This is a genomic window from Bradyrhizobium sp. Leo114 (genome assembly GCF_055229415.2).
Window position 1 is genome coordinate 1 of sequence record NZ_JBUYEN020000020.1, and the last position, 113,707, is coordinate 113,707.

Consider the following 113,707-nt stretch of genomic DNA (forward strand, 5'->3'; position numbering starts at 1 on the left):
GTGGCGTGTGTCTTAAACCACACACACGCTCCCCCATCCACCTGACACTTCGTTTCGGGATTTGTTCTCATTGTTGGTCTCTCTTGTAGTATGGGTGGTTGGTCCATCCTCGACTCCGTCACACCATCAATGTGAGGGACGACCGCCCGCCCTCCAAGCAAGCCGCGCGCAGCGCGCCACCCATAGCGCCGTAGCAAGCGCGGCTTGCTTGGAGGGCAGACCGCGGCCCGTTACCCCATCTACGCTTCTGATTTTGCCCAGTGGACAGTCACACTCCGCTGTCGTCCCCGCGAAAGCGGCGACCCATAACCACAGCTGATCGTTGTGGCGCGAGCGAGCGGTTGCGGCGGAGCAGACTGCAAACGCTTGTGGTTATGGGTCCCGGGACCCGGCTACGCCAAGACTTCGCCGCGGCGCGCAACCTTGGGACGGCGGGAGGGGGCTCGGTCGGCTGCGGCTGCCTCCAGGTTTTGATCCTGATCGAGCTCAGCAGGATCGCGGCGACGATCATCACCAGGATTCCGCCAAGGCTGACCGCGATCTGCATCGACAGCCCATCCGAGATGTCGAGCAGCGCCACGTGGCTGGCGAACGCCAGCAGAACGCCGAGGCAGTAGATTGGAAGCGAGTTCGCGCCACAGCGTATCGCGCCGCGCATCACCGGCGTCGCCAGCCCTCGCCAATTGTGAGGCACAAACCATACGGCCAAAACCGCAACAGCAAGAAAATGGAGCAGTCGAAATGGACTGAGATTCGATTTGTCGATTGGGAAAAGCAGATTCGTCAGGGTCTGCGGGACCAGCGGTTCCACCGACGCCATGCGCGAGCTCAATGCGATAACCAGGCTGAAAACCAGATAAAGAACGGCCAGGACCAGCGCCGCGCGCGAGGTCACCCACGGCCGAAATCTGTTTCCCTCGATGACCCACCAGGCGCCAAGCACAAGCAGAAGCTGCCAGGCAAGTGGATTGAAGAACCAGACGTTGTGCGGCCAAGCGGGGACGCTCCAGCCGAAGACGCGCACGAGCCCATAAAGCAACACCGAGGCGCCAAGCGTCACGTTCGGTACTCGCAACAACAGCCACAGAAGCGGCGCGAACAAGACGTGATAAATCACGAAAACCGGCAAGATGTCGGTGTTGACGGGACGGTATTGCAGGATCGCAGCATGCGCGAGCGCCGCGCCCGGATGCTCCAACAGGATGCGCGTATTGGTCTCGTCAGCAAGATGGTCGCGGCCTGCAAGGTAAACCATGATGACGCAAGCGAGCGTGAGGAGCAAAGATGCAGCATATATGTCCCATCCTCGCCGCAGCGAACGGCCGAGCACGCCGCTCCAGCCCTCGCGCTGACGTGCCCTTCCGTAGGCCAGCGCACAGGTGACGCCCGACATGAACATGAATACTTCCGCGGCATCGCTGAAGCCGTAGTGCCGCAGTGTCAGCCAACTTCCGATGTTGCCGGGGACATGGTCAAGAAAAATGCACCATAGTGCGATGCCGCGGCAGGCATCGATCCGCAGGTCGCGGCCAAACCCCTCGAGTTCCGGCGGCGACTCGTCAGCCGATCGCTTGGAGATGTGAGTTCGATCATGCATTTGGTTACCCTGTCCAGCGTGCGGGCGCGCTCTCGGTGGGACACAGGTCGACGAGACAGCCGATGCGGTTACAAGGCCCGGCTATCGGATGGCTTGGGCTTCTTCCGTGGCGGGTCCGCCGTCCCCACCGCTAACCCGATCACCAGGGCCGGCACGATCGCCGGCGTCCCAATTCGCTTTCCGGACTTCGTCGCTCGCAACCGGGATCAGAAGCTGCTGCCGCATTTCGGCGAGGCGGGCGCGGCAATATTCGCGGTAAAGCAGGTCTAATATGATGGACATGATCGAATCCTCGCTTGATCATCACCGTCGACATCCCACGCATTTCGCCCACGGCCGAAAATGACCTGTGCCGGGGGAGGATCTGCAGATCGATCTGCACCGCGGATCGTTGAGTTCGATCAATCGCGAACAAATTAGTAAAGCTGGACCCGCGCTTGCTGGCGCCAGCAATTTTTGAAAATGGACGTGATGGCGGCAACGAGAAATAGAGCTATCACGGCTATCTCTCCTTAAAGGAGATTTTTGGCGTCACGACTCTCTTAACAATAACTATGGGACTGATTTTCCGGCCGCCAAGTGAGCCAATTCACAACAGTATCGATCACGGGTGAGTGAGAGTAGCAGGCGGACGCTGTCGTTTCTTGGACTACTGCGCACCGCGTAACGGAAGGTTGGTGCGCGAATAGCAAACTATAATGCCAGCAGTCGTTTGTTGGAGCACTTTGTCCGAATATTTTATCAAAGCTGGGAGAGTTGCCATGTCTAGCGGCCCAGCCGATTTCGTATCCTATCGATTCTCGACGCGCGAGCTCCCGGAGCGGATGCGCATCCCGATATGGCGCGAGAACTTTGGTCGAACCATAGTCCGCGCCGATATCGAGCCGTCATCGGAGGTGCCGTTTCAGGCCGAAGCGGCACTACACGCCCTTCAGGGGTTGCGCATGCTGTCCTTGAAGGGCTCTGCAATGCGCTTCAAGCGGTCACAAACGAACATTGTTGATGGTGATGACTCGATCGGCCTCATCGTCAGTCTGCCCGGCAGGAGTCAGCTGTCGCAGCGCGGCCAGGAGTTCGAGCTCCGCGGCGGCGATGCAATGGCTATCCTGCATTCGGAATCCGTCGCTGTCACCTATCTGGAAGGATTGCAATTTGGTCTGGCCTTGCCGCGCGATGCGCTTGCCTCGCGCGTGACTGGTGTCGACGACCTCACCATGCGGCCGATTCATCGCCGGACCGAAGCGCTTCGACTTCTCATGACTTATGTGAAGTTGGCATTGAAGGAGGGCGCGCTAGCTACCCCTAAGCTATGTGACACGATCGTTAGTCACATCCACGATCTCGCGGCGCTCGCAATGAGCGAGCACGCTCCCTTGGGTGAGAGCAACGCGAGCGCAGTCATGGCTGCGCGCCACAGCGCCGCCCTCGACCATATCGCGGCGCACTTTCAGGACCCGGAGCTCACCCTTGAGGTGGTAGCCGATAGGCAGGGCATCTCTCCTCGTTATCTGCAGCGCCTGATGGCGACATCCGGGACGTCGTTCACGGGGCGCGTGAACGAGTTACGGCTGCAAAAGGCGTTCATGCTGCTGAGCGAGGCCCACGACAACGCGCGGCGCATTTCCGACATCGCGCTGGAAGTCGGCTTTTCGGATATTTCGCATTTCAACCGACTATTCCGCGCCCGCTTCGGCGATTCGCCACGCCGCGTGCGCAGCGCCGGTGGGAGCAATGGTGAGTGACACGTGACCCCGATCCGCGAGTCGTGCGGCGCTGGCGTCGCGCAACACTTGCATCTGTCGTAGGGTGGGCAAAGCGCAGCGTGCCCACCGCCACGAGCTGAGTGCGGCTGGTGGGCACGCTTACGCTTTGCCCACCCTACGCTTCCGGTTTGCCCGTCAGGCGATCACACTCCGCTGTCGTCCCTGCGAAAGCATGGACCCATAAGCATAGGATCTCGTTGTGGGCGTTCACTGTAACTCCGAGTCTCGCGCCACACTTGCGGTCGTGGTTATGGGTCCCGGGTCGCGCTTCGCTTGCCCGGGACGACGGGGAGGAGAAAGCAACGCCTCAATCGTTGCCGATGGTTTCGCCGAACAGCTCCCAGGTTTCGCCGTTGAAGCGCTGCAGGCGCATGGCTTCGATCGGGAAGTAGTCGGTCGGTTATGTCTTGAGCTTGATGCCGGGCAGCAGCATCGGCAGCGTCGTGTCGAGATTGGCGGCCTGCTTCATGATGTTCTCGTGCGTCAGCTCGTCGCCGCATTGCCTCAGCACCTGCACCGTGGCTTCCGCCACGACATAGCCGTAGACGATGAGCTGGTCCTGCATGTTGCCGTCAGGGAAATAGGCCTTCATGAAGGAAAGCCATTGCTGGACATCCTTGTCGTCCTTCCACTGCGGATCGTTCGGGTCCTTCAGCGAGTAGGACGAGATGATGCCCTTCGCATGTTCGAAGCCGGCGGGCTTCAGCACCGACGAGACCGAGGTCGAGGTTGCGGCCAGGAAGAACATGTCCGGCTTCCAGCCGATCTCGCCGACCTTGCGGATCGCCTGCGCCGCCTGTTTCGGGATCGCATGCATGAACAGCACGTCGGCGCCGGATGATTTCAGCTTCACGATCTGGCTGTCGATGGTCGGATCGGTGGATTCATAGGTCGCCTCCGCCACGATCATCTTGGCGTGCTCCGGCCCTAATCCGTTCTTGAAGCCGTTGCCGTAATCCTTGCCGGCGTCGTCATTCTGGTAGAACAGCGCGATCCTCGCGTCCGGCTTGTTCTTCAGCACGTATTTTGCGTAGACCGCGGTCCCGGCCTGGTAAGAGGGCTGGAAGCCGATCGAATAGGGGAAGTGCTCGTGGTCGCCCCACAGCGTCGCGCCGGCGCCGACGAAGAGCTGCGGCACTTTCTTGTCGTTGAGATATTTGCGCACGCTCAATCCCGTCGGCGTGCCCAGCGGGTTGAGGATCGCGGCCACTTCCTCCTGCTCGACCAGTCTGCGGGTCTGCTCCACGGTCTTCGGCGGGCTGTAGGCATCATCCAGGCTGATCAGGTTGATCTTGCGCCCGTTGATGCCGCCCTTGTCGTTGATCATCTCGAAATAGGCGAGCTGGGTTTTCGCGATGACGCTGTAGGCCGAGGCCGGCCCGCTATAGGGAGAGGTCTGGCCGAGTCGGATCTCGGTGTCGGTCACTCCAGGCCCATATTTCTTCTCCGCCGCCGCGGCTGCCGATGTCACGAGCGCCGCGATCGCGACGAACGCCTGCCATTTCATTGTCTCTCTCCCTTGCTCTTTGTTCTGCTTGTTGTCGGATCGAGCCCGCCGCACGCGCGGCGTGTCGACAGGATGAGCAAACCAGCGGGCGGAGATCGTGACAAGCGCGCGGGCGGGGAGGTGGCGCCGCGGCAAATGCATGTGATTGGCGAGCATGCCGCGAGAAGGAATTAGTGGTGCTGGCCTGTGGTTTTGCCGCTTGCTCCGCTTCGCCTCTCCCCTTGTGGGAGAGGCCGCATGCAGCGAAGCGGAATGCGATCCGGGTGAGGGGTTCCGGCCTATCGAGGGACTACGCCTCGCGGAGGCATACCCCTCACCCGGATTTCCCGCTGACGCGCGAAATCCGGCCTCTCCCACAAGGGGAGAGGCGGGAGACTGCGGCGCAGGCGTCGCGCAACACGCGCCGCCGCTCACGCCGCTTCCGGTGGGGCCTGCTCGGTCGGCGCTTCCGGCATCGGGAAGGTCTTGTACTGCTTCGGCAGGTTGATCGGCCGATAGTCCGTCACCGCGTCGATGCGCTTCACCACCGATTCATGGATCACGGCATCTTCAGGAATCAGCCGCGGCTCGCAGTCGGGGATGTAGAAGCCGAAATGCGTTTTGCGCTCCGGCCATTCCTTGTAGGTGGCCTTCTTCGGGATGTATTCGAGCATGCGCCAGCCCCAGGTCATCGGGTCGTGCATCTCGCCCGCCACATCGGGCTTCACGTAAGTGAACGGGCTGCCCCTGCGCTGCACGCCCCAGGCGAGTTGCTTCACCATCTGCATGTTCACCGTCAGCCCGAACTTGGTGGCTTCCTCGATCATCCACAGCAGCGGATATTTCGACAGCGCGCTTTGCGCTTCCGGATAGCCGCCGCCGATGTCGCCGTGCACACCAGCGAACCACACCTGCAGGATGTCCTGCGGCTCGGCCTTCTCATCGGGGATGAAGCGGTTGCTGAAGAACAGCTGCGGCTCGTCATACTTCTTCAGGCGGAACATGCAGCGCCGCTCGTCGATCGAGATCGCCTGGCGGAAGGTGCGGATGCTCGGATTGTGCATCGTGAAGGCGAGCTCTTCCAGGCTCGGCCAATAGAACCGGTCCGGCCGCGGCACGAAGATGCTGGCGACCGTATCCCAGACGCCGACGAAGCGGATGGTCGGCCAGCGCACCGAGAGGATGCGCGCGAACTGCGCCGCGTTGTCGTAGCGGTCCTTCGGCAGCGGCCCGAACTCGTCGCTTGGCGGCGGCAGCGCCCGCAGGCTGACGTCCGCGCCAGTCTTGTGGCTATCCGAGAACTGCTTGTAGGCGGTGAGCCCGCTGCCGGCGAGGTTGACCTGCTCCGGCGAGATCAGCCCGATCTTGTGGATCAGCCCGGCCAGCACGCGCACGGTATAGGCGCCGCGCGAAAAGCCGAACAGATAGATCGCATCGCCATCCTGGTAATGCTGCACCAGGAATTCATAGGCCGCGAGCACATTGTCATCGAGCCCATAGCCGGTGGTGAGCCCCAGGATCGTGTTGAAATTCTGCTTCAGCTTGTGCCACGGATCCGGCCGCGCCAGCGTGCCGACACCCGGATCGTAATAGACGAACTGCCTGGGCTGCGTCTTCTCCGTCTTGCGCAGGCAGCGATAGAGCTTCAGGACGTTGGAAATATTCTCGTTGATCTCGTTCCCCGTCCCATCGCAGCAAATCACGATGTTTCGCATGGCGAGCCTCCCCGCTACCTCGGCGAGTATAGCGCAGAACGCCTGGGGATTTATCAAAAACTCAGAATCAGCGATGCTTATCCGGTTCATATACTAATGTGAGGGGACGCACTTTGAGATTTTTTAAGGATGGCCCTAACGTCCCCGACGACCTCCTCGTCGCTAGGGACGAGGGACGCGTAGTCTTCTTTTGCGGCGCGGGCGTTTCTCGAGCCAGAGCAGGTCTAAAGGACTTCATCGGGTTGGCGCGTTCTGTCGCTGACAGACTTTCTATCGCGCCAGATAAGCCGGCACGTCAACTCATCAATGCGATCGAGACTATGCCTCCTATTGCAGGGGTTGGAGGATTGATCTCAGCTGATCGCGTCTTCGGCTTAATTGAGCGTGATTTTCTCAGTTCAGACATATACCGCGCGATTGCGGCGGCTCTGAAGCCTGAAAGATCGCCTGATCTGAGCGCTCATCGGATCCTATTGGAGTTGGCGAAAGGGCCTGATGGGACAGTTCGACTAATTACGACGAATTTTGATCTCTTGTTCGAGGATTGCGATCCTGCCATTCCGTTTTCAAAACCGCCGCGTCTTCCAGATCCGCTGCGCAGCGACGAATTCGGTGGCATCATACATTTGCATGGGCATGTTACCAGTGACTACGGCGATGCAGCAGGCGATGGATTTGTTATATCAAGTGCAGAGTTTGGACGCGCTTATCTTTCGGATCGTTGGGCCGCCGATTTCATCAGGACTGTCCTAGAGCGCTTTTTTGTCGTGTTTGTGGGATACTCGGCCGATGATCCGCCGATGCAGTATTTGCTGGAAGCCCTGAACCGCTCGCCAGGCTCTCTGAGCGGCGTGTATGCCTTCCAATCCGGTGCCTACGAGGAAGCCGAAGCAAGGTGGGTACAGAAGGGGGTCCGGCCCATTGTTTACGAGGAATCGCGAACGCATGCCGCACTTTGGGACACGCTAGGCCTTTGGGCGGAAAGGGCGCGGAGTCCAAGCGTGTGGTATGATAAATTATTCGCTCAAGCGAGTGTTGGCCCGGAAAAATGTGAGCCGCACATACGGGGACAAATTGCTCATGTAGTTTCAACACTGGAAGGTGCGAAGCGTGTCGCGCTCGCGTCCCAGCCGCTGCCGGCCGATTGGCTGTGCACGTTTGATCCGTACATCCGATACGCAAAGCCAGGTCGCATTGGCTCCCTAATGGAGGTCGGGCCGCATTTCGATCCGTTTATGGCGTATGGGTTAGATAGCGACCCGGTGCCCGCGAAGATTGATCCGGACAGCACCGTCTTCGAAAAGCGAGACATTCCAGCAAATGCTTGGAGTGCTTTTGCACTTACTCGGCCAGACCGTCAGAATCTTGGAGAAGATCAGGTCTCAGCACTGCGGGGCCACTGGGCAGTCAACGCTCCACGACTTGCTGCTCGCGTCGGATACCTGGGGCGTTGGCTTCAACGAGTTGCGCATCAGCCGGCAGCGGTTTGGTGGGCTGCGTCACAAAAGGGTCTGCATCCGGATATTCAACGTCAGATCGAATCTAAGATCGGTGACGCCAACGATGAATCATCATCCGCAGTCAGGGCCGCATGGCGTTATCTCATAGATACTTGGAAACATGCGGGGAGCGAGCATTCTGAGGATTGGTACCACCTACTCGAGATAATTAAACTTGATGGTTGGGATGCTGCGGCTGTTCGGGACTTTGCAAAAACTCGCCGTCCGCGACTGAAGGTGGAAAGAGCTTTCTCTGGATCGCCTCGCGCTCCGGATTCTTCAAGCGAAGAATTAGAAAACTTACTGCACTTGGATGTGGAATACCTACACCATGGTGACGAGGTAGTAGCCATCCCTGCGGAATTCCTTCCGTCTCTTCTGAGAGAATTGCGGAACAATCTGGAGCTTGGGTCGGCTCTAGAAGAGGAGCTGGGTGGATACGGCCTTCATATGCTTGAGTCGATCAATGCCGATACCGAAGAGGACGAGTCGGAGCGGTCTTATAAATCAGGCATTAACATTCTGCTTTTTGAGTATATCGAACACTTTCGCCGCCTTTTAGAGATCGATGCACCAGCAGCCGAACGAGAAATCCGTGCTTGGCGCGACGCCGCGGGTCCCATCGCTGCACATATAAAGATTTGGTCTTGCGGTGATTCGCGTCTGGTAAGCCATGGAGAATTCGCGGAGGTCTTAAGAACGATCTCGCGGGAGGAGTTTTGGTATAGCTCGCATCAACGCGATTTACTTTTCGCTCTCAGGAATCGATGGAACGAGCTTGGCGTTCGAACAAGAATCTCAATAGAACGGCGGCTGCTCCAGGGTCCCGGACGATGGAAGAGAGCGACGGTCAGCGATTTTAAGAAAGCAAGAGCCAGTGCCATTTTGAATCGTATTTATTGGCTCGTTTCCAACGGTTGCAGCTTCACATTCAATCTGGATGCAACTACTAGGCAGTTACGGGAAGATTATCCCGAATGGCAGGCGGAGTGGGCTTCTAGCGCAACTTTTTCGACGGCTATACGTACGGGATGGGTGGGGACGGACACAAGGAGCGATGAGTTACTAGACTTACCATTGGCAGAAATTTTGGATGCAGCTGCCAAATTGTCCGGAAGATCGCAAGAACGATTTGTGGAGCGAGATCCTTATGCTGGATTTTGTGCACTGAAGCCCATCCGCGCGTTTTCAGCTTTGACCATTGCAGGTAAGACAGGAAAGTACCCTAGGAATTTCTGGCAAACCTTCTTGAATGCCGACGGCAGAAAGCAGGATCGATTTCGATTGGTACTTCTCATCGTAAGTCGATTAGGGCGGATACCTGATGATTATCTGAATGATCTTCTTCGGCCAGTGACGGACTGGCTGCTTCGTGTCCACAAAACGTTGCTGCCTAGAGGCCGTAACTCATTTGATCTCCTCTGGAGACGGCTTGTTAGTTTGTTGGAGCAGCGCCCCGACTTCGGCGAGAGCTCAATTGTTAGAGGAAGTCAGCCGCCCGACTGGGTAACGGAGGCGCTAAATTCTCCAATCGGGCATCTAGCGCAGATTCTATTGGCGGACCCTGCAGTAAGCAGACTCAAGGGTGGCGAGCAATTTCCGGATCGGTGGAAGGGGCAAGCCAATGAGCTGCTGTCTCTAAGAGGGGAGGGGCGCCCTCGTGCGTTGGCAATTCTTTGTCATAACCTAGCTTGGCTGTTCAGCGTAGATCCGCAGTGGGTAACGCAGTCGATCTTGCCTGCAATGGAACGACAAGACCATAACGGCGACGCGTTCTGGGCAGGGTTCTTCTGGGGTGCAAAAGTGCCCCAGGCGCAGCTTTTTGTTCGGATGAAACCTTCATTACTAGGCTTAGCTCACAAAGGTTCTTACACGCGACGAAGGCATGCGGAGGTATTGGCTGGCATTGTCTTAGCCGGTTGGGGAAGCAGAGCCGGCGAAAACGAAACGCGACTGATAACCGATGCCGAAATGACGGCCGTGCTAGCGGATGCCGACGATGATTTTCGGACGCAAGTGCTTTGGCACCTAGAGCGGTGGTCCAGGGAGCCTGGGTCTCGCTGGAGAGACGATGCGGTCACGCTATTAGCGCAGGTTTGGCCAAAGCAGATAGTGGCTAAGACGCCGAGAGTCTCCGCAAGGCTCGCTGAATTGGCTTTCGCGCAGGGAGAGCGTTTTCCGCTCTACGCCAGCTATATCCTGCCTCTAGTTGGCCCTGTCGACCAAGATTTCATCAACCTCCCGGCCCTCAGACGAAACAAGCACAATCTGGTTGATGAATTTCCCGAGCAAACGCTTGCTATTCTTCACGGCATTCTGGCTGACGATGCCAGACAGTGGCCTTACGGGGTATCAGAGGTTCTTGATCGCATTGGCACGACTGCGCCAAATCTGCTGACCGACCGTCGTTTGATTAAGCTGAACCGAATTCGAAATTCGTTCTAGGTGCCTGAAGTATCGTTAGAGGTCCCCGCAAGAATGCAAAACGGCCGGGTCTTTCGACCCGGCCGTTTAAACTCTCAACTCGCTACTCTGATACAGCGAGTCTCAGCTCGCCTTCTGCTCCGCAGCCGCTGTCCGCTTCTTCTCGATCTGGCGCTTCAGGTCGAGCGCGCGGGGCGAGAGGTTTGCGGCGCTCGCCTTCAAGAGGAACGCGTCGAGGCCGCCGTTGTGATCGACGCTCTTCACCGCGTTCGAGGAGACGCGCAGGCGGATGTTGCGGCCGAGCGATTCCGACTGGAAGGTAATATTGCAGAGGTTCGGCAGGAAGCGCCGCTTGGTCTTGATGTTCGAGTGGCTCACCTTGTGGCCCACTTGCGGGCCCTTGGCCGTCAGTTCACAGCGCCGCGACATTGTTCAAATCCTCTTCCATCCCTGCTAAACCAACAGCGCGCGCCGCGCGCGGCGGGGGTCTAAACCTACGTCCATTTTCCAGGAACCGCGGACGTATAGGGGGTGAGGTGCAAAGCGTCAAGGTTTTATCGGGTTTAGAGCCACTTTCCCTGGTTCCGAAACCCTCAAATTCGGCGCGTTTTCCTCGCGCGAACGGTAAAACCTTATGGCACGCAAAACCGGCACGTTCACAAGGCCGTTCAGCGGGTTAACACACCATATAAAGGGCGTATTCAGGCTGGTTAAGTGGTTCCGTATTCGCCCGCGTTGCTTGCCGGTCATTTCTCCCTAGATGATCTTTCGGCGCCGACGACAGGATCGTTAAGTTTGTGAGCATTTTCAGCAGTTTTCTGCCCTCAGTGAGGGAATCCTGGCTGTTGTGCGCCGGCGCGCTGTTCCTGATGTTGCCGGAGGGCGCGCTCGCGCAGGGCCGGCTGGATGCGCAGTATGAGGCCTCGCTGGCCGGTATTGCCGTCGGCAAGGGAAGCTGGACCATCGAGATCGGTGACGACACCTTTTCCGCGATCGCGCAGGGCGGCACTTCCGGGCTGCTCAAGGCATTTGCTGGCGCCGGCGGGGTGGGCGGATCCCAGGGGCGCGTGGTCAATGGCGCGCTGGTGGCGGCGGGCTACACCGTCAACTACAACAGCTACAAGAAATCCGAGATCATTCGGATGGCGCTCAGTGGCGGCAGCATCAAGGAAACCGTGATCGAGCCGGAACCGCCGGTTGATCCGAACCGGATCCCGGTCACCGAGGCCCACAAGAAGAACGTGTTCGATCCGATGACCGGCTCGCTGCTCCGGGTGCCGGGCACGGGCGAACTGATGAGCCCGGATAGCTGCCGCACCAGCGCGGGCATTTTCGACGGCCGGCTGCGCTACGATTTGAAGCTCGATTTCAAGCGCGTGGAGATGGTCAAGGCGGAGAAGGGCTATCAGGGCCCGGCGCTGGTCTGCGCGATCTATTTCACGCCGATCGCGGGCTATATCCCCGACCGTCCGGTGATCAAGTACCTCGCCGAAGCGCGCAACATGGAGATCGCCTTCGTGCCGATCGCGGGCACGCGCATCCTGATCCCGTTCCGCGTCAAGATTCCGACGCCGTTCGGGCTCGCCATGCTGGAGGCGACGTCGTTCGTGACGTCGGCCACGCCGCCGCGGGTGGCGAAGACGCAGTGAGGTCGTGCTCCGTCATTCCGGGGCGATCCGAAGCATCGAGCCCGGAATCCATTTCTCCTCCGGCGCATGCGGCCCGATGGATTCCGGGCTCGTCCTGCGGACGCCCCGGAATGACGGAGAGGGCGTGAATTCTGTTGACTCTTGGCCGCTTCTGATTCGACTCCGGCTTTAACAATTTCGCTGTCATCGTGATCGCTGCTAAACCCGATTTGGTGCTGGAACTGAAATGCCGACACGAGATGTTGCGGTGAACGGAGGAGAACACAGGTGGAGTCAGCGATTCGGCCGCGATTCGTTCTCAACTCGTTCCGAAGCTTAAGCGGCGGCATCCGCCGTGTAGCAATCTGAGACAATTTTCCTAGTCGCGCTTTCTTTCATCTCCAAGAAAAGCATCAAGAAAAGCACCTCGAAATCATGGCTCTTTCCTCTCCTCCCTTCGCCCATGAGCGCGCGCCCGGCGCCGGCGTCACGGCTGTGCTCGGGCCGACCAATACTGGCAAGACGCATCTGGCCATCGAGCGCATGCTTGGGCATTCGTCCGGGCTGATCGGGCTGCCGCTGCGGCTCTTGGCGCGTGAGGTCTACAATAAGATCGCCGATCGCGCTGGGCCTGAGAGCGTCGCGCTGATCACCGGCGAGGAGAAGATCAAGCCGAAGTCGCCGCGCTTCTGGGTCTCGACGGTCGAGGCGATGCCGCGCGATCTCGATGTCTCGTTCCTTGCGGTCGACGAGATCCAGATCGCGGCCGATCTCGAGCGCGGGCATGTCTTCACCGACCGTATCCTCAATCGGCGCGGGCGCGACGAGACGCTGCTGCTCGGGGCTGCGACGATGCGTCCCATCATCGAGCGGCTGTTGCCCGGCGCCTCCATCATCACAAGGCCCAGGCTCTCGACGCTCGAATTCGCCGGCGACCGCAAGATCACGCGGCAGCCGCGGCGCACCGCGATCGTCGCGTTCTCGGCGGACGAGGTCTATGCGATCGCCGAATTGATCCGCCGCCAGCATGGCGGCGCGGCGGTCGTGCTCGGCTCGCTCTCGCCGCGCACACGCAATGCGCAGGTCGCGATGTTCCAGAACGGCGACGTCGATTATCTCGTCGCCACCGACGCCGTCGGCATGGGGCTGAACCTCGACGTCGATCATGTCGCCTTTGCCTCCGACCGCAAATACGACGGCTATCAGTTCCGCCGTCTGACACCGGCCGAGTTCGCGCAGATCGCGGGCAGAGCTGGCCGCGCGACGCGCAATGGTACCTTCGGCACGACAGGACGCTGCGCGCCGTTCGAGCCGGAACTGGTGAACGCGCTGCAGAACCATACGTTTGACAGCGTGAAAATGCTGCAATGGCGCAACTCGAAGCTGGATTTCTCCTCGCTCGGCAGCTTGCAGGTCTCGTTGTCGCTGCCGCCGTCGCATGAAGTGCTGACGAGGGCGCCGATCGCGGAAGACATGCGCGTGCTCGACCACGCCGCGCGCGATGCCGAGGTGCGCGACATGGCGCATGGCGCTGTCGCCGTCGAGCGGCTATGGGACACTTGCCAGATACCCGATTACCGAAAGCTATCGCCCGCGGCCCATGCCGAGCTTGTGACCACGGTTTACGGCTTCCTGATACAAAAGGGGCGTATTCCCGATGCATGGTTTGCTGCCCAGGTCGATCAGGCCGACCGCGTCGACGGCGATATCGACACGCTGTCGGGCCGGATCGCTCAGGTGCGCACCTGGACCTTTGTGGCGAACCGGCCGGACTGGCTGTCCGATCCCGAACATTGGCAGGGGATCACGCGCGAGCTCGAAAATAAATTGTCCGATGCGCTGCATGAACGGCTCACGGAGCGTTTCGTTGATCGGCGTACCAGTGTATTGATGCGCCGCCTGCGGGAGAACTCTGTTTTGAATACTGAAATCGGCAAGACCGGCGAAGTCATCGTCGAGGGGCATGTGATCGGCCGGCTCGACGGATTCACTTTTGCGCCTGACGCGGCGGAAGCGGGCTCAGATGCCAAGGCGCTGCAGGCCGCAGCCCAGCAGGTGCTGGCGCGCGAGATCGATACGCGGGCCGAGAAACTGAGCGCCGCGCCGGACGAAACCTTCGTGCTAACCTCCGACGGTACTATCCGCTGGACCGGCGATGCGGTGGCCAAACTCGCCGCGGCCGACGACGCGCTGCATCCGCGCCTCCGCATCATCTCCGACGAGCGGCTGACCGGCGCGCCGCGCGAGGCCGTGCAGAACCGGCTCGATCTCTGGCTCAAGACGCATATTACGAAATTGCTTGGGCCGCTGTTCGACCTGTCTAAGGCAGAGGACCTGCAGGGGATTGCGCGCGGCATCGCGTTCCAACTGGTGGAAGCTCTCGGCGTGCTGGAGCGGACCAAGATCGCGGCCGAGATGAAGGATCTCGACCAGCCCTCGCGCGCGACCTTGCGCAAATACGGCGTCCGCTTCGGCGCCTATCACATCTACTTCCCGCAGCTCCTCAAGCCGGCGGCGCGGGCGCTGGCCTCGCTGCTCTGGGCCGAGAAGCAGGACAATGTCGATCTGTCGGCGCTGTCGAATGTGCAGCATCTGGCGTCGAGCGGGCGGACCTCATTCCCGATCGACAAGGGGCTGCCGCGCGATGCCTATCGCGTGCTCGGCTACAAGCAGTGCGGCGAGCGGGCAGTGCGCGTCGACATCCTGGAGCGGCTGGCGGATCTGATCCGTCCCGCGCTGGCCTGGCGCGAAGGTGCGCCGGGCGAGAAGCCCGCGGGCGCGTTCGACGGCCGCGGCTTCGTGGTGACGCAGGCGATGACCTCGCTCACCGGCTCCGCCGGCGAGGATTTCGCCTCGGTCCTGCGCGCGCTCGGCTATCGCATGGAGCGCCGCCCGCCCCCGCCGCCGAAGCCGGTGGAAGTGGTCGAGACAGTGTCCGTCGAGACGCCGGCGGTGGAAGCGAGTGCTGAGGCTGCGGCGGAGACGCCGGCGGAAGAAGTATCCGCCGAGCTGCCCGAGCCCAGCCCATCCGCCGCGCTGTTGCCCGAAGTTACCTTGGCGCCTGCGCCGAGCGAGGAACCAGCGGCTGCCGCCGCAGAGCCCGTGGCCGAAGCGCAACCCGGGCCTGAAGTGATCGAGGCGCAGCCAGCGCCGGTGGCTGAACCGCAGCCGGAGCCTGAGGCGATCGAGGCGCAAGCGGAGCCCGTTGCCGTAGTGCAGGCGGACGCGACCGCTCCCGCAGAGGTCCCGGCCGACGCGACGGCAGAGCCGATGCCGACGGCCGCAGCCGAGGCTGCAGCCGGCACCGAGGAAGCTGTACCAGCCGACGCCGTTACCGAGCCAGCCGCAGCCGAGACCCCGGCCGAGCCGCAACTGGTCGAAGTCTGGCGCCCCGGCGGCCGCTCCGAGGAGCGTCGCCCGCGCCATGACCGCAGCCGCCACCGCCATCAGCCGCGCGAGGGCGCACAGGGCGCCGCCGCAGCGGGTGAAGGTGCCGATGGCGCCCAGCGCGACCAGCAGCGCCGTGGTCGCCGCCATCACGAGTTCCGCAAACCGCGCGAGGATGCGCCCGTGGGAGCTGCGGCCGCCAGCAATGGCGCCCCGCCTGAGGACAAAGGCGGGCGCCGCGAGCGCTTCGAGGGCAAGGGCCGCGACCGCGACAATGATCGCCGCCGCGATAAATTCTCCGGCGACCGCAAGGATCGCGACCGTGGCGACCGCGAGCGCGGCGGCCGTGATTTCCGCGACAAAGGCGGCCGCGACAAGGGGCGCGAGAGCGGCCCGGCGCTCCGCCAATATGCGAGTTCGGCGCCGCGCGAACGCGAACGCGCGATCGATCCGAATTCGCCGTTCGCAAAACTCGCGGCGTTGAAGGAGCAGCTCGCCGGTAACCGCAAGGATTGAGCCGCGCCAACCCAGGAATGAGGCCGATTGGAGCGCCAGCGTCTCGATAAATGGCTGTGGCACGCGCGGGTGGTGAAGGCGCGCACCAGCGCCGCCGCGCTGGTCGAGGCCGGCCATGTCCGCATCAACGGCGTGCGCGAAAGTGCGCCCGGGCACGCGGTCAAACCGGGCGACGTGCTGACGATCGCGCTCGATCGCAGCGTGCGCGTGCTGAAGGTGATCGGCTTCTCCGAGCGGCGGGGCGATGCGACGACAGCGCGGGTGCTGTACGAGGATTTGCAGAGCCGCCCCGAGTGATTATCTCGGGCAGGCAATCAGTTGCCCGAAAGACGGCGCCGAAAACCGGCTTGCTTATCTTGCAGCAGCGGTTCTCCTGCGCTACGCAATTTTTGAAACGCAAGCCCTTCAAAGAATGAATCCGCTTTCGGAGTCTTTGGTTCGGAGTCCTGGATGACCTACGTCGTCACTGAAAACTGCATCAAGTGCAAATATACCGATTGCGTCGAGGTCTGCCCCGTCGATTGTTTCTACGAGGGCGAGAACATGCTGGTCATCCATCCCGAGGAATGCATCGATTGCGGCGTCTGCGAACCAGAATGCCCGGCGGATGCGATCAAACCGGATACCGAGCCGGGCCTGGAGAAGTGGCTCGAGGTCAACAGCGAATACGCCAAGAGCTGGCCAAACATCACCCAGAAGAAGGACTCGCCCCCTGACGCCAAGGAGTTCGATGGGCAGGAAGGCAAGTTCGAGAAATATTTCTCTACCAACCCCGGAACCGGCGACTGATTCGCGCGCTGTCCCTGGCCGGATCGAGACCGTTTTCAGGCGGAGAAGCACGCCGTCGTTTAACCCTGTTGACAGAGTTATGACCGTCAGCCCCGGCAGGTGACGGGATTCGGCCCTAAATCATTGATTTTTGCGGAAAATGTGCTATATTGGGCACATTGTCAGAGCCGAACCCGGCCATCCTGATCTTTGGCCCCGTTCGTTTCCGCAAAAACACCGAACAGGGGCGTGGCAGTTTCCGCGCGCAGGCTGTGTCACAGAAAACGCGTAAAAAGAGTGCTTCCAAATCGTCAAAGAAAGCCGCTGCAGTTGCCCGCAGCGCAGTCAAGGGTCGTGCCAGGGCGTCCGTGAAGGAAGCCCGTAAGGCTGCGGCTACAAAGTCCTCGAAGAACAAAAGAAGCGTGATGCCAGAAAAGACTGCCAAAACTGCCGCGAAAGCGACAGCCCAGAAGACCGTTGCTTCGAAAGTCGCCGCCAAGACTGCTCCCAAGGCTGCAGCTCCTGCGCCGAAGGCCGCCGTCAAGCCGGTTGCCGCGGCCCCGCGCGTCGAGGAGCCGAAGAAGGTCGTGACCCAGCGTCAGGGATTCAAGGCCAACGAATTTGTGGTCTATCCGGCTCACGGCGTCGGCCAGATCCTCGCGATCGAGGAGCAGGAGATTGCGGGCGCCAAGCTGGAACTGTTTGTCATCAGCTTCATGAAGGACAAGATGACGCTTCGCGTCCCAACCGCGAAGGTCGCCAATGTCGGCATGCGCAAATTGTCCGACCCGGCTCTGGTCAAAAAGGCGCTGGAGACGCTGAAGGGCCGTGCCCGCGTCAAGCGCACGATGTGGTCGCGCCGGGCGCAGGAATACGAAGCCAAGATCAATTCGGGCGATATCGTCGCGATCGCGGAAGTGGTGCGCGACCTCTATCGTTCGGAATCGCAGCCCGAGCAGTCCTACTCCGAACGCCAGCTCTATGAAGCGGCGCTCGACCGGCTGTCGCGCGAGATCGCGGTCGTGCAGCACTCGACCGAGACCGAAGCGATCAAGGAAATCGAGAGCCAGCTCGCCAAGAGCCCGCGCCGTGGCGCAGCCAAGGCCGAAGCCGGCGCCGAGGTCGGCGACAGTGAAGGCGACGCCGACGATCTCGACGGCGACAGCGACGACGCTACCGTCGCCGACGAGGCGGCGTAAGCAGCCAGCCAAAGATTTACAGCGAAAAGCCCGGCCAAGCGGCCGGGCTTTTTGCTTGTGTCCTTGTCAGGCGGCCGGTCGCTGCGCGGCGGCCGGAAGAACATTCTGGTTTAGCCTGAACAGGTTGCCGGGATCGTACTGGGCCTTGAGCGCCGCGAGACGAGCGTAGTTCGGGCCGTAGGCGCCGGACACGCGATCGCTCTCATCCTCCGGCATGAAGTTGACGTAGACGCCGCCGGTTGCGTACGGCGCAGTCTCAGCAAACAACCTGCGCGCCCAGCTAGTCGCGCGTTGCTCGTCGCCGCGGTCACGCCACCGCGTATGGACGTTCATGACAAATCTGGCGTCGCGGTGGGGGAACGCCGTCGCGTCGACAGCCACGCGGCTGGTGGCGCCGCCAAGCTGACCAATGAAAATTTCGCTCTCACCGGTCGGCAAGCTCTTCATATGGCTTACGAGGGTGTCGAGCAGGCCGTCGCCGAGCTCGGCGAAATTGTGCGACTTCCAGTAATTATAGGCTCCGGGCGTGAGCAACGGGTCGAACGCGCTCTGCCAGCTCGCGAAAGGCTGCATGCCGATCACGTCGGCAACCGGCTCCCCGAGCGCGCGCAACGGTTCCAGGGCGCGGTTACCCTCGTCCTCGCCACCCGTGTAGCAGACGGCGAACGCGACGATTTCCTTGCCGTGCATTTCGACGGGCAAGAATGGCAGCGGCGGCGCCTGCCGGAGCACCACCCAGATCGTGAGTTCGTCCGGCGCTTTGGCGGCGATGTCGCGATAGCCCGCAAGAAGTTCGTTCGCCCGAGCGAAGGGATGGATGATGAGTCCAGCCAACACCATTGGGCCGACCGGATGCAGGCGAAACTCGAACGAGCTCACGACGCCGAAATTGGCGCCGCCTCCGCGCAGCGCCCAGAGCAGGTCAGCCTCCTCGGCCTCGCTCGCTCGCACGAGTCCGCCATCGGCCGTCACCACGTCGGCCGAGATGAGGTTATCAGCGGCAAGCCCCAATTTGCGGCTGAGCCAGCCGAAGCCGCCGCCCAGCGTCAATCCCGCAACGCCAGTCGTCGAGTTGATGCCGAGGGGCGTGGCAAGGCCGAAAGCCTGCGCCTCCTTGTCGAATTCGCCAAGCGTTGCGCCCGGCTCCACGCGCGCGGTGCGGTTACGCGGATCGATCCGCACCGAACGCATCAGCGAAAGATCGATCAGCAGCCCGCCTTCACAAACAGCATTGCCCGCGATGTTGTGGCCACCACCACGCACGGCGAGCAGGACTCCGTGGTCGCGCGCAAACCCCACGGCGCGCATGATGTCTGCAGCTCCTTTGCAGCGTACGACCGCGCCCGGGTGGCGGTCGATCATCGCATTCCAGATTGTGCGTGCCTCGTCATAGCCCGGCTCGTTGGGCAGGCAGACATCGCCCCGCAATGTTTGCCGAAAGGCATCGATCGCATCGCTTCCAAACGTAATCGCCCCGCCCTGCAGCGAGGCCAGCCGGATCTCCGTCATGGCATCTCCTCCGTAACTAGCGGTGACTGTTTTTCGGGCCAGCATTTTCTGGCCGAGATCAATAAAGAGGCGGGCGCCGTCGATGGCTGTCATTCACAGCCGAGGTAGCGCAAAAAAGTCTTTTGCCGTCCGTTCGATATAGCGAACGGAGAATTTCCGCCTAAACGTTAGTCCAACCCGGTCAAAGAATGGTTCAACGACGGAATGTGGCGGGGCTTTTAGCGAACGTCGACGGTGCTGGAGACGCTGTAGGGCCGAGCCCGCGTCAAGCAAGCTGCGCCCGCCGCAGCGAGCAGCAATCGCTTGGCCTCGACCAGCTTCATTGTGCCCTCTTCTCTATCGATAACGGGGTCAGCTTTTTCCCGATGTCCACGCCTGCGTTCTGCGACAGGGATGCCGAGTGATCCTGAAGCTGCCGCAGAACGCGGCGGCGATGGCACAAAGCGCATAATTCGAAGTGTCAGAGTGGCTGCCACTTATTCCCGAAACAAAATCCGAGTGTTGCCGTACTAGCACAAGTTTGGCGGGTGAAATGATCTATGCTCGCGGGTGGAATTGGAATGCAGACGTTAATCGCCGCAACAAGTCCATCGGCCGTCCGATCCTTAGGCGACGCCGAAGAGGGGGAACGATATGAAGAAATTTTTGCTGGGCACTGTTGGTTTGATTGCACTCGGCGCGACCGCGCCGGCGCTGGCCGCTGATATGGCGGTCAAGGCGCCGCCACCGCCGCCGCTTCCGCCGGTCTACAATTGGACCGGCTTCTACGTCGGCGCCAATGGCGGCTGGGGCCAGAGCCGCAATTGCTGGAACTTTATCGACGCGTTCGGTGGAGTCTTCAGCGACGGGTGTCGTGAGCGGTCCGGCGGTCTGGTCGGCGGTCAGATCGGGTATCGCTGGCAGTTTGGCGGCGGCTGGGTGGCCGGCCTGGAAGCCCAGGGGGATTGGGCCGATCTCCAGAACACGCGCGCCAGCCTCATCGATCCATTTTTCTCGACGCGCGTGAAAACGGACGGCATTGGCCTTTTCACCGGTCAGATCGGCTATGCCTGGAACACGTCGCTGCTGTACTTCAAGGGTGGCGCAGCGGTGACGAGCAACAGCTTCAGCGTTCTCGATACGCTTACAGGCAGTAGTCTGGCCTCGTTCAGTTCGACCCGCTGGGGCGGTAGCGTGGGTGTCGGATACGAGTACGGCTTCGCACCGAACTGGTCGGTCGGTGTCGAGTACGACCACCTGTTCATGGGCAATGCGAACAATTCGTTCTCGGTGGTCAATCCCATCGTTGCCGGTGCGCTCAATCGGATCAGCCAGGACGTGGACATGGTCACGGTGCGCGTGAACTATCACTTCAACTGGGGCGGTTATGCCCCGCCTGCCCCTTACTGATCGACTGTCAATCTCCAGCAAACTTCAAGCCCCGGCATCGTCCGGGGCTTTTTGTTGAGCGGGCCCGATCGTCCTGGCCTGCGGCAATCGGTCATTCGTGCTGTCCTAGAGCGTGATGACTTCTCTTCGAATCGTCATCCCGCTCTAGCCCTTTGTTTGAGCATGATCTTTTCGGAAAACCGGTGTCCACTTTTCCGGACCATGCTCTAGTGATCACGTTTGTTCGCGCAATTCCATTGCACATCCGTCAACGTCGCTTCTGCTTTCTTGAGCGCTTGCGGCCTCCTCCCGGAGGATTGCTGTCGCCGGCTTCGTCTTGTCGGTTGCAACGCCGGCGCAGGCGTTGAGGCCCGGTCACATTCACTCCGCAAGAGGCGGCGCTAACCAGCCCCTTAAGCCCACATAGAGCGTCGCCGTCCTTGACACGTTTGCTTCAGCCGACTGCGAGCGGGAATTGTGCTCGCTCGCCCTGCCTTGACCTAAGTCAATGTCAGCCGGATGACCGATCATTGAATTAGGAGCAAGAGCCATTCCGTTGCGCTTCTGATTGGGGAGAGATGAGTGATCAGGACGCTACTCACACTCTCAGCCATTTTCCTGTCGGCGGATTGCGCGAGCATGGAGATTACGCGCGTGGCGGGTTGCTCCGGAGATGTCCTGAGGCTGCGGGGCGATATCGAAGAGGGCGACTACATACGATTTAGATCTCATTTCAGCGCCCAGCGGCGAGTTCTCGGCATCGATCTCAGCTCGAAAGGTGGAAAACTCGATGAAGGATTCCAGATCGCAATCTTCACGCGTCAGAAGCGGTTGACGACGTACGTTTCGGGAGAGTGCGACTCGGCATGTGCGTTCATTTTCTTGGCGAGCCGGAAGCGCTACGTATCGGAGAGCGCAACGATCGGAGTTCACTCGGTTTCAAACGGCCATGGCGGAGAAGATGTCAAAACGATCCGCGATACCATTTACCTGGCCAGGTTGTCGGCGAAACTCGGCATTCCCCTCTCAACGATTGGAAGAATGGTGACGACGCCCGCAGGAAAGATCTCTTTTCTGAATGAGGATGACCTGTTGGCGCTGAAGGCGATCGTTCGCGATCCTTTTGAGGGCATAGTGGGAGAAAAGAACTCGCCAGAAAACTGCAGCACCAATCAAACAAAAGCAGCTTCGAACCTGAAACAATCGGCTCCAAAAGCGGCCAGCCATTCGACAATGGATTAGCGGAGGTGGGTCACACAGAACAGTCGTAGTGGCGGTGTCCTTAATGACTTGGTTTTCGAGGGTCGCGCAGGGGGAGAGGCAGGTTCGGCCGATGATCATTTGTCGAGAATAGGCATGGACGCAATCAAGCTGCCGATCTGGTTGCGCGTCGCTATGGTGGCCGGGCTGGTTGCCCTGGCCGCGGGGGCAAGTCTATTCGCGTATCGCTGGTATGTCCGGCCGGTCACGCTGTCGATCGCGGTCGGATCCTTGGACGGCGAGGCGCCAAGAGTCGTTTCCGCGCTGGCGAGTCGCCTCACCGAGGTGAACGCGCCGGTCCGGCTCAAGGTGGTTGAAACCACTGGCGCAGTCGAGTCCGCCAACGAGTTTGCCGCGGGCAAGACCGATCTGGCGGTGGTCCGCGGCGACGTCGGCGACCTGTCGCAGGCGCAAGCAATCGTCGTCCTCGCTCAAGCGGTGGTGTTGCTGGTCGCGCCACCGGGATCGTCGATCACGGACATGAGCGGCCTCAAGCGCGTCACTGTGGGGGTGGTTGGAGGCGAGACCAATCAGAAGATCGTCAGCGCGCTGACCAAGGAATACGCCCTTGATCGCGCCAATGTCGTGTTCAAGAACCTTGCGCCGGCCGACACGCGCCGGGCGGTCGACAGCAAGGAGGTGCGCGTCGTCCTTTTCGTGATGCCCATGACCGAGAAGTATTTGTCGCTGGTGCGGGGACTCTTCTCCCAGAGCGGGAAAGCCGCCCCGGTCCTGATCCCGATCGATGCTGCGGGAGCCATAGCCGAGAAGGAGCGCGCGTACGAGAGCTTCGACATCCCCAAGGGTACGTTGCGAGGCTCCCCTCCGATCCCGGCAGATGATGTCACGACGCTGAAAGTTTCGTTCTACCTGGTTGCCAAGAAGTCCCTTGATAACGATCTGGTTGCTGATTTCACGCAAGCCTTTACGAGCGCGCGCCGAGACCTGTCGGGCGAACTGCCGATCCTGGCGCAGATGAAGGCGCCCGATACTGACCCCGGCGCCTATCTTCCGGTTCATCCAGGCGCCGCGGAGTTCTACAACGGCACCCAGCAAAGCTTCCTGGACAAGTGGAGCAACGCGATTTTTCTCACGCCAATGGCATTGGGCGCGCTTGCCTCAATATTGGCAGCGGCCTGGAAATTTCTCAGATCCGGCGAACTCGAGACCAAAGAAGCTGCGCTGGATTCGCTATACGCGCTGGGACAAAGGATCAGAAAGGCTGAAACGGAATCGGAGCTGTTCGAGATTGAAAATCAAATCGACGAAGTTTTGCGTGCGCAGCGTGCCAGAGCGGGGACCGACGACGAAGGCGCCCTTGATGCCGCTACGCTCAATGTCGCCGCCCATCGGCTTGAGAATCTCATCCATGATCGAAAGGCAGCGCTAGCCATAGCAGGCCAACAGACCAAGTTGAAAACCACGTCGTGAGGCTATTAGCAATCGCGTCTGAGTTCGTCGCCATGGATTGCGTGCGTGTCCTCAGCTCCTCATGAAACCTTCGCACTCGGCTTCCGCCCATCCGAGGGTCCTCTCCATTGCTTCACCCTGCGAGTGGCGCAGGCACATCTTGGTCAGCGTCGCTTGCGAGTAGATCTGCTGCGCGACTTTGGGCGGTGCTGGCGAGGCCGCAACTGACAGCTTCTGATGGTTATAGGGGTTCGGATAGTGATAGAGCGTGCCCTTTGGCGGCTCCGCTTCCGCCCAAACCTCCAGTGTCGTGAGGTTCTGGTAGGCCGGCAGATCATAGCCGCCGCTGGCGACCACCAGCTTCTCAATCGATGACGGCTGCGAGAGATGCGCAAGCAGGCTCTTGGCCGCCGCCTTGTTCCTGGAGAATTGCCAGATGGCCCAGAAGAAGGGCACGTAGGGCGCGAAGCGACCTCTTGGGCCGGCCGGAAAGCCGTGGGTCCAGCATTGCTGGGCAACTTGCGGAGCGTCGCGCTTGGCGACTGCCCAGGCGCTCGGCGGGTTCATAATCAGCGCGCCCCTGCCGGAAATCAGCCATTTGTTGTTGGAGGCATCGTCCCATGCCGCGACGTCTGATGGCAGGAAGGCGATCAGCTTCTTGTAGAAATCCAGCGCCTGCCGGACGGCGTCGGTCCTGACAGTCAGGTTGCCTTTGGCGTCGACGAGTTCTGCGCCGAACGACTGGAAGATCGCGCCGGCGGTATCAGTGCTGTCAGCGGTCTCGCCGACACCGATGCCGAAGGGGAAGCCGCCTTTCTGGCAGGCCTCGGCAGCCCTAAGGAACGTATCCATGGTCCAGTTGTCCGCTTTCGGCGGGCTGCCGGCCGGATACATCTCCTGCACGTCGATATTGGCGTATTTCTTCATCAGGTCGATACGCGAGCAGGGACCCTTGATCTGGCTGCCGACGCACGAGGGAACGGCGAGCCACTTGCCGCCCGCCTGGCCGAGATATTCGACTGTGTAGTTGACCGCGCCGTTCTGCTGGATGATCGGCGCCATGATGTCGTTGACGGACTCGAGCAGTTCGGCATTCGCATGCGGCAACCACGTGGCCATGACCAGGATATCGTGGCCGGATCTGGCTTGCGCTTCGGCGGAGACGGTCAGGAGGATCTTGTTGCCCTGGCTGGTGATGTAGTCGATCTGAGCCTCGACCTTTTCCTTCGCAGCCCATTCATTGACGAGATCGGTTAAGGTCTTGTTGGCGCCCGGCACCCAGTGGTCCCAAAAACCCATCGACAGTTTGCCAGCGGCGTAAGCGCCGCGCACATATGGCGCCGTGATCAGCGCTGCGGACGACATGGCAGTCGCACTTACAAATTGTCGTCGCGAAAGCTTTCGTGACATTGTTCCCTCCATGATGGCCAATTGGTGTTTTGTTTTTCGTGGGCTTCGGCGCGGTGCGCGGAAAAGCGAGCGCGCAAGCCTATGGTGACTTGCTTCGCGTGAGATTGAGTAGAATTGATTGATCGAAACACTGCATCGCCAAACGACTCGCGGCAGCAGCGCATTATTGTGTGAAATTCAATGCCTAAAGTTGTGTTGGAGCAAGCGGTATAATCCGACAGCCACCCTGTCCCAACGTTTCTATCCGTCATCGGATCGCTTCAGAACCAAGAAGCGAACGACTCATTGCTCCGATTGGGCTGCGCCGCGTTCTGCCTGTTCGCGATGGAGGAACGGTCGCTCGCCGGCCAGTCGAGATAACGAGGGCGCCTTGCCATGGCGGCGGCGCCCGGGCCACTATTGTGCCGGGGTCAAGCCATGCGTTTCCAGGACCTGTCCCTGTTGGCCGCGGATCAGATCAGAGGCCTTCTCGGCGATCATGAGAACACATGCATTTATGTGCCCAGATACGATTGTTGGCATGACTGACGCGTCGACGATCCGAAGCGAGGTCGCGCCAAGGACTGAAAGCTGGCTGTCCACGACACTCCCGATTCCGCAAGTGCCGCACGGATGGTTTGCGGTGATCGCCGTGCTTCGAATCCACTGTTCAATATCGCCGTCCGATTGGACGCGCGAAGGTCCGGCTGATTTTCCTGCCAGCGAGGCAACCGCCGGGTGAGCGGCCAATTCGAGACCGATTTTTGCTCCACGCAGCAACGTCGCAAGGTCATCCGGGTGCTCGAGGAATCCGTTGCGGATTCTCGGTGCATCAAGGGGGTTTGTCGATCTCAACGAGACCTCCCCGCGACTTTTTGGATGCAGCAATGTTGGACGGATCGCAAAGCCGTCTTCAAAAGCCGGACGAATCCCTGGGAACCAGACGTAGGGCTGAGCGGCCGTTCCCCGAAACATGAATTCGATGTCCGGCGCCTCGAGCGAAGGATCGGTCTTGACGAACCCGAAGAGATACCTCGGAAGCATTGTCCCAGGTCCGGTCCCAAATAGATAAGCTCGGACCAGGGCTAACGAAATTCGGTCAAGGCGCATCGTCCTGTGGAAGGCACCCGGCGTGGGGCGGCTCCAGTTGAACCATGCAGCAAGGTGATCTTGCAAATTCTGGCCTACCGGCAGATCGATAAGTGTTTCGATCCCAAGAGAGGCGAGATGCTTCGTCGGCCCGATACCCGACAACATGAGCAAATGTGGCGTGTGATACGCGCCCGCACACAGTATGACCTCTCGATTCGCCATCACGTAGGCGCTTCGCCCACCGCTGACGTACCGTACTCCCACCGCTCGGGTACCCTCAAAAACGATTTGAGTCGCTTGCGCTCTGGTATGAAGTACCAGATTTGCGCGCTTCAGCGCGGATCGAAGGTAGGCTGAGGCTGTCGTCTCTCGACGGCCTTTCCAGGTGGTATTTTGGATTATCCCGAACCCCTCGTGCGTTTCTCCATTGAAGTCGTTCGTGAATGTGAAGCCGAGGTCGCGCGCAGCGGCGAGCCAGGCGTCGAACAGCGGATCGACTGAGCGCGAGAACTCGACGTGTATCGGCCCCGATCCGCCGCGCAATACGCTTCCTCCTTCCTGCCACGTTTCACAACGTTTGAAGTAAGGGAGAACATCGCTGTAGGACCATCCTCGGGCGCCCGCGCGAGCCCAGCCGTCATAGTCGGCACGATCGCCGCGCGTGAATGCCATCACGTTGATCGAGTGAGATCCGCCCAACACTTTCCCGCGCTTTGCGGGAATCACGCGGCCATTGAGACCGGCATCAGGCTCAGCCATCAGGCCCCAATCGTAGATCCCATACTCATGAAGCTTTCCTAGTCCGATCGGAATGCGGACCAGCGGATTTCGGTCGTATCCACCTGCCTCGAGCAAGAGAACAGTTGAATTGGCATCCTCGGAGAGACGGCTCGCCAGGACACAGCCCGCGGAGCCTGCTCCAACAACGATATAATCGTACGATCGTCGTTTCAATTTTTCGACGCTCCAGGACTGCGCTCAGAGGGCGCCTGCACCAAGCAGCGCAATGGCCCTGGCGTTAGAAGTAATCAATCAAGAAGAGCCAACAAGCCCGACACCGCAGCGTTCGATGCCGATGTCCGACCATTAATATGTTTCATCTGTAACGGAAACGTGCGCCCGGTCAGGCGAGCTCGATGCGGATGCCTTTGGCGCCGTTGAGCAGCCGCCGCAAATGATAGCTGGCGAGCGGATCGTCGGCATGCGTTCCGACCAGTGCGGCGAAAGCCGGCATGGCCGCGGCGTCACCCGACTCAAGCTTGGCAAAGGCGGTCGCATATTGCGTCGTGGCCGGCGCATCGAATCTTGCTGCCGATAAAGGCTCGTGGGCGCGCAAAGGCTCGCTGCGTCCGCGCAGGACAAGATCGCCGATCGGTCGTCCCTTGAAGTCCTGTGCCGCGTTTGCGACCGCGTCACTGACGCAGATCCGCGTGCCCAGCGCCTTGTTCGCGGCTTCCAGCCTGGCGGCGGTGTTGATCGTGTCGCCATAGGCCGTGTAATCGAAGAAGCGGTTGCCGCCGAAATTGCCGACCAGCGCCGGGCCGGCGTGCACGCCGATCCGTGTGGCGCCGAAATTCACGCCTCTCTCTTTCCAACGCCCGCGAAACGCTTCCGCCCATTCATCGAGCGCCTGTGCGCAGGCAATCGCACGGGTCGCATAGTCGGGCTGGTCGCCCGGCGCATTGAACAGCACCTGGATGGCATCACCGATCACCTTCGCCACCGTTCCCTCATGCGCGAAGACGACATCCGTCAGGCCGCCGACATACTCGTTGAGCAGTTCCGCCAGCACCTCGGGCACGGCCGTCTCGACCAGCGAGGTAAAGCCCGTGATATCGGTGAAGATCACGGCGACCTCGCGCCAGCGCACCTCCATGTCGTCGCCGTCGTCCCCGGCGGCAAGGCGCTTGGCGAGCTCGGGCGAGAAATAGCGCGACAGCGAAGCGTGGGCGCGCTCCGCCTCCATCTGGCGGCGGCGTGCCTCGCGCAGGACTTCGATGTGACGCATCGTCTTTTCGATCGTCATCTCCAGGTCGGCGAAATCGATGGGCTTGGTGATGAAGTCGAATGCGCCGCGATTCATCGCGGTGCGGATGTTGCTCATGTCGCCATAGGCCGAGACGATGATGGTCGACTTCTTGTCCTCTGCCTCCTGCAGTTTTGCCAGCAGCGACAGGCCATCCATGCGCGGCATGTTGATGTCGGAGACGACAAGATCGACATGGGGATGCTGCTCGATCGACTGAAGGGCTTCAAGCCCATCACGCGCGAAGACGAAGCTCACCAGTCCGTCGCGGATCTGCCGGCGGAATTTCTGGAGCACGAGCGCCTCCAGATCCGGCTCGTCGTCGACTACGAGAATGGTGGCGGTCATGCGGATCGTTCCAGCCTCGCGTCGATCTCCTGGCGGACCTGGCTGAAGTCGATCGGCTTGGTCAAGAGGTCGTCCGCGCCTCGCTCCAGCGCCTTCTTGCGCGTCGCGGCATCTCCGTAGGCCGTAATCATGATCACGGGAACGTCAGGCCGCCGGGCGCGGACCTCCGGCAGCATCTCGAGCCCGCTCATCCCGGGCATGTTGATGTCGGAGAAGATCAGGATCAGCGAGTGCTCGCCGACGTCGGATATGCGGGTCAGGGCCTCCGACGCCGTCCCGGCAAAATCCATCACAAAGCGCTGGGCGCGAAGATCGCGGCGAAATTGCTGGCGGAACAAGGCCTCCACATCGGGCTCGTCATCCACCACCAGGACCATCACACTCACGGCTAACCTCTGTTACTATCCGAAAAATTACTTCTGCGCGGCAGCAGGATGGTGAACTCGGTGAACGCGCCGGGTTCGGTCTCGACATTGATCGTGCCGCCATGCTGCTTGACGATGATGTCATGGCTCATGGAAAGTCCAAGGCCGGTACCTTCCCCTGCCGGCTTGGTCGTGAAGAACGGGTTGAACATCTTCTCCTTTACCTCGGGCGGAATGCCGACGCCGTTGTCGCGGATCCGGATTTCGACGTATTCGCCACGGCTGAGTGTGCTGGCGCTGACCTCCGGTTCAAATCCTGGACCATTTTCGCTGCCCCGCTTGGCGACCGCATAAAAGCCGTTCGAAATCAGGTTCAACAGCACACGCGTGATCTCCTGCGGGAACACCTCGGCCGTGCCGGCATCCGGGTCGAGGTCGCACCTGAGGGTCACGTTGAACCGCGGCTTCTCGGCGCGTGCGCCGTGATAAGCGAGGTTGAGACTCTCCTCCACAAGCGCGTTCACGTCGGTCGGCCGGTGCTCACCGCCGCCCTCCCGCGAATGTAGGAGCATGTTCTTGACGATGGAATCGGCGCGTTTGCCGTGCTGCACGATTTTTTGCAGATTGCCCTTCAGGAGGCCGCTCAGCTCATCGACCTCGTCGCGGACGCTGTCGGCGAGTGACGCTGATGCCAGCAAATCGCTCAGCTCGCCCGTCAGTTCCGCGGAAAGTGCGGCAAAATTGTTGACGAAGTTGAGCGGATTCTTGATCTCGTGCGCGATGCCGGCCGTGAGCTGACCAAGGGAGGCGAGCTTTTCGGTCTGGATCAGGCGATCCTGCGCGGCGCGCAGATCGTCGAGGGACTTTGCAAGTTCCCTGGTGCGGGCCTGCACCTGCTCGAACAGCCGCACATTGCCGATTGCGATCACGGCCTGATCGGCGAAAGTCTGCAAAAGTGCAATCTGCTTGTCGGTAAACGGGTGCACCTCGTTGCGGCGAAGCACGATCGCGCCGATGCTCTCGTTTTCCCGCAGCAGCGGCACGCTCAAAATGGTGCGGTGTCCCATTTGAAGCGCAAGCTCGCGGCCTTCCGGAAAGTCAGTTTGCTCGTCACGGAGATCGGCGACATGCACAGGGGTCTGGTCGACAAAGGCGCGGCCCGCAGTCCAGTTGCGATTGATCGGCCATTTCTCAAGGGGAATGGGAATAGGCCCGTGATGAGCGCTGAATCGCAGATCGTTGCCGTCCTTTAGCGCCACGGCGGCGTCATAGGCATCGCAAAGCTCGCAGGCGCTGTCGACGATTGCCTTCAATGCCGGTCCGACATCTGTCGGCGAGGACGCAATCACTTTCAGGATGTTCGCGCTGCCGGTCTGATAGGTGAGGGCTTCCTGCAGATCGCGGGTCTTGGCCTGCACTTCGTTGAACAGCCGCGTGTTTTCGATGGCGATCACGGCCTGATCGGCAAACGTCCTGAGCAGGGCAATCTGGTTGTCGGCGAACGGGCCCGCTTCGGCGCGCGAAACACCGATCGTGCCGATCGCAACGCCTTCGCGCAGCATCGGCACGACGATGATGCTTCGATATCCTCTGGCGCGCGCCATCTCCTTGACGGCCTGGGAGACATCGGGTTCGGTTTCGATATCGTTGCGAAATGCGATGGTTGAACTCTGTGCGACCCGGCTGTGAATCCCCGGGGACGTCAGCGGGGTAGGGAACGAATTCTCTATCTCCCTGTCCCCGGCTTCGCTTCCCGCCGTGTGGGCTGCCAGATGAAGCATGTCATCCACAACGCGCGTGACGAGCGCCGTCTGGCCGCCGAGCAGCCGCTTCGCACTTTCGGCGATGGCGTCGAATACCGGCTGCACGTCGGTTGGCGAGCTCGCGATGACGTTGAGAATGTCGGCGGTCGCCGTCTGTCGCTCCAGCGCTTCTCTTGTCGCGTTGAACAGGCCGACGTTCTTGATCGCGATCACGGCCTGGTCGGCGAAAGTCTGCAACAGCCGGACCTGGTGCTCGCCGAACGCGCCGGTCGCCCGGCGCGTGGTGATGATGATGCCGATGATCTCGCTCTCGCTGACCAGCGGGGCGAACAACATGCTGCGATAGCCGCGCGCACGCGCGATATCCCGTGCGGCCGGCTCGAGCTCGGTGTCGGGCAGTTGCGCGGCCGTACCATCAGCCACGAGCTGGTAGGGCGGGAATTGAGCGAAGGGCATTGGAAACGCCGCCTGCAGCGCAAGGTCACCGGCAGGATCGGTCGGGGTGAAGGCCGCCAGATGGGCGGCGCCGCCCGCATAGCGAAGCACCGCGGTGGAAAAGCCGCCGATCAGCCGGTTGGCGTTGGCCGCGATGGCCTCGAACACCGGCTGCACGTCGGACGGCGAACCTGCCATCACATTCAGGATATCGGCGGTGGCGGTCTGCCGCTCCAGCGCTTCCCGCGTCTCGTTGAACAGACGCGCGTTCTCGATCGCGATCGCGGCCTGATCGGCGAAGGTCTGCAGCAACTGCACGTGGTCAGCGGCAAACGCGCCAGGCTCGGCACGTGTGACGCTGATCATGCCGACGGGCGTTCCCCTGTTCATCAGCGGCATGAACAGGACGCTGCGGAAACCGCGCAGCCTTGCCAGCTCCTTGTTCAGTTGCGGGACGTCGTCGGCCTCGCTGTCCGGAAACTGAACCGTCTTGCCATCGCGAACCCGGGCAAAGGTCGGAAAGTCTGCGATCTGTCGCGGGAATGATGACTTCAGTCCCTCGTCCGCCTCGGGGCTGGTCGGCGTGAACGCCACCAGATGAAGTTCATCGCCGATGAATTGGAGCACGGTCGCGGAGAAGGCGCCGAGCAGGCGCTTGGAGCTGGACGCGATGGCCTCGAACACCGGCCGGGCATCGGACGGGGAGGCTGCGATGGTGCGCAGGATCGCCGCGCCGGCGTTCTGGCGATCACGCGCAACCGCAAGCTCGCTTTGCAGGCGTGCATTCTCGGCTGCACCGGAGCGCAATTGCTGCTCGAGCTCGTCGATCCTGCGCCTCAGCTCGGCGGCGATATCCTGGGAAAGCGCGGTCATTCGTGATCCGGTTCGGCGCCGCGACGCGAGCAGGCGCACTGCGCGGCCGACGGGGGCCGGCCAGCCTATTTGCCGCATTATCACATCCCGCCCGGCCGGGGGCCAGTGCCCCGCGGCGCGCCGATATCTGCGCTCGAAAACGCTCCAGTCACTTCACTTGGCGTTTTTCCAGCTTTCGGGCCAGGGTCCGGCGGTGCATACCAAGCCGCCTTGCGGCTTCGGAGATGTTGAAATCGGTTTCGATCAGGGTCTGGTGAATGCGTTCCCATTCCAGGGTCTTGATCGAGGTGGGACGCGCGGCCACCTCGATATCGGCGTTGCCCTCCGCTTTGCGGAAGGCGGCTTCGATATCGTCTGTGTTCGACGGCTTGGCGAGATAATGGCAGGCGCCGAGCTTGATGGCTTCCACCGCGGTGGCGATGCTGGCAAATCCGGTCAGCACGACGATCAGCATCTCGGGATCGTGCATATGCAGCGCTTCCACGCAGGCCAGCCCCGAGGCGCCGCCCAGCTTGAGATCCACCACGGCATAGCCGGGGGTTTTCTCTTCAAGCACTTTGCGGGCCTCGTCGAGCGACGCCGCCACGACGACCTGATAGTCGCGCCGCTCGAACGAACGTTTGAGGGTGCGGGCAAAGCCTTCTTCGTCTTCCACGATCAAAAGCAGCCGTTCATCCGTCAAGGCTGCCTCCGATCGCAAGCGTTGCCAGGGGCAGTTCGAGGCTGATGGTTGCGCCTCCCTCTGCATTGTTTCGCGCCGTCACGACCCCGCCGAGCTTGCGCACGACATTGACGACCAGGAACAGGCCGAGGCCGCTTCCCGGGCGGCCCTTGCTCGACTGATAGGGCTTGCCCAACTGCGCCAGCATTTCCGGCGCAAAGCCCGGTCCGCGATCGGTGACCGACAGCATAAGCCGGTCGTCGGCGCGCTCGGCCGCAAGTTCGATCCAGTCGCGCGACACTTCGGCGGAATTGTCGAGCACGTTGAAGATCGCCTGTTTGAGCGCGACCTCGGAGACAACAGGCAGGTCGGTGCCGAACTCGTTCCGGAAGTACAGCGTAGCCGACGGGCGCGTCGTGCGCCACTCCTGGACCAGCGCCGCGAGAAATGCAGTTACAGTCGTCGGCGACGATTCTTCGCCGCGCGCCTCGCCGGCCGAGACGAGAATACCCGTGACGATCGACTTGCACCGTTGCAGCGACGTTTCCATCTCGAACAGATCGTCCGAGAGCTCCGGATTCGATGTGAGGGCTGGCATGCGGCGCCAGTCGCCCAGGATCACCGACAGCGACGCCAGCGGGGTGCCGAGCTCATGCGCCGCCCCGGACGCAAGCAGGCCCATGCGGACGATGTGATCCTGCTCGGCGGCATGCTGGCGCAGCGCCGCCAAATTGGCATCGCGTTTCCGCAGGTTGTGGTTGATGCGCGTCACGAACACCACGAGCAGGACGGCATTGAGCGCAAAGCCGATGAACATGCCGGCGACATGAAGGCTGAACGGATCGCTGAAGCCGTACTGCGGCAGCCCGAGCGGGCGATAGGCGACGGTCAGCCCGGCGAAGCTCAAACAAGCCAGCCCGACCAGCGACCAGGTCGAGCGCGCGTCGAGCAGGACCGCGCCGAGCGTCACCTGCAGAAGGTAGAGCGATGTGAACGGATTGGTCGCCCCGCCGCTCAAATAGAGCTGGCAGGTCAATGCAGCGACGTCGAGCATCAGCGCGAGCAGGAGTTCGCGATTGTTGATCTCCGCCCGGTAGCGCACCCAGACCAGGCTCAACAGGTTGAGCGCCACGAGGGCTGCGATCACGCCGGCCATCGGCAGGATCGGCAGGGCGATGCCAAGCCATTGATCGACGAACGCGATCGTCACGATCTGGCCGATCACCGCGGTCCAGCGGAGCTGGATCAGCAGCGCCATGTTCTTGCGGTTGGTGGTGTCGTCGGTCGATTTTGGCGCATCCAGCGCGACCGGGGCTGTGCCGGCGCCGGCCTTCGCCGGCTCCGTCATGGCCTCGCCCGCCGTTTTCCCGTGGTCATGCTGATCCGATATGCGCTCGAGCATCTGGGCCCGTCTTGCGAGATAAATTGCGTGCGGCGGCCACCAGGCTCCGCACGGCATCGCGCCGCGCATCGAAGTCGCGGACATGGTCCCTGACGCGCAAAGCGCGCAGGAGTGCGGCCGCCAGCATAATGGCCATGGCGAACCATGTCAGCGCGTAAATCAGATGGTTGTTTGGGAACCTGACGACGGTCAGCCCGCCGATCGGATAGCCGCCGCCGTTCGGGGTCGCGTCCGCATCGACGAAGAACGGTGCGACCTGCGACTGTCCACGCGCCGCGGCGATCGCTGCGACGTCGCGGGAATACCAGCGGTTTGCCGCCGGGTCGTTGCTGCGCAGGAAGCCGCCCTCTGGCTCGGTGATCCGCAGCAGGCCGGTAACGCTCACTATTCCGGGCGGGTTTCCCTCGCGCCGTGTTGAGGGCTCCCGCCGCTCCGGGGGAACAAAGCCGCGATTGACCAGGACCGTGGCGCCGTCCGTCGTCTGCAGCGGCGTCAGGACCCAGAAGCCGCGGCCATAGTCGGTCACGGCCGCCACCAGCGTCTCGCGCTCATGCAGGAAGTGGCCGCTGACGGTTACCCGCCGGTATTCGTCGCTCGACGCGGTAATCGCGTGCCACGACGAGGGCGCGGGGATCGGCTGAGGGGCTGCATGCTGGCGCTGCTCGACCCGGTCGATCAGTGCCAGCTTCCATGTCCTGCGCTCAAGCTGCCACACGCCGAGCGCGGTCAGCGCGACCACGCCCAGCGCCGCAAGGGCGACCAGCAGCAGCGAGAGGGCAGATGGGCGCGCCGTCACTGCATGGTGCTCATGTCATGCCCGGGCATCATGTTGACGTTGAGGTGATGCATGACCCAGAGCGTTCCGGTCAGTCCGATCACCACCATGATGATGGTGAAGATCAGCGCCATCATGGTCCAGCCGCCCTCGGAGCGGGTGTTCATGTGCAGGAAATAGACCATGTGGACCACGATCTGGATCGCCGCCAGCGCCGTGATCGCAAGCCCGGTGAGCTGCTTGTCTCCGAGCACGCCGCTCATCACCAGCCAGAACGGGATCGCGGTGAGGATGACGGAGAGGCCGAATCCGATCAGGTAGCTTTCGCGCGAGCCGCCGGCATGGTGCTCGCCATGTCCGTCTGCAGGATGTGCGTCGTGCGCGGGTTGCAGGGAGTGAGTATCGGCTTTCATCGGAGCATTCCCATCAGGTAGACAAAGGTGAACACGCCGATCCAGACCACGTCGAGGAAGTGCCAGAACATGCTGAGGCACATCAGACGCCTGCGGTTGGCCTCGATCAGGCCGTAGCGCGCGACCTGCACCATCAGCGTCACCAGCCAAACCAGGCCGAAGGTGACGTGCAGGCCGTGGGTGCCGACCAGCGTGAAGAAGGACGACAGGAAGGCGCTGCGCTGTGGCGTCGCGCCCTCGTGGATCATGTGGGCGAATTCGAACAGTTCGATGCTGATGAATGCCAGGCCGAACAGCCCGGTTATCACGAGCCAGGCCTGCATCGCGCCGACGCGCGACTTCTCCATCGCCAGCATCGCGAAACCATAGGTGATCGACGACAGCAGCAGCATCGAGGTGTTGACCGCCACCAGCGGCAGGTCGAATAGATCCTTGGGCGCCGGGCCTGCCGCGTAGTTGCCGCCGAGCACGCCAAAGGTCGCGAACAGCATCGCGAAGATGAGACAGTCGCTCATCAGGTAGATCCAGAAGCCGAGCATGGTGCTCGCGCCTTCCGGATGCTCGTGCTCGTCGACGACGTAGAAGACCGGTTCGGAATTTTGTGGAGGGACGACGGCGAGTGTCATGACTTGGCTCCAGCGGCAAGCAGGTGCGTGCGCGCATCTTCCACCCGGACGACCTCATCGGCCGGAATGTGATAGTCGCGGTGATAGTTGAAGGTGTGGCCGATCGCGACCGCGAGCAGGCCGATGAAACTCACGGCCGCCAGCCACCACATGTACCAGATCAGGCCGAACCCCATCGCCGTGGCCAGCGCGGCGAGGATGACACCCGTGCCGGTGTTGCTCGGCATGTGGATCGGCTTGAACCCGGTGAGCGGACGCCGATAACCGCGGCGCTTCATGTCCCACCAGGCGTCGTTGTCGTGAACGACGGGGGTGAAGGCGAAGTTGTAGGCCGGCGGCGGCGACGAGGTCGCCCATTCCAGGGTGCGTGCATTCCAGGGGTCGCCGGTCACGTCCTTCAGCGCTTCGCGCTTGAGCACGCTGACTGCGATCTGAACCAGGAAGGAGATGATGCCGAGGAAGATCAGGAATGCACCAATGCCGGCGATGATGAACCAGATCTGCAGGCTTGGGTCGTCGAACACCCGCAGGCGGCGTGTGACGCCCATCAGGCCGAGCACGTAGAGCGGCATGAAGGCGAAGTAGAAGCCCACCACCCAGAACCAGAACGACAGCTTGCCCCAGAATGGATCGAGCCTGAAGCCGAAGGCCTTCGGAAACCAGTAGGCGATGCCGGCAAACGCGCCGAACACCACGCCGCCGATGATCACGTTGTGGAAATGGGCGATCAGGAACAGGCTGTTGTGCAGGACGAAGTCGGCCGGCGGCACCGCCAGCAGCACGCCCGTCATGCCGCCGATCACGAAGGTGAACATGAACGCGACCGTCCACATCATCGGCAATTCGAAGCGGATGCGGCCTCGATACATCGTGAACAGCCAGTTGAACATCTTCGCTCCCGTCGGGATCGAGATGATCATGGTGGTGATGCCGAAGAAGGAATTCACGCTGGCGCCCGAGCCCATCGTGAAGAAGTGATGCAGCCAGACCAGATAGGACAGGATCGTGATGACGACGGTGGCGTAGACCATCGAGGTGTAGCCGAACAGGCGCTTGCCCGAGAAGGTCGAGGTCACCTCGGAGAAGATGCCGAACGCCGGCAGCACCAGGATGTAGACCTCGGGGTGGCCCCAGATCCAGATCAGGTTCACGTACATCATCGGGCTGCCCCCGAAGTCGTTCGTGAAGAAGTTGGTGCCGATGTAGCGATCGAGCGACAGCAGCGCCAAAACCGCCGTCAGCACCGGGAAGGAGGCGACGATGAGGACGTTGGTGCACAGCGAGGTCCAGGTGAAGACCGGCATCCTCATCATCGTCATGCCGGGCGCGCGCAGCTTGACGATGGTACAGATCAGGTTGATGCCTGATAGCGTCGTGCCGACGCCGGCCACCTGCAGCCCCCAGATGTAGTAATCGACACCGACGTCAGGACTGTAGCCGATATTCGACAGCGGCGGATAAGCGAGCCAGCCGGTGCGCGCGAATTCACCGACGAACAGCGAAATCATCACCAGCACCGCGCCGCCGACCGTCATCCAGAAGCTGAAATTGTTGAGGAAGGGGAACGACACGTCGCGCGCGCCGATCTGCAGCGGGACGACGTAGTTCATCAGCCCGGTGACCAGCGGCATGGCGACGAAGAAGATCATGATCACGCCATGCGCGGTGAAGATCTGATCGTAGTGGTGGGCGTTGAGATAACCTTCGGAGCCGCCAAAGGCGATCGCCTGCTGCAGGCGCATCATGATGGCGTCGGCAAAGCCGCGCAGCAGCATCACAATGCCGAGGATCATGTACATGATGCCGATGCGCTTGTGGTCGACGGTGGTGAACCACTCGCGCCACAGATAGCCCCAGAGCCGGAAATAGGTGACGGCGCCGAGCAGCGCGGCGCCGCCGAGCGCGACCACGATGAAAGTGCCGACGACGATCGGCTCATGCAGCGGCAGCGATTCCAGTGTCAGGCGGCCGAAAATCGCTTTGGCGAGGGAGGAAGTATCGAACATGCGGCGCTCTTTAGGAGTCTGATTTCGGACGCGGTCCGAGAAGAAGGGAACTCGAGGATGGATTGGCGGGCGAGAACAGCGGCCGCTTGAGGCCGGCCCCGCGCAGCGGCGTCGTGTCGAACGGGACGGTGCTCTCCGGCTCGGATTGCCCCTTGAGTTCGTCGACCGAGCAGATGCCCGCCACGTAGGTCGGTTCGGGCCCGAACACCGCGCCGCGCCGGGCATATTTGTCGTAAGTCAGCGGCAGCGTGTTGTTCAGTCCTTCGCGACCAAGCCCACCCTTGGCATCGATCGCCATCATCTCGCTGGTGCACATCTTGCCGGGCTCGACGCACATGTTGACGATCGCCTTGAACAGGTCGCTATCGACGGAGCCGTAGCGGCGGACCGGCTCGTTGGCGCTCGGGCGTTCGAGCACGAGGTATTCGTTGCGGCCGAGCATGTCGCCGCTTGCCTTGACGTTCGTGATCCACTTGTCGAATTCGGCCGTCGTCAGGCTGTGGAACGCGAAGTACATCCCGGAGAAGCCGGCGCCGCTGTAATTGGCGGAGAAACCCTTGTAGACGCCGGGCTTGTTGGTCACGGCGTGCAGCTTCGTCTCCATGCCCGGCATGGCGTAGACCTGGCCGGCCAGCGCCGGAATGTAGAAGGAGTTCATCACGGAGGAGGCCGTGATTCGGAAACGAATCGGGCGATCGACGGGAGCTGCAAGCTCGTTGACGGTGGCGACGCCGTACTCCGGATAGATGAAGAGCCATTTCCAGTCGAGCGCGACCACCTCGACATTGAGCGGCTTGTCCTGGGCCTCGATCGGGCGATCGGCGTCAATGCGGCCAAGCGCGCGGTAGGGGTCGAGCAGGTGGGTGGCCATCCAGGTCAAGGCGCCCAGGCAGACGATGATCAGGAGCGGCGCCGACCAGATGACGAGTTCGAGCTGGGTGGAATGGTCCCATTCGGGCTCATAGCGGGCTGATGTGTTCGACGCCCGGTAGCGCCAGGCGAACAGCGCGGTCAGCGCCATCACCGGCAGGACGATCAAGAGCATCAGAACGGTGGAGATCACGACCAGGTCGCGCTGCTGCACGGCCACGTCGCCGGCCGGGGCGAGTACGACAAAATCGCAACCTGAAAGAGCGGCTGCGAGCGGCAGCAACGCCAGAATCCTCAAGACACGCACGGTGGAACCTTGTTGGAAATTTCCTATGTGAAACAGGGGGTAGCTGCGATGCAACAAAGAGGACATTGGACAATTTGTCCAATGTTGCAGTGCGCAATAGCGGCCCAAACAGCGCCTTTGAGGCCGCTAGCGGCAAGACCGGATGGTGGCCGTCTCAATCAAGAACGGAATAAGGCATAAGGCGCGATGGCGATGACACAGGCCCCAGCAATGGCTCACGGCCACCCGATGACGGCAGGTCACGAACCGGCGCGCCCGGGGGAGATCGCCATCGGCGTCATCATCGGCCGCACGTCCGAATTCTTCGATTTCTTCGTCTATGCGATCGCATCCGTGATCGTGTTTCCGCGCCTGGTGTTCCCATTCGCGAGCGAGCTGACCGGGACACTTTATTCTTTCGGCATCTTCGCGCTGGCCTTCGTGGCGCGTCCGCTCGGGACCGTCATCTTCATGACGATCGACCGCCATTACGGTAAGAGCGCGAAGCTGATTATCGCGCTGTTCCTTCTGGGCACGGCGACGGTGGCGCTCGCCTTCCTGCCCGGCTATGAGACGATAGGCGTCGTCGCGATCTGGCTGCTGGCGCTGGCGCGTGCCGCCCAGGGCCTGGCCTGGGGCGGGGCCTGGGACGGCCTTGCCTCGCTGCTGGCGATCAACGCGCCGCGACATCACCGCGGCTGGTACGCCATGGTGCCGCAGCTCGGCGCGCCGCTCGGACTGATCGTGGCAAGCGCCCTGTTCGCGTTCTTCGCCGGCAACCTGTCCGCGGAGGATTTCTTCGACTGGGGCTGGCGCTACCCGTTCTTCGTCGCGTTCGCGATCAACGTGGTCGCCCTGTTCGCACGGCTGCGCATGGTGGCGACTCCGGAATATGATTCGGCATTCGAAAGCCGCGAGCTGCAGCCGGCTCGCATCGTCGATACGGTTCGTGACGAGGGGCGCAACATCCTGCTCGGCGCCTTCGCGCCGCTGGCGAGCTTTGCGCTGTTCCACATGGTCACGGTGTTTCCGCTCTCCTGGGTGTTCCTGTTCACCCGAGAAAGCCCGGTGCGGTTTCTCATCATCGAGATGATCGGCGCCGCGTTCGGCGTGGTGGCGATCGTGGCTTCGGGAGTGATCGCCGATCGCGTCGGGCGAAAATTACTGCTGACCGGGTCGGCGATCGCGATCGCCGTCTATAGCGGCTTCGCTCCGCAACTGCTCGATGCCGGCGCCGTCGGTGAAACCATCTATATGGTGCTGGGCTTCATTCTGCTGGGCCTGTCGTTCGGCCAGTCTTCGGGAGCGATCGCCTCCAGCTTCGCGCCGATGTACCGCTACACCGCCTCGGCGCTGACCTCGGACCTCGCCTGGTTGTTCGGGGCCGGGTTTGCGCCGCTCGCCGCACTCTTGCTCGCGACCCATTTCGGCCTGATCTCCGCCGGCGCCTATCTCTTGTCCGGCGCGGTGTGGACGCTGCTGGCGCTCTGGCTGAGCGGGCTGCGCGAAAACATCATCGAGTAGCGGCGAACGGGGAAAGACTAGAGCTTCGGTTCTGATTGAATCAGAACCGAAGCTCCAGATTCTTGTTTTGACGCGTTTTCCTCGCGCGAACCGGCAATCCACTTCGCTCGAAACGCTACGTTACTCCACCACGATCTTCACGCGATCGCGGGGTTTGACCTGGGCGTGGGCGTCCAGCCCGTTGAGGACGCGGAAGCGCTCGGTCGGGTGGTCGACGCCGCTCATGCGGTGCGAGAGCGATTCCACGGTGTCGCCGGGCTGCACATTGATGACCTTGATGCGCAGCGGGCGCGCGGCCTGGATTTCCTCGAGCGTCAGGCGGCGGAACGAATTGACGGTCTCGCGCGCATTGCGCTCGCTCTCGGTGGTCTTCTGCTTGGCCGCGAAGATGAAGCGATAGACGTCGCTGCCGAAGCGCAGTGCGTAGACTTTGAACTGCCATTGGTCGCCCCGCGCGGTGGCGGACGCCGCCGGGAAGCCGTTGACGGTGATATCCTCTGTGGAAGCCTTGTCGACGCCTTCCATCCAGCCGGAGTTGAGATAGTCGCCGAGCGACTGTTCCGCCGGCACCCGCACCACATCGAACCGCATCGCCTGCGCGCCGCCTTCGCGAACGCCGATCACCGCCTGCGCGGTGTTGTCGAGCGTGAAGTTCTCCGGGGCCTGGAAGGTGAACCCGAGCTTGGGGTGCAGAAAGCGGCGGCCGCGGACGAAACCCTCGCTCGGGTCTTCGCCATAGACGATGTTGTCGATCGCGGCGAGATAGGTCTCGCGGTCGCGCTCGGCACCTTCGGGCGCCGCATATTGCCGCGCTGCGGCCTGCGCATTGGAAATGCGTTCGGGCGTTGCCGGATGCGAGGACAGGAAGTCCTGCGCGCGCGGATCGAACGAGGCCTTGCCGACCTTCAGCGCCGCATTGCGCTCCATCGCCGTGAGGAAGCGCGAGGCACCATAGGGGTCGAAATGCGCGCGCGCGGCGATGCCGACGCCGATGCCGTCGGCCTCGAATTCCTGCTGGCGCGAGAAGCTCGCCATCGTGAGCTTGGTCTTGGCCAAAGCGAGCGCAGTGAGATCGGGATCATTGCTCATGTCCGTGACGACGCGCGTCACCACCGCCGCCTGCCGTGCCTGGTCTTCGCGGATGGAGGCGTGCTTTGCGAGTACGTGCGCCATCTCGTGGCTCAGCACGGACGACAACTCCGAGGTGTCGCTGGCGAGCGCGATCAGGCCGCGCGTGACATAGAGCTGGCCGGTCGGCAGTGCGAAAGCGTTCACCGCGCCGGAATTGAGGATCGTCACCTTGTACCCCTGGTCGGGACGGTCGGACGCGGCGACCAGCCGATCGACTGTCTTGCTGATCAGGCCTTCCAGCTTCGGGTCGTCATAGGCGCCGCCATAGGTGGCAAGGATCCGCTCGTGCTCGCGCTCGCTCGCCGGCGTCTGCGCGACCGTGGGCTTCGGTTTTGCCGGTTGGGGCGCCGCGACCGGAGCTGCGGTTTCGAACCGGCCGGCGCCGAGATTGCCGCAGGCGGACAGCAGGGTCGCCGCGCACAAAAGCGCCAGCGCAGCCGAAAGGCCGCGGCCCGTCCTGTCCCGCCGTCCCACACCCTCAATCACGCCAGCTACTCTCAAGCTGCCGGAAGATATCATGGTCCGACCCGCCGGATCACGACCCCATCCCTGTTTGCGCCCTGTTTACGCATGATCTCTCGGAAGAACGAGCTTCCCGGATCATGCTCTCATCTGTTTGCTTGAGCACGACCTTTTCGGAGAGCCGCTTCCCCTTTTCATGCCCTTAGTTCCCGCCGAGCACTTCTAATTGCCCCACCCGGAGCAGTTCGATCCGTGGCCCGTTGCGCGCTTCGATCCAGCCGCGGATGCGAATCCGTCGATTTTCCAGTGACTTAGGCGCAAACCCAGCCGCCTCGAGCGCGGGGATCATGCGCCTTGGAATAGTCACAGCAAAGTCCCGTGTCCAGTTCCGGCCAAAGTTGAGGTAGGTGGTTGCTCCCGCCTGACGGACGGACAAGACCTTCCCCTCGACCACCGCAAAACGCCCGATCCCCGCCAAAATATCGCCCGGACTTTCCGCGTTTTTTATGGCCGAGGCGTCGGCCCACGTTCCCCTTTTGGCCTGCCTCGCCTCGGCCTCGGCGGCAAGCAATAGGGTGGCGCAATCCCGGTTCGAGACATCAGGCGATACCATCGCCTGGCCCTGCTTCAATAGCTCGCTTTGCACGGCCGCGTCGGAGCCCGAGACAAAGACGAACGCCGCCTGGCGTCCATAGCGGTCCGGCGCGTCGTCCTCGCCCTGCAGCGAGATGTCGCGTCCCATCACCAGCGCCGACAGGGCTGCGGCCCCTTTCTGCCGGTCCGCAATCTCGATGCCGGCGAGGCGGATCTCGCGGCCGTCCTCGAGACGAAAGCTGCGCCCGCCGGTCACGGACACGACCCGGCCCTCGCCCTGGGCTTCGAAAGCGCATCCCGCCGCGCGGGCCGAATCGGCTATCACCGGAGGCATGAGGCACAACAGCAACATTTGTGCACAAAATTTCGCGTGATGCGCTGTCACTTTGTGGCCCCGTGTCATGACGCCGCTGCTAGCCGACTGAATTAGGACATGATTTTCCGTAACGACGTCGGTCTCCGTCCGACACTATCCCCGGGGCATTTTGACTTGAGGCCGATTGCGAGCATAAGTAGCACCCCATCGGCGGGGACCAGCAATGAAGCCGGAGCGCTGGATTTCGCGCAAGCCAGTCTTGCCGTGCGTCCGGGCACAACAGGAAAGATAAGTGCTGCATGAACTCGTTTTTTCGGCGGCAGTTGACCGATTACGTTGAATATCATCGTGACCCCTGGAATTGCGTGATGCATGTGTTCGGCATCGTGTTCCTGTTCCTGGCGGCCATTCTCCCCCTCAGCCTGTTGTCCTTCACTCTGTTCGGAGTTGAGGTCAGCGCGGCCGTGCTCGCCGTGCTGCCGGTCCTGTTCTACTGGTTCTTGCTCGATCTTGCGCTTGGTGCGGGAATCTTTTGCGGGGCTGTCGCTCTGCTGTCACTGGCCGCCTGGATTGTCAGTCATGTGACCATCACCGGCTTGTGGTCGCTTACGGCGGTCCTCCTTGTCGTGGGAGTCGCCTCGCAGATCATCGGGCACCAGGTGTTCGAACGCAGGAAACCCTCGATGGCCGACCACCCCGCCCATCTGCTGCTCGGACCGATGTTCGTGATGGCGAAATTATTCATCGCGCTGGGCTTTCGGCACGATCTCGCGCGTATTATCCAGCCTCCGCAAGATTCCCTGTCGTATTCCCAGTAGCTCCAGCCGTACTGCATCCCACCGCATGACACGAATCCTAGTTACAGGCGGTAACGGCTTCATTGGCAAGCACCTGGTCTCGGCGCTCGTCGCGCAAGGCAGCGACGTGCGTGTGCTCGATCTGCAGCCGCCGTCGCGGGCGTTGCCGAAGGTCGAGTATGTCAAGGGATCGGTGCTTGACTGCGACCTCGTAGACAGCGCCATCGACGGCGTCGACGAGGTGTATCACCTTGCCGGGTTGCCCGGGATGTGGCTGCCGCGGAAAGCCGATTTCCACGATGTCAACTGTGGCGGCACCGAGGTCGTGATCGGGACCGCGTGCAAGCGTGGCGTGAAGCGGCTCCTGCACTGCTCCACCGAATCAATCCTGTTCCGCGCCTCGCGATCGGACGATCGCCTCGCCGACGACGCGCTATTGCCCGACGACATGCCGGGGCCCTATACGCGCTCGAAAATGCTCGCCGAACGCTATGCGATGCAGCAGGCGGCAGCGGGATATCCTGTCGTCATCGGCTGTCCCACGATGCCGATCGGGACCCACGACCACAATTTCACGCCGCCGACGGAAATGCTCCGGCTGTTCCTGAGCCAGCGCGTGCAGCTCTATCTGGATTTCGTCGTGAACCTGGTCGACGTGCGCGATGTCGCGGCAGGGCTGATCCTCGCCATGCAACGCGGGCAGGTCGGACATCGCTACATTCTCGGCGGCGAAGGCATCGCGCTGAAGCAGGTGCTGCGGATCATGGCGCATGTCAGGGGCCGGCGCACGCCGCGCCTTGCGATCAATGGCCGCCTTGCCGAGATCACCGCGGGCATCCTGGAGTTCGTTGCCGATCGCGTGACCCACCGGCCGCCGTCGGGCACGGCCGAAGGGGTGCGGATCGCGCGGCGGGCAGAGGCGCTGTCGATCGAAAAGGCGCAGCGCGAACTCGGCTACGCGCCCGGGCCGGTCGAGCCCGTGCTTCGCGAAACCATTGCGCATCTGCTTGGCTCCGGTCACAATCAGGCGGAATGGGAACCGGCGTCGAGCCCGGGCGCCCAGTCGTTCAATACCACGCGCCGGTTTGGCGTCTGATCCAATCGCCTGATACGGTTGCAATATGTCGCAAGACCCTGGTCAATGGTTCGCGTTTGTCTGGAGCGGGTGGACCGCTACCTGGCCCACCCAGTTGCTCGCCATCATCTGGATTCTATGGGTCATGAGCTGGGTGGCGGCATCGGTCTGGTCCGGCCAGACCAAGAAGCACGTCATGACCTCGGACTCGCTGAGGTACCGCATCCCGATCCTCGTGGGCGCGATTCTGTTCCTGCCATGGACCGGACAGGTGCTGGGGGAAAAGCCGTTGTGGCAGTTCGGCAGCTTCGGCATCTACGTAATGGCGGTCCTGACGCTGGCCGGAATCTCCTTCACCTGGTGGGCGCGAATCCATCTCGGACGGTTCTGGTCGAACGCGATCACGCACAAGGAAGGCCACCACGTCATTGACACCGGGCCGTATGGCCTCGTGCGCCACCCGATCTACACCGGCCTGATCGCGGGAATGCTGGTCACCGGTGTGGCGGTCGGGACGGTGACGGCGATCCTGGGCGCGGTGCTGATCTCGCTTGGCATGGCGCAGAAGGCCCGGATGGAGGAGGTGTTCCTCAGCGCCGAACTCGGCGCGGAGGAATATGGAGCGTATCGCCGTCGCGTTCCGATGCTGATCCCGTTCATGCCCGCCGGTTAGCCGCAGCACGGTTTCTGCTTAAATCGGAATGGCGCCGTAGCCCGGGTGAAGCGCCAGCGGCCGCTCGTAAAGGCTGACGCAGATCCCGGATTGCGCGTTCCGCTCCACCCGGGCTACGTGCAGACATCTATCACCGTGGTCGCGGAGACGACTTCTCGCCCGAAGCCTGGCCCCGCGAAGGGCGGGGAGTGGGACTTGCCGGTCGCTTTGCCGGCTCCGCGGCCGTCGCCGTTGTTGCGGGCTGCTGCGAGACTGGCATCAGGTGGCGCGGGATGACGACGCGCTGGCCGGCGGTCAGTGGGGCATTATCGGAGAGCTGATTGGCCTGGATGAGTGACCACAGCGGGACGTGGTTCACTGTGGCCAGACCCTGCAAGGTGTCGCCTGCGCGGGCGTATTGCGGAATGCCGCTGTCCCACAGCTCGAGCGGCGCATCTTGCGGAACGACGTAGCGCAGCGGTGCAGTCTCGCCTTTGATCTGCATCGGTGTCGTCCCGAGTTGCACGACCGCGTTCACCAACTGGTCGTGGATGGTATCCATCTTGTCGATGTTGATGTGGGTGACTTCCTTGTGGTCCTTCAGGTCGAAGCTTGCATAGTGGCCTTGATAGCCCGACTCGGCGACGACATCGCCGCCCCCCAACACGCTGTCGGACATGAAGATATTGATGAAGCGCTCGACATTGAGCGGCACTTTCCCCGTTGCGTGCGCCGGATCGATGGCGACGATCAGGCTGACCGGGATGTTCTCCTCCTGAAGGACTTCGGCGAATATCACGGAGCAAAGTCCGCCCATCGAGTGCCCGATCAGGACGATCGGAAGAGGATCCTTTTTGTATTCGCGGATCGCCTTGGCGGCGATGAGCCGGCAGATGGTAAACTCGTTAACGTCGGCCTCGACGCCGACCTCCTGGAGGCGGCTGGTCAGTTGATCCATGCCGCGCGAAAAAATCGGGCCCATGGCGCCGCGAAACAGATAGGCGCGCACCCGTGGCGTCGGAGCGGGTTGTTCGGCGGCAGGGGGCGGCAATGCGGCCACCGTGGCAGCGGTATTGGCCTGCTTTGCGGCCGGAGCCGCGAGCGCGAAATGGCAACCGGCCGGCCAGATGCAGGCGACAAGCATTGCCCGAAACACAATGGCCATTAGCGGTTTCGGATTGATCATGCGCCTTCCGCCTGTGGTTTCGGCGCGCAGATACGCCGGCGCCCGATTGCCGGCTGGCCACTTGCCCGCGTTTGAGATGAACCATCGCGCAGGAATTGGCAAGAATTGCGGCGCAACCTGCGCGCCGCAATTCGATAGGCCCGGGATCAGTTACGGACCGCAGCCGCGCTGGCGGCCGCCCGTGGTGGTACGGCGGCGCTTGCCTCACTCGGCTGCCGCCGCTTCGTCGGCGATGCCGGGCTTGGCCGGCCGAAGACGACAGCGTCGATCTCGCTGATCACCTTCTGCTGCATGATCTGGCTCTTTTCGATCGTCAGGTGCCCGACGCCCGGCACGCTCTGGACATTGACGTTGTCAAGCGTACCCTGGAATCCCCTGGCTCTTTCGACCGGAGTGCCGGCGCCGTTGGCGACGTAGAAATTGATGTATCGTCCGACCCGTCCCGAAAGGCTGGTGTGGAACACCGAGTCGAGCCCGATGGCAAGCTTCACGGGAACGCCGAGCTGGTCCAGCCTCGCGACCATATCCGGCAGGGAGGTCGCGCCCGAGGAGTGACCGACCAGGATAACGGTCTTGATCTTGCCGCTGCGGTATTCGGCCGCGGCCTCGTTGGCGAGCGATGACCAGAACACGTAATTGCTGATCGTCACGCGCATGCCCTGCGCCTCTAGTTTCGCGGCGATCTCGTCCAGTCCCAGCGAGAAGATGTTCAGGACCCCGCGGAGCAGAAAGACGTGGGCAGTGGAGGCGCGAGCGGCCGCCGATTCCGGCGCAGCCTGCGCCGGGCTTGCGACGATCGGAAGCAGCAGCAACAGCGCGGTCGCGACGGCGCGCAGCCGCGGAAACAAGTGCCGGCCGACCAGTCCGGTGTGGCCGCGATATGCGTTCATGGCTCCTCCTCGAAGGGCTACCGAATATTGGCGACGACCGTACCCCCAGCCCCCTCGCAACCGCAACAAAAGCGGTACGCGCTGCGTGGCTTTACTGAGGCGGCGTGTCTCGCGAGCAACACGGAGTCAGGGATTCGTTAATGTTTGTCGTGAGCTAGGGGCGTGGGAACTAGGCGAGAAAATGGCGGCCACCGGGAGGCAATCGAAATCAGCAGCGAGGCACGCGCTTTTGATTGCCGCATGTCCGGACGCGCCTGCGGCCTCAATTGCAAGTCGGTGCTCGGGGCGCGACCCGTGATCAAAGCGGTGTTTGGTCCGACCGCAAACTTCGATCGACGCCGAGATATTGTATCGAGCTGACGCCCCCGAAGACCATTCCGCTTAACGGAAAACCAGGGGCGGATTCATGCATTGCCGCGGCTTGCTGCCACCAATCTCATGCGGCATGATCGCGCCGCAAAATGGTAGACCGCAGTCAATGTGGCTGACGAACCGGGAGGACTTCATGAAACGGATTCTGTCGGGCGCATTCGCCTGCATGCTGGCGGTCTCGGCCACTGCGGCGCTGGCGCAGAGCAAACCGCCGCCGCTCAGGATCGGCGGCATCCTCGACATGTCGAGCCTCTACGCCGACATCACAGGCCCCGGCAGCGAAACCGCCGCCAAGATGGCGGTCGAGGATTTCGGCGGTGAGGTCTTGGGCCGCAAGGTCGAGGTCGTGGTCGGCGATCATCTCAACAAGGCCGACCTCGCCGCGAACATCGCGCGCGATATGCTCGACAACCAGGGCGTTGAGATGATCTTCGACGTCGCGGCTTCCGCCACCGCGCTCGCCGCGGGCGAGATCGCCAAGGCGCGGGGCAAGATCATCATCTTCAACGGCCCCGGATCGATCCGCCTCTCCAACGAGGCCTGCGGCCCCTATACCGTGCACTATGTGTTCGACACCTTCGCGCAGGCCAATGTGACGGGTCTCGCGGCGGTCAAATCCGGCCTCGACACCTGGTTCTTCCTGACCGCCGACTACGCCTTCGGGCAGGATCTCGAGAACGACACCACCAATGTCGTGGTCAAGACGGGCGGCAAGGTGCTGGGCAGTGTGCGCCATCCGCTGAATACGTCGGACTTCTCGTCCTTCCTGCTGCAGGCGCAGGCCTCGAAGGCGAAGGTGATCGGGCTTGCCAATGCCGGCGGCGACACCATCAACGCGATCAAGCAGGCGGCCGAATTCGGTCTGACCAAGAGCGGTCAGAAACTCTCCCCGTTGCTCGCCTTCGTCACCGACATCGACGGTGTCGGCCTCGACACCGCGCAGGGGCTGTTGCTCGCCGAAGCCTTCTACTGGGACCTGAACGACGATACCCGCGCATTCACCAAGCGCTTCATGGAGCGCACCAAGCGCGTGCCGACCTCGGCGCAGGCCGGCGTCTATTCGTCCGTCACGCATTACCTGAAGGCGGTGAAGGCCGCGGGCACCACGGATGCCGCGGCTGTGATGAAGGTGATGAAGGAGACCCCGATCAACGACATGTTCGCCAAGAACGGCAGGATCCGCGAGGACGGCCGCATGGTGCACGACATGTATCTGTTCGAGGTGAAGAAGCCGTCCGAGTCCAAGGGACGCTGGGACGACTACAAGCTGCTCGCGACCGTTTCCGGCAACGAGGCGTTCCAGCCGCTGGAAAATTCGCGCTGCCCGCTGGTGAAGAAGTGACGCGAAGCGTGGCCGTCATTGCGAGGGCGATAGCGACGAAGCAATCCATGGCTCCGCAAGCGGCGAGATGGATTGCTTCGCTCCGCTCGCAATGACGGTGGATGGATCTAACTAACAACAACCAAGAAAGCCAAACCCATGACTGAAAACAGCATCGTCCTGCAAAGCCTCGACAACGGCCTGCTCACCATCACCATGAACCGTCCGGAGCGGCGCAATGCGCTGAACCCGGACATGACGCGCGGCCTGGTGGAGGCGGCGCGGCGGGCGGCCGAGGATCACGAGGTGCGCGCGGTGCTGATCAAGGGGGCCGGCGGCACCTTCTGCGTCGGCGGCGACGTGAAGTCGATGGCGGAAGGGCGGGCGCCGCTGCCGTTCGAGGCCAAACTTACCAACTTACGTCGCGGCATGGAGGTCTCGCGGATCCTGCACCAGATGGCAAAGCCGGTGGTGGCGCAGCTCGACGGCGCTGCAGCCGGCGCCGGGCTCTCGATCGCGCTGTCCTGCGACCTGCGGGTGGCGAGCGAGTCCTGCAAGATCACGACCGCCTTCGCCAAGGTCGGCTTCTCCGGCGACTATGGCGGGACCTATTTCCTGACCCAACTCCTCGGCAGCGCGAAGGCGCGCGAGCTGTATCTGACCTCGCCGGTCCTCACCGCGCAGGAGGCGCATGCGCTTGGCGTCGTGACCAAGGTGGTGCCGGATGCGCAGATTGACGCCGCCGCGCGCGAGCTTGCGATGTCGCTGGCACAGGGACCGTCGATCGCGCTCGGCTTCATCAAGCGCAACATCAACAATGCAGAGCATCTGTCGCTCGAGGATTGCTTCGACGGCGAAGCCATCCATCACACCCGCTGCGGCGAGACAGCCGACCACAAGGAAGCGGCCAAGGCGTTCGTCGAGAAGCGCAAGCCCGTCTTCAAGGGCGAGTAGGGATGGCCGGCTACCTCAGGCTGCGCCAGATTTGTCTGGTGGCGCCAGAACTCGAGCCCGTGATTTCAGCTATCGCCGATATCATGGGCCTGAGCGTCTGCTATCGCGACGGCAATGTCGCGAAATATGGCCTGGAGAACGCGCTGCTGCCGGTTGACACCATCCTGCTCGAAGTGGTGGCACCGTTTAAACCGGGCACGGCGGCAGGCCGCTTCATTGAGAAGACCAGCGGCCGCGGCGGCTATATGGCGATCTTCTGCTGTGATGATCCCGACGCGCGCGGCGCGCATGCCAACGCCATCGGCGTGCGCACCGCGAATGTGATCACGCACGCGCCCTATCACGGCGTGCAACTCCACCCGCGCGACTGCTGCGCCGCCTTCATCGAGTTCAACCACACCGATGGCAGCGACGATGTCCTGGGGCCTTATCCGCCGGCCGGGCCGGAGTGGCAGAAGCACATCCGAAAGGATGTGACGCAGGCGCTGACCGAAGTCGAGATGCAGAGCCCGGAGCCGCAAGTGCTCGCGGCGCATTGGGGGCGGATCCTTGAGGTGCCGGTCAGCGGGACCGAGCTACGATTGCCGAATTGCACCTTCCGCTTCGTCAACGGCGAAAGCGAGATCATGAGCGCGCTGACGTTCAAGGTGGCGGACGCGGCGAGGGTGCGCGATGCTGCAAGGAAAAAGGGACTTGCGGTGACCGGCGACGAGTTCTCGTTGGGTGGCGTCACGTTCCGGCTCGCCGCCTGAGCCACGCGCTTCACCGTCATGCCCGGGCTTGTCCCGGGCATCCACGTTCTTCGGCTCCGCGCGAGGGGATGCGCGTGGATGGCCGGGACAAGCCCGGCCATGACGATCGAGAACGGCGTTATCGCCCCTTGAAATTGGCGACGCGGCGCTCGGCGGAGGCTTTCACGCCTTCCTTGAAATCTTCGGTGGCGCGCAGCCTGGTCTGCTCGATCAGCTCATGGTTGGTGGCGGCGAGCACGCGGTCGGCGAAGTCGCTGCGCATGGTGGCGCGGGTGGAGATGAGGCCGAGCGGGGAGCACTCGGCGATCTCCTGCGCGAGCTTCAGCGCCTCGGCGCGCACCTGATCTTGCGGCACCAGCACGTTGGCGAGTCCCCAGCGATAGGCCTCCTCGCCGGTGACGCGGCGGCTGGTGTAGAACATCAATTCCGCGTTGTTCTTGCCGATCAGTTCGGGCAGCGTGAATGTCAATCCGAAGCCGGGATGGAAGCCGAGCTTGGTGAAGTTTGCCGAGAAGCGCGCCTCGGGGCAAGTGACGCGGAAATCCGCGGAGACGGCAAGGCCAAGTCCGCCGCCGATGGCGGCGCCATGGACAGCGGCGACGATCGGCTTCTTGTTGCGGAAGATGCGCACCGCCTGCACATAGAGATGGTTGATCGGCAGATTGGCGGCCGGATCGGAGGCTGCGCGCTCTTCCTGCTCCTGCCGCGCCGGATCGTTGAAATTGGCGCCGGCGCAGAACGCCTTGCCTTGCGCAGCCAGCACGCTTGCGCGGATCTCGATGTCGCGGTCGAATTCCTCCAGCGCGTCCGCGATCTGGTTGATCAGCGCGACGTCGAAGAAGTTCAGCGGCGGTCTGCGGATTTCGATCAGGCCGACGTGGCCCTGCTTCTCGACGCCGATATCGGTATATTTGCTCATGAGCGTTCCCTACAAAAATTAGCGTAACCCAAGCCCGCGGGCGATGATGCCGCGGAGCACTTCCGTGGTGCCGCCCTGGATCGTCAGTTTCGGCGCCGTCCGAAGCGCGAATTCGAGCTGCTTCTCCAGCGTCTCGCGGTTGGAGGCGGTCTCCTCGACGAAGGCGGCGAGGTCGCGCACGCGATGCGGCAATTGCTGCTCCCATACCGTGCCGATGTCCTTGACGATGGAGGCCTCCACGACCGGCTCCTTGCCGGCCTGCAGCATGCCGGCGACCGAGACCGACATGCGGCGCATGGTGTGAAGCTGCGCCACCAGACGGCCGATGCCTTCGGCGCTGCGCGTATCAGGCTTGTCGCCGACGGCGCGCACCAGCTCGGTCAGCACGTAATAGGTCTCAAGGAAGCGCTCGGGGCCACTGCGCTCATAGGCGAGCTCTGACGTCGCCTGCTTCCAGGCGCCATCGATCTCACCCAGCACGTGATCGTCGGGCACGAAATAGTCGGTGAAGACGACTTCGTTGAACTCGAATTGCCCCGTGATCTGGCCAATCGGATTCACCTCAATGCCCGGCTGTTTCATCTTGACCAGGAACTGGGTCAGGCCATGGCGACGGTTTTCTTTCGTCGGCGGCGAAGTGCGGAAGATCGCGATCATGTAGTCGGCGATATGCGCCGAGGAGGTCCAGATCTTGCTGCCGTTGATGAGGTAGCCGCCGTCGGTCTTGGTCGCGCGCGTCTTCGCCGCGAACAAATCCGAGCCGGAATTCGGCTCGCTCATGCCGATCGCAAAACAGAGTTCGCCGCGGCAGATGCGCGGCAGGATGTCCATCTTGATATGCTCGGGCGCGTACTTCAAGAGGACCGGCCCGCTCTGGCGGTCGGCGACGAAGAAGCGTCGCGTCGGCGCGTTGGCGACCCGCATCTCCTCGGTGACCACATAACGTTCAAGGAACGAGCGCTCCTGGCCGCCATATTTCTTCGGCCAAGTCATGCCGAGCCAGCCCTTGGCGCCGACCCGGCGCGAGAATTCCGGCGCGTCGGTATCTTCGCGGTTGGGCTTGTTCGGATCAAAGGTGCCGGCGGCGATCTCCTCGGCAAGGAAGGCGCGCACCTCTTTGCGTAATTGCTCGCATTCGGGCGGCAGACGGATCGGATCGAAACGTAGGGCTGCAGTCATGGCTCTTTCCGTAAATCAGCGCGAGGCCACCAGCGGCCACAATTCGTCGGCGCCTCTGGCGGCGACACGCTTGCCGAGCTCAACCGCCCAATGGCTTTCCGAGCCGAAGTCGTCGCGCCAGGCCAGCGCACGCAGCGAATAGCGATGCAGGATATGCTCCATGGTGAAGCCGATCGCGCCGTGCACCTGGTGCGCGATGGCGCCGCCTTTCTCGGCCGCCTCCGCGCAGCGGATCTTGGCGGACGCTGCTTCGAGGTACACTGCGTCGTCGAAAGAGGTCGCATTCGCAACGGCGTCGGCGGCAGAGGTCGCGGCCGCAAGCGCGGCGGCGGATTCGCCGGCGAGGCGTGCGAGATTGTGCTGCACCGCTTGGAATTTCGAGATCTTCTTCTCAAAGGCGACACGTTCGTTGGAGTAGCGCACGGAAATGTCGAGCATCGATTCCAGCGCGCCCGCGATCTGGAGGCTGCGGACCACGCCGCCCATCAGCATCAGCGTGGTCTGGTCAAAGCCCTTCGGCGCCGGCTTGATCGTGATTGGCTCGACCTTGTCTAGCGTCACGGTGTCCGAATTGTCGTAGCCGACATTGATCCCGGACTCGATCCGGGCTTTGTCGGCTTCGACCAACGCGATCGAGATGCCGCCATTGTTGCCATGCGCCAGCACGGCAAAATGCTTTGCCGCTTTGGCAAAGGGCACGCCGCGGGCGCGGCCGGACAGGCTGCCATCGGCATTGAGCGTGATGCGGTCCTTCGGGCTTGCGGGGACCACCGTCATCTCGCCGTCGGGGGAAGTGATCTTCGCCTGCGCGAGCAGCCAGCCCGCCAGCATGGTCTCGGCGAGCGGCACCGCGATCGCAAACCGGCCGGCGGCGTTGAGCACGCCAAAGCCTTCGGCCAGACTCGCGCCGGAACCGCCGAGATCGTCCGGCACCCAGGCGAGCGGCAGGCCGGCCTCGCTCAGCGCCTGCCACAGCGGCGCTTTCCAGCTTCCCGTCGTGTCACTGTTGATGGTCTGGGCGTCGGCGAGATCGGCAAAGATTTTCTCTGCGGTCTCGACGACGATATTCTCACTCTCCGCCACGGCGTTCCTCAAGCTATGGAATTTGGCACGTCTCGGACGCGCCAAACGGTCGCGCCAAGTGCATTTCGTTCTTGCGCTTTATGATGGGGAAAAGCCATAGCCCTGACAAGCGCTGTCCGCAGGGCCGCCTGCGGCCGCGGCATGCGAGCCATGGTGCGGAAGGAGAAATTCCACGCAACGGAGTTCTGGCTTGTCGCCTTGGCCATGCGATATGGTATGCCAGCGCCGCAACGTTTTGAGCGCAAAAGCTAAAGAGGGAGTGGAGTGCGAATGTCGAAGGATGGTTTGTATGCGATCGTAACGGGCTCTGCGTCCGGCCTCGGGGCCGCGACCGCGCAGATCCTGGCCAAGAGCGGTGGACGCGTCGTCGTCAACTATTCCAACAGCAAGAACGAAGCCGAAGAGACCGCCGATCTTTGCCGCAGCGCCGGCGCCGAGGTCGTGGTGGTGCAGGGCGACGTGTCGCGCGACGAGGATTGTCGGAAGATCGCCGCAGCGGCGGCATCCTGGGGCAGGCTGGATGCACTGATCAACAATGCCGGCACCACCAAGCATGTCGCGCACGACAATCTCGACGGGCTCTCGGCGGAAGATTTCCATCGTATCTACGCGGTGAACACGATCGGGCCGTTCCAGATGGTGCGCGCGACCCGCCCGCTGCTTGAAGCCGCGGCGAACGCGTCGGGGCGCGCCTCGGCGGTGGTGAATGTCTCATCGGTTGCCGGCATCTCCGGCGTCGGCTCCTCGATCGCCTATGCCGCCAGCAAGGGCGCGCTCAACACCATGACGTTGTCGCTGTCGCGTGCGCTCGCGCCGCTCATTCGCGTCAACACGGTCTGTCCCGGCTATATCGATACGCCTTGGTTCACCAAGGGCCGCGGCGAAGCCGGCGCCAAGCAGGTGCGCGATGCTGTCGTGGCGAGGGTGCCGCTGAAGGTGGCGTCAACGGCGCAAGATATCGCGCAGCTCGTCTGCTTCCTGGCGACGCCGGCCTCGAGCAACATGACCGGCGAATGTGTGCGCATGGATGCGGGAATGCATCTGATTTCGTAGGCCCATCCTCTATGTCATGGCCGGGCTTGCCCGTCTTCGCTATCGCTTCGCCGGACCGACGCTGGAGTGCCCGGCGAAGCCTTGGCGTAGCCGGGTCCCGGCCATCCACGATCTTGGCCGCGGATACGAAGAACGTGGATGCCCGGGACAAGCCCGGGCATGACGGAGCGAGAGCAAAGCGCGCTACCGCCTGCCGGGATCGGGAATGACGCCGCTCGCCACCAGCCGGTTCCAGATGAACAGCACCACCACCGCGCCGATGGTGGCGGTGATGAAGCCTGCGCCTTGATCGGGGCTGTAATGGCCGATGGCCTGTCCGACCCAGGTCGCGAGAAACGCGCCGGCGATCCCGAGCACCGTCGTCAGGATGAACCCGCTCGGGTTGTTCGGTCCGGGTGAGAGGAAGCGCGCGATGAGGCCTGCGATGAAGCCGACGATGATGATCCAAAGAATGCCGCTCATGGCGGTCGTCCTTTCCTGAAACGAGAAATCAGCCTTTGTCCGCGGCCGCAATCAAACCCGCCGCGACATTTCCTCGTCGCTCGGCAGTCGCCCGTCCGGCGTCAGGTGATTGACCGCGTCAGGCAAAAACTGGCTCAAGCCACTGAGCAGGTCGTCGCGCGATAGGCCGCTTTGCGCGGAGATCTGGTCGATCTGGTCGGCACCCAGCGCGTTGGCGAGATCGCCCGGCGCGACCTGCTTGTTCGGGCCGTTGCTGACCCAGGAATTGGCCTGGTCGCCGAGGCCGTTATCCTGCAGCTGTTTCAGGAGATCGCCGAGCCCGCCGCTCAGGATGGTGCCGGCAGCACCACCGGCGAGCAGTCCGCCAAGGCCGCCCTTGAGCAGATCGCTCAATCCGCCGCCCGCCGCACCGCCGGGCACGTTTGCTGCGACGACGTTGCCGGGCGGAGGAGCGGGTGTCTGAGTTGGCGTTGGCGCCGGCGCCTGCCGTGGGGCCTCGCCGGGCTGATTGGTGAAATGCCTGACCGCCTTCCAGGCCAGCAGTGCCAGGATGGCCATGGTCATGGGCGACATGCCGCCCTTGTCGGATTCGGCGCTCGGCGTGCTGGGCCCGCGCGGGCCATTCTGCATGCCGTTGAGTACGTCGAGTAAACCCATCGTCTTCTCCCGCGTATCTGCCCCGCGCCGAAAACATAACGGCCGCCCATGACGGTTACAAGGCACGGCCGCAGGCTGCGGCTCCGGTTCGGTAGGCACAAAATACCAACTCTGCTATCGATTATGGTCGTGGGGTTGAACGGCGGATGAATGCTTTGGATCGACCGATCGGGATCGCCGGCGCCGGCAGCATCGGCTGTTTTGTCGGCGGCATGCTGGCGGCCAGCGGCCGCAAAGTGGCGCTGTTGGCGCGGCCGCGCGTGGTCGATGAAATCAGGGGTAACGGGCTGCTGCTGACCGGCTTCGACGGGTCAGAGCAAAGGCTTGCTGCGAACGAGATCACGCTGTCCGACGATCCCTCCATTTTTGCCGACGCCGGCACGGTGCTGGTCACGGTCAAGAGCGCGGATACCGCTGATATGGCTGACCTCATCGCGAGGCACGCGCCTGACGATGCAGTCATCGTCAGCCTGCAGAACGGCGTCGGCAATGTCGGCCTGTTGCGCCAGCGCCTACCCGGTCGAAAGGTGCTGGGCGGGATGGTGCCGTTCAACGTGGTCGGTCTCGGCGAGGGCAGGTTTCACCGCTCGACATCGGGCGCAATCGTCGTCGAACGGGACGCGGCGGGCACGGCGCAGCAATTATCGGTGCCGGGCCTTGCGATGCGCGCGACGGACAATATCGACGGCGTGCAGTGGGGCAAGCTGATCGTCAATCTCAACAACGCGCTGAATGCGCTGTCCGACATCCCGCTGCGGCGGCAGCTCGCACAGCGCAACTTGCGAAAGCTGTTCGCCGACCAGATGGCGGAGGGGCTCGCGGCGATCAAGGCGGAAGGCATTAGACCGGTGTCGCCGACGCCGATTCCGGCTGGGCTAATACCGCCGCTGTTGCGGCTGCCGGATGCGATCTTCGAGGCGCTGCTCGGGCGTACCATGAAGATCGATCCGCAGGCGCGCTCCTCAATGTGGGAAGATCTGAGGCGCGGCCGACGCACCGAGATCGATTATCTACAGGGCGTCATCACAGATATCGCCGACCGGCGCGGCCTGAAGGCGCCGCTGTCGCGGCGTATCGTCGAACTGGTCAAGCAGGCCGAGGCGGCGGGCAAGGGCTCGCCCGGGTTGACGGTCGAGCAAATCCGAGGCTGATGCCTTGAAAAGGCGCCGGCCCCGCACGAATTCCAATGGGGACATGATGGAGGAGGATCGATGAGACGGATCGCCACCGCAGTGTGGTCGGTTGTGACTCTGACTCTGGGTTCAGTCGCGGCGTCCCATGCCGCGCCGCCGACGGTCGTCCCCTCACCGGGCTATGACGCACGATTGCAGGAGAGCCGCGCGGCATCGCGGGCGCCGGCCTTGGATCCGATTGCGCCTGCGCCCAAGCGGGTCGTGCCGCACCGCGCCAAGCGCACGCATCTGCGCTAAGGCACCTCGTAGCCCGGTGGAGCGAAGCGCAACCCGGGATCTTTGCCTTAGGGGGCGGCCCCGGGTTACGCTGCGCTTCACCCGGGCTGCGATTCCGAAAGGGTCAGCTCCGCTGCTTCGCCTTGGCGGGCGGCGCCGGCGGCTGCGGGGCGAAAATCTTCTTGAACTCGTTCCAGCTCGCGGAGACCCGCGGCCAGTCGCAGGAAAACGAGTCCTTGGCGCATTTGGCGGCTCTGATGCGCTCGGCCCGCTTGACCGGGCTTGCCACCGGCACCGGCACCCGCACCGTCTCGGTCCGCAATGTCACCTTCTGGACGTCCGGCTGCGGGGGCGGTTGCATTGGCGGCAATTGCACTTGCGCTTCCTGCTGCTGCTTCAAGGCGAGCGCCGCGGTCATGCTCTCGCGGCGCTGCTTTTCCAGATAGCGGGCATATTCCTGGTCGATCTTCTTCTGCTCCTCCGGCGTCGGGTTGGGGCCGGAGATGTCGAATGAGCGGTCCTGCAGGAAGTCATAATAAGTGTAGCCGCCGCCGGGCTTGCGGCGGCCGGCGAATTTCGCGTTGCAGTCGCCAAGCTGCGAGGTCTTGTCTTCCTTGGTCTTCGCCTTCTCGGCGACGTCGGCGCATTCCTCGAAATCCCTCGGCGTGCCGCGCCACCATTGCGCGTCGACGCGCGCGGGCGCAAGCACGGCTGCACCGGCGGCGGCAACACTGAGCATTAGCAAACGCGAGGCGATCACAGAGGCATTCCCAGCCGGATTCGGACGGGCGAGAGAGTTGGGCGGATTGTCGTCATTTTGATGGCGCTTGTCACGGTGGAACCGTGCGTCCACAGGGTGTGGGCGAGGTCTCATAGCGCATCTGGTCACGTCTGGCTTCGACTAAAATTTTCTAGGAATTTCAAGGCGAAGGACAGCATGCAAGCTGGTGGCGTTCGTCGCAGGCGAGGCTGACGCCTCGATTTACGTAGCGGGCTTGGCTCCGGATGGAACCCGCACGACCGCGACGAGGAAGCCGCTTACCCCGCCCGGCCGCCACCGCCTTTGCCCGGCCAGGATGCGGAATCACAGCGGCGTCAGCTCGCAACGTTCTCAGGCGGCCTTCACGGTCGCGAGGAATTTTGACACTTCATTGCGCAGCAGCTCCGATTGCCGCGACAATTCGCCCGCCGCATCAAGCACGTTCGATGCGCTGCCGCCGCTCTCCTTGGCGGCATGCATGACATCCGCGATGTTCTCAGACACGTCCCTGGTACCGACCGCCGCCTGCTGGATGTTGCGCGAGATCTCGCTGGTGGCGGCGTCCTGCTGCTCGACGGCGGAGGCGATTGCGCTCGACACTTCGCCCATCGAGCGGATCACGCCGACGATATCACCGATGGCGCTGGTCGACGCCGTGGTCGATTGCTGCATGTCGCCGATCTGCGCGGCGATGTCGGCGGTCGCCTTGGTGGTCTGCTCGGCAAGCGACTTGACCTCCTGCGCGACCACGGCAAAGCCGCGCCCGGCGTCGCCGGCACGCGCCGCCTCGATGGTGGCGTTGAGCGCGAGCAGGTTGGTCTGGCCGGCAATGTCGGTGATGAGACCGACGATGGTGCCGATCTGCTGCGCGGCGGCCGAGAGTTTCTGCATCTTGTCGCCGGCGGCATTGATTGCCGCGGTCGCCTCCGTCGCGATCCGGGCCGAATCGGTGACGCGTTCGCCGATCTCGCGGATCGAACCGGTGAGTTGCTCAGCCGCGGCGGCGACTGCGTTGACATTCGTGGTCGCCTCGCGCGAAGCGACCGTAACCAGGCCGGACTTCGCCGAGGTGCGATCGGTCGCGCCTTGCAGCGATTGCGCCGACGCCTGCAACTCGGTGGATGCGGAGGCGACGATGTCGACGACACCGCCGATCGCGCTCTCGAAATCCGTCGCCAGTCGGTCCAGCGTCTGGCGCCGGTCGCGGCGTTCGGCCTCGGTGTAGACGGCGAGCGCAATATCCATGTCGAGCAGCGCCGCGTTGACGATCGCGCGCTGCATCGCGGCCTGCCTCGCCGCCGAGCCGCGACTCAGCATGCGCGTCGGCATGCGGATCGCGACCTCGCTCACGAGATCCGACAACAGCGCATTGTAGCCGCCGATGTACCAACCCGGCTCGAGCCCGAGCTTGTTGTGAATCTCGCCGATCCGCGTCACGGATGCTTCGTAGTCGGCGTCAAAGCGCCCCTCCAGGATGATGGACCAGTGCTTCATCTGCATCTGCTTGGCATGCATCATGTGCTCGCGGCTGCGGAAGAATCGCGCGATCTCTGCGAAGCGACTGACGTGATCGTAGAAGCGGTCAAGGATCCCGGGCAGCGCATCGATGACGAGGCTGCGCGCCTCGCGCAACAGCGCAGTGGTCTTCTGGTCGATGCGATGGAAGGCGAGACGGGTGGCAAGGCTGCCGGCGCTGTTCACAGAGTGCTCCGGATGGGGAGGAGTGAGGTGGGACGGCCGAAAGCGGCCGCTCTGGATTTTCACGTGATTTGCGGCCGATGACCTTGATCTGGCTCAAGCAAGGCTTGTCAGCCGGTTAACTTGTTGTTCACATCTGGCGTGCGCCTATTCGCGGAAGCAGCCCTTCGACCAGGCGCCGACAGCGCGCCGGAACCCTGTCTCACGCGGATCATCCGCGAGCGGCGCCGACCGCTGCGGAGTCTGGCGATCGGCCTTTCAGTCTGCTATGAGGTGCCGAAACTCCGAGAGAGGGGTTCGCGGTCCCGTAGCTCAGCCGGATAGAGCGGCGGTTTCCTAAACCGTAGGTCGGAAGTTCGAGTCTTCCCGGGATCGCCATTCTTGCCGATGCAGGAAATCCGATAAAGATTGCGGCTTCTCGACGTACGCGCTTCGTTCCGAGGCCATTGACCGGCACTCATCGAGATCAAGCATGTGTACCAGAATTGCGGAGTGATCGCGCGGTGATCGGATCCGTGTCCACTCCTGGCATTACCGTCGTCGCCGACTTAGAGCGTGCCGGTTCTGGACGAAACGGAATCACCCTCGATCTTGAGCTTGGTTTCCATGAAATCCAGGAAAGCCCGTAATCGTCTGGATTCCTTTCGCTTCCCCAGGAAGGTCGCGCTAACTTGCAGCGACGGGCTCTCCCAATCGGTAAGAACTCGCACGAGTCTCTTCGCTCTTATGTCGTTCTGACACATGATGTTCGGCAGAATACCCAGTCCCACGCCGCCGATTACGAGTTCTCGCGCAACGCCGATGTGATTTACCGATATGCGTCCCACGACGTCGATCACCTTGACGCCGAGGCTGCTCCGGAAAGTCCAGACCCCTTCGGCGCGTTGATGCTCGGTAACGACGCAGTCGAAATGTTCGAAGTCGTCGACACTCGATGGTACGCCCCTACGTTCGAGGAATGCCGGGCTGGCATATACGCCTCGAGTTATGCTCGCGAGATGGCGCACGCCCCCGTGGGCTTCCGGCAACGTCCCCAATTGCACGGCGACGTCGTAAGATTCGACCGAAACATCAACCCAGCGGCTGTTCGTATCGATAGCCAGATGTATGTCGGGATAGTTTACGGCGAATGCGGCAATCGCGCTGCTTAGCCATCCCGTTCCAAAGTCTACAGGCATGCTGACGCGCAGCATTCCACGCAATTCCGTTTGCATCCGGGCAGTACCCAGTCCTGCCTCGTCGATCTCGGCGGCGATACGTTCGCAGTGCTCGTACAGGGCTTGTCCGATGTCGGTCAGGGAAAGTTTGCGGCCGCCTTTCTTGAAGAGCACGGCGCTCAGTTGGTCCTCCAGGAACATCAGCTTGCGGCTGATGGTGGATTTGGGGATGTCCAACTTCTTCGACGCGCCGCTAATGCTCCTTGCATTGACGACCTCAAAAAACAGAAGCAGCGCGTTCAGATCCAATTTTCTTGCCACGCCGACCTCCGGGCTCGCTCTACTTGTCCCATTTATGGAACGAAGGGGAGGCGAAAATGCGCTATCGTTCCGACTTTGGCAAGTTTAGGCTTCTTTCAACAGCGGAATTGCGGACTTTTCTCCTCACGCCCCTCGGCGTCGAGGCCGGAAAAGAATGAACGCGAGCGCGGTACGGGGGAGGAACGAATGATCCAGTTGACCAGGCGGAAGCTGCTCGCGTTGTCGGTGGCCTCGGTTTCCGCACCGGCGATTATCCGCAATGCGCTCGCCGCCTCGGACATCAATGTCCGCTGGGCATCGCTGCAACCCGGATTTACGGTGCTGCCCGTCCAATACATTCTCGCCAATCATCTCGGGCGCAAGAACGGAATCATTCTCCCCGATCCGTCGCCGTATACGGCCGTTTCGACCTACTACAACGACTTCACTGCGGGAAATTACGACATCTGCATCGGAAGCTGGGACACCTTCGCTGCCCGTTATCAGGCGGGCGTCCCTCTCAAGTACGTCTGTTCGATCACCGATGCGAACATGATCGCAATGCTCGCGCCGAAGGGCGGCGTCGAGGACGTCTCCAAACTGAAGGGCAGGACGATCGCGGCGTTACAGTCGACAGGCACCTACCGAATCGTGAGAGCATTGATCAAGGTGGCGTTCGGCTTCGATATGGAAAAGGACGCGACGATTCAGAACGTCGACAATCCGGCCGCGTCCGTATCGTTACTTATGGCCGATCGTGCCGATGCCGCCATATCATGGGAGCCCAACATCACGACCGGCCTGATAAGGAAGCCCGACTTGCGCGTGCTCCTGAAGGCCGGCGATGTGTACAAGAAAATATCCGGGGGCATTGAACTACCTTACTTCGGGGTCGCGATCCGGAAAGAACTGGCTGACGCCAATCCCGGGATAGCTGCGAAGATCAGCAAGATGTTCGAGGACTGCCTCGCGGGAATCAACGCCGACACGACGAAGGCGGCCGATCTCTTCGGCAGCAAAACCGGAATTCAGATCGATGTCCTGAAGGAGGCGATGAGTTCTCGCCGACTGGAGTTCGGCTATCGCCCCATGAGCGACGAGCTTTCCAGGTCGGCCGTCATGATCGCAAGCGATTTTCTCGCCAGCAACGGCCTGTTGAGCAAGCCGATCGACGAAAACTTCTTCGCCGTTTGACGCACATGCCGGAAAAGCAGATGTCTATCTCAGCCGCCGCCGGGCAATCGCGAATTCAATCTGGAGATGCAGCCAAGATCGCCAAGCCGCTTGCCGGTTTTGCCGGGGCTTGGCCCAACGCCGAAAGTCGACGGGATATCGTCGCAACCGTCGTCGTGGTCGTCCTGCTTCTTGCGGCAATGGAAGTAACCAGCCGTTTCGTTCCGGACTACATAATGCCTTCGCCGGTCGCCGTCTGGAATGCCGCGCGCGAACTGTTCTTCACCGACCCATACCATGTGGCGGTAACACTCGTCCGCCTCGCTATTTCGGTTACGATCGCAATGACGGTAGGCGTTCTCATCGGACTTGCGATGGGAATGTTCACTCATTTGCGGGCCTATCTCAAAGCTGTTGTCGTCATCGATACCGGCATTCCCGCGCTTTCCTGGATGTTGATCGCCGTGTTCTGGTTCAAGAACCCAGAGGCACGAATATTCTTCATCCTGCTGGTTATCTTGCTGCCATTCTATGCACTCAACGTCTACGAAGGGGTGCGAGCGCTACCCAAGGAGCTCGTCGATATGATCGAGAGCTTTCGGCCCTCGCGGTGGCAGGTGCTCCGCTATCTCATTCTGCCGCACATCGTTGCCTACGTTTTCCTGACGACCAAATCCGTCATCGGATACGCGATACGAATGGTGATATTCGCGGAGCTCGTAGCATCGGCGATCGGCATAGGCGCGCGGATGAATCTTGCTCAATCGACGTTTCGGATCGACCAGGTCCTGGCGTGGACCTTCTTCCTCGTAATCCTCAATGTGGCGCTGCAGGCATTCGTGAATGGCTTGGAAAAGCTATTCCTGAAGTGGCGCGCGGAGGCGACCGTAAGATGACCGAAGAAAACATCATCGAACTGCGCGAAGTGTCAAAGACTTTCGGAAGCTACCTCGCCGTCGACAACCTGTCTCTGAACGTCAGGCGAGGAGAAATCGTCGTTCTTCTTGGGCAGACAGGCGCAGGAAAGAGCACGGTGTTGAATCTCATCATGGGAACGACCTGTCCGAACAAAGGACAGATCAGAGTGGCGGGGTTCGATCCCTACGCATCCTTCAAGGCGCTGAAAGGGCGTCTTTCCGTCAGCTTTCAAACCGACCGTCTCTTGCCCTGGCGCACGGCTCTGGAAAACGTCGAACTAGGATTGCTTATCCTGGGAAGACCCAAGAATGAAGCCAGAAGAAGCGCGCGGGAATGGCTGGGACGAGTGCGTCTGGACGGGGCGGACAACAAGTATGTTCACGAGCTTTCCGGCGGCATGCGCCAGCGCGTATCGCTTGCCAGAGCGCTCGCGATAGATCCTGAGATCATATTCCTGGACGAGTCCTTCAGTCAGCTCGATCACGTTACCTCCAAAACCCTTCGCGGCGACTTCCTGCAGATTGCAAGGGAATTTCGGAAGACCTGTCTACTCATCACGCACAGGATCGATGATGCACTCGAGATGGCCGATCGCGCGCTCGTGCTCAGCCCACCCGCCAGAGTGGCTCTAGAGGTGCGCATAGACGATGAGGCCAGGTCGAGCCCACGCGCGATAGCCGATCTGCACGCTCAGATAGCGTCCGCGATGGGCGCGGAACGATCAACCGACCATTGAACCATCGGAGACCAAGAATGAGCTACCAGGACGTGATCCTGAACCGGGAAAAGGGCTGGGTCGAAATCACGATCAACCGACCGGAAAAGCTGAACTCACTTCGCGAGCAGACCGCTGAGGAAATCCTCGGAATTCTCAATGAAGTCGAGCACCAGAGGGACGTGAGGGCAGTTATCCTTCTCGGCAGTGACAAGGCCTTCTGCACCGGCATCGACACCAGCGAATTCCAGATCACGGAGAACGGCTATTTCGACTTCTACCGTTTTCGGAAGCGAGCGCGGAAGGTGAACCGACTGTTCAAGGATATCGGCGGCTTCACCAAGCCTCTGATCACCGCAATCGAGGGATTCGCTTTGGGAGGAGGTCTCGAGCTGGCCCTGGTCGGAGACATCATCGTCGCGGGCGCAAGCGCGAAATTCGGCCTGCCGGAGATCAAGCTCGGGATGATGCCAGGCGGCGGCGGCACCCAAACCCTACCCCGACTGATCGGAAAGCCTCTCGCGAAGGAGTTGATGTGGACCGGTCGACGGATCTCCGCGGCAGAGGCCGAGCGATATCGGATCGTCAGCCATGTAACCGATCAGGGCAAGGCGCTCGACAAGGCCAGGGAGATCGCCAAGAACATCAGCGAGAACGCGCCTATTCCGGTCATGATGACGAAGGCCGTTATTGACCGCGGTGCGGACATGTCGCTTGCCGACGGCTTCGACGCCGAGGGCGACGCATCCTTTCTTCTGTATTTCACAAAGGATCGCGACGAAGGCCTGAAGGCCTTCCGGGAGAAGCGGTCCCCCGAATTCCGCGGAGAGTGACCATGTCAGGAAAGAAGCGTGATATCGTAATCGCCGGCTATTCCGAGACCGCAATCGACTTCAAGAGCGGTCGAAGCGCATTCGATCTAGGAGGTGAGGCGCTGGCAAAATTGCTTGCGGCTACCGGCATTCCGAAGGACGCGATCGACGGCCTCTCAGTGACAACTCCGCTAAGCGAATGTCCCAATCCGTTCTTCGCCGTCTACATGACCGAAGCCCTCGGCATCACGCCGACGTGGCTCAACTACGGAGGGACCGGAGGGTGTTCCGCTACCGGCGGCGTGGCTCGCGCCGCATCGGCCATTCGCGATGGGTACTGCGAGGTGGCCGTCGTCCTGTCGGCGGACGCGCCGAGCACCGCCTGGCGGGCGAACTACGGAGCTTATCGTTCCGAATTTCAGGACCCGCCCGGCGTTCAAGGTCCTCCTGCGACGTTCGGGCTTCTCATGAGCCGATACAACCATCAGTTCGGGATCAAGCCCGAGGCACTGGGAAAGATCGCCATCACGCAACGCGAGCACGCGCTGCATAACGACAACGCGTACACGAAGTTCAAGACACCGATCACGATGGCCGACTACGAGAAGTCGCGCGTCATCGCGGATCCGCTTCGCCTCCTCGATTGCGTCATGTTCTGCGATGGCGCGAACGCCTTCCTCGTGACGACCGAGAAGAAGGCGCGGGAGCTCGGAATCACGAAGATGGTCTATCCGACAGCATATGCCGAGGTGACGAACTTCAACGGAAGCGATCCGCTCGCGGATATAACAGAGACAGGGTTCTCGAAGATCGCGCCGATCGTGTACGGACAATCGGGGCTCGCTCCGAAAGACATCCGGATGTTCCAGCCCTACGACGATTTCACGATCGCGGTCATGATGAAGTTCGAGGATTTCGGCTTCTGCAAACGAGGGCAGGGCAGCGAGTTCACCCTCGACACCGATCTTTCCCACAAGGGGACCCTGCCTCTTAACACCGGCGGAGGCCAAATCTCCGCGGGGCAGCCGGGATTGGCCAGCGGCGGCCTCAACCTGGCCGAAGCGGTACGTCAAATGTTCGGCGAAGGCGAGGGTCGGCAAGTACCGGATCCGAAGAACGCACTCGTGACGGGTATCGGCGTAATTCCCTACGCGCGCAACTGGGGTACCAGCGCCGCGATGATTCTGGAGGCATGAAGATGGCTGACGAAAAGACCGGACGTCCCGTCCCGAAACCGTCGATCTACGTTGATACCAAGCCCTTCTGGGAGGGGGCGAAGGCCGGCAAGCTGATGCTGCAGTATTGCAAGGACACCGGGCGGTTTCAGCACTATCCGCGCCCGGTGAGCATTTTCACGGGCAGCCGGAATCTCGAATGGCGTGAAGTGTCGGGCAAGGGTACGATCTACGCGTGCACCGTCATTCGCGTGCCCGGTCCCGGTCTGGAGGGGCGCCTTCCTCTTTCCGTCGCGACGGTTGAGCTCGACGAGGGCGTACGGATCCTCGGCAACATCCTGAACAGGGATCCCAATACAGTCGCCATCGGTCAGCGCGTCGAAGTCGCTTGGGATCGGATTTCCGACGACGTTCGATACCCGGCCTTCGACGTCGTTTAAGGAGCGGACATGCGCCTGGAAACCATCCTCCGTGCGCAGGCGGTGCGTCATGCGAGCAAGGTCGCATTGGTCTGCGGATCGGAAAGGCTCAGCTACCGCGAGCTCGATCGGAGAATCCGCAGCGTCGCAAACGGGCTCAGGGAGAACGGTATCGGTCCAGGCGACCGTATCGTCGTATTTCTATCCAACGGTGTGGAGGTCGTCGAGCTCTTCTTCGCCGCATTCTCGCTGGGCGCAATCGTTGTCCCCGTAACGACCCGTCTCACGTCGAACGAACTTCTGCATATATGTTCCGACAGCAGGCCCGCCGCCATCGTGTTCGAAGGCGACGGCGCTGCGATAAACAAAGTATTGCAGGCGAATCCGGATGCCGTCCGGATAACGACGGGAACGAATTGCGTAGGTGCCGTCGAGTATGCCGAACTGCGGAAGTCGGAACCGACACCGGCGCCATCCCTCCCGATCGGCTGCGATGATGCGATCATCATGTACACCTCTGGTACAACGGGCACACCAAAAGGTGCGATCATCACGCATTCGAACGTCGTCGTTCAGCATTGTTTCGTCAATGCGATCGAATGGAGAATATCGAGCGACGACGTCTATCTGGTTACAACTCCGCTTGCCCATCGAACCGGTTTCGCCCGGCTTGCCAATTCGCTGACGCTTGGCGGCACCCTCGTGGTGATGAAGAAGTTCGATTCTCGCGAGGCGGTGGACACGATTGCCAGGGAGAAAGTTAGCGTGGTCGGTATGGTCCCGACCGTATGCAGGATGCTGCTTCCGGAGATAAAGCACGATCCCGGTCGCTGCGCGTCCCTCAGGCGCATTGTCGTCACGGGCGAGGCATTCCCTGTCGAGCTGAAACGCCAGTTCCTCGCGTTGCTCCCGCAGGTTCGTCTCGTGTCGTTCTTCGCGATGACGGAGGTCGGTGGTGTGACCTCCCTGTCCCATGAGGAGCAATTCGACCATGCCGCTTCGATCGGTCGCCCCACGCCTGGCGTCGAGGTCCGCATCGTCGACGACGCCGGCATCGAGGTCAAGACCGGCGAGCCCGGCGAGCTGCTCGTCCGCGTAGGCGAACCTGGGAGATATTCGGTCATGCGGGGCTACTACAACCGCCCCGAAGATACGGCGAAAACCATCAAGGACGGCTGGATCCACACCGGCGACGTCGCGAAGGCGGATGAGGACGGCTACCTCTACATCGTCGACCGCAAGAAGGACATGGTGTTGAGCGGAGGGTTCAACATCTATACCAAAGAGGTCGAGCAGGCTCTGCTCCAGAATCCGGACGTGTCGGATGCGGCTGTCGTCGGGGTACCCGATGCCATCTTCGGCGAAGCCGTCGCGGCATTCATCGAACGATGCGAGGGGACGGGTCCGACTCCGTCGTCGATTGTCGAACACGTTCGCAATCTGGTCGCCGGATACAAAAAGCCCAAATACGTCTTCATCGTCGATGCGCTACCGCGGAATTCGCTCGGCAAGGTCCTCAAGCGAGACTTGAGGGCTCAAGCGGTCGAACTGGTCGGCAACGCCGGGGGGCTGGAACAGAGCGCCTAGTTCCGATTGCATCCAGCAAGGATGAGACCGATGCGACACGATGTTGTCGGAGATCTCGGCGCTCGCTGCGGTCAGGTTTCCGAGTAACACAAGGGTCCAGCCCAGCCGCTTCATCGTCCTCTCCTCCAAGTTTTCGCGCACCCGATGGTTGCTCAGACCTGCCGTTCCGGCAGGCGCAGCACGAGCCCGTCGAGGTCGGGCGTGATCCTGATCTGGCAGGACAGGCGGCTGCTCGGCAGGCGGTCGCAGGCCGTGCCGTCGAGCAGGGCGTCTTCCTCGTCGCCAATCGGCGGGAGGCGCGCCAGCCAGCCATCGTCGACATAGACATGGCAGGTGGCGCACATGGCGTTGCCGCCGCATTCGGCCAGGATGCCATCCAGCCCGTGACGGGTCGCGGCCTGCATGGCGCTCTCGCCGTCGCTGGTCTGGACCCGATCGCTTCGGCCATTGGGATGAATGAAGGTGATCGCAGTCATCGCACCTCTCGTCAGGCCGGAGTGATCGTAACCGGCAGGCTGTCGAGCCCGCGCAGCGTGTTGTTGAAGCGCCGCTTCGGCTCCCCCGTGATCTCGATTTTGGCGACGCGGCGCGCCAACGCCGACAGCATCACCTCGCCTTCGAGCCGCGCAACGAGCTGGCCTACGCACATATGGATGCCCGAGCCGAAGCCGACATGGCCGCTGGTGCGTCGGTTGATGTCGTAGCTGTCGGGCTTGTCCCAACGCCGCGGATCGCGGTTGGCCGCGCCGAGGAACATCAGGACCTTCTCGCCCTCGCCGACCGGCGCGCCACCGAGTTCGACCTCCCTCGTCGTGGTGCGGAAGAAGGTCTGGACCGGGCTTTCGAAACGCACCGCCTCCTCGAAGGCATTGCGCGCCAGCGCCGGATTGTCGCGCAAGAGCTGCCATTGATCCGGAAAGCGCGCCAGGCAATAGATGGCTGCACCGAGGCCGTTGACGGTCGTATCGAGACCGGCCGACAGCAGCGAGCGTACCAGGAGCGGCGCCTCGGTGGCGGTGATCTCGCCTTCATCGACGCGCGCGTGGATACAGGCGCCAAAGCCGCCGGGTGCGAGGTTCTCGCGCTGGCATTGCTCGGCAATATAGGCCTGGTGCGGCGCCGAACGCTCGATCGCCTCCTGCCGCAACTGGTTCGGCGGACCGAACGCGTTGAACACCAGGCTGGCATAGGGGAGCAGATGCTCGCGGCCCTCGGCCCTCAGTCCGAGCGCATCCGGGAACACCGAGAGCGGATAGGCTTCCGCAAGATCCTCGATCGCATCGAAGCTGCGCTTGTTCAATAGCGCGTCGACCCTTGCTTCGGCCGCCTTAGCGAAGCCGTCGCGCACTTGCTTCATGACGCTCGGCGACAGCACGCGGCTGAGCACGGCGCGCGTGCGGGTATGGGCGGGCGGATCGGCCTCGAGGATCAGGCTCGGCGGCCGCCAGGGCTTCTCCTTCTTGAAATCGCTCAAGCCAACGCCGCGGCTGGAGCAGAAGGTGAGGGGATCGTTCAGCATCGCATGGACCTCGGCGTAGCGTGCCACGCCGTAGACGTTCCATTTGTCGAGATACACCACCGGCCCTGCTTCCCGCAGCACCTCATGGGTCGGGAAAGGATCGGCGAAGAACGCGATCGCGAAGGGATCAACGTCCAGATGCGGAACGGCGCTGGTCCTGGAAGAGGAGCCGAGTGCACTCATTCAAGTCGTCCCTCGTCTTGCCTGCCCTATCGCATCAGCCGGAATTTTCCACCTTCCACCTTGATGAGAAAGGCGGAACGTTCATCGTAGCCGTTGTGGTCGGTCGGACTCATGGTGGAGCGGCCGTTGTTCAAATAGACGTCCTTGCCGCGCTCGAGTTCATCCCGCAGTGCAGCCCGGAATTCCGGCGTACCCGGCTTGGCGGTCTTCAACGCGCTTGCCGCCGCCCTTTTGAACAGCGCGACGGCATCCCACAAATGCGCGGCGAAGATGTTCGGCTTCTGGCCATTCGCCTTTTCATAGGCAGTGACGAGCTCCTCTCGCACCAGCCGGAACGGATCGTTCGCCGGGAGATCCTCAGCGATGGTGAACGCTTCGCCGGTGAACACGGCGCCTTCGACATTGGCGCCGCCGAGCTTGATGAACTCTTCCGTCGCGACGCCGTGGGTCTGGAAAATCTTGCCGGCATAGCCGCGTTCGCGAAGGGCCTGCTGGGGCAATACGGCTGGCGTGCCAGCGGATGCGACGAACACTGCCTCCGGATTGGTCGCCATCACCTTCAAGGCCTGACCGGTCACGCTGGTATCGGCGCGTGCGTAGACCTCATGCCTCGTTACCGTCAGGCCAAGCGTCGGCGCGAGCCGGCTGACTTCCTTGTAATAGCCCTCGCCATATCCATCCGAAACGCCGATATAGCCGAGCGTCTTGATCCCCGACTTCGCGATATGTTTGAGAATCGCGGCTGCCATCAGGTCATCGTTCGGCACGACCTTGAACGCCCATTTCCGGCGCTCGTCCATCGGCTGGACGATGGCGGTCGCGGCCGCCAGCGAGATGATCGGGGTCTTCGATTCCATGGCGATGTCGAGCATCGGCATCGTCACTGGCGTCAGCGACGATCCGATCAGGATGTCGACGCCATCCTGGATCACCAGGCGCCGGGCGTTCTGGACGCCCTTGGTGGGATCTGACTCATCGTCGAGCGGGATGTAGACGACCTTTTCGCCGCCGATCTCCTTCGGCAGCGCCGCCACCGTTCGCATCTGCGGTTGCCCGAGCGCCGAGCCCGGTCCGGACGCGGAGACGACGATGCCCACCTTGATGTCCGCCTTTGCGTCCGCGGTGCAGAGAACCGCGGTCACGAAGATCCAAAGCCCCGCAAGGCCCAGCCTCATTGTAGTCCCTCCCGCAAGAATTCTTTTTTCAAGGCGCGCAGATACGCCGAGGACGTCAGGCACATCAGCGCTTTGCAATTATCGCTTGTCTTGCGGCGCGCGTCTGTCCCCTTCATTGGTGACACATGCCGGCTCAAAAGGGACGGGATGCCGCATGAGACCGCTTCAAACCTGCGGATGTTGCTGATAGGCTTGAAGAAAAATTCGGAGGAAGCGATGGGGTCAGCGGCGGTGGAACCGGGAGATTCGTCAGGCGTCCTTGCACCGATGGTGCTTGCCATCGGTCGCCCGTCGTTCTCGCAGGTCCTGATGGACACGGTTCGGGCCGTGGCTGGCGTCGGCCATTGCATGGTGTTTGCCTTCGAGGCGGAGCGGACGGCGCGTTGTGCGCTGGGAATCGGGCACATCGCCATCGGGCCGGACCTCGGCGCGGCGTATTCCGAGCATTTTCATCTGGCCGATCCGAACCGGGAGACGATCCTGCACCAACGGGCGGCGCCTCGCCCGGTCGTCCTGCCGAGCTTCTCCCGCCGCATGTACAGCGATGGCTATCGAAAGATATTTTTTGAGGATGCGGAGATCGTCGACAAGATCGCTGCGGCGATCTGGGTCGACAGTGCCTGCTTTTATGTGAATTTCTACCGGACCACTGAGCAAGGCCGGTTTACGCGGAGCGAAGCCGCACGTCTCTGCAACATGGCGCCAGCCATCACCGCGATCGTGGCGCGTCACTGCCAGGAGGAGGTTGCAGCAGAAGCTCCGACAAAACTGCAGACGCTGTTTTCGACCCGCGAGCCGTTCCTCAAGCTGACCGGCCGGGAAAAGGACGTCTGCCTGCGGATCCTATCAGGCTATGGGTCCGAGGCGATCGCGGCGGATCTCGGGATCAGCCTGCACTCGACCTTCACCTATCGCAAGCGAGCTTACGAGAAACTTGGCATCTCCTCGCAAAACGAACTGTTCGCCATCGCACTGCGCCTGATGGCGCTTCCCCGCTCTGCACATTAGGGCGCGACGTCACTCGATTGAACCGGTCTGGCCGCAAGTGCACCTCTCCCTAGGGGAGAGGTGCAGAGAGGCAGCGCCACTTCCTGTCCCTGTCCAACGGGACAGACGTCCTTTCTGCTCCTCGGTACCCTTGAGGAATACAGGGAGGGCCAAACCGTGAGCACTGCGCCTCGTATCGATATCGACGTCGCGGCATTCTGGAGCGATCCCTATCCGACGCTTGCCAAGTTGCGCCGCGATGCTCCCATCGCGTTCGTGCCGCAGCTCGGCAGCACGCTGCTCTGCAGTCGCGACGACATCTTCGTCTCGGAGAAGCAGATCGGCGTCTTCTCATCGCACCAGCCCGCAGGCCTGATGAATACGCTGATGGGCCACAACATGATGCGCAAGGACGGCGAGGCGCACCTGTCGGAGCGGAAGGCGATCTTTCCTGCAGTATCTCCGAAGACCGTCAGATCTCACTGGACGGCGCAATTCCAGGCCCATGCCGACCGCATCATCGGCGAACTCGAGCCTGCGAGCGCATGCGATTTCGTGCGCGATTTCGCGCTGCCGTTCTCGGCGGAGTGTTTGAAATCGATCACCGGGCTGACCAATATGCGCTTTCAGGACATGAACGCGTGGTCGCAAGGGATGATCGACGGCATCGCCAACTACATTGGAGATCCCGCCGTCGAGGCGCGCTGTCATGCCGCGACGTCGGGCATTGATGCGGCCGTCAACGACATGCTGCCGGTGCTCAGCAAGAAGCCCGATCAAAGCCTGCTGGGCGTGATGCTCGCATCCGGCATGCCGATGGAGAGCGTGCGCGCCAACATCAAGCTTTCGATCAGCGGCGGTCAAAACGAACCGCGGGATGCGATCGCAGGCACCGCGTGGGCGCTGCTGACGCACCCCGATCAACTGAGATCGGTCATGGAAGGCAAGATTCCCTGGATGCAGGCATTCGAGGAATATGCCCGCTGGATTTCGCCGATCGGCATGTCGCCGCGCCGCATCGCCAAGCCGTGGAAAATCCGTGACGTTGCCTTTGAGCCCGAGGAGCGGGTGTTCCTGATGTTCGGCTCGGCAAACCGCGACGAAAAGCATTTCGAACGCGCTGATGAGTTCGACCTTGAGCGCGATACCAGCAAGAGCATCGCGTTCGGCGCCGGGCCGCATTTCTGCGCCGGCGCCTGGGCCTCGCGCGCCATGGTTGCCGATGTTGCGCTCCCGGCCGTCTTCGCCAGGCTGAAGAACCTGCGCATTGTTGAGAGCGAACCTGTGCGGATCGGTGGCTGGGCGTTTCGCGGACTGCTTAATTTGCCTGTCGCGTGGGGTTAGGCGGCCCAGAAAATTCGCGTTCGCCGCTTATCCTGACAGAACAGCACGTCCAGGTTTTTCCGAGCGGCTGCGGCCGGCCGTCGCGGCGCGTGGGTGCCATGCGATCGTGCGAATTTGAAAAGTCGCTCCTAGTAAACCGCACCGGAAATCTCGATAACGGTTGCTGCAGTGCGGGGTGACCGACAATTGAAGTCCGGCATCGCGCGGAGTACGCTAACGAGTAGCGAACCTGGTTTAGGAGCGCGCCGCGATGAAGGAAAATCCTGAGAAGGAAAATCCTAAGCGAAAAATTCCTCGGCGTGATTTGCTTCGTCTGACCATCGCCGGCAGCAGCGTGGCCGCCGTCGGCGCATTGCTGCCGCGGCAGGTGCCCGCCCAATCGGTCAATCTGAAGGACAAGCGCAGAGCGCGCTATCAGCCAAATTCCGCCGAGGTTCGAGACTTCTACCGCGTCAACAGCTATCCCGGCGCTCGATAGAGGGAGGCGTTCGTGCTGATCAGGAAGGCGGATCGTCGCCAGGGAAGTGCAAAGCCTGTCCTCGCCGGAGACAGGCCAGGCAGCGGATTGGATCGCCGTACTTTTCTGAAGCGTTCGGGCATCGCTGCCGGCACGCTGGCGGCGCTCGGCGAATTCACGCTGAATGGCGTGCGCAAGGTGGAGGCCGGCCCGCCGGCTCCTCCCGGTGCACCCGTCGCGACCCGCAAGAATGTCTGCACCCACTGTTCGGTCGGCTGCTCTGTCATCGCCAGGGTCGCCAATGGCGTATGGATCGGGCAGGAGCCGGACTATGACAGCCCGATCAATCGCGGCTCGCATTGCTGCAAGGGCGCCGCGGTCCGCGACGACGTCCTGAGCGAGCGCCGCCTGCGCTATCCCGTCAAGCTCGTCAACGGCCAGTGGACGCGGATCTCCTGGGAGACCGCGATCAATGAGATCGGCGACAAGCTGATGGAGATCCGCCAGAAGGCGGGTCCCGATTCGGTCTATTGGCTCGGCTCGGCCAAGTTCACCAACGAGGCCGCCTATCTTAACCGCAAGTTTGCGGCGTTCTGGGGTACCAACAATTCCGACCATCAGGCCCGCATCTGCCATTCGACGACGGTCACCGGCGTAGCCAATACCTGGGGCTACGGCGCGATGACCAACAGCTACAACGACATCCGTAACTCCCGGACCATCCTGCTGATGGGCGGAAATCCGGCGGAGGCGCATCCGGTCTCGCTGCAGCACATCCTCGAGGGCAAGGAGCTCAACCGCGCCAACATGATCGTGGTCGATCCTAGGATGACGCGGACCGCGGCGCATGCGACCGAATATGTCCGAGTCCGCCCGGGTACCCACATCGCCACCATCTACGGCATGCTGTGGCACATCTTTGAGAACGGCTGGGAGGACAAGGAATTCATCAGCCAGCGCGTCTACGGCGTGGATGATATCCGCAAGGCGGCGGCGAAGTGGAATCCGAAGGAAGTCGAGCGCGTCACCGGCCTGCCGGAGGCGCAGGTCAAGCATATCGCTGAATTGTTCGCCAAACAGAAGCCGGCGACGCTGATCTGGGCGATGGGCCAGACCCAGTTCGCCACCGGAACCGCCAATGTCCGCGCCAGTTGCCTGTTGCTGCTCGCCACTGGCAATGTCGGCATGGCCGGCGGCGGCGCCAACATCTTCCGCGGCCACACCAACGTGCAGGGCGCGACTGATCTCGGGCTCGATGTCACGACCCTGCCGCTCTATTACGGTCTCGCCGAGGAGGCCTGGCGGCACTGGTGCCGGGTGTGGGAAGTCGATTACGAGTGGATGAAGTCGCGCTTCCCAAGCAAGCAGTTGATGGAAACGCCGGGCATTCCAAGCACGCGCTGGTTCGACGCGACCTTGCTGCCGAAGGACCAGATCAACCAGCCTAATCCGGTGCAGGCCATGTTCGTCATGGGGCATGGTGTCAATACCATCACCCGGATGCCGGAAGCGGTGCGCGGCATCGAGAAGCTCGAACTCCTGGTGGTCTGCGATCCCTATCCGACGGCGTGGTCGGTGGTCTCCGAGCGCAAGAACGGCACCTATCTGCTGCCGGCCTGTACCAGCTTCGAGATGGACGGCTCGCGCACCGCCTCCAACCGCTCGCTGCAATGGGGCGAGAAGATCGTCGAGCCGGTCTTCGAATCCAAGAACGACTACGACGTGATGTATATGCTCGCCAAGAAGCTCGGCTTTGCCGACCCGATGTTCAAGAACATCAAGGTCGAGAACGGCTCGGTGTCGGCGGAGGACATCCTGCGCGAGATCAACCGCGGCGGCTGGTCGACCGGCTATTGCGGGCAGTCGCCGGAGCGGCTGAAGGCGCATATGAGGAACCAGCATAAGTTCGACCTGGTCACGCTGCGGGCACCGAAGGATGATCCGGAAGTCGGCGGCGACTATTACGGTCTGCCATGGCCGTGCTGGGGCACGCCGGAGTTCAAGCATCCCGGCACGCCGATCCTCTACAACACCAATCTTTCGGTGAAGGACGGCGGCGGCACCTTCCGCGCCCGGTTCGGCGTCGAGCGCGTCGTCAAGCGCAAGGTGATGGAGAACGGGCAGGAGGTCGAGCGGGAGGTTCATGAGAATCTTCTCGCCGAGGGCTCCTATTCGGTCGGCTCCGCAATCAGGGACGGTTATCCCGAGTTCACGCTGGGCGTGCTGAAAAAGCTCGGCTGGGACAACGAGCTGACGCCGCAGGAGATGGAGATCATCCAGCGCGTCAATTCGGCCGACCCCGACAAGGTGTCCTGGTCGCTGGATCTGTCCGGCGGCATCCAGCGGGTCGCGATCGAGCACGGCTGCTCCCCTTACGGCAACGGCAAGGCGCGCATGATCGCCTGGAATCTGCCCGATCCGATTCCGGTCTATCGCGAGCCGATCTATACGCCGCGTCCGGACCTCGTCGCCGACTATCCGACCTTGCCAGATGCCAAGCAGTTCCGCATGCCGAATATCGGCTTCTCGGTGCAGAAGGCGGCCGTCGATCGCGGCATCTCAAAACAGTTCCCGCTGATCCTGAGCTCGGGCCGGCTGGTGGAATATGAAGGCGGCGGCGAGGAGACGCGCTCCAACAAGTGGCTCGCCGAGCTGAAGCAGTTCATGTATGTCGAGATCAACCCGGCCGACGCCGCCGAGCGCGGCATCAAGGACGGCGGCTGGGTGTGGGTGACCGGCGCAGAGAACAGTTCGCGGACCCGCGTCAAGGCGATGGTCACCGAGCGCGTCGGCAAGGGCGTCGCCTGGATGCCGTACCATTTCGCCGGCTTTTTCGAGGGCGAGGACCTCCGCGCCAGATATCCGAAGGGCGCCGATCCGATCGTGCTTGGCGAAAGCGTGAATACTCTGACGACCTATGGCTACGACCCAGCAACCGGCATGCAGGAGCCGAAGGCGACGCTTTGCCAGATCAGGGCCGCGTAAGGGGAAGAGACGATGGCACGCATGAAATTCCTTTGTGACGCGGACCGCTGCATCGACTGCAACGCCTGTGTCACCGCGTGCAAGAACGAGAACGAGGTGCCCTGGGGCATCAACCGCCGCCGCGTCGTCACCATCAATGACGGCAAGCCGGGCGAGCGTTCGGTCTCGATGGCCTGCATGCATTGCACGGACCCGCCTTGCGCGTCGGTCTGTCCGGTGAACTGCATCTTCCCGACCGAGGACGGCGTTGTCTTGCACAACAAGGATCAGTGCATCGGTTGCGGCTATTGCTTCTACGCCTGCCCGTTTGGCGCGCCGCAATATCCGCAAGTCGGCAATTTCGGTACTCGCGGCAAGATGGACAAATGCACCTATTGCGCCGGCGGCGGCGGACCAGAGGCACCAGGGAGCGCGGCGGAATTCGCCAAATACGGCTCGAACCGGTTCGGCGAAGGCAAATTGCCGATGTGCGCGGAGATGTGCTCGACCAAGTCGCTGCTCGCCGGCGATGGCGACATCATCGCTCAGATCTATGGCGAGCGGGTGCGCAAGCGCGGCTATGGTTCCGGTGCCTGGGGCTGGACCACGGCGTACCACGAGGACGTCGGGGTCTGAGCGGACAGGCTCATGCGGCCCGCGATGGGCGCGGGATGAGAACAGGGTAACGGTCATGACGTTTCTCGCACGCTTTCGTCTGGCGACCTTCGTCCTGGCGCTGCTTGCGATATCAGCGGCGGCGCCCGTGTTCGCACAAGAGCGCGGTCCCGATGGCGCACCCAATCCGACCGCAAGCGTCACCAGCCAGCACGAATTGCTGCAGCAGGTGCCGCGCATCACCGGCCGCATCGACATTCCCGACACCAGGGCCAGCGTACTGATCCAGCCGGCGGGCCGGACCTGGGAATATTTCCACCAGGTCCTGCTGCGCTGGGGCGGTGCGATTGTGATCCTTGGCACGGTCCTGCTGCTGGCGGTCGCCTATCTGATCCTCGGACGGCTCCCGATCTCAGCCGGGCGCTCGGGGCAGAAAGTGGTCCGCTTCGAGGCGTTCGAGCGCTTCGCGCATTGGCTGACGGCGGCCTCCTTTGTCATCCTCGGGCTGACCGGATTGAACATCACGTTCGGCAAGGCTCTGCTGCTGCCGCTCGTTGGGCCGGATATGTTCGCCGCCATCTCGGAGGTCGCGAAGTACATCCACAACTTCACGAGCTTTGCCTTTGTGGCCGGCCTCCTCCTGATCATGGTGATCTTCTTCAGGGACAATCTCCTGGAGAAGGTGGACATCGACTGGCTCAAGCAGGGCGGGGGGTTCATCAAGAACAGACACGCGCCGGCGGGCCGCTTCAATTTCGGCGAGAAAATGGTGTTCTGGCTCTCGATCGCGGCCGGCATTGCCGTGTCAGCCTCGGGATTCCTGCTGCTGTTTCCGTTCTACGGGACCGATATCCTCGGCATGCAGCTCGCGCAGGTGGTGCACGCCGTGACGGCTATCCTGTTCATCGCCCTGATCCTCGGCCATATCTACATCGGCACGGTCGGGATGGAAGGCGCCTTCGAGGCGATGGGCACCGGCGAGGTCGACCTCAACTGGGCCAAGGAACATCACGACCAATGGCTCGCCAAGAAGCTTGCGGGGGAAGGGCGCGCCGAACCTACGGCGACGCCGGCGGAATAGCTGCTCATTTTCAATCGTGACTGCCGCGGCGAGGCGGTGGCGCGTCGTCGCGCTCGCGCAGATAGTCGTCGGTGGTGCGGACCGCCGGGCTCGCCACGCCGTAGGATTCAAAGCCCTGCTCGGCGACGAAGTTGACGCGGCAATCGTCGCACATCTTGATGACGTCGAGCTTGCGCGGTGAGCCCTTGTACATCCAGTGCTTGCCTTCGAGCTTGGCGGCCACGCGCTCGATCGTGCTCTTGACGCCGAACGGCTTGCCGCAGCGGATGCAGCAGAACGGCTCTTCTTCCTTGAGGATGCGGGCAGGGGCTCTTGCCGCGCCGAAATCGAGCCGCGGCACCAGCGTGATCACGTTCTCCGGACAGGTCGACTTGCATAGGCCGCACTGGACGCAGGCGTCCTCCACGAAACGCAGCAGCGGCCGTTCGGGATCGTCGCGCAAGGCGCTGGTCGGGCAGGCCGATACGCAGGACAGGCACAGCGTGCAGCCGGTTGCATTGACTTCCACCGCACCGAACGGTGCGCCCGCGGGCAGCGGGATGATATCGGCAGGCGCGGGCGCCGCGCGATGCAATTCGCCGAGCGCAAAACGCAGCACGTCGCGTTTCTTTCCCGTGGCCCGGAAACTCGCCGGGCGCGGCGCCGGTGGCAATGACGGGATCGCGCGCAACGTCTCGAGCAGCGTGTCCGGATCGTCGGTCTCGATGGTGGCGATCCGCTCCGTGCCGAAGCCGAGTCCAGCCAGGATCGGATCGGCGATCGCCATTGTCCGCGTCAGGCCCGCAACGTCATGGCGCGGTTTTGCCCGCAGCAGGAAACGCATCGCAGACGCGCCATAGGCGAAGGCGGCGGCGATGCTCTCGAGCCCGAACTGCGTGACCTCGTTGACCGCGAACGGCAACACGTTGGCCGGCAATCCATCGCCGAACCGCGCCAGCGCGTCGATCAGCGGCGCACCATGTGCGTCGTCATGCACCAGCACGATCGCCTGCTCGCCGCCGGCCTCACGATAGGCGATCAGCAGCGCACGCAATTTGCGCATCAGCGCGTCTTCCGGCGGCAGCGCATAGGAGGCGGCGCCGGTCGGGCAGGCCGCCGCGCACTGGCCGCAGCCCGCGCAGATATTCGCATCGATCGCGACATGATCGCCGGCCGGCGTGATCGCGCCTGCGGGACAGAGATCGAGACAACGGGTGCAACCGATGCGCCCTGAGCGCGAATGCGCGCACAGCTTGGCGTCGAACGTGACGTAGCGAGGCTTCTCGAACGCGCCGACGAGATCGCGCGCCTTGAGCACGGCCTGCAGCATCGCCGCGGGGGAAGCGGGATCGGCGCGCAGATAGCCGTCGCGCAAATCCGCGGCCGGGAACAAGGACACGCCGCCGGTCAGGTCGAGGATGATATCGCAGTTCGATCGCGCATTGTTGCGCGAAGGGCCGAACAGCAGCGTGTCGCGCGAGGAGGGTGCGCGTTCCGCGAAATCGTCGACCACGATCTCAAAGGCGCCAAGATGGCCGCGTGCCGCGGTCACCTTTCCCTTCGCCACCGGGAATTCGTCCCTGCGCGGTGGCGCGATGGCGGCGGGCGGCTCGATCAGCACGGTGACGTCGAGGTGATCCTTGAGCAAATTGCCGGCCTCGATCGCGGCTTCATCGCGGCCGCAGATCAGGATGACGCCGCCGCTTTCGAGTTCGACCGATGGTGCCGGCGGTGCAGTCTCGGCCGCTGCCGCAAGCAGCGCCGCCATTTTCGGCCCGGCGCGGTCGGCATCGCCGGACCAGCCGGCGGTTTCGCGGATGTTGGCGAATTGTATGGATTGTGTGCGGCCACTTTCTTCGGCCACGTCGGAGAACAACGCCGCTTCCTGGGTACAGGCGACCGTGAGCGGGCCGTCTTCGGCGGCGATGGCTCGGAAGCGATCAATCTCGGCGCGACAGAGTTGCGCTGCCGTCATCGGCGAGTGACGACAGCCGCGGCTGATTGCATCGCCGTCGAGCGACATCGTGCCCTCGCACGAACAGATGAAAACACGCCTCTCGGTCTCAGACATGCGGTCACGAACCCGTGTAGCCATACGGTACAGCCGGCGAAACTGGCCGGGAAGATGTGCAAAGTATATACTGCCTCTCAGGCAAAATACGATGGCGGCATAGCGACTTGCAGGGAGTATCGGATGAGTGCGCCGCGCGATTTCTGGCTGGCTTGCGGCCATCATCTGCTCGACCGCGACAAGAGCGGCCGGCTGCTGGTCACCGACGACTTCCTGAAAGCCTATCTGGCGCGGCCTGAACTGATGCCGCCGCCGGAGGCCTGCGCGGCGGAGCAGGAGTTGCATCGCGTGCTGCTGAGCCACCCGCGGCTGCCGATCTCGGCCGCACAAGTCGATGCGATCGCCGACGCTGATGCGCGCGAGAACTGGCAGATGATGATCGCCTGGCGCGATCACCTGGTAAAGCACGGGAGCCTCGAGGCCGCTTATCTCGCGATCATCAGGCGCAACATCGCCTTTCCCCAGCTCTTCATCGGCCAACTGGTGCAACTGATCCTGCGCAACGCGCTGGATGATTGCGGCGATGCTTTCATCCTGCGCGCCGCCGAACTGTTCTTCCGGCCGCAGAAGCTCATGATCGAAGGAGCCTCGGTTCTCGCCATTGACGAGGAACGGGGCTCGCTAACCGGCCGGCATTCAGCGTCGCCCCTGATGGCGCTGCTCGGGCTGCCCGAGGCCACTGAGGTCGACGTGCTGAAGGAGTCCACGGCGGGCGGCTATTGGGCGCGCAGCGACCGGTTCGACATGGCGCTGGACCTCGCCGCTGGCGGGCGGGGGATGGCCGCGCTCGGCGATGTGATCGCCCGTTGGCTTGCGCATCTGCTGGCGGTCGAGGTCAAGGTCGAGCCGGTGGCGGAACTGCGCGAGGCATCATGGAACTGGTATGTCGGACTGAGCTCCGACGCCACTCGCATCGGCGACGCGATCTGGCATGGCGACGATCTCGATGACGGCGTGCGCGCTCAGTTGATCGGCCTGTTCCGGCTGACGTTCCGCGATCCCGCCTATATGATCGAAAAGGTCAGGGGCGAGCCGGTTTATTTGCTGCTCGCCATGACCACCGATGGGGCGTTGCGGCTGAAGCCGCAAAACCTCATCACCGGCTTGCCGATTGCGAACGCGGAGGCAGTCAATTGATATCGACGGCGCTGGAGCGCATTTCCGTTGGCGTTGTGGTCGAACGGCGCAAGGGCAGGAGCGCCTGGGCCGACGTCCTGTGGCGACCGGTTTCGGTGCTCGTGGGAAGCCCCTCGGCGGCGCCGTGGACGCCGCTCGATAGGCAAGGAGAGGTGACGTTGTTCTATGCCGGCGAGGCGGTGATCGAACTGCACCGCACCGAGACCGGCAACTATCGCGACAATCTTGCATCCGGCTCGCCCACCCTGTGGGTCAATCTGCGCCCGACCGGCTCCGAGCCGCCTTACGAACTGCTTGCCGTCACCGCGGATCCGGCCGAGGGCGAGGCGTTCACCGACGCCGGGAGCAATCTCGTCGAGGCGGTGCCGATGCCCACCGGCATTGCCGAGATCATCGAACGATTTGTCGCCCGGCATCATGTCGATCGCCCCTTCATCAAGCGGCAGCGCGACCGGCAGGGGCCGCCAACTTAGGACAAGAGAGAGTGCACCGTGGCTGAAGAGCACAATGTTTTCCTTCGCTGGGCGCGGCTGAAGCAGGCCGCAAAAGAGCGTCCAGATACGGAGGCCGCTCCGACGGACAATCAAGAAGCAGCCGCGCCGCCTGCAGCCGACGCGGCGGGCGATGAACCGTTCGACCTCGCCAGCCTGCCGTCAATCGAATCGATTCTCGCCAATACCGACATTACCGCGTTCCTGCGCGCCGGCGTGCCGGCCGAATTGACCCGCGCGGCATTGCGCCGGGCCTGGACCAGCGATCCCGCTATTCGCGACTTCATCGGCATCGCGGAGAACCAGTGGGATTTCAACGACCCGACCGCAATTCCGGGGTTCGGCCCGCTCGGTCCGACGGAAAACGCCACTGACCTTCTCGCGCAGGTCTCGCGGCGGCTGGAGCAGGTTCCGGATACGCTCTCAGACATGACGTCGCCCGCCGATACGGTTCGGCCCGCGGCGGCTAATTCCGCCGAACCCGTTCTCGATCCTCCGCCCGCGACAGAGGGACCGTCGCTAGCTGATGCTGCTGCACAATCGAATGAAATGCAGGACCTTGGCTCGCAAGGCGAGCAAGCCCCTCGCGAGCAAGCGCTAGAATCTCCCCGAAAGCGGCGTCATGGCAGCGCATTGCCGCAATAGCGATCGACAGGGCGCCATGTCTTTTTGGATCGAACCATGACGGATTCAATTTCAAAGGGCACTGCACCGCGCATCGTCGACGAGATTGATCGCGCCCGGGCGCAGGAATACGCGCTATTGGCGACCCTGCTGACGCGCAGCCCGGACGCCGAACTTCTTTCCCGTCTCGCCGGCCTGCGTGGCGATGCCAGCCCGATCGGAATAGTGCATATCGCGCTGGCCGAAGCGGCGGGGCGGACCGATCAAGAGCGCGCGTCGCGCGAGTTCTTTGCGCTGTTTGCCGGCCTGGGGGACGGAGCGCTGCTGCCCTATGCGTCGCATTATCTTGCCGAGACATTGTACGGGCGGCCGCTCGTTCGGGTGCGGGAAACGCTCGATAGTCTCGGCATCGAAAAGGCGCCGGAACGGACGGAGCCGGAGGATCACGCCGGATTCCTCTGCGAGATTATGGCGGGTCTGGCTGGCGGCAGCATCGCGGCGCCCAATGGTGCCGACCGTGACTTCTTCGAGCGGCATCTTTCGCCCTGGATCAGGCGCTTCTTCATCGACCTGGAACGGGCAAAATCGGCTGATTTCTACGCATCGGTCGGCGCGCTCGGGCGCACCTTCATCGACATCGAAGCCGAGGCGTTCGCGCTTTCGGCCTGAACGCCGCTTTTGCCTCCGGCTGAGACTCATTCGCTGCGGAACTGTGGTACAAAATGACGTGAAGAGGAGAAACACGATGCGCGCGTTCGTCCTAGCCTGCCTGTTTGCGGTCGTTGCCGCGGTTGGAGCGGCGGTGATTCTCGACAATTTCGTCCAGGAATCGGCGACCTCGGCCTTTGCCTTGCCGAGCGCCAGGGTTTAGCGCCGCATTCACATCGGCGTGGGTCTCGAAACCTTAAGCTGATCGTACGGACTCAATTGAGTGGAGAGGGAGATGCCTCATATGATCCGCTCAATGATTTCAGTCTTCGCCATTGCCGTTGTAATTGTTATTGGAACCCTGTTTTGGCGAGCGCATTCGCATCCGGTTGAATTGACCTCTGCGGCCATGCCGCCGCTGGCGCAATTGCACACGATGGCCGGCGTCGAGAAATTGCCTGCTCAGGAGATCGAGGATCAATCGCTGATCTATCCGACACCGACGAGATAGGCTGACGCGACAGTCCGGGCTTGGACGGCCGGTTTGAGAAACGGGACCGGCCCATGATAGGGCTAGGCGGAGAATGTCTCCGTCCATTGCCGGCCCGCCATGCGCCCCCGAACCATCGATCTCAATCTGCTTGTCATGCTCGAGGCCCTCGTCGCCGAGCGCAGTGTTTCCAAGGCGGCGCGGCGCATGGGATTGACGCAGTCGGCGATGAGCCACGCGCTGCGGCGGCTTCGCGACACCTTCAATGATGAGCTGTTTGTCCGCTCCCCCGACGGGATGGAGCCGACGCTGCGCGCGCTCGAACTCGCCAATGCGACGCATGCGGCGCTGGAGCAGATCGAGCGGACTATCGACAAATCCGCAAGCTTCGATCCCGCGACCGCGGAGCGAACCTTCACGCTGCGGATCTCCGAATATGTATCGGGCCACCTGCTGCAGCGCTTGTGTCCGATCCTGCGCAAGGAGGCGCCCGGCATCCGCATCAATGCGGCGCATTTCACCGGCGATCCGCGCGAGGACGAGATCGTCGGCGACGAAATTCACGTCCGGCTTGCCTCGTCCGGAAATCCGGAAGGCCGGCGCGAGCGGCTGCGCGTGCTCGACGAACGTTTCGTGGTGCTGATGCGGAAGACCAATCCGGCGCGTCGCAGCAAGATGACGCTGCCGTTCTACGCCTCGCTCTCGCATGTCAAGGTCGCCGGCACCATCGGCACCAATGTGATCGATGATGCGCTGCGCATCCGCGGACTCTATCGCCAGATCGTGTTCAATGTGCCGAGCTGGCGGGATGCGCGCCATATCGTGGCCAACAGCGATCTTGTCGCCGCCATACCGGCGCGATGGGCACGCGACCGGGAGACGCCGCTGCCCTGCGTCGCGGTCCCCTTTCCGCTTGATGACGTCACCTTCGCGATCGACCTCGAATGGCATCCGCGCTTCGCGCTCGATCCTGGCCAGACCTGGTTCCGCGCGCTGATCGCGAAGCAGTTCTAGCGCGGCACGCCCTCACCTCTCCCGCTTGCGGGAGAGGGGGCGCAGCGTCCATCCTGGGCGCCTTCTGTATGAATTCAACTCATATTCAACATGAAAATTATGAGTTTTATTTATCTGACCGGTTTGTGACATCGTGGGCCGCCAACAACACAAAAGACGGCGGGAGAAACGCGGGTGGCCCTTCAGAAGCGATATCTTGTCTACATCGGCCTGTTCGTGCTGATGTTCATCAACTATCTCGACCGGGTTAATCTCTCGGTCGCGGCCAAGTCGATCTCGGAGACCTACGGTCTGACGCCGATCGACATGGGCTACATCTTCTCCGCCTTTCTCTGGACCTATCTGATCTGCCTGATCCCGATGGGCTTGCTCGCCGATCGGTATGGTGGCCGCGCCGTCATCTATACGACGCTCGGATTGTGGTCGCTGGCCGGCATCTGGACCGGCCTTGCGACGACCTACTCCTCGCTGTTCGCCTCGCGCCTGGTGCTCGGCGTCGGCGAATCCGCAAGCTATCCCGCCGGCGGCAAGATCATCCGCGAATGGGCGCCCGAGGGCGAGCGTGGCATCGCCTCGGCATTCCTCAATTGCGGCGCGCATGCCGGGCTTTGCGTCGGCTCGGTCGTGGTAGGCTCGCTGATCGTCGCGTTCGGCTGGCGCGAGTCGTTCTACATCACCGGCGCCGCCGGCGTCGTGCTCGCGCTGCTCTGGTTCGCGCTATATCGCCAGCCGGAACGTGCGTCGTGGCTCAGCGCACAAGAGCGCGATTTCATCCTGAAGAACCGAGGCGCCATCGCCGCACGGGGAGCCGGCGAGTTAAATCAGTCGGCCGCGCTGAAAGGACTTCTGAGCAGCCCCTCGATGTGGGCGCTGGCGCTCACGCAAGGCTGCGCCGGCTATACGCTCTATCTCTTCATGACCTGGCTGCCGAGCTATCTCGCCGCCACGCGTGGCATGGATGTGCTCAAGTCGAGCCTGTTCTCCGCCATTCCCTATGGCGTGGCCGCGATCCTCGGCCTTGGCCTCGGCTGGTTCAGCGACAGCCTCTTGAAGAAATCAGGTCGAGGGAATGCCGACCGGCGCAAGCTGATCGCGGCGATGCTGCTGCTGTCGTCAGTGATCCTTGCTGCTCCGCTGGTCGATTCGATCTGGGTCATTACGATGCTGATCAGCATTTCGCTTGCCTGCGTGGCCACCGCGATGGCGATGAACATTGCGCTTACCGCCGACCTGATGACCGACGGTCGCTATAACGGCGCCGCCACCAGTCTCTTGATCATGGGCGGCAATCTGTTCGGCACGGCCGCGCCGATCGTCACCGGCTATGTGGTCGCGACCACCGGCGGTTATTCCGGCGCGTTCCTGATTGCGGGCGTGCTGCTGCTCGGCGGTGCCGTGGTGATCACCTCGGGGGCGCGGACGCCGATCCGGCTTTCAGCCGCGTCGGAAGCGAGACTGCAGGACCGCGCGGCTTCGGCCGTCTAAGGGAGCAAATCATGAAGAAGCTGACATTCACCGCGGTCTCGCGGAACTACTTCAACATGCCGGTCTGGATCGCCAAGCACCGCGGCATGTTCGCAGATGAAGGGCTCGATGTCGCGATCGAGCTTTATGAGGGTGTCGACGAGGTGACGAATCGCATTCGTGATGGCCGCGCCGAGCTCGGCTACGGGATCACCGAGCACGTGATCCTCGACACCGAGGCCGGCGGCTTCCTCGAAATCGTCGGCGGCAATGTCAATCGGCTGCCGTTCTCCTTCATCACCGGCAAGAACATCAGGACGGCGGAGGATCTGCGCGGCAAGACCGTCGGCGTCTCCTCGATCGAGGCGGGCAGCTCGTCGCTGGTCATGAAGCTGCTCGCCGCACGCGGCCTCGAATACCCGCGCGATTACAAGATCCGTGCGGTCGGCCCGATCCTGACGCGCTGGCAGATGCTGCAGTCCGGCGAGATCGATGCCGGCCTGCAGGGCGCGCCGCTGAATTACATGGCGATCGACCAAGGCTATCCCAGCCTGTGCGAGCCTCGCCAGGAGGTGCCGTATTTCCAGTTCACCTCGCTGAACGTCGACAGCCGCTGGGCGAAGGCGAATACGGACACGATGCACCGCTTCATGCGCGCCTTCGTGCGGGCGCATGAGTGGTTTTTTGCCAACCGTGCCGGCGTCAGCCCGATCGCGATCGCCGAAACCGGGATCGCGCAGCGCTATGCCGAGCGCGCCTGCGACGAATACACCAGGGATGAGATTTTCCCCCGCGATGGGGATGCGAACGACGCCGCGGTGCAGGCGCTGATCGAGATCAGCTCCTTAATCCGCGCGGTGCCCAACCGCGTCAAATCGCAAGCCGCCGACTACATCAACCGCAGCTATCTGCACGCCGCGCAGCACGACGTCGCGGCGGCCTGACGGCCACGACCATGTCGACCTTATCTGATATCGACTACGGCAGCCGGCTTCGCGCCGGGCTGCTCATTCCATCCGGGAATTCGGTGGCCGAGCCGGAGATCCGCGCCATGCTGCCGCGGCAAGTCTCCATGCTGGTGACACGGCTGGCGTTGCGCGGCAGCTCGAAGCCGGAGCTGATGCGCATGCTCGATCGGCTCGAGGCCGCCTCCGAGCTGCTGGCGGACGCCGAGGTCGATGTCATCGTATTCCATTGCACGGCGGTCTCGACCTTCGCGCCGGAGCTCGCCGGCGGAATCCGTGAGCGCATCCAGTCGGCCTCCGGCATCCGCTGCTTCACCACGGCGGATGCGATCCTGGCGGGATTGACGCGCCTGAACGCGAGGCGGGTCTCGCTGCTGACGCCCTATATCGATGAGGTGCACGCGCGCGAGATCGCGTTCCTGGAAGCCAGCGGTTTCCAGGTCGCGGGCGGCGCCAATCTCGGGATCAACACCAATTCGGAAATGGCGGGCCTCAGCCCCGAGGCGATCCTCGACTGGGCAAGGGCGCGATCGATCCGCGCGCGGATGCCTGCCTGATCAGTTGCACGGCCATCAAGTCGGCGCCGGCGATTGCCGAGCTCGAGAGAGTCTCAGGAGTCCCCGTGCTCACGAGCAATCAGAGCATGGTGTGGCACCTCATGAGGTCGAACGGCATCGACAGCGATGTCGCGGACTATGGTTGCCTGTTTTCGACCGGCCGGGTCGTAAGGGGCGCAGAGCGGAAGCCAATCGGCGCGAATCGTTAAGGCAATTCACAGGCGTGGAGGTGGCCCACGTGGACCAGCCGCGCAGATAACTTTTCGTCGCGCGGGTGATCAGGTACATCCAGGCTTCGTTCCCTGCCGCCTGCGGCAGGGAGATGATGTGCCGGCATGTCCCAAGGCTTCACGGATGAAGAAGACGAAGAATGTGCAACCGGGCGCTCCCGCCCTTGAAAAGGGGCTGGATCTTCTGGAAGCGCTGTCGGCTGAGGCGCGCGGTCTCAGCCAGAAGCAGTTGGCCGAGCGGGTCGGCCGCTCCGTCGGCGAGATCTTCCGCATGCTGGTGGCGCTGGAGCGCCGCGGCTATGTCACGCGCGATCCGGCGACGGGTGAATACACGCTGACGCTGAAACTGTTCCGGATCGCCTCGCAATTCCCGCCGGCGGAGCGGCTATTGAAGGCCGCGCTGCCCGTGATGGAGCAGCTTGCCGGCCGGGTGCGGTTGTCCTGCCATCTCACCGTGCTGCACGGCGAGCAGTTCATGGTGATCGCGCGGATCGAGCCGGAATGGCTGATGGGCTGGTCGGTCAAGGTCGGCGCCGTGTTTCCACTGACCCAGCAATACGCGTCCGCGATGGTGCTGGCGGCGTTCCAGCTCGAAGGCCGGCGCGAGGAGCTTGCGGAAGTCATCGCCGCCAATGATCGCATCAGCGGCAAGAAGGCGCTCGCGGCGCTCGACCGAATCTCGGCGGAGGGCGGCAATTTCTCCAACGACGACGGCTATACGCGTATCCTCGCCTATAGCTGCCCGATCGTGGAAGCGTCGGGCCGCGCGGTCGCTGCGCTGACCGTGCCCTTGGTGCGAGAGGGCCGCATCTCCGCCGGCGAAGCCGCCACCATCGCCACCGAGTTGCGCGCCGCCGCGAAGATCGTGTCGGAGAAGATCGGCGGCGTGCCTTAGAAGTCGAGTGGCAGGCACGGTCGAGGTGTGCTCCCTCTCCCGCTTGCGGGGGAGGGCCGGGGTGGGGGTGTCTCCGCGAGGCGAGACTCTTCGTGTGGACAGAGCCCTCAACCGGATCGCATCTGACGATGCGATCCGACCTCTCCCGCAAGCGGGAGAGGTGAAGGGAGGGTCTCTAACCTACCGTCATGCCGCCATCGACGACCCAGGCGGCGCCGTTGACATGCGCGGCGGCGTCGGAGGCAAGAAACGCGACGACATCGGCGATATTCTCCGGCTTCCCGTACGGCGCACCACCGCTGCGGCGTGGCGTGACGGACCGCTCGCGCGCCTGGTCCTCGAGCTCCTGGATCATCCGCGACTCGATCGGCCCCGGCAGGATCGCGTTGACCCTGATCTTCGTTCCCGTCACTTCCAGCGCCGCGGTGCGGGTCAGGCCGAGCACCGCATGCTTGGACGCCACATAGCCGGCGAGCCCCGCACGGCCACGGATCGCCGAGGTCGATGCGGTGTTGACGATCGCGCCCCGGCCGCGCGGCCTCATCTTCGCCAGCACGTATTTGAGACCGAGGAAGACGCCCTTGACATTGACCTGCATCAGCCGGTCGAACGTGTCGTCAGGGTATTCGTGCAGCGGTGCGACCACGCCCTCGATCCCGGCATTGTTGGCGAAGATGCCGATCGGACCCAGCTTCTGCTCGATCGTTTCGATAAACGCCAACGTCTCCGGCGCGCTGGAGACGTCGGCGCGGACGGCCAGCGCCTTGGCGCCGGCCGCTTCAACCAGGCGCGCCGTCGCCGCGGCCGCCGCCTCATCGATATCGACGATCGCGACGGCCGGGGCGGTCCGGGCCAGCGCGACCGCGATCGCCCGCCCGATGTCGCCACCGCCACCGGTGACGAGCGCTACGTCGCCCTTCATGATTTCAGGAAGTCACAGCCGCCTTCCTCCAGCGGCCGCCACGCTTCGCTCGGCGGAATGGTCTTGATCAGCTTGTAATAGTCCCAGGGATATTTGGATTCTTCCGGCTTCTTGACCTCGAACAGATACATGTTGTGCAGCTTGCGGCCATCGGCGCGAACGCTGCCCTTGCCGAACAGGGGATCGTCGGTCGGCAGCTTCTTCATCTCCTGCACAACTGCCTTGCCGTCGCTGGACGCACCAAGCGCGTCGACGGCCTTGAGGTAGTGCAGCGTGGCGGCATAGACACCGGCTTGCAGCGCGGTCGGATAGCGGTCGCCGTTGCGCGGCGCGAAGCGCTTGGCCCAGGCGCGGGTATCGTCGTTGAGATCCCAGTAGAAGGATTCGGTGAACTGCAGGCCCTGCGCCGTCTTCAGCCCCAGCGAATGCACGTCACTAAGATAGAGCACGGTCGCGACCACGCGCTGGCCGCCCTGCGGGATGCCGAACTCGACCGATTGCTTGATCGAATTGATGGTGTCGCCGCCGGCATTGATCAGGGCGATGACCTCTGCCTTCGAGCTCTGCGCCTGCAAGAGGAAGGAGGAGAAATCCTGGCTGTTGATCGGCGTGCGCACGCCGCCGACGACATTGCCGCCGAGTTTCTGCACGACGTTCTTGATGTCCGCCTCCATCGCGTGCCCGAACGCGTAATCGGCGGTCAGCGTGAACCAGGTCTTGCCACCGCTGCCAACGACCGCCCGCGCGGCGCCGGACGACAGCGCGTAGGTGTCGTAGGTCCAGTGCACAAGATTTGGCGAGCATGATTTGCCGGTGAGATCGGACGAGGACGCGCCCGACACCAGGAGCGTCTTGTTGTTCTGCTGCACGACGTTGCGCACCGCGAGCGCCACCGAGGAATTCGGCGCGTCGATGATGGCGTCGACCTTGTTGCGGTCGATCCATTCGCGCGCGATGTTGGCGGCGAGATCGGCCTTGTTCATGTGGTCGCCGCTAATGACTTCGATCGGCCTGGTCATCTTGTGCGGCGAGGCCTGAAAATCCTCCACCGCCATCTTCGCCGCCAGCAGCGATCCGGGTCCGGTGACATCGGCATAGAGGCTCGACATATCCGTAAGCACGCCGAGCCGAAGCGGCCCGGGCTCCTGTGCCTCTACGCCGAAGCTGGCAAGGCCCAATGCCATGCCGCCAAGGCCGGCCATCAGCCGGCGGCGGTTCAACGAAATAGACTTTATCATATCCAAAACCCTCCCTTGTGTGGTCCGCGCTCTCGCACGGATGGTTGCGCCCGCGCGTGCTTGGCGCGCGGGTCGATGTTGTCGTTTACGGAATCAGGCGCTCGATCAGCCGCCGGTCTTCGACCTCGAAACCGCCGCCATAGACCTCGGACACCATGAATTGCGCGCCCAGGATTTCCGGCTTGAGATCCGCGATCGGGTCGTATTCGCTCGCGTGCAGCGTCATCGAGGCGCGGCCGGGCAGCGGCGCGGAATATTTCAGCGGCGTGCGGCGATAAGCGATGTCGGCATAGGCCGTCTCCAGGCGCTCCGGATGCGGCAGGCGGCGGACATGGATTTCGCCGGCGGGCAGCTCGTTGCCGTCGACGATGCGGACGACCGGCGCCTTCGGATCGGGTGTGAAGGAAAAGTCCGCCAGCGCAATGCCGCGCCGCCTGACCGATCCGTTGATCGAGCCGTCCGGCTGCTCATTGAAGGTGTAGTGCGCATCCTTCTTGGTGTAGCCGAAGACCTCACGGCCGGCGCAGATCCCCATCGGGTCGCTGCAATACATGAAGATATGCGTCTCGGTGAACAGGCCCTTGTAGCGCACGGGAACGGTGATCATCAGATCGAACATCTGCCCGGCATGCACCGCCAGCGAATGGCCCGGCGACACCATGAAACGGAAAGCGACGCGGTCGCTCGCGATCTCGAATGGGGTATCCGCAAGCAGGCTCGCCACCTTGCCCGGCGCGACGCGCGTCATGATCTCGACCGTCCGCAACGTGCAGCCCCACTCCACGGGATAGGCCGGCGAGTAGGGTGGATTGACCCCGCTGTTCGGCTTCAACCGGTAATCGCCGAACATACGGCGCCGGGGATCGTTGGGATCGGTAATCAGGTCGGTCATCTGGGCTTGCTCTCCATCGGCGGCATGCTCATCGCATGGCGCTCGCTTGCGTGTTCCGCATCAAGACCTTCTGCTGGTCGCCCATGACGTGGGCGTGGAAGGCTATCGCGGCCTCGGACAGGTCGCTCTCCGGAGCATATTCCGGCGCGAAGTTGCTGTAGCGATCGACGCCACGCACCAGCGTGGCGCTGTCGTTCGTTCCCACCACCTGCCGCACATGGGTCGGCAGATAGCGGATGGCAAAGCCGATCCGGCGCTTGCCCGATGGGTTCGGGTCGCTGCCATGGATCAGGCGGACGTGATGCAGCGACATCTCGCCGGGCTGAAGCTGCAGCATCACCGCCTTGCTCTCATCGACGTCGACCGCGATCTCCTGCCCGCGCGTCAGCAGGTTGTCGGTCGCAAAGGTGTCGCGGTGGGCGACCTGCTCCAGCGTCTGGGTATCGGGAATGACGCGCATGGCGCCATTCTCGGCGGTGCTTTCGGACAGCGCGACCCATGCGGTGACGATATCGGCGGGGTCGAGTCCCCAATAGGTCGAGTCCTGATGCCAGGAGACGAAGCCGGGATCGCGGGCCTCCTTGATGAAGAAGGTGGAACTCCAGCAGAGGATGTCGGGGCCGATCACGCTTTCGACTGCATCGAGAATGGCCGGATGGCGGATCAGGCCATCAAGCCAAGTGAACAGCAGATGGCTCTTGTGGCGCATCGATCCCTTGAGCAGGCCGTACGCGGCCTCATGCGCCTCCAGTTTCGTGCGAATGCCTTCGACCTCGCCCGCCGACAGGACCCTGATCGGCGCGTAGTAGCCGTGCTCACGGTAGTGGTTGATGGCAGCTTCGGGCAGGACGGCCATGGTTTCCTCATTTCATATATGTCTTCTTATTTGCATATATGAAATCAGATTTCAAACCCGAGTCAAGCCATGGATGGGCGGTTCCGCGGGTCCCGATTGCGTCCGAATCGGGACTAGAGTGTTTTCGAGCGAAGTGGGCACCGGTTCGCGTGAAGAAGACGCGTCAAAACAAGAATCTAGCGTTTCGGTTCTGATTCAATCAGAACCGAAGCGCTAGAAGCGCCATCCAGAAAGCGGTTGCCAGCCCCGCTAGGTGGCGAAAAGATGGAGTCAAACCGAAGAGGGAGTGCTCCGTCGTGCATGTGAAAGACAAAGTCTGCGTCGTGACCGGAGCGGCTGGCGGTATCGGCGAGGCCGTGGCGCGGGCCTATGCTGAGGCTGGGGCCCGCGGCGTTGTCGTCGCCGATCTCAAGACCACGCGCGAGCGGCTCGCGAGCGTCGCCGGCGATATCGACGGGCTGGCGGTGACCGCCGATGTCGGGCTGGAAGAGGACATCAAGGCGCTGGTCGCGGCGGCGGAAGCCAAATATGGTCCGGTCGACATCTTCTTCTCCAATGCCGGGCTGTCGCGCAAGGGACAGGAGACCGCCTCCGATGCTGACTGGGATGTGAGCTGGCGCGTGCACGTGATGAGCCACGTGTTCGCGGCGCGGGCGCTGGTGCCCGGCATGCTCGCGCGCGGCTCCGGCTATCTGCTCAACACGGCGTCCGCCGCGGGTCTCTTGGCGTCGCTGAACTCGATGCCGTATGGCGTGACCAAGAATGCCGCGGTCGCGCTCGCCGAGCATCTTGCCATCCAGTATAGCGACCGCGGCATCCGCGTCTCCGTGCTGTGCCCGCAATCGGTGCAGACGGGCATGACCACGCCGGGCCCGAGCGCGGCGCGGGTCGATGGCGTCATGCAGCCGGCCGAAGTCGCGCGCATCGTGATCGAGGCGATGGCGGAAGAACGCTTCCTGATCCTCTCGCACCCGCAGGTGCAGGAGTACATACAGCGAAAAGCGTCCAATCGTGACCGCTGGCTCGCCGGCATGCGCCGCTTGCGCGACCGCATCTACGGCGCGCCGCCAGCAGCGTAGACACTCTTTCCGTCATTGCGAGCGAAGCGAAGCAATCCATGGTGCCGCTTGCGGAGATATGGATTGCTTCGTCGCTGTCGCTCCTCGCAATGACGGGCTCACACACCCTTCGGCGCGAATTGTTTGAGTAGGCCCATGTAGCCCTTCGCGGCTGGAAGCGCGTAGGCGCCGCGGCGCGAGGTCGTGAGCTTGAGGCCGACCAGCGCCTCGGCCTGCTTCACCGCGGCGGCCACGCCATCGATGACGGGGACGCCGAATTTCTGCGACAGTGCGGCCGCAAGATCGGCCATGCCTGCGCAGCCCAGCACGATCGCCTCCGCGCCGCGGTCCAGCGCCTGCTCGATCTCGGCGCGAAGCTTTTCCTCCGCGCCCGAGCCCGGTTTTTCCAGATCGAGCACCGCGACGTTGCATGCTGTCACCGAGACCCGTTCGGCAAATCCATAGCGGCGCACCAGCTCTTGCAGCGGCACGACCGAGCGCGGCAGCGTGGTGACGATCGCGATGCGCTTTGCGAGTTGGCCGGCGGTGACCAGCGCCGCCTCGCAAATGCCGACCACCGGGAATGGCGCCGCCGATCGCGCCGCATCCAATCCGGTGTCGTCGAAGCAGGCGATGATGCCGGCATCAGCGTGCTGCGCGCCGAGTAGCGCCTGGATCAAGCCGGGGACCGCGAAGGCCTCGTCGTAATATCCTTCGATCGAGACCGGTCCCATCGCCGAGGTCACGGCAGCAATCTCAGTGCCGGGAGATGCCACCGCGCGCGCCGCGGCGGCGATGGTCTCGGTCATCGTGACGGTGGTGTTGGGATTGACGATCAGGATTCTTGTCGGTGCCATGGCGTCATCGTAGCCAAATTGAAGCCGCCTGGCAAAATTGGTCACGTCCCATGACCTTCCTCAAGGAGCCTGTGGCCGCTTGCGGGCCGCTGTGGCATGCTCAGCGCGACTTCCTCATGCCAAGTTGCACAGGGTCCTAACCTAGGGAGGACGGCCATGGTAACTTATGTCGTGTTGGCGAAGTTCACCGATCAGGGAATCCGCAACGCCAAGGACTCTCCGAAGCGAGCGGAAGCTTTCAAGGAAATGGCGAAGACGTTCGGCGTGACGGTGAAGGAGATCTGCTGGACCCAGGGGCGATATGACGTCGTGACCTTCCTCGAGGCGCCGGATGAGTCGTCCGCCATGTCGCTCAGTCTCAGCCTTGGCGCCCTCGGCAATGTTCGCAGCGAGACACTGCGGGCGTATTCGGCGGCCGAGATGACGAAGATCATCGGCAACATGCTCTGACATCACTGCTGTTGCCAACGCGGTTGTTCGGGCCGCCGCCGGCCGGCGCTCCGAGGTGGCGCGTCGTGTGCAGCCGCTTACTGCTGAGCCTGCCTCTCGAGCAGGTGATCCTTGACCAGGCGCACGGCGCCCCGCCGCCACGAATAGTCGGCGCCCATGCGAAGCCCGCTGTCGGCCCGCGAAACGACGGCGCCGGTCCTGATGTCGCGGACTTGAAATCCGATCGTGTATTCGGTGCGGCTGACCCGCCGCACCACGCCGATCAGCGATTGATCCGCGCCGAGTTTCAGGGCGATGCCGGCTTCGCAGCCGCCGCAGTCGCGCAGCGTATGCGTCTTGACCGCTTCCGCGTTCGTGCCGCTGCTCTCGATCACCCGGTAGCGGCCCGATTGCGCGAGCAGTTCGCGAACGCCATTGGTGGCATCGGCCAATTGTGCCGCATCCGAAGCCGCGACACCGCTTGCCTGAGCGGCGGCAGTGGTATCTTCCAGCTCGAAGTCGAACACCGCAAGCGCGATAGGCGCAGACGCAATTGCCGCAGATGCAGCTAGCTGCGCCGCAAGTGCCGCACGAATGTCGCGGGACAGGAAGGTCTCGGCGCGATCCCACGCCTCGTCATTGTCGCCCCGAAACGTGTAGCGCCTTTCGAACAGGATACGGTTGGTGCCGACGTCGATGACCGCCGCGCTTGCGAACTGGACCAGGGTGCTCATCTTCTGCACCGCGCCTGTGATCAGGACGTTGGCGCCGCCTTGCGCCGCGGCCTGCATGCGCTCGGCGGACGTCGCCCGATCGTCCGTCGAGGGCGGGACGAGGCGGTAGTGTCCGTCCGCCTCGACGTCGCGTCTCAGCCCGGCCATGAACGCCTGCACGCGCTTTTGATGGGCGGCGGTCTGATCGATAGGCTCGCCCGAGGTGTCGAGATAGCCGAAGTCTTCAATCGTGACGCCCAGAGTCCGGGCTGCGGGCGCTCCGGTATCGGCATTGGCGGAACCGAACCCCAGCAAGAGCCCAAGCACGGCAACGGTGAGCAAACCAAGACGGGATCGGCGCATCGGCGGACCTTTCAGTGATCATGCGGGCGTCCAGGCTATGCCGACCAGGCCCACCGCTGAAGCTGAGCCCTCCCGACGGTAACCGGGAAAACTTCACGACGTCATTCTCGGGTTGCGAGCAGCGCTTTCCGCCGCTTGCATTCTGCCGTTAAATGTATGGGTCCCGCTCGTAGAGCGGGAGTCCAAAGTTGTCCGCGCGAGGGGGATCCGCAAGATGTGGGACCACAGGAGCGATCTGAAGGTACGGTTGATGCTGCGCGTTGCAGCCGTATCTGCCCTCTGCTTTGCGGCCATCTCGGCCTATTTCCTCATCGACGCCGATAGGTCCGTGCGGGCCAGGACCAATGCGATCGCCGACGTCGCGGCAAAGACGCTGGAGCTGCAGCAAAACAAGATCCAGTGGGTGAACAATCCGCGGCCCGAATTTCCCGACCTCGACAATGTCGCGACGGCGGTCATAACGCCCGGTCTCTGTCTTGCGTTTCGCGCCAGCGATGGCGATATCCGGCAGCGCTTCTGCGGCGGCGCGCCGAACGAGGACAGCGCTCCGCCACAAATATTCGCTGCGTTCTATCGCAGCCTGTTCGATCCCGGCCGCGAGGCCACGCGGCCCGTGATGTCTCGCGGCGCCATCATCGGCGAAGCCGTCGTCTGGGTTGATCCGGCCGTGCTCACGGCCGGGGCCTGGCACGAAGCGGGCCGTCTGATGACCGTGCTCGCGCTCGCGCTGCCGTTATTGTGCGCGCTGGTCTATGCGGCCCTTGCACGCGCGCTGCGTCCGACGCGGTTGATCCGGAGCGGTCTCGAGCGGATCGCCGCAGGCGACCTCACCGCGCGCCTGCCGCCGTTCGATCTTGCCGAGCTTTCGACCATCCGCGACGTGTTCAATCACCTCGCGGAGAGCCTCGGCACGGCGCTGTCCGAGCGCAGCGAATTGACCCGCAGGCTGATCGCGCTGCAGGACGAGGAGCGCCGACATCTGGCGCGGGAGTTGCACGATGAATTCGGGCAGTCGCTCGCCGCGATCCGCGCGCTGGCGGCATCGGCCCGCCATACCGCGGGACAGGATTGTCCCGCCATGCTCGCCGAATGCGACGGCATTGCGCGCATTGCGACCGACATGATGGAGACCCTGCGCGGCGCGCTGTTCAGATTGCGTCCGCCCGACGTCGAGGAACTTGGACTGGCGGCAAGCCTGGAAGGTCTGGTCGCCGGCTGGAACGGGCGCAGCCGGGGACAGCCCCGCTTCGAAATCATTTTTTTCGGTCGGTTGGAGAATACGCCTGCGGCGGTCAGCGCCAATCTCTACCGCATCGTGCAGGAAGCGCTCACCAACGCGGCCAAGCATGCGGGCGCGACGCGGGTCATGCTACGACTGAGCATGCGTGAGGCGGAGGCTCCCTCGAATGAGGGCGCTACAATCGAGCTCGACATCGAGGATGATGGCCGGCTCGGCGATCCCGCCGTCAAATCCGGAATGGGTTTGCTCGGGATGCGCGAGCGCGTCGCCGCCCTCGGAGGGCGGCTGAGCTTTGAAGCCGGGCAAAACGGCGGCTCCGCCTTGCGCGTCGTTATTCCCGTCGCGCCGTCCGGACAGCATGGCGCCAGCCTGGAGCGTGCGGCATGAATGGCAGCGGCCACGCCATCATGCTGGTCGACGATCACGCCGTCGTTCGCGAGGGCTATCGCTCGGTGCTGCAGAAGCAGCCGGGATTGCGCGTCGTTGCCGAAGCCTCCGATGGCGCCGAGGCCTATCGGCTGTTCAAGGCCACCGAGCCCGACCTGGTCATCATGGATCTGAGCATGCCCGGCATCGGCGGCATCGAAGCAATCAGGCGCATCCGGCAATGGGACAAGCGCGCCAGGATCCTCGTGTTCACGATGCACCAGAACGCGGCCTTCGCGGTGCAGGCGATCCGTGCCGGCGCCAGCGGCTATGTCACCAAGACAAGCCCGCCCGAGACGCTGGTGCACGCCGTGATGGACGTTCTGGCCGGAAAGATCGCCATCAGTCCTGACATCGACCATGAACTGGCGCTCAGCCGGCTTGCTGGCGAAGCCGCTGCCGCGGATGTTCTCTCCGCGCGCGAATTCGAAGTGCTGCGCATGCTGCTGGCCGAGAGGACGACCGAGGAAATTGCCGCGGCGCTTCACATCAGTCCCAAGACGGTGGCGAACCTGCACTCCCTCATCAAGGACAAGCTCGGCGTCGGCTCGGATATCGAGCTGGTACGGCTGGCGCTGCGGCAGGGGATATTGACGCAGATCGATCTGGGAGAGGCGTGAGGGGAGCGCTCACTGAACGGAAGGCGCCTTCAAAGGACCGAATCCACCCACGCTGCGAATGCATCGAGCACCTCGTCCATCACCTCGCGGTCGTTGCGGCCTGAACGGACCAGCACATGGAAGGAATGATCGGCTTCCTTCACCAGATGCAGCGTCGCCAATGATCCGAGCTCCTTGACCACCGGCTCGAGCAGCTTCAATTCCGCCAACGCATCGCGCGTGCCCTGCAGGAACAGCATCGGGATTTTGATATCCGCGAGATGCTTTGCCCGCTCGGTGGATGGCTTTCCGGCTGTATGCAGCGGGAAGGCGAGAAACACCAGGCCGCGCACACCGGCAAGCGGCTTGATTGCCTGAGCCTGCGAGGTCATCCGTCCGCCGAAGGATTTACCGCCGGCAAAGATCGGCAGCCCGGCGCACCGCTCTGCAGCTTCCGCCACCGCGGCGCGCACGGTGGCATGCGCAATCGCGGGCGGATCGGGGCGCTTGCTGCCTTTCTCCATGTAGGGGAACTGGTAACGCAACGTCGCGATGCCGCGCGCGGCAAGGCCTGCGGCAATCGCCTCCATCGAGGCATGCGTCATGCCGGCACCGGCACCGTGGGCAAACACGTAAGTGGCGCGCGCCTGCGGCGGACGAAGCAGCAGCGCCGAGACCGCGCCGGCATGTTCGACTTCGATCCTGAGGGACTGCGCATCGGTTTCCATCGGGGTGGTATGTAGCCCGGGTGGAGCGTCAGCGTAACCCGGGACGCTCGTAAACGTTGATGCAGAGGTCCCGGGTTGCGCTGCGCTCCACCCGGGCTACGGGGCCAATCAACACGAGCAGCACGTGCGACACGCCGCCACAAATGGTCCGCGAGACATCGGCGGCAGATTGTGCGAAAAGCCCAAAATGCTGCATGATACGCCACTTATCGCGACCATTGTCGCAGGGCTTGGGCTCGCTTTTGTGTTCGGTGCCCTCGCCCAGCGGTTCCGACTTCCACCATTGGTTGGCTATCTGCTCGCGGGAGTTGCGGCCGGTCCGTTTACGCCCGGCTTCGTGGCGGACCAGTCGCTGGCAACGGAGCTGGCGGAACTAGGCATCATCCTGCTGATGTTCGGGGTGGGCCTGCACTTCTCTCTCAACGATCTCCTGTCTGTCCGCGCCATCGCGCTGCCCGGTGCCGTCGTCCAGATCGCCGTCGCGACGCTGATGGGGCTCGGACTCGCCCTGGCCATGGAATGGTCAGTTGGAGCGGGCCTCGTGTTCGGGCTGGCATTGTCGGTCGCCAGCACCGTCGTGCTGCTTCGCGCGATGCAAGAGCGGCGGTTGATGGATACCGATCGCGGCAAGATCGCCGTCGGCTGGCTGATTGTCGAAGATCTGGCGATGGTGCTCGCGCTCGTGCTGCTGCCCGCGCTTGCGAGCGTGCTCGGTGGCAACGGCGATGCGCAGACCGCCGGTCCGCTCGCGGCGCGCCTTGGTCTTGGACTCACGGGCACATTGTTGCTCACAGTCGCCAAGGTCGGCCTGTTCATCGCCCTGATGCTGGTGGTGGGGCGCAGGCTCATCCCCTGGATCCTCCACTATGTTGCGCACACCGGCTCCCGCGAGCTGTTCCGGCTCGCCGTGCTGGCGATCGCGCTCGGCGTTGCATTCGGTGCGACCAAGCTGTTCGACGTTTCGCTCGCGCTCGGCGCCTTCTTCGCCGGGATGATGCTGACGGAATCCCCGCTCAGCCAGCGCGCCGCGCAGGAGTCGCTGCCGCTGCGGGACGCTTTTGCGGTGCTGTTCTTCGTTTCCGTCGGCATGCTGTTCGATCCGATGAGCGTAATCCGCGAGCCGTGGCCGCTGATCGCCACGCTCTTCATCATCACCATCGGCAAGTCGGTAGCAGCCTTCCTGATCGTGCTGGCGTTCCGGCACCCGGTCTCTACGGCGTTGACGATCTCGGCCAGTCTTGCCCAGATCGGTGAGTTCTCCTTCATCCTGGCGGAGATCGGCGTTGTAACCAATCTGCTTCCCAAGGAAGGTCGCGACCTGATCCTGGCCGGAGCGATCCTCTCGATCATGCTCAATCCGCTGATCTTCGCAGGCGTGGACTGGCTGATAGCGCGCCATGATCGGGACCGGTCATCGGGGGAGACAGCCGCTCCTGCCGCCCGCGAACCGATCCCGGTCACGAGCCTGACCGATCACGCGATCCTGGTCGGCTACGGCAGGGTCGGGAACATCGTCGGCAGTGCCATGAAGGAGGCGGGCCAGCCGTTCCTCGTCATCGAAGATGCCGATGCGGTCGTCGCCGGGCTCAAGCAGAACAATATCGAGGCGATCATGGGCAATGCGGTCCGCGCCGACGTGCTCGCCGCCGCCAATCCGTCCGCCGCCCGATATCTGGTGGTCGCGATTCCCGAAGCGTTCGAAGCCGGACAGATCGTTCAGCAGGCGCGCGTCGCCAATCCACAAATCCGGATCATTGCCCGCGCCCATTCGGATGCCGAGGTCGATCATCTCACGCGACTGGGCGCCGATACCGTCATCATGGGCGAGCGCGAGATCGCACGGGCGATGATCGAAAGCCTGCAGCGTGTGCCCGACATGCGGCAGATGGAACCGCAGCACGCCGCGACCATGATCGCTCTGCACGGTGTTCCAAATGCCCCGGCAGATCGCTAGTATGCCGCTGTCTCGCGTGGGAACGCAGCCGACAGAAGAGGGACAGAATGGGCGCGCTGGCGGAGCTGAAGCGGATCATCGAAACCGAATCCATCGATGGGATCCACTTGTTGAACAGTCCGCACGACAACCCGATTTGTTCGCTCTCATATGACGAAAGCATACCCTGCATCGCAGTGGTGTGGCGGAAATACGCGACCAGCGCCCAGCTTCGCTTCGTTCATGAGATCATCCTTGGCATGCTCACGCAGCATGCCGCCGACAGGATCCTGGGCGATGATTCGGACCTGTCGATCGTCCACGCGGAAGATCAGAAGTGGATCGTGGAAAATTGGCTGCCGCGGGCGCGCGCGGCGGGTCTCAAGGCCGTTGCCACTGCCGTGTCGCTGACATTCTTCGGCAAGGTCTCGATCGGAAGCATTCATTCGAAGCTGGCTCGGGAAATTGCGATCAAGGACTTTCACAACATCCACTCGGCCCGCATGTGGCTCGGCAGCCTGAGCCCGCAACAATTGGCATAGCCGCGCCGAGCCTTACGTCACTTTGTGCGGGAAAAAGCGATGCCCTTTCTCCTCTAAAGCGAGCGTCATTTCGCGGCGCGCTTCTCGACGTGCGTCGCGAGCCAGTCGATCAGCCAGTCGGCGACCTGCAGATTGTTCTTGTCCTGCATCAGCATGTGGGAGTTGCCGTGAACCGGCGCGGCAATATCGCGACCGGCTTCGTCGCCAAGTCCGATCCCGACGGCTACAACGTCTTGATCGCTGCCAACAACCTCGCGACCAATGAAGCATTGTTCGACAGCATGCCGTTCAACGCGGAGAAGGACCTGGAGCCGGTCGCCCTGGTCGGCTATTCGCCGTTGATCCTGGTGGTGCAGCCGCAATTCGTGGCCAAGACGGTCAAGGACCTCGTCGACATGGCCAAGGCGACGCCGGACAAGCTCACCTTTGCCTCCGCCGGCACCGGCACCTCGGGCCATCTTGCGGCGGAGATCTTCAAGCAGGTGACCGGCATCCAGGCGCTGCATGTGCCGTACAAGGGCGGCGCGCAGGCGATGGTCGATATCATAGCCGGCCGCGTCTCCTTCATGTTCGTCGATCCCGTGCAGGGCATGCCGCAGATCCGCGCCAACCAGCTCCGTCCCGTCGCCGTCAGCTCGCGCGAGCGACGGGTGCTGTTGCCGGATGTCCCGACCGTCACCGAGGCCGGTTTCCCCGGTGTCGAGGCCACCGTCTGGTGGGGCTTCCTGGTTCCGGCCGGCACGCCCAAGGAGATCGTGTCGCGGCTGAACAAGGAAATCGATCTCGCGCTCGCCGATCAGAAGGTGAAGGACAGCCTTCGCGAGATGGGCGCCGTAGTCAAAGGCGGTTCGCCCGAGGACTTCCGCGCCTTCATCAAGTCCGAGACCGAACGCTGGGGCAACATCATCCGCGCCGCCAAGATCAAGGCCGAATGACTCGTTGGCGTTGCAAGCGCGCTCGGTCTCACCTCGCTCCGCTTGCGGGGAGCGGTCGACATTCAAGCGCAGCTTGAATTTCGGGTGAGGGGAACTCTCCGCGAGTCCATCTGTCACGGTGTTTGCGCAGGCTGTCTTTCACCCCAACCCTCCCCCGTAAGAACAGGGCGGAGAGAGGGAGAAGTCCGTGCCTAGCGCAATACCAGCCCGGTTGCCGCCTCAAGCTCGGAAATCGCCTGGTCCGCGCTGACCACCTTGATTGTGGTCATGCCCATTTCGCGCGCGGGCTTCAGGTTGACGCCGAGATCGTCGAGATAGACGCAATTGCTCGGATCGACCTTCAGCGTTTCTACCATCAGCTTGTAGATGCGCGGATCGGGCTTGCGCAGGCCGATCTTGGCGGACTCGATCACGTGATCGAACAGCGCCATCACCTCGGCGACATAGAGTGTGCGGCCGCTTCTGCTTCCGATCGCGTTCGCCGGCAGATTGTTGGTGATGCAGCCGGTCTTGAATTTGGCATTGATGCGCTTCAGCGCTTCTACCATTTCAGGGCGTAGGTCGCCCTGCAGCAGCGGCAGCACGTCCCTGCCGCGCACCTCGGCGCCGAGCGCCAGCGATTCGGCGGCGAACAGCATATCGAAGGTTTCGATATCGATCTCGGCGCGCTCGAATTTCGCCCAGGCGTTTTCGAGGTGGTTGGCGGCGTTGGTGCGGCGGACGATGTCGGCGGGCAGGCCGCGTTCGGTCTCGAACCGGGTGAATGCCTCGAACGGCGAGGTGGTCAAGACGCCGCCGAAATCCCAGATCACTGCCTCGATCATTTCCTGCTGCCTGCCGTTATGTGTGTTGACCGAGCCGCTAACACGGATCGATTTACGGAGCCAGCCAGAATCCGCCGGCTTGGCGATGCGCGCGGCGCAAGCTATTGCTGTGCCCATGAAAGCCTTGCTCGCGATATCGGCAGCGCTCGCGCTGCTCGCCTCCACGCCGGCCTCCGCCATTGTCGGCGGCGGCGTGCCGTCTGCCGAAGGCGTCGGCCGCTCCGTCATCACCATCGTCGGCTCGCGCGGCAATTTCTGCACCGGCGCGCTGATCGCACCGAAGGTGGTGCTGACGGCGGCGCATTGCGTGCAGCCCGGCGCGGACTACAAGATCGTCGAATATGGCCCGGACCGGCAACCGCAATTGAAGGATGTGAAGAGCATCGCGATCCATCCCGCGTTCAGGATGGACGCCATGACGTCCCATCGCGCCACGGCTGACGTCGCGCTGCTGCAGCTTGCCGCGTCCGCCGCCGGCAAAGCGCCCGCCGCGCTCGGCGCGCCCAACATTCCGGTTGTCGTCGGCAGCCGCTTCACCATCGCAGGGATCGGCGTCACCGTGCGCGGCGATGGCAAAAGCGGCGGCATGGTCCGCGTCGCAGGCCTGATCGCGACCGGCCAGCCGGGCACGCTGCAGATCCGCCTAGTTGATCCGCTCGCCAAGGGCGCGCACGACGGGCTGGGGGCCTGCACCGGCGATTCCGGCGGCCCGGTATTCGAGGATAAGCAGACCGGGCCTGCGATCATCGGCGTCATCAGCTGGTCGACGGGGCCGAACAGTGCCGCCGGCTGCGGCGGCATCACCGGCGTCACGCCACTGACGCTGTATCGCGACTGGATCTTGCAGACCGCAAGGCAGTGGGGCGCGGGGTTCTAGCTCCTGGCGTCATTGCCGGGCTTGACCCGGCAATCCATCCTTCCCACAAGACTCATTTCTCGATGGATGCGCGGGTCAAGCCCGCGCATGACGAGAAGAGATCAATGCCCCGCCGCTTTATTTGCCGCGGCGTTGTTCAGCACGATCAGCGCATCCACCGCAACGCCCAGCTTCGTGTTGATCAGGAACGGATTGATGTCGATCGAGGCGATGCGGTTGCCGGCATCCGCGATCAGGTTGGAGAGCCCGACCAGCGCCTTCACGGCGGAGGCTTCGTGCAGTGCCGGCCTGCCGCGATAGCCCTTCAGCTTGATGCCGGCTTTTGTCTTCGCGATGAGCTGTTTTGCTTCTTCCGCGTCGAGCGGCGCGCCGGCAAGCGCGACGTCCTTCAATAGTTCGATGTCGATGCCGCCGGTGCCGAACAGCACCACGGGGCCCATCTCGGCGTCGAGTGAGGCACCGACCACGAGCTCCAGATCGGCCTTGACCTGCTGTGCGATCAGGATGCCCTCGAGCTTCGGCTTGTTCTTCAGCTTTCTGACCCGCGCCGTGATGTCGTTGAACGCCTTCTTCACCTCGGTCGCGCTGTTGAGGTTCAGCACCACGCCGCCGATATCGGACTTGTGCAGGATATCAGGGCTGACCACCTTGGCGACCACAGGGAAGCCGATCTTCCTGGCGATCGTCGCAGCTTCAGTTGCCGTCTGCGCGATCTCCTCCTTCGAGATCGGAATGCCGTACGCCTTGAGCAGCTTCTTCGACGCGACCTCGTCGAGCGCAGCCGTGCCGTTGGCGCCGTTCAGCGCCTTCTCCAGCATCGCGCGCGCGGATGCTGACGAGCTCGAGACGATATCAGGTACTTCCTTGCGAAGCTGCGCGTATTCGATCAGCGACTTGATCGCGCCGACCGCGCGGTCGAGCCCCTGCAGCACGGCGACGCTCTGCAGCGTCTTGCGCAGCGCCTTGGTGTGCTCGGTGAAGCCGATCGACATCGCGCTGATATAGATCACGGGCTTGCCCGCCTTGGCAGCCATCTCGTTGACGATGCGAAGATTGCGTTCACGCAATTCATGCGGCGCCTTCGGCAGTTCGGCGTCGATGATGACGATGTCGGTATCAGGGTCATCGATCATGATCTTGATCGACTTGATGTAGACGGAGGGATCGACCACGGCGGCAAAGCCGGCGTCCAGCGGATTGCCGACAATGCTGCCGGGACCGAGCATCTTGGCGAGTTGCTCGGTCGCGTTCGGGCTGAGCGGCGCGAAGTTCAATCCGGCCGCATAGAACGCATCGATCAGCAGTCCGCGCTTGCCGCCGGACAGCGATACCGCGGCGAGCCGGTTGCCCTTCGGCAGGTCGGCATGCACGAAGCATTCGGTGGTCTCGATCAATTCATCGAGGCCACGGACGCGGATCACGCCTTCGCGGGTCGAGATCGCGTCAAAGGTTTCGATCGAGCCGGCGAGTGCGCCGGTATGCGCCATCGCCGCGGCGCGGCCACCCTCGGAGGCGCCGAGCTTGAGCGCGATCACCGGCTTGCCGGCGGCACGCGCGGCCTTGCAGGCATCGCGGAACGCCTTCGTGTTCCGCACGCCCTCCAGGTACACCACGATGACGCGGATGCTCGGGTCAGTGGCGAAATAGGTCATCAGGTCGGGCGTGGTCAGCCCGCTCTCGTTGCCGGTCGTCACCATGTAGCCGACACCGACGCCACGATCCTCCAACGTCTGGCGGATCGCCATCACGATCGCGCCGGATTGGCCGGCGATCGCCACCGGCCCGGCTTCCATCGTGACGATGCGGTCGTCGATATTGGTGAAGAGGTTTTCACCGGCGCTCAGGTTCCCAAGACAATTTGGTCCGGTAACGGCAAGCCCGGTCTCGTGCACCGCCTTCTTCAAGTCCACCGCGAGGCGTTGACTTTCTTCGTCCTGCAACTCGCTGAAGCCGGAGGTGACGATGGTCGCCGAGCGCGCGCCGGCGGCAGCCGCATCGCGGATCACCTGCACCGCAAAGCGCGCCGGCACCAGCACCAGCACATGATCTGGCTTGTCGGGGAGGCTCGCAAAATCCTTGTAGCAGGTGACGCCCCAGATCGTCTCGCGCTTGGCGTTAACCGGATAGAGCCCGCCGCGGTATCCGTATTTGATCAGGTTGTTCCAGATCCGCTCGGCGTAATTGCCGGGCTTGTCGGTGGCGCCGACCAGCACGATGTTGCGCGGGTGCAGCATCGCATGAATCTGCTTGACCACGTCGCTGGCATCACGCGACGGCGACCATTTCTCAGTCGGAGCAGACGCGGGGCTGAATTGAGCTTCCATGGACTCTGCCTTGTCGTTTCCTGTGGCGCTGCAGCGAACACTGTGCGCCATGTTTTTTTGCTATTTCTATTGAGCCCTGCGCGGCGTGGCAACTCACCTTGGCTGCATGCCGCTACGCTTTGATGCGATATCCCACCGCGCGGACAATATTCACGGTGTTGTCATCCGCGAGGAGCCGGATTCGATCATCGTCGCGTGCAGGAGATAGCGTTCCGGCCCCGATGTCAGCGCGTCGAATGGCCAACAGGTCGAGAGCACCAGCTCGTATTCGTTCGAGAGCGGATCGATGCCGAAGGCATCGAAGCGCACCACGGAGCTTCTGTCGGCGCGATAGCGGAAGGTCTTGCCGTCGCTGCGGGTGATATCGATCGCGTCCCCGATGACGACATCTTTCAGGAAACGAAAATGGGTGTCGCGATGCGCGGAGTAGACGGCAACGCCGCGTTCGCCGGCGTCGGGTGTGAGTTCGACATGGCCCGGGCCGAAGGCGAGCGCCTGACCGCTGGAGCCCGCCAGCACGATGGTGCTGGCATCGAGCCGCTTCACCTCGATGCGTGCGACCGGCCAGGTATCGGCCCATGACCATGGTTTCGTCGGATGCCCGGTCGCGATGGTTTTGGTGAAGGCGCGTTCGAGCAGGACCTGAGCGAGGAGGGCTTTGGCGTGGATGTAGGCGCCCTGGCCGAACAGGATAAGGCCGGGAAGGGCGAGGAGGAAGGGGGCAAGGAAACGCGACATTTGACCGATACTCCGTCGTCATTGCGAGGAGCGCAGCGACGAAGCAATCCATCTCTCCGCAAGTGGTGGCATGGATTGCTTCGCTGCGCTCGCAATGACGAGTGTGGATAAAGTCCCGCGCGCGGCCTTCGGGACGGGAGGCCGCGCGCGCCAAGAGGAGGTGGGGGCGCCTCCTCTTGGCATTCGGCGTCAGTGGGCGAAGTTCTGACGCCGGATGAATGCGAACAGGAGCAGGCTGAGCGTGAGCAGGATCGCGCCCGCGATCATCTTCAACTCGGCGTCGGTCGCGGTCTTCGGCAGCTTGACCGTGTCGGGCGCCTGCACCACTGCCGGGCGTTTCAGGGCCGCGAGCTGCACCCGGCCATCGCCTTCCGCGCGCCGCTCGATCGGTGCCACGGGCAATTGCGGGCCATCGCCGAAGACCTTTGCGAAATCCCAGCCGGCGGGCAGGTTGAGCGGCAATTCGCTCACTTTCAGCGGCTCGCCATCGGGCCGGCTCGGAGTCTTGTCGACCGCAACCAGGCTGGTGAGCCGGGTCACGAGCTGATGCTCGAGCGCCAGTGCGAGGATGGTCTTGTCGGCATCGTCAGGACTCGCCTGCCGCGTGGTGCGCGCAACCTCGGCATCGTCGATCTTGCGCCGCGCCCACAGCTTCGACAGGCCCTTGCCTTCGGCGACGTTCGCCAGCGGCAGCGTCACGAGCCAGGGGCGATCGCCGATGCGGCCCTTGATCTCGACCGAGCCTGCGAGCTTGTCGAGCCTAGCCGCCAGCACCAGCGGCTCGCCGCGATAGAGGTCGGGAAGGATCGCCGGCGTGATCTCGGCATGCGCCTCGGAGAATTTGGCCGAAAGATTGGTCACCGCGGGATTCTCGAGCTTGGCGAACAGCGCGCGCATGCGCTCCTCGACCTGGTCGGTGGAGCCGATGTGGGTAAAGGCGCCGCGGCCAAGCTCGGCGGCGCGCGTCATCAGATAGGTGTTGGGCGCCGAGCCGATGCCAACCATGAAGATACGCGAGCGGCCGCGCATCGCCGTGATCGTCTCGAACAATTGCTGCTCGTTGCCAACAGCGCCGTCGGTCAGGAACACGACCTGGCGGACATGATCGGAATCACCATCCGAACGGTCTGTCAGCGCCGCCCGCATCGCCGGCACCATTTCCGTGCCACCATTGGCCCGCAGCGCGCTCACGAAGGCGGTGGCGCGGCCGAGATGCTCGCTGTCGGCCGGCACCGCTGATGGAAACAGCGCGTCCATGGTGTCGTCGAAACGGATCACGTTGAAGCGGTCGTTCGGCTGCAGCCGTCCGAGCGCGTAAATCAGGCTCGCTTTTGCCTGCACGATCGAGGTGCCGCCCATCGAGCCGGAATTGTCGATGACGAAGATCACTTCGCGCGGTCGCGGCTTCTGCTCGGCCTCAATGACGGCAGGCGGGGTGACGAAAGCGAGCAGATAGTCGGCGTCGCCGACATGCTCGCGGAACAGGCCGACTGATGGCGCCTTTTCGGCGGCAGGCTTCCAGGTCAGTTCGAAATCGCGGTCCGCCGGCACGAGCCCCTCGGCGAGCTTGATGAGCCGCGTCGCATCGTCGACGTCTTCGATCTTCACGATGTGATGATGGCTTTTCACCTCGCCGAGCGGAAAGCCAGCCTGCAGGCGAACGGTGATGTTGGTTGGATTGACCGGCGCATGCTTGGCCGGGTCGAGCACCGTCGGCGTGATGCGGTCGCGATCGGGAACGGGATCGGACTTCGTTGCACCCCAGCCGCCGCCATCGGGGCGGAGGTCGACGCTCTGCACGATCGGCGCGGGATTGTAGCGTGGTGCTACCACCATCGGCACGCGCAGCGAGAATTCGTTGCCGGACTGCTGCACCGGCTCCTGATATTCGATCTGCACCAGCACGGTCTCGCCCGGGCCGATATTGGCGACCGAGTTGGTGAAGATGTTCGGCCGCTCCTGTTCGGTCAGCGCGGCCTTCTGGCCGTTCCGTTTGGCCTGCTCATAGATCACGCGCGCTTGGCGGCGCTCCTTGATGTCGCCGACCACGATGCGATCGCCGACCACCATCTTCAGCGTGTCGACTGCGCCGCCCGTCGGTAGCGGATAGACGTAGACCGCTTCGACCCAATCCTTGGTTGGGTTGCGGAAAATTTGCGTGACGCGGGCGCGGATGGTGGGGCCCGACACCGTGAGGTCGACATCCGTGCCGAGCCTGACGGCGTCGTCATAACCCTCGTCGGTCTTCAGCAGCAGCGACCCGGAACGGGCATCGCCCGGCTTGATGTACGCTGCCGGTGGCTTGATCTCTGCCGACCGGGCGGGCGCGAAGTTCACAAAGAGTGCTGCGAACCCGATCATGAGCGCGACAATGCCTTCCGCCAGAAAGAATAGCGCTATTCGCATCCTGCGCGACAGGCGCGGGCGGCCGGTCGCGATACAATCGCACGTCGTCATTTCCTTCTCCCGAGGGACGTCTTGGATACGCAAAATCTTCGGGAAAGTGCGTCGAGGCGCGAGCAGAATGATCGGCATTGTTCAGCCGCGGCAGGCGCCGTACGCCGCGCCGTCGGCGGCTTTGTGCGGTTTTGTGCTGAAATGTACGGTCTGGTAGAGTTGGCGTGAATCAGCATGGGGTGACGATGCCGACGCCGGACAAGCAGCTTTCCGAGGAACAAAGTCGGCAGATCGCGGAGCTGATCCGCGAGGAATTGGCGCGCCGGCGCATCTCGCGGCAGGCGCTGGCCGAGCAGGCCAAGCTCAGCCTGTCGACGCTGGAAAAGGTGCTGGGCGGGCGCCGCCCGTTCACGCTGCAGACCACGGTGCGGCTCGAACAGGCACTCGGCGTCTCCTTGCGCAAGGTCCAGCCGGCGCCGGCGATGCCGGTGGTCAATGGCGAAGTCGCGCCCGACGGGCTGGGGGCCTATTCGCGGCGGGCGGTGCAGTGGATCGAGGGCACCTATCTCACCGTCCGGCCCTCGTTCGGGGCCAAGGACGCGGTCTACGCCTATCGCACCGAGATCGCCTGGGATGACGCCGTCTCGTCGCTGATTTTTCGCGAGGGCGAGCGGCTGGATGCCGCCTACACCCAGTTCGGCGAAGTCGCCGTCCCCAACCAGTCCGGCTTCGTCTATCTCGTCACCAACCGGCACGGCCAGCATCGCCTGATCACGGTGTCCAGGCCGCGTAACACCGGCGAGATGTACGGCATCATCACCACCCTGCTCGCCGGCCGCGGCTCGCTGTTGACGCCGATCGCAGCTCCGATCGCATTCGTGCCGATCAGGAGTATCGCCAATCCCTCGGTCGGGCGGGTCTCGCCCGATGACGAGAACTACGCGCTCTATCGCGAGCATCTGCGCCGCACCGTCGACGAACCGTTCGCGATCTTCCTGCCGGGTTAGCGACGCGCTACGAAGTGCGGTGCAGCGGCGAGGGTGAAACGATGGCGGCGAGCAACACCGCGAGGATGCCGGTCAGGAACACGCCATCAAACGTGCCGGCGCCGCCGATCGAGGCGATGGGCGCGCCCAGGCTGCCGATCTTGTCCAGGTTGAGGATATCGGCGCCGATCAGCGTTCCGACTGAACCTGCGATATAGGCGAGCGGCGCGGCATAGATACGCGAGAGCAGGAGCGCGATGATCGCGACGCTGACAACGGGCACGAACACCGGCACGGCGATGCCGATGCCCGGCACCGGCGTCGCCAGCCAATGGACGATGAAGGCGATGATGGCGGTGCCGATCGCGGCCCTGACCCAGAGCTCGTATCTGACGACCAGGTAGATCGACATGAATGTCGGAATCACCGCGCCGCCGACATTCACGGCCAGGATCGTGCTGGGCGCGGTCACCAGCGGCACGACATAACGCATGCCGAAGAAGTCGACGATCTCGCCGGATCTCACCGGCGGTCCCGACAATTCCGTGATCGGAATATTGACATAGCTGCCGATCAGCGAGCCGAACAGCAAAAGGAACGCAGCTCCTGGACTGACACCGAGGCTCAGATAGGCATAGCGGAGAATACGGAGCTGGATCAGGATCACCAGCACCAGGGCCAGGAACACCAGGATCGAGAACGATCCCGGTGTCATCGGCAGATAATGCATCTGGCTTTCCACGATCGGCGGCTCGCTTTGTTGGGCCACTCGTTCAAGTGGGGAGCCGTCCGCACGATCTCAAGGACGACACGCACTCCGGCCCACCTCGCCCGCTTGCGGGGGGAGGTCGAAATTCAAGCGCAGCTTGAATTTCGGGTGAGGGGGAGCCTCCGCGAACTCATCTGTTAGCGTGCTCGCGGAGAGAGGCGCCCCTCACCCCGACCCTCTCCCCGTAAGAACGGGGAGAGGGAGGACTGACGTCATCGATTCACGACTAACCACCCGTCTCGGCGCTGATGATGTCGCCGAACAATTCCCACTGCCCCTTGGTGAACCGCATCATCTTGAGCTGCTCGATGGGGGCGAAGTCATTCGGGCCGGTGTTGATCTTGATGCCGGGGATCAGCGTATCCGGTGCGAAATCCTTCAGGCTGGCGGCCTGCTTCATCACATTTTCGCGGGTGAGATTGTCGCCGCACTGTTTCAGCACCTGCACCAGTGTTTGCGCCGCGGCGTAGCCATAAACGGTGTTGGTGTCGGTGACGTTGGCGCCCGGCATGTATTTATCGATGAACGCCATGAACTTCTTCATGCCCTCATCGTCCTTCCATTGCGGGTCGGACGCATCCTTGAGATAGCCCGCCGACAGCACGCCTTCGGATGCATCGAGACCGGCCGGCTTCATGACAGCGCCGATCGAGATCGAGACGTCGGTCATCAGGTGCATCGGCTTCCAGTCCAGTTCGGCGATCTTCTTGATCGCTTGTGCTGCGAATTTCGGCGTCGCGATGTTGACGAAGACGTCGGCGCCGGTGCCCTTCAGCTTGACGATGTGGGAATCGATCGAGGGCTCGGTGGTCTCGTAACTCTCCTCGGCCACGATGAGTTTTGCGGCTTTGTCGCCGAAGATCTCCTTGATTCCAGCAAGATAGTCTTTGCCGAAATCGTCATTGGCATAGAAAATCGCGACCTTGGCATCGGGCTTGTTCTTGAGAATATATTTCGCGAAGATCCTTGCTTCGACCCGGTAGCTGGGCTGGAAGCCCATGGTCCATGGAAAATCCTTCGGATCGTTCCACTTGCTGGCGCCGGTGGCGAGGAAGAGCTGCGGCACCTTCTTGGCGTTGTGATATTTCTGCACCGCGGTCTGGGTCGGCGTGCCCAGCGCGTTGAATACCAAAAACACCTCGTCGCCTTCGATCAATTTGCGGACCTGCTCCACCGTCTTCGGCGGCGAATAGCCGTCGTCGTAGGAGATCCAGTTGATCTTGCGACCGTTCACGCCGCCCTGGTCGTTGATCATCTTGAAATAGGCTTCCTCGGTCTTGCCGATGATGCCGTAGGCCGAAGCCGGGCCGCTATAGGCTTCGACATTGCCGATCTTGATTTCGGTGTCGGAGGCGCCGGTGTCGTATTTCTTTTGCGCGAATGCGGCTTGGGTCGAGAGCAGGGAGAAGGCCGCGACGGCAGCAAGCAAAGCGATTTTCTTGTTCTGCATAAAGCAATTTCCTCGGGCTTTTTGTGGTTGGGGACGAACGCACGAAAATCGCCACCGGTCCCGGCAGGCGGCGGCGAAACCTGTCAGCGTGTCACGTCACGAAGCTTGCGCCAGACCGGTCGGCTTCTGCTCGGCGAATTGCTTGCGCAGCGTCGGCTTGTGGATCTTGCCGGTCGCATTGCGCGGCAGTGCCTCGACGAATTCGATGATGCGCGGGCATTTGAAGCGCGCCAGATTGGCCGTGCAATGGGCGTGGATATCCGCCGGCGTCAGCGTCTGCCCCGGCTTCACTGCGACGATCGCCATGCCGACCTCACCCCATTGCTCATCGGGAATGCCGATCACCGCGGCCTCGGCGAG

At 62.8% G+C, this 113,707-nt stretch carries 102 protein-coding genes, 1 tRNA gene and 1 pseudogene (1 of these 104 cut by a window edge); 55 read left to right on the forward strand and 49 right to left on the reverse strand.

Annotation, left to right across the window (positions count from 1 at the left end):
• Positions 1-268: 268 nt before the first annotated feature.
• Complete coding sequence (locus ACZIRK_RS23765; protein ID WP_463328196.1) at positions 269-1,597, reverse strand: OpgC domain-containing protein; 1,329 nt, start codon at positions 1,595-1,597, stop codon at positions 269-271.
• 81 nt (positions 1,598-1,678) lie between these two features.
• Entirely contained in the window at positions 1,679-1,879 is a 201-nt protein-coding gene (locus ACZIRK_RS23770) for a hypothetical protein (RefSeq protein ID WP_130230940.1), read from the reverse strand.
• A 479-nt stretch (positions 1,880-2,358) separates the two neighbouring features.
• Between ACZIRK_RS23770 and ACZIRK_RS23775 the strand changes: the two genes are divergently transcribed.
• Positions 2,359-3,339, forward strand: a complete 981-nt coding sequence (locus ACZIRK_RS23775; protein ID WP_463328197.1) for an AraC family transcriptional regulator — start codon at positions 2,359-2,361, stop codon at positions 3,337-3,339.
• 328 nt (positions 3,340-3,667) lie between these two features.
• Here the strand turns inward: ACZIRK_RS23775 and ACZIRK_RS23780 are convergent.
• A pseudogene (locus ACZIRK_RS23780) lies at positions 3,668-4,867 on the reverse strand (ABC transporter substrate-binding protein).
• Between the two features lie 410 nt (positions 4,868-5,277).
• The gene (locus tag ACZIRK_RS23785) at positions 5,278-6,561 is read right to left on the reverse strand and encodes a T6SS phospholipase effector Tle1-like catalytic domain-containing protein (RefSeq protein ID WP_463328198.1); all 1,284 of its coding nucleotides are present in this window, start codon (positions 6,559-6,561) and stop codon (positions 5,278-5,280) included.
• A 242-nt stretch (positions 6,562-6,803) separates the two neighbouring features.
• Between ACZIRK_RS23785 and ACZIRK_RS23790 the strand changes: the two genes are divergently transcribed.
• Positions 6,804-10,505 (forward strand): SIR2 family protein, encoded by a 3,702-nt coding sequence (locus tag ACZIRK_RS23790; protein ID WP_463328199.1) that lies wholly within the window; start codon positions 6,804-6,806, stop codon positions 10,503-10,505.
• A 102-nt stretch (positions 10,506-10,607) separates the two neighbouring features.
• Here the strand turns inward: ACZIRK_RS23790 and rpmB are convergent, their stop codons facing one another.
• Positions 10,608-10,913 carry a 50S ribosomal protein L28 gene (gene rpmB / locus ACZIRK_RS23795; RefSeq protein ID WP_028164248.1) on the reverse strand — a complete coding sequence of 102 codons (306 nt, stop codon included), beginning with the start codon at positions 10,911-10,913 and terminating at the stop codon, positions 10,608-10,610.
• Between the two features lie 440 nt (positions 10,914-11,353).
• Here rpmB and ACZIRK_RS23800 point away from each other — a divergent pair, with 440 nt between their 5' ends.
• The 5 genes from ACZIRK_RS23800 to ACZIRK_RS23820 all read left to right on the forward strand — a co-directional run bounded on the left by ACZIRK_RS23800 (position 11,354) and on the right by ACZIRK_RS23820 (position 17,982).
• The gene (locus ACZIRK_RS23800) at positions 11,354-12,133 is read left to right on the forward strand and encodes a DUF3108 domain-containing protein (RefSeq protein ID WP_080663731.1); all 780 of its coding nucleotides are present in this window, start codon (positions 11,354-11,356) and stop codon (positions 12,131-12,133) included.
• 414 nt (positions 12,134-12,547) lie between these two features.
• Positions 12,548-16,015: a helicase-related protein gene (locus tag ACZIRK_RS23805; RefSeq protein ID WP_463328201.1), complete on the forward strand. Its 3,468-nt coding sequence runs from the start codon at positions 12,548-12,550 to the stop codon at positions 16,013-16,015.
• Positions 16,016-16,042: 27 nt separating this feature from the next.
• Positions 16,043-16,312 (forward strand): RNA-binding S4 domain-containing protein, encoded by a 270-nt coding sequence (locus ACZIRK_RS23810; RefSeq protein ID WP_130231774.1) that lies wholly within the window; start codon positions 16,043-16,045, stop codon positions 16,310-16,312.
• Positions 16,313-16,465: 153 nt separating this feature from the next.
• Positions 16,466-16,804: a ferredoxin FdxA gene (fdxA, locus tag ACZIRK_RS23815; protein ID WP_130231772.1), complete on the forward strand. Its 339-nt coding sequence runs from the start codon at positions 16,466-16,468 to the stop codon at positions 16,802-16,804.
• 404 nt (positions 16,805-17,208) lie between these two features.
• Positions 17,209-17,982: a CarD family transcriptional regulator gene (locus ACZIRK_RS23820; RefSeq protein WP_463328202.1), complete on the forward strand. Its 774-nt coding sequence runs from the start codon at positions 17,209-17,211 to the stop codon at positions 17,980-17,982.
• A 66-nt stretch (positions 17,983-18,048) separates the two neighbouring features.
• Here ACZIRK_RS23820 and ACZIRK_RS23825 read toward each other — a convergent pair whose 3' ends face one another.
• On the reverse strand, positions 18,049-19,491 hold the full coding sequence (locus ACZIRK_RS23825; RefSeq protein ID WP_463328203.1) for an FAD-binding oxidoreductase: 1,443 nt from the start codon (positions 19,489-19,491) through the stop codon (positions 18,049-18,051).
• Positions 19,492-20,124: 633 nt separating this feature from the next.
• Between ACZIRK_RS23825 and ACZIRK_RS23830 the strand changes: the two genes are divergently transcribed.
• The 3 genes from ACZIRK_RS23830 to ACZIRK_RS23840 all read left to right on the forward strand — a co-directional run bounded on the left by ACZIRK_RS23830 (position 20,125) and on the right by ACZIRK_RS23840 (position 23,550).
• Complete coding sequence (locus tag ACZIRK_RS23830) at positions 20,125-20,880, forward strand: outer membrane protein (RefSeq protein WP_130225994.1); 756 nt, start codon at positions 20,125-20,127, stop codon at positions 20,878-20,880.
• A gap of 561 nt (positions 20,881-21,441) precedes the next feature.
• Positions 21,442-22,101, forward strand: a complete 660-nt coding sequence (locus tag ACZIRK_RS23835; RefSeq protein WP_130225993.1) for a hypothetical protein — start codon at positions 21,442-21,444, stop codon at positions 22,099-22,101.
• A gap of 114 nt (positions 22,102-22,215) precedes the next feature.
• Positions 22,216-23,550 carry a TAXI family TRAP transporter solute-binding subunit gene (locus tag ACZIRK_RS23840; RefSeq protein WP_130225992.1) on the forward strand — a complete coding sequence of 445 codons (1,335 nt, stop codon included), beginning with the start codon at positions 22,216-22,218 and terminating at the stop codon, positions 23,548-23,550.
• Positions 23,551-23,601: 51 nt separating this feature from the next.
• Here ACZIRK_RS23840 and ACZIRK_RS23845 read toward each other — a convergent pair whose 3' ends face one another.
• The 12 genes from ACZIRK_RS23845 to cyoA form a co-directional block, all read right to left on the reverse strand.
• Entirely contained in the window at positions 23,602-24,939 is a 1,338-nt protein-coding gene (locus tag ACZIRK_RS23845; RefSeq protein WP_130225991.1) for an ABC transporter substrate-binding protein, read from the reverse strand.
• 396 nt (positions 24,940-25,335) lie between these two features.
• On the reverse strand, positions 25,336-26,964 hold the full coding sequence (locus ACZIRK_RS23850; RefSeq protein WP_463328205.1) for a GMC family oxidoreductase: 1,629 nt from the start codon (positions 26,962-26,964) through the stop codon (positions 25,336-25,338).
• A gap of 169 nt (positions 26,965-27,133) precedes the next feature.
• The gene (locus ACZIRK_RS23855) at positions 27,134-28,384 is read right to left on the reverse strand and encodes an adenylate/guanylate cyclase domain-containing protein (RefSeq protein WP_130225989.1); all 1,251 of its coding nucleotides are present in this window, start codon (positions 28,382-28,384) and stop codon (positions 27,134-27,136) included.
• Positions 28,381-28,770 (reverse strand): response regulator, encoded by a 390-nt coding sequence (locus ACZIRK_RS23860; RefSeq protein WP_028164261.1) that lies wholly within the window; start codon positions 28,768-28,770, stop codon positions 28,381-28,383. Before ACZIRK_RS23860 ends, ACZIRK_RS23855 begins: the two co-directional genes overlap by 4 nt.
• Before the next feature lie 2 nt (positions 28,771-28,772).
• Positions 28,773-31,820 (reverse strand): GAF domain-containing protein, encoded by a 3,048-nt coding sequence (locus ACZIRK_RS23865; RefSeq protein ID WP_165435214.1) that lies wholly within the window; start codon positions 31,818-31,820, stop codon positions 28,773-28,775.
• Positions 31,821-31,968: 148 nt separating this feature from the next.
• Complete coding sequence (locus ACZIRK_RS23870) at positions 31,969-32,502, reverse strand: response regulator transcription factor (RefSeq protein WP_130225987.1); 534 nt, start codon at positions 32,500-32,502, stop codon at positions 31,969-31,971.
• Positions 32,492-33,829 carry an ATP-binding protein gene (locus ACZIRK_RS23875; protein WP_463328207.1) on the reverse strand — a complete coding sequence of 446 codons (1,338 nt, stop codon included), beginning with the start codon at positions 33,827-33,829 and terminating at the stop codon, positions 32,492-32,494. Before ACZIRK_RS23875 ends, ACZIRK_RS23870 begins: the two co-directional genes overlap by 11 nt.
• A 25-nt stretch (positions 33,830-33,854) precedes the next feature.
• Positions 33,855-34,679 carry an SURF1 family protein gene (locus ACZIRK_RS23880; protein WP_283813259.1) on the reverse strand — a complete coding sequence of 275 codons (825 nt, stop codon included), beginning with the start codon at positions 34,677-34,679 and terminating at the stop codon, positions 33,855-33,857.
• Positions 34,676-35,071 carry a cytochrome o ubiquinol oxidase subunit IV gene (gene cyoD / locus ACZIRK_RS23885; protein ID WP_130225985.1) on the reverse strand — a complete coding sequence of 132 codons (396 nt, stop codon included), beginning with the start codon at positions 35,069-35,071 and terminating at the stop codon, positions 34,676-34,678. The genes ACZIRK_RS23880 and cyoD overlap by 4 nt, the downstream gene beginning before the upstream one ends.
• Complete coding sequence (gene cyoC / locus ACZIRK_RS23890) at positions 35,068-35,697, reverse strand: cytochrome o ubiquinol oxidase subunit III (RefSeq protein ID WP_130225984.1); 630 nt, start codon at positions 35,695-35,697, stop codon at positions 35,068-35,070. Before cyoC ends, cyoD begins: the two co-directional genes overlap by 4 nt.
• Positions 35,694-37,703 (reverse strand): cytochrome o ubiquinol oxidase subunit I, encoded by a 2,010-nt coding sequence (gene cyoB, locus ACZIRK_RS23895; protein ID WP_130225983.1) that lies wholly within the window; start codon positions 37,701-37,703, stop codon positions 35,694-35,696. Before cyoB ends, cyoC begins: the two co-directional genes overlap by 4 nt.
• A 10-nt stretch (positions 37,704-37,713) precedes the next feature.
• The gene (cyoA, locus tag ACZIRK_RS23900) at positions 37,714-38,880 is read right to left on the reverse strand and encodes a ubiquinol oxidase subunit II (RefSeq protein WP_463328208.1); all 1,167 of its coding nucleotides are present in this window, start codon (positions 38,878-38,880) and stop codon (positions 37,714-37,716) included.
• Positions 38,881-39,066: 186 nt separating this feature from the next.
• On the opposite strand from cyoA, the gene ACZIRK_RS23905 reads away from it, so the two are divergent.
• Positions 39,067-40,383: an MFS transporter gene (locus ACZIRK_RS23905; protein WP_245474716.1), complete on the forward strand. Its 1,317-nt coding sequence runs from the start codon at positions 39,067-39,069 to the stop codon at positions 40,381-40,383.
• Positions 40,384-40,503: 120 nt separating this feature from the next.
• On the opposite strand, the gene ACZIRK_RS23910 is transcribed toward ACZIRK_RS23905, so the two are convergent.
• Together ACZIRK_RS23910 and ACZIRK_RS23915 are read right to left on the reverse strand one after the other, a co-directional pair.
• Positions 40,504-42,000, reverse strand: coding sequence for a M48 family metalloprotease (locus ACZIRK_RS23910; protein ID WP_245474715.1), 1,497 nt, complete (start codon positions 41,998-42,000; stop codon positions 40,504-40,506).
• A 178-nt stretch (positions 42,001-42,178) separates the two neighbouring features.
• Positions 42,179-42,973, reverse strand: a complete 795-nt coding sequence (locus ACZIRK_RS23915; RefSeq protein WP_130225980.1) for a thermonuclease family protein — start codon at positions 42,971-42,973, stop codon at positions 42,179-42,181.
• A 212-nt stretch (positions 42,974-43,185) separates the two neighbouring features.
• Between ACZIRK_RS23915 and ACZIRK_RS23920 the strand changes: the two genes are divergently transcribed.
• From ACZIRK_RS23920 to ACZIRK_RS23930, 3 genes are read left to right on the forward strand one after another with little or no spacing between them, the layout of a single operon-like run.
• Positions 43,186-43,704, forward strand: a complete 519-nt coding sequence (locus tag ACZIRK_RS23920; protein ID WP_130225979.1) for an Mpo1 family 2-hydroxy fatty acid dioxygenase — start codon at positions 43,186-43,188, stop codon at positions 43,702-43,704.
• Positions 43,705-43,729: 25 nt separating this feature from the next.
• Positions 43,730-44,779 (forward strand): NAD-dependent epimerase/dehydratase family protein, encoded by a 1,050-nt coding sequence (locus ACZIRK_RS23925; protein WP_130225978.1) that lies wholly within the window; start codon positions 43,730-43,732, stop codon positions 44,777-44,779.
• A gap of 25 nt (positions 44,780-44,804) precedes the next feature.
• A complete protein-coding gene (locus ACZIRK_RS23930; protein ID WP_130225977.1) occupies positions 44,805-45,431 on the forward strand; it encodes a methyltransferase family protein in 627 nt (208 codons plus the stop codon).
• Positions 45,432-45,561: 130 nt separating this feature from the next.
• Here the strand turns inward: ACZIRK_RS23930 and ACZIRK_RS23935 are convergent, their stop codons facing one another.
• Complete coding sequence (locus ACZIRK_RS23935) at positions 45,562-46,419, reverse strand: LysM domain-containing protein (RefSeq protein ID WP_349645076.1); 858 nt, start codon at positions 46,417-46,419, stop codon at positions 45,562-45,564.
• A 323-nt stretch (positions 46,420-46,742) separates the two neighbouring features.
• The gene (locus tag ACZIRK_RS23940; RefSeq protein ID WP_207231025.1) at positions 46,743-47,486 is read right to left on the reverse strand and encodes a hypothetical protein; all 744 of its coding nucleotides are present in this window, start codon (positions 47,484-47,486) and stop codon (positions 46,743-46,745) included.
• 505 nt (positions 47,487-47,991) lie between these two features.
• On the opposite strand from ACZIRK_RS23940, the gene ACZIRK_RS23945 reads away from it, so the two are divergent.
• From ACZIRK_RS23945 to ACZIRK_RS23955, 3 genes are all read left to right on the forward strand, one after another.
• Entirely contained in the window at positions 47,992-49,200 is a 1,209-nt protein-coding gene (locus ACZIRK_RS23945; protein WP_130225975.1) for an ABC transporter substrate-binding protein, read from the forward strand.
• Between the two features lie 138 nt (positions 49,201-49,338).
• Entirely contained in the window at positions 49,339-50,133 is a 795-nt protein-coding gene (locus ACZIRK_RS23950; protein ID WP_028164276.1) for an enoyl-CoA hydratase, read from the forward strand.
• Positions 50,134-50,135: 2 nt separating this feature from the next.
• Positions 50,136-50,885: a VOC family protein gene (locus ACZIRK_RS23955; protein ID WP_130225974.1), complete on the forward strand. Its 750-nt coding sequence runs from the start codon at positions 50,136-50,138 to the stop codon at positions 50,883-50,885.
• Positions 50,886-51,003: 118 nt separating this feature from the next.
• Here ACZIRK_RS23955 and ACZIRK_RS23960 read toward each other — a convergent pair whose 3' ends face one another.
• Genes ACZIRK_RS23960 through ACZIRK_RS23970 form a run of 3 tightly spaced genes read right to left on the reverse strand, consistent with a single transcriptional unit; the run spans position 51,004 to position 54,066 of the window.
• Positions 51,004-51,804 (reverse strand): enoyl-CoA hydratase/isomerase family protein, encoded by an 801-nt coding sequence (locus tag ACZIRK_RS23960; protein WP_130225973.1) that lies wholly within the window; start codon positions 51,802-51,804, stop codon positions 51,004-51,006.
• A gap of 18 nt (positions 51,805-51,822) precedes the next feature.
• Positions 51,823-52,983, reverse strand: a complete 1,161-nt coding sequence (locus ACZIRK_RS23965) for an acyl-CoA dehydrogenase family protein (RefSeq protein WP_028164279.1) — start codon at positions 52,981-52,983, stop codon at positions 51,823-51,825.
• 15 nt (positions 52,984-52,998) lie between these two features.
• Entirely contained in the window at positions 52,999-54,066 is a 1,068-nt protein-coding gene (locus ACZIRK_RS23970) for an acyl-CoA dehydrogenase family protein (RefSeq protein WP_130225972.1), read from the reverse strand.
• A gap of 270 nt (positions 54,067-54,336) precedes the next feature.
• On the opposite strand from ACZIRK_RS23970, the gene ACZIRK_RS23975 reads away from it, so the two are divergent.
• The gene (locus ACZIRK_RS23975; RefSeq protein WP_130225971.1) at positions 54,337-55,119 is read left to right on the forward strand and encodes an SDR family NAD(P)-dependent oxidoreductase; all 783 of its coding nucleotides are present in this window, start codon (positions 54,337-54,339) and stop codon (positions 55,117-55,119) included.
• A 183-nt stretch (positions 55,120-55,302) separates the two neighbouring features.
• Here ACZIRK_RS23975 and ACZIRK_RS23980 read toward each other — a convergent pair whose 3' ends face one another.
• Together ACZIRK_RS23980 and ACZIRK_RS23985 are read right to left on the reverse strand one after the other, a co-directional pair.
• Entirely contained in the window at positions 55,303-55,581 is a 279-nt protein-coding gene (locus ACZIRK_RS23980) for a GlsB/YeaQ/YmgE family stress response membrane protein (protein WP_028164282.1), read from the reverse strand.
• Positions 55,582-55,632: 51 nt separating this feature from the next.
• Positions 55,633-56,238: a YidB family protein gene (locus ACZIRK_RS23985; protein ID WP_130225970.1), complete on the reverse strand. Its 606-nt coding sequence runs from the start codon at positions 56,236-56,238 to the stop codon at positions 55,633-55,635.
• A 146-nt stretch (positions 56,239-56,384) separates the two neighbouring features.
• On the opposite strand from ACZIRK_RS23985, the gene ACZIRK_RS23990 reads away from it, so the two are divergent.
• Both ACZIRK_RS23990 and ACZIRK_RS23995 read left to right on the forward strand, forming a co-directional pair.
• Positions 56,385-57,389: a 2-dehydropantoate 2-reductase gene (locus tag ACZIRK_RS23990; protein ID WP_130225969.1), complete on the forward strand. Its 1,005-nt coding sequence runs from the start codon at positions 56,385-56,387 to the stop codon at positions 57,387-57,389.
• 60 nt (positions 57,390-57,449) lie between these two features.
• On the forward strand, positions 57,450-57,668 hold the full coding sequence (locus ACZIRK_RS23995) for a hypothetical protein (RefSeq protein WP_028164285.1): 219 nt from the start codon (positions 57,450-57,452) through the stop codon (positions 57,666-57,668).
• Positions 57,669-57,771: 103 nt separating this feature from the next.
• Here ACZIRK_RS23995 and ACZIRK_RS24000 read toward each other — a convergent pair whose 3' ends face one another.
• Both ACZIRK_RS24000 and ACZIRK_RS24005 read right to left on the reverse strand, forming a co-directional pair.
• Positions 57,772-58,386, reverse strand: coding sequence for a hypothetical protein (locus ACZIRK_RS24000; RefSeq protein WP_130225997.1), 615 nt, complete (start codon positions 58,384-58,386; stop codon positions 57,772-57,774).
• Between the two features lie 372 nt (positions 58,387-58,758).
• Entirely contained in the window at positions 58,759-60,108 is a 1,350-nt protein-coding gene (locus ACZIRK_RS24005; protein ID WP_463328211.1) for a protoglobin domain-containing protein, read from the reverse strand.
• Positions 60,109-60,406: 298 nt separating this feature from the next.
• Between ACZIRK_RS24005 and ACZIRK_RS24010 the strand changes: the two genes are divergently transcribed.
• Positions 60,407-60,483 (forward strand) — tRNA-Arg (locus tag ACZIRK_RS24010).
• A 170-nt stretch (positions 60,484-60,653) separates the two neighbouring features.
• On the opposite strand, the gene ACZIRK_RS24015 is transcribed toward ACZIRK_RS24010, so the two are convergent.
• On the reverse strand, positions 60,654-61,583 hold the full coding sequence (locus ACZIRK_RS24015; protein ID WP_028164288.1) for a LysR family transcriptional regulator: 930 nt from the start codon (positions 61,581-61,583) through the stop codon (positions 60,654-60,656).
• A gap of 186 nt (positions 61,584-61,769) precedes the next feature.
• Between ACZIRK_RS24015 and ACZIRK_RS24020 the strand changes: the two genes are divergently transcribed.
• The 7 genes from ACZIRK_RS24020 to ACZIRK_RS24050 are packed head-to-tail and all read left to right on the forward strand — an operon-like array spanning position 61,770 to position 68,361.
• The gene (locus ACZIRK_RS24020; protein WP_130225967.1) at positions 61,770-62,756 is read left to right on the forward strand and encodes an ABC transporter substrate-binding protein; all 987 of its coding nucleotides are present in this window, start codon (positions 61,770-61,772) and stop codon (positions 62,754-62,756) included.
• A 5-nt stretch (positions 62,757-62,761) separates the two neighbouring features.
• Positions 62,762-63,631 carry an ABC transporter permease gene (locus ACZIRK_RS24025; protein WP_245287296.1) on the forward strand — a complete coding sequence of 290 codons (870 nt, stop codon included), beginning with the start codon at positions 62,762-62,764 and terminating at the stop codon, positions 63,629-63,631.
• Complete coding sequence (locus ACZIRK_RS24030) at positions 63,628-64,389, forward strand: ABC transporter ATP-binding protein (protein ID WP_130225966.1); 762 nt, start codon at positions 63,628-63,630, stop codon at positions 64,387-64,389. Before ACZIRK_RS24025 ends, ACZIRK_RS24030 begins: the two co-directional genes overlap by 4 nt.
• 17 nt (positions 64,390-64,406) lie before the next feature.
• The gene (locus tag ACZIRK_RS24035) at positions 64,407-65,201 is read left to right on the forward strand and encodes an enoyl-CoA hydratase/isomerase family protein (RefSeq protein WP_463328213.1); all 795 of its coding nucleotides are present in this window, start codon (positions 64,407-64,409) and stop codon (positions 65,199-65,201) included.
• A 2-nt stretch (positions 65,202-65,203) separates the two neighbouring features.
• Entirely contained in the window at positions 65,204-66,376 is a 1,173-nt protein-coding gene (locus ACZIRK_RS24040; RefSeq protein WP_130225964.1) for a thiolase family protein, read from the forward strand.
• Positions 66,377-66,378: 2 nt separating this feature from the next.
• Positions 66,379-66,795, forward strand: a complete 417-nt coding sequence (locus ACZIRK_RS24045) for a Zn-ribbon domain-containing OB-fold protein (RefSeq protein ID WP_130225963.1) — start codon at positions 66,379-66,381, stop codon at positions 66,793-66,795.
• A 9-nt stretch (positions 66,796-66,804) separates the two neighbouring features.
• A complete protein-coding gene (locus tag ACZIRK_RS24050; protein WP_463328214.1) occupies positions 66,805-68,361 on the forward strand; it encodes a class I adenylate-forming enzyme family protein in 1,557 nt (518 codons plus the stop codon).
• A gap of 152 nt (positions 68,362-68,513) precedes the next feature.
• Here ACZIRK_RS24050 and ACZIRK_RS24055 read toward each other — a convergent pair whose 3' ends face one another.
• The 4 genes from ACZIRK_RS24055 to ACZIRK_RS24070 are packed head-to-tail and all read right to left on the reverse strand — an operon-like array spanning position 68,514 to position 71,519.
• Positions 68,514-68,837 carry a 2Fe-2S iron-sulfur cluster-binding protein gene (locus tag ACZIRK_RS24055; RefSeq protein WP_130225961.1) on the reverse strand — a complete coding sequence of 108 codons (324 nt, stop codon included), beginning with the start codon at positions 68,835-68,837 and terminating at the stop codon, positions 68,514-68,516.
• Positions 68,838-68,848: 11 nt separating this feature from the next.
• Positions 68,849-70,063: a cytochrome P450 gene (locus tag ACZIRK_RS24060; protein WP_463328216.1), complete on the reverse strand. Its 1,215-nt coding sequence runs from the start codon at positions 70,061-70,063 to the stop codon at positions 68,849-68,851.
• A gap of 26 nt (positions 70,064-70,089) precedes the next feature.
• Entirely contained in the window at positions 70,090-71,238 is a 1,149-nt protein-coding gene (locus tag ACZIRK_RS24065; RefSeq protein ID WP_463328218.1) for an ABC transporter substrate-binding protein, read from the reverse strand.
• Positions 71,235-71,519, reverse strand: a complete 285-nt coding sequence (locus ACZIRK_RS24070) for a hypothetical protein (RefSeq protein WP_165435213.1) — start codon at positions 71,517-71,519, stop codon at positions 71,235-71,237. The genes ACZIRK_RS24065 and ACZIRK_RS24070 overlap by 4 nt, the downstream gene beginning before the upstream one ends.
• On the opposite strand from ACZIRK_RS24070, the gene ACZIRK_RS24075 reads away from it, so the two are divergent.
• The 6 genes from ACZIRK_RS24075 to ACZIRK_RS24100 all read left to right on the forward strand — a co-directional run bounded on the left by ACZIRK_RS24075 (position 71,506) and on the right by ACZIRK_RS24100 (position 78,686).
• Complete coding sequence (locus ACZIRK_RS24075) at positions 71,506-72,246, forward strand: helix-turn-helix transcriptional regulator (protein ID WP_245474714.1); 741 nt, start codon at positions 71,506-71,508, stop codon at positions 72,244-72,246. The two genes, ACZIRK_RS24070 and ACZIRK_RS24075, sit on opposite strands and share 14 nt — an antisense overlap.
• Before the next feature lie 156 nt (positions 72,247-72,402).
• Positions 72,403-73,569 (forward strand): cytochrome P450, encoded by a 1,167-nt coding sequence (locus tag ACZIRK_RS24080; RefSeq protein WP_463328220.1) that lies wholly within the window; start codon positions 72,403-72,405, stop codon positions 73,567-73,569.
• Between the two features lie 250 nt (positions 73,570-73,819).
• The gene (locus ACZIRK_RS24085) at positions 73,820-74,047 is read left to right on the forward strand and encodes a hypothetical protein (RefSeq protein WP_028164300.1); all 228 of its coding nucleotides are present in this window, start codon (positions 73,820-73,822) and stop codon (positions 74,045-74,047) included.
• A 12-nt stretch (positions 74,048-74,059) separates the two neighbouring features.
• Positions 74,060-77,011 (forward strand): formate dehydrogenase subunit alpha, encoded by a 2,952-nt coding sequence (locus ACZIRK_RS24090; protein ID WP_130229540.1) that lies wholly within the window; start codon positions 74,060-74,062, stop codon positions 77,009-77,011.
• Between the two features lie 12 nt (positions 77,012-77,023).
• Positions 77,024-77,626 carry a formate dehydrogenase FDH3 subunit beta gene (fdh3B, locus tag ACZIRK_RS24095; protein WP_028164302.1) on the forward strand — a complete coding sequence of 201 codons (603 nt, stop codon included), beginning with the start codon at positions 77,024-77,026 and terminating at the stop codon, positions 77,624-77,626.
• 55 nt (positions 77,627-77,681) lie between these two features.
• Positions 77,682-78,686, forward strand: coding sequence for a formate dehydrogenase subunit gamma (locus ACZIRK_RS24100; protein ID WP_463328222.1), 1,005 nt, complete (start codon positions 77,682-77,684; stop codon positions 78,684-78,686).
• 10 nt (positions 78,687-78,696) lie between these two features.
• Here ACZIRK_RS24100 and ACZIRK_RS24105 read toward each other — a convergent pair whose 3' ends face one another.
• Entirely contained in the window at positions 78,697-80,688 is a 1,992-nt protein-coding gene (locus ACZIRK_RS24105; RefSeq protein ID WP_130229542.1) for a 4Fe-4S binding protein, read from the reverse strand.
• Between ACZIRK_RS24105 and ACZIRK_RS24110 the strand changes: the two genes are divergently transcribed.
• From ACZIRK_RS24110 to ACZIRK_RS24165, 12 genes are all read left to right on the forward strand, one after another.
• Positions 80,647-81,873 carry a DUF6352 family protein gene (locus ACZIRK_RS24110; RefSeq protein WP_474418533.1) on the forward strand — a complete coding sequence of 409 codons (1,227 nt, stop codon included), beginning with the start codon at positions 80,647-80,649 and terminating at the stop codon, positions 81,871-81,873. The genes ACZIRK_RS24105 and ACZIRK_RS24110 overlap by 42 nt on opposite strands.
• On the forward strand, positions 81,870-82,346 hold the full coding sequence (locus ACZIRK_RS24115) for a DUF3305 domain-containing protein (protein WP_130229544.1): 477 nt from the start codon (positions 81,870-81,872) through the stop codon (positions 82,344-82,346). Before ACZIRK_RS24110 ends, ACZIRK_RS24115 begins: the two co-directional genes overlap by 4 nt.
• Before the next feature lie 18 nt (positions 82,347-82,364).
• On the forward strand, positions 82,365-83,009 hold the full coding sequence (locus ACZIRK_RS24120) for a DUF3306 domain-containing protein (RefSeq protein ID WP_130229545.1): 645 nt from the start codon (positions 82,365-82,367) through the stop codon (positions 83,007-83,009).
• Between the two features lie 36 nt (positions 83,010-83,045).
• Positions 83,046-83,657, forward strand: coding sequence for a TorD/DmsD family molecular chaperone (locus tag ACZIRK_RS24125; protein WP_028168468.1), 612 nt, complete (start codon positions 83,046-83,048; stop codon positions 83,655-83,657).
• A gap of 76 nt (positions 83,658-83,733) precedes the next feature.
• Complete coding sequence (locus tag ACZIRK_RS24130) at positions 83,734-83,859, forward strand: hypothetical protein (protein ID WP_283807046.1); 126 nt, start codon at positions 83,734-83,736, stop codon at positions 83,857-83,859.
• Positions 83,860-83,931: 72 nt separating this feature from the next.
• A complete protein-coding gene (locus ACZIRK_RS24135; RefSeq protein ID WP_130229546.1) occupies positions 83,932-84,147 on the forward strand; it encodes a hypothetical protein in 216 nt (71 codons plus the stop codon).
• A gap of 99 nt (positions 84,148-84,246) precedes the next feature.
• Positions 84,247-85,140, forward strand: a complete 894-nt coding sequence (locus tag ACZIRK_RS24140) for a LysR family transcriptional regulator (RefSeq protein WP_130229547.1) — start codon at positions 84,247-84,249, stop codon at positions 85,138-85,140.
• 174 nt (positions 85,141-85,314) lie between these two features.
• Positions 85,315-86,625, forward strand: a complete 1,311-nt coding sequence (locus tag ACZIRK_RS24145; protein ID WP_130229548.1) for an MFS transporter — start codon at positions 85,315-85,317, stop codon at positions 86,623-86,625.
• A gap of 11 nt (positions 86,626-86,636) precedes the next feature.
• Positions 86,637-87,548, forward strand: coding sequence for an ABC transporter substrate-binding protein (locus tag ACZIRK_RS24150; protein WP_463328223.1), 912 nt, complete (start codon positions 86,637-86,639; stop codon positions 87,546-87,548).
• 11 nt (positions 87,549-87,559) lie between these two features.
• The gene (locus tag ACZIRK_RS24155; RefSeq protein WP_463328224.1) at positions 87,560-88,126 is read left to right on the forward strand and encodes a maleate cis-trans isomerase family protein; all 567 of its coding nucleotides are present in this window, start codon (positions 87,560-87,562) and stop codon (positions 88,124-88,126) included.
• A 32-nt stretch (positions 88,127-88,158) separates the two neighbouring features.
• On the forward strand, positions 88,159-88,335 hold the full coding sequence (locus tag ACZIRK_RS24160) for a hypothetical protein (protein WP_463328237.1): 177 nt from the start codon (positions 88,159-88,161) through the stop codon (positions 88,333-88,335).
• 145 nt (positions 88,336-88,480) lie between these two features.
• Entirely contained in the window at positions 88,481-89,251 is a 771-nt protein-coding gene (locus ACZIRK_RS24165) for an IclR family transcriptional regulator (RefSeq protein ID WP_130229551.1), read from the forward strand.
• A 175-nt stretch (positions 89,252-89,426) separates the two neighbouring features.
• Here the strand turns inward: ACZIRK_RS24165 and ACZIRK_RS24170 are convergent, their stop codons facing one another.
• The 4 genes from ACZIRK_RS24170 to ACZIRK_RS24185 all read right to left on the reverse strand — a co-directional run bounded on the left by ACZIRK_RS24170 (position 89,427) and on the right by ACZIRK_RS24185 (position 93,159).
• Positions 89,427-90,173: an SDR family NAD(P)-dependent oxidoreductase gene (locus ACZIRK_RS24170; RefSeq protein ID WP_463328225.1), complete on the reverse strand. Its 747-nt coding sequence runs from the start codon at positions 90,171-90,173 to the stop codon at positions 89,427-89,429.
• Positions 90,170-91,411: an ABC transporter substrate-binding protein gene (locus ACZIRK_RS24175; protein ID WP_409334827.1), complete on the reverse strand. Its 1,242-nt coding sequence runs from the start codon at positions 91,409-91,411 to the stop codon at positions 90,170-90,172. Before ACZIRK_RS24175 ends, ACZIRK_RS24170 begins: the two co-directional genes overlap by 4 nt.
• 85 nt (positions 91,412-91,496) lie before the next feature.
• Entirely contained in the window at positions 91,497-92,303 is an 807-nt protein-coding gene (locus ACZIRK_RS24180; RefSeq protein ID WP_207231086.1) for an acetoacetate decarboxylase family protein, read from the reverse strand.
• 28 nt (positions 92,304-92,331) lie between these two features.
• Entirely contained in the window at positions 92,332-93,159 is an 828-nt protein-coding gene (locus tag ACZIRK_RS24185; protein ID WP_130228128.1) for a phytanoyl-CoA dioxygenase family protein, read from the reverse strand.
• 296 nt (positions 93,160-93,455) lie between these two features.
• On the opposite strand from ACZIRK_RS24185, the gene ACZIRK_RS24190 reads away from it, so the two are divergent.
• The gene (locus ACZIRK_RS24190) at positions 93,456-94,238 is read left to right on the forward strand and encodes an SDR family oxidoreductase (protein WP_130228127.1); all 783 of its coding nucleotides are present in this window, start codon (positions 93,456-93,458) and stop codon (positions 94,236-94,238) included.
• A gap of 98 nt (positions 94,239-94,336) precedes the next feature.
• On the opposite strand, the gene ACZIRK_RS24195 is transcribed toward ACZIRK_RS24190, so the two are convergent.
• Positions 94,337-95,074: an aspartate/glutamate racemase family protein gene (locus ACZIRK_RS24195; protein WP_130228126.1), complete on the reverse strand. Its 738-nt coding sequence runs from the start codon at positions 95,072-95,074 to the stop codon at positions 94,337-94,339.
• 156 nt (positions 95,075-95,230) lie between these two features.
• On the opposite strand from ACZIRK_RS24195, the gene ACZIRK_RS24200 reads away from it, so the two are divergent.
• A complete protein-coding gene (locus ACZIRK_RS24200) occupies positions 95,231-95,524 on the forward strand; it encodes a GYD domain-containing protein (RefSeq protein ID WP_028168477.1) in 294 nt (97 codons plus the stop codon).
• 77 nt (positions 95,525-95,601) lie between these two features.
• On the opposite strand, the gene ACZIRK_RS24205 is transcribed toward ACZIRK_RS24200, so the two are convergent.
• Positions 95,602-96,579 carry a DUF3280 domain-containing protein gene (locus tag ACZIRK_RS24205; protein WP_130228125.1) on the reverse strand — a complete coding sequence of 326 codons (978 nt, stop codon included), beginning with the start codon at positions 96,577-96,579 and terminating at the stop codon, positions 95,602-95,604.
• Positions 96,580-96,793: 214 nt separating this feature from the next.
• On the opposite strand from ACZIRK_RS24205, the gene ACZIRK_RS24210 reads away from it, so the two are divergent.
• A complete protein-coding gene (locus ACZIRK_RS24210) occupies positions 96,794-98,206 on the forward strand; it encodes a HAMP domain-containing sensor histidine kinase (RefSeq protein ID WP_130228124.1) in 1,413 nt (470 codons plus the stop codon).
• Positions 98,203-98,865, forward strand: a complete 663-nt coding sequence (locus ACZIRK_RS24215; RefSeq protein WP_130228123.1) for a response regulator — start codon at positions 98,203-98,205, stop codon at positions 98,863-98,865. Before ACZIRK_RS24210 ends, ACZIRK_RS24215 begins: the two co-directional genes overlap by 4 nt.
• 29 nt (positions 98,866-98,894) lie before the next feature.
• On the opposite strand, the gene ACZIRK_RS24220 is transcribed toward ACZIRK_RS24215, so the two are convergent.
• The gene (locus ACZIRK_RS24220) at positions 98,895-99,572 is read right to left on the reverse strand and encodes an alpha/beta hydrolase family protein (RefSeq protein WP_130228122.1); all 678 of its coding nucleotides are present in this window, start codon (positions 99,570-99,572) and stop codon (positions 98,895-98,897) included.
• A 187-nt stretch (positions 99,573-99,759) separates the two neighbouring features.
• Here ACZIRK_RS24220 and ybaL point away from each other — a divergent pair, with 187 nt between their 5' ends.
• The 3 genes from ybaL (at position 99,760) to ACZIRK_RS24235 (ending at position 102,982) form a co-directional block, all read left to right on the forward strand.
• Entirely contained in the window at positions 99,760-101,526 is a 1,767-nt protein-coding gene (gene ybaL, locus ACZIRK_RS24225) for a YbaL family putative K(+) efflux transporter (protein ID WP_130228121.1), read from the forward strand.
• A 47-nt stretch (positions 101,527-101,573) separates the two neighbouring features.
• Positions 101,574-102,047: a hypothetical protein gene (locus tag ACZIRK_RS24230; RefSeq protein ID WP_463328226.1), complete on the forward strand. Its 474-nt coding sequence runs from the start codon at positions 101,574-101,576 to the stop codon at positions 102,045-102,047.
• Between the two features lie 167 nt (positions 102,048-102,214).
• Entirely contained in the window at positions 102,215-102,982 is a 768-nt protein-coding gene (locus ACZIRK_RS24235; RefSeq protein WP_463328227.1) for a tripartite tricarboxylate transporter substrate-binding protein, read from the forward strand.
• A gap of 191 nt (positions 102,983-103,173) precedes the next feature.
• Here ACZIRK_RS24235 and ACZIRK_RS24240 read toward each other — a convergent pair whose 3' ends face one another.
• On the reverse strand, positions 103,174-103,806 hold the full coding sequence (locus ACZIRK_RS24240; protein WP_028167274.1) for an HAD-IA family hydrolase: 633 nt from the start codon (positions 103,804-103,806) through the stop codon (positions 103,174-103,176).
• Positions 103,807-103,921: 115 nt separating this feature from the next.
• Between ACZIRK_RS24240 and ACZIRK_RS24245 the strand changes: the two genes are divergently transcribed.
• Positions 103,922-104,683, forward strand: coding sequence for a S1 family peptidase (locus ACZIRK_RS24245; RefSeq protein ID WP_165435397.1), 762 nt, complete (start codon positions 103,922-103,924; stop codon positions 104,681-104,683).
• Positions 104,684-104,784: 101 nt separating this feature from the next.
• On the opposite strand, the gene ACZIRK_RS24250 is transcribed toward ACZIRK_RS24245, so the two are convergent.
• The 3 genes from ACZIRK_RS24250 to ACZIRK_RS24260 form a co-directional block, all read right to left on the reverse strand.
• Entirely contained in the window at positions 104,785-107,007 is a 2,223-nt protein-coding gene (locus ACZIRK_RS24250) for an acetate--CoA ligase family protein (protein WP_130228118.1), read from the reverse strand.
• Between the two features lie 150 nt (positions 107,008-107,157).
• Positions 107,158-107,745, reverse strand: coding sequence for a class GN sortase (locus tag ACZIRK_RS24255; protein WP_130228117.1), 588 nt, complete (start codon positions 107,743-107,745; stop codon positions 107,158-107,160).
• Positions 107,746-107,934: 189 nt separating this feature from the next.
• Positions 107,935-110,202 (reverse strand): marine proteobacterial sortase target protein, encoded by a 2,268-nt coding sequence (locus ACZIRK_RS24260; RefSeq protein WP_463328228.1) that lies wholly within the window; start codon positions 110,200-110,202, stop codon positions 107,935-107,937.
• 185 nt (positions 110,203-110,387) lie between these two features.
• On the opposite strand from ACZIRK_RS24260, the gene ACZIRK_RS24265 reads away from it, so the two are divergent.
• Complete coding sequence (locus tag ACZIRK_RS24265) at positions 110,388-111,149, forward strand: helix-turn-helix domain-containing protein (RefSeq protein ID WP_130228129.1); 762 nt, start codon at positions 110,388-110,390, stop codon at positions 111,147-111,149.
• Positions 111,150-111,156: 7 nt separating this feature from the next.
• Here the strand turns inward: ACZIRK_RS24265 and ACZIRK_RS24270 are convergent, their stop codons facing one another.
• The 3 genes from ACZIRK_RS24270 to ACZIRK_RS24280 form a co-directional block, all read right to left on the reverse strand.
• Positions 111,157-111,870 (reverse strand): DUF1614 domain-containing protein, encoded by a 714-nt coding sequence (locus ACZIRK_RS24270; protein ID WP_130228115.1) that lies wholly within the window; start codon positions 111,868-111,870, stop codon positions 111,157-111,159.
• A gap of 253 nt (positions 111,871-112,123) precedes the next feature.
• Entirely contained in the window at positions 112,124-113,347 is a 1,224-nt protein-coding gene (locus tag ACZIRK_RS24275; protein ID WP_463328229.1) for an ABC transporter substrate-binding protein, read from the reverse strand.
• A gap of 96 nt (positions 113,348-113,443) precedes the next feature.
• Positions 113,444-113,707, reverse strand: the 3' end of a protein-coding gene (locus ACZIRK_RS24280) for an acyl-CoA synthetase (RefSeq protein ID WP_130228113.1). 1,284 nt of this gene lie beyond the right edge of the window; the window shows 264 of its 1,548 coding nt (coding positions 1,285-1,548); its start codon lies beyond the right edge, outside the window — the gene reads right to left on this strand; its stop codon occupies positions 113,444-113,446.

Excerpts from the sequence above, each read along its gene's own strand:
- ACZIRK_RS23990 (WP_130225969.1), top strand. The coding sequence starts at position 56,385 with ATGAATGCTTTGGATCGACCGATCGGGATCGCCGGCGCCGGCAGCATC.
- ACZIRK_RS24210 (WP_130228124.1), top strand. The coding sequence starts at position 96,794 with ATGTGGGACCACAGGAGCGATCTGAAGGTACGGTTGATGCTGCGCGTT.
- ACZIRK_RS24100 (WP_463328222.1), top strand. The coding sequence starts at position 77,682 with ATGACGTTTCTCGCACGCTTTCGTCTGGCGACCTTCGTCCTGGCGCTG.
- ACZIRK_RS23950 (WP_028164276.1), top strand. The coding sequence starts at position 49,339 with ATGACTGAAAACAGCATCGTCCTGCAAAGCCTCGACAACGGCCTGCTC.
- ACZIRK_RS24205 (WP_130228125.1), bottom strand. The coding sequence starts at position 96,579 with ATGCGCCGATCCCGTCTTGGTTTGCTCACCGTTGCCGTGCTTGGGCTC.
- ACZIRK_RS23975 (WP_130225971.1), top strand. The coding sequence starts at position 54,337 with ATGTCGAAGGATGGTTTGTATGCGATCGTAACGGGCTCTGCGTCCGGC.
- ACZIRK_RS23930 (WP_130225977.1), top strand. The coding sequence starts at position 44,805 with ATGTCGCAAGACCCTGGTCAATGGTTCGCGTTTGTCTGGAGCGGGTGG.
- ACZIRK_RS24185 (WP_130228128.1), bottom strand. The coding sequence starts at position 93,159 with ATGGCCGTCCTGCCCGAAGCTGCCATCAACCACTACCGTGAGCACGGC.
- ACZIRK_RS24265 (WP_130228129.1), top strand. The coding sequence starts at position 110,388 with ATGCCGACGCCGGACAAGCAGCTTTCCGAGGAACAAAGTCGGCAGATC.
- ACZIRK_RS24170 (WP_463328225.1), bottom strand. The coding sequence starts at position 90,173 with ATGAAGGGCGACGTAGCGCTCGTCACCGGTGGCGGTGGCGACATCGGG.
- ACZIRK_RS24025 (WP_245287296.1), top strand. The coding sequence starts at position 62,762 with ATGCCGGAAAAGCAGATGTCTATCTCAGCCGCCGCCGGGCAATCGCGA.
- ACZIRK_RS23800 (WP_080663731.1), top strand. The coding sequence starts at position 11,354 with ATGTTGCCGGAGGGCGCGCTCGCGCAGGGCCGGCTGGATGCGCAGTAT.
- ACZIRK_RS23785 (WP_463328198.1), bottom strand. The coding sequence starts at position 6,561 with ATGCGAAACATCGTGATTTGCTGCGATGGGACGGGGAACGAGATCAAC.
- ACZIRK_RS23980 (WP_028164282.1), bottom strand. The coding sequence starts at position 55,581 with ATGAGCGGCATTCTTTGGATCATCATCGTCGGCTTCATCGCAGGCCTC.
- ACZIRK_RS24065 (WP_463328218.1), bottom strand. The coding sequence starts at position 71,238 with ATGAGGCTGGGCCTTGCGGGGCTTTGGATCTTCGTGACCGCGGTTCTC.
- ACZIRK_RS24000 (WP_130225997.1), bottom strand. The coding sequence starts at position 58,386 with ATGCTCAGTGTTGCCGCCGCCGGTGCAGCCGTGCTTGCGCCCGCGCGC.
- ACZIRK_RS24075 (WP_245474714.1), top strand. The coding sequence starts at position 71,506 with ATGGTGCTTGCCATCGGTCGCCCGTCGTTCTCGCAGGTCCTGATGGAC.
- ACZIRK_RS24040 (WP_130225964.1), top strand. The coding sequence starts at position 65,204 with ATGTCAGGAAAGAAGCGTGATATCGTAATCGCCGGCTATTCCGAGACC.
- ACZIRK_RS24020 (WP_130225967.1), top strand. The coding sequence starts at position 61,770 with ATGATCCAGTTGACCAGGCGGAAGCTGCTCGCGTTGTCGGTGGCCTCG.
- fdh3B (WP_028164302.1), top strand. The coding sequence starts at position 77,024 with ATGGCACGCATGAAATTCCTTTGTGACGCGGACCGCTGCATCGACTGC.
- ybaL (WP_130228121.1), top strand. The coding sequence starts at position 99,760 with ATGCTGCATGATACGCCACTTATCGCGACCATTGTCGCAGGGCTTGGG.
- ACZIRK_RS24180 (WP_207231086.1), bottom strand. The coding sequence starts at position 92,303 with ATGACCGACCTGATTACCGATCCCAACGATCCCCGGCGCCGTATGTTC.
- ACZIRK_RS24165 (WP_130229551.1), top strand. The coding sequence starts at position 88,481 with ATGAAGAAGACGAAGAATGTGCAACCGGGCGCTCCCGCCCTTGAAAAG.
- ACZIRK_RS24140 (WP_130229547.1), top strand. The coding sequence starts at position 84,247 with ATGCGCCCCCGAACCATCGATCTCAATCTGCTTGTCATGCTCGAGGCC.
- ACZIRK_RS24175 (WP_409334827.1), bottom strand. The coding sequence starts at position 91,411 with ATGATAAAGTCTATTTCGTTGAACCGCCGCCGGCTGATGGCCGGCCTT.
- ACZIRK_RS23770 (WP_130230940.1), bottom strand. The coding sequence starts at position 1,879 with ATGTCCATCATATTAGACCTGCTTTACCGCGAATATTGCCGCGCCCGC.
- ACZIRK_RS24070 (WP_165435213.1), bottom strand. The coding sequence starts at position 71,519 with ATGGCAAGCACCATCGGTGCAAGGACGCCTGACGAATCTCCCGGTTCC.
- ACZIRK_RS24105 (WP_130229542.1), bottom strand. The coding sequence starts at position 80,688 with ATGTCGCTCGACGGCGATGCAATCAGCCGCGGCTGTCGTCACTCGCCG.
- ACZIRK_RS23775 (WP_463328197.1), top strand. The coding sequence starts at position 2,359 with ATGTCTAGCGGCCCAGCCGATTTCGTATCCTATCGATTCTCGACGCGC.
- ACZIRK_RS24240 (WP_028167274.1), bottom strand. The coding sequence starts at position 103,806 with ATGATCGAGGCAGTGATCTGGGATTTCGGCGGCGTCTTGACCACCTCG.
- ACZIRK_RS24255 (WP_130228117.1), bottom strand. The coding sequence starts at position 107,745 with ATGTCGCGTTTCCTTGCCCCCTTCCTCCTCGCCCTTCCCGGCCTTATC.
- ACZIRK_RS23855 (WP_130225989.1), bottom strand. The coding sequence starts at position 28,384 with ATGACCGCCACCATTCTCGTAGTCGACGACGAGCCGGATCTGGAGGCG.
- ACZIRK_RS24050 (WP_463328214.1), top strand. The coding sequence starts at position 66,805 with ATGCGCCTGGAAACCATCCTCCGTGCGCAGGCGGTGCGTCATGCGAGC.
- ACZIRK_RS24200 (WP_028168477.1), top strand. The coding sequence starts at position 95,231 with ATGGTAACTTATGTCGTGTTGGCGAAGTTCACCGATCAGGGAATCCGC.
- ACZIRK_RS24055 (WP_130225961.1), bottom strand. The coding sequence starts at position 68,837 with ATGACTGCGATCACCTTCATTCATCCCAATGGCCGAAGCGATCGGGTC.
- ACZIRK_RS24060 (WP_463328216.1), bottom strand. The coding sequence starts at position 70,063 with ATGAGTGCACTCGGCTCCTCTTCCAGGACCAGCGCCGTTCCGCATCTG.
- ACZIRK_RS23985 (WP_130225970.1), bottom strand. The coding sequence starts at position 56,238 with ATGGGTTTACTCGACGTACTCAACGGCATGCAGAATGGCCCGCGCGGG.
- cyoC (WP_130225984.1), bottom strand. The coding sequence starts at position 35,697 with ATGACACTCGCCGTCGTCCCTCCACAAAATTCCGAACCGGTCTTCTAC.
- cyoD (WP_130225985.1), bottom strand. The coding sequence starts at position 35,071 with ATGAAAGCCGATACTCACTCCCTGCAACCCGCGCACGACGCACATCCT.
- ACZIRK_RS23840 (WP_130225992.1), top strand. The coding sequence starts at position 22,216 with ATGGACGCAATCAAGCTGCCGATCTGGTTGCGCGTCGCTATGGTGGCC.
- rpmB (WP_028164248.1), bottom strand. The coding sequence starts at position 10,913 with ATGTCGCGGCGCTGTGAACTGACGGCCAAGGGCCCGCAAGTGGGCCAC.
- ACZIRK_RS23940 (WP_207231025.1), bottom strand. The coding sequence starts at position 47,486 with ATGAACGCATATCGCGGCCACACCGGACTGGTCGGCCGGCACTTGTTT.
- ACZIRK_RS23845 (WP_130225991.1), bottom strand. The coding sequence starts at position 24,939 with ATGTCACGAAAGCTTTCGCGACGACAATTTGTAAGTGCGACTGCCATG.
- ACZIRK_RS23825 (WP_463328203.1), bottom strand. The coding sequence starts at position 19,491 with ATGACGGAGATCCGGCTGGCCTCGCTGCAGGGCGGGGCGATTACGTTT.
- ACZIRK_RS24045 (WP_130225963.1), top strand. The coding sequence starts at position 66,379 with ATGGCTGACGAAAAGACCGGACGTCCCGTCCCGAAACCGTCGATCTAC.
- ACZIRK_RS23960 (WP_130225973.1), bottom strand. The coding sequence starts at position 51,804 with ATGAGCAAATATACCGATATCGGCGTCGAGAAGCAGGGCCACGTCGGC.
- ACZIRK_RS24245 (WP_165435397.1), top strand. The coding sequence starts at position 103,922 with ATGAAAGCCTTGCTCGCGATATCGGCAGCGCTCGCGCTGCTCGCCTCC.
- ACZIRK_RS24260 (WP_463328228.1), bottom strand. The coding sequence starts at position 110,202 with ATGACGACGTGCGATTGTATCGCGACCGGCCGCCCGCGCCTGTCGCGC.
- ACZIRK_RS23995 (WP_028164285.1), top strand. The coding sequence starts at position 57,450 with ATGAGACGGATCGCCACCGCAGTGTGGTCGGTTGTGACTCTGACTCTG.
- ACZIRK_RS24135 (WP_130229546.1), top strand. The coding sequence starts at position 83,932 with ATGCCTCATATGATCCGCTCAATGATTTCAGTCTTCGCCATTGCCGTT.
- ACZIRK_RS23905 (WP_245474716.1), top strand. The coding sequence starts at position 39,067 with ATGGCGATGACACAGGCCCCAGCAATGGCTCACGGCCACCCGATGACG.
- fdxA (WP_130231772.1), top strand. The coding sequence starts at position 16,466 with ATGACCTACGTCGTCACTGAAAACTGCATCAAGTGCAAATATACCGAT.
- ACZIRK_RS24130 (WP_283807046.1), top strand. The coding sequence starts at position 83,734 with ATGCGCGCGTTCGTCCTAGCCTGCCTGTTTGCGGTCGTTGCCGCGGTT.
- ACZIRK_RS24150 (WP_463328223.1), top strand. The coding sequence starts at position 86,637 with ATGAAGAAGCTGACATTCACCGCGGTCTCGCGGAACTACTTCAACATG.
- ACZIRK_RS23915 (WP_130225980.1), bottom strand. The coding sequence starts at position 42,973 with ATGACACGGGGCCACAAAGTGACAGCGCATCACGCGAAATTTTGTGCA.
- ACZIRK_RS24125 (WP_028168468.1), top strand. The coding sequence starts at position 83,046 with ATGACGGATTCAATTTCAAAGGGCACTGCACCGCGCATCGTCGACGAG.
- ACZIRK_RS24230 (WP_463328226.1), top strand. The coding sequence starts at position 101,574 with ATGGGCGCGCTGGCGGAGCTGAAGCGGATCATCGAAACCGAATCCATC.
- ACZIRK_RS23875 (WP_463328207.1), bottom strand. The coding sequence starts at position 33,829 with ATGACGGAGCCGGCGAAGGCCGGCGCCGGCACAGCCCCGGTCGCGCTG.
- ACZIRK_RS23955 (WP_130225974.1), top strand. The coding sequence starts at position 50,136 with ATGGCCGGCTACCTCAGGCTGCGCCAGATTTGTCTGGTGGCGCCAGAA.
- ACZIRK_RS23945 (WP_130225975.1), top strand. The coding sequence starts at position 47,992 with ATGAAACGGATTCTGTCGGGCGCATTCGCCTGCATGCTGGCGGTCTCG.
- ACZIRK_RS24030 (WP_130225966.1), top strand. The coding sequence starts at position 63,628 with ATGACCGAAGAAAACATCATCGAACTGCGCGAAGTGTCAAAGACTTTC.
- ACZIRK_RS24215 (WP_130228123.1), top strand. The coding sequence starts at position 98,203 with ATGAATGGCAGCGGCCACGCCATCATGCTGGTCGACGATCACGCCGTC.
- ACZIRK_RS23920 (WP_130225979.1), top strand. The coding sequence starts at position 43,186 with ATGAACTCGTTTTTTCGGCGGCAGTTGACCGATTACGTTGAATATCAT.
- ACZIRK_RS24085 (WP_028164300.1), top strand. The coding sequence starts at position 73,820 with ATGAAGGAAAATCCTGAGAAGGAAAATCCTAAGCGAAAAATTCCTCGG.
- ACZIRK_RS24250 (WP_130228118.1), bottom strand. The coding sequence starts at position 107,007 with ATGGAAGCTCAATTCAGCCCCGCGTCTGCTCCGACTGAGAAATGGTCG.
- ACZIRK_RS24155 (WP_463328224.1), top strand. The coding sequence starts at position 87,560 with ATGTCGACCTTATCTGATATCGACTACGGCAGCCGGCTTCGCGCCGGG.
- ACZIRK_RS23925 (WP_130225978.1), top strand. The coding sequence starts at position 43,730 with ATGACACGAATCCTAGTTACAGGCGGTAACGGCTTCATTGGCAAGCAC.
- ACZIRK_RS24195 (WP_130228126.1), bottom strand. The coding sequence starts at position 95,074 with ATGGCACCGACAAGAATCCTGATCGTCAATCCCAACACCACCGTCACG.
- ACZIRK_RS24035 (WP_463328213.1), top strand. The coding sequence starts at position 64,407 with ATGAGCTACCAGGACGTGATCCTGAACCGGGAAAAGGGCTGGGTCGAA.
- ACZIRK_RS24220 (WP_130228122.1), bottom strand. The coding sequence starts at position 99,572 with ATGGAAACCGATGCGCAGTCCCTCAGGATCGAAGTCGAACATGCCGGC.
- ACZIRK_RS23805 (WP_463328201.1), top strand. The coding sequence starts at position 12,548 with ATGGCTCTTTCCTCTCCTCCCTTCGCCCATGAGCGCGCGCCCGGCGCC.
- ACZIRK_RS24275 (WP_463328229.1), bottom strand. The coding sequence starts at position 113,347 with ATGCAGAACAAGAAAATCGCTTTGCTTGCTGCCGTCGCGGCCTTCTCC.
- ACZIRK_RS23830 (WP_130225994.1), top strand. The coding sequence starts at position 20,125 with ATGAAGAAATTTTTGCTGGGCACTGTTGGTTTGATTGCACTCGGCGCG.
- ACZIRK_RS23820 (WP_463328202.1), top strand. The coding sequence starts at position 17,209 with ATGCCAGAAAAGACTGCCAAAACTGCCGCGAAAGCGACAGCCCAGAAG.
- ACZIRK_RS23865 (WP_165435214.1), bottom strand. The coding sequence starts at position 31,820 with ATGACCGCGCTTTCCCAGGATATCGCCGCCGAGCTGAGGCGCAGGATC.
- ACZIRK_RS23965 (WP_028164279.1), bottom strand. The coding sequence starts at position 52,983 with ATGACTGCAGCCCTACGTTTCGATCCGATCCGTCTGCCGCCCGAATGC.
- cyoB (WP_130225983.1), bottom strand. The coding sequence starts at position 37,703 with ATGTTCGATACTTCCTCCCTCGCCAAAGCGATTTTCGGCCGCCTGACA.
- ACZIRK_RS23765 (WP_463328196.1), bottom strand. The coding sequence starts at position 1,597 with ATGCATGATCGAACTCACATCTCCAAGCGATCGGCTGACGAGTCGCCG.